Source organism: Agromyces sp. NPDC058064 (assembly GCF_042885275.1).
Taxonomy (GTDB): Bacteria; Actinomycetota; Actinomycetes; order Actinomycetales; family Microbacteriaceae; genus Agromyces.
Map to the genome: position 1 here is coordinate 112,279 of NZ_JBHVSE010000003.1, position 112,201 is coordinate 224,479.

The window sequence follows — 112,201 nt, forward strand, 5'->3', positions numbered from 1 at the left end:
AGCTCGCGGGGGCGTAGTCTCCGCGGCGTCACGTCACTGCACCGCTCCTGGCATCAGCGGGGAGCGCTGCTGCCCTCCCGCGCCGACGTCACTGAACCGCCCCTGGCATCAGCGGGGAGCTCGCGGGGGCGTAGTCTCCGCGGCGTCACGTCACTGCACCGCTCCTGGCATCAGCGGGGAGCGCTGCTGCCCTCCCGCGCCGACGTCACTGAGCCGCCCCTGGCATCAGCGGGGAGCGCTGCTGCCCTCCCGCGCCTACGTCACTGATGCCCCGGGCGGTTCAGTGACGTAGCGCCGCACGCGGGCGCCGGCGGGCGGCCGCCTCGGAGCGGGCGCCGGACTCCCGTGCGCCGGGTCGGACGACGGCGCTCGGGCTCAGCCCCCGGCGATCAGGCGGTCGAGCGGGATCGCCTCGCCGAGGATGCGCTCGGCGGCGCGGTGCCCCGAGAGGAGCGCCCCGTTGACGGTCGCCGGGCAGTCGGCCCAGGTCGCCTCGCCCGCGAGGTGCAGCACACCGTCGATGGGCGTGGCGATGACGTCGTGGTCGTCGTACGAGGCGCCTCGTGCGACGTAGGAGTACGAGCCCAGCGAGAACGGGTCGGAGCCCCAACGGGTGATCCAGTGGCCGCTCGGTTCGGGCACGGCTTCGCCGTAGAGGCTCCGGAGCCCCTCGAGCACCGAGGCGACGATCTCGTCGTCGGGCATCTGCTCGATGCGGCGGGCCCAGTCGCCGCCCGCGAAGGTGAGCAGCATCGGCGTGCCGCTCACGACCGACACGTCGTACCACGAGTGCCAGGGCACGCCGTCGGCGCCGAGCCGGCGGATCGCGTAGGCGCCGTCCTGCCAGAAGCGCTCGGGGAACTGCAGGAAGACCTTATCGAAGGTACCCATGCCGACGCGGTCGATCGCCCCGGCCACCGCCTCGGGCAGCGGCGGCTCGAAGGCGATCGACCCCGCCTTGAGCACGCCGAGCGGCACCGTGACGACGACGACGCGGGCGTCGAACGACTCCGTGGCGGTGGTGACCCGCACCCGCGCACCGCCGTCGGCGTCGGCGTCGGCGTCGGCGCGCGACCGGTCGACCGCCGTGACGACCTGGCCGAGCCGCACGTCGAGCCCCTCGGCGAGCGCCGTCGCGAGCGCGTCGTAGCCGCCGGGGAAGACGACCTCGTCGCCGTCGATCGCGTCCTCGTCGAGTCCGTGGGCGTCGACGTCGCGGTTGTCGGCGCCGCACTGCTCCTCGGTGCGGTGACGGTGGAACGCCCGGGCGCGCTCCGCGCGCTCCCCGCCCCAGCCGAGCTCGTCGAGCACCCGTTCGACGACGTCGGCGTAGCTGTCGCCCTCCTCGGAGGCGTCGGCCGCCGCTGCGAGACGGTCGGCGACCGCCCCGGCATCGGCGAGCCACGCCTCGGTCGCCGCCGCGTCGAGCTCGCGGCCCGCCTCGTCGTAGTTCGCGATCGGACGGCCGCCGGCCTGGAAGCTGCCGACGGTGAACTCCGAGGTCTGCATGCCGAAGGCCTCGACGAGCTCGGTGAGCGGGTTGCCGTCGAGTCCGTGGATCCACGAGGCGCCCCGGTCGACGCTGAAGCCCGGCGAGCGGTCGGTCCAGGTGCGCCCGCCGATGCGGTCGCGCGCCTCGAGCACGACGACGCTGCGGCCTGCCGCCCGCAGCAGCCTTGCCGCGGTCAGTCCGGCGACGCCGGCTCCGACGATGACGGTGTCGAACATGGGCTTCTCATCCATTCGCTCGGGAAGGTGGTGACGGCACGGGACGCCGGCGAGGCATCCCCGCCGTGGCTCACTCGGGCGCGAGCACCTCGGTGTCGCGGTTGAGCGAACGCTTCTGGAAGTAGTCGCGGGAGCCCGGGAACATCGCCCAGACGAACATGAGCACCACGCCGAGCAGGAGCGAGCCGATGCCGACGATGAAGGCGCCGCCGACGCCCGCGACCTGCGAGTAGCCGTAGTCGGGGTTCAGCATGTCGATCGCCGACTGCACGAACGCCCAGGTCATGAAGAGGCCGCCGAGCAGGGGGAAGAGGAGGCGGTAGAAGAAGTTGCGTCGGCTCGCGAAGAGCGTGCGACGGAAGTACCAGACGCACGCGAAGCTCGCGATGGCGTAGAAGAACGCGATGGCGAGGCCCATCGAGAGCAGCGAGTCGGCGAGCACGTCGGTCGAGACGAGGTTCATCCCGGCGTAGTAGACGATCGCGATGACGCCGACGAGCGTCGTCGAGAACGTCGGCGTCTTCGAGGCCTCGTGCACCCTCGCGAAGCGGGCGGGCAGCGCCTGGTAGACGCCCATGGCGAAGGTGCCGCGGGCGGTCGGGAGGATCGTCGTCTGCGAGGAGGAGAGCGCCGAGATCGCGACCGCGATCACGAGGAACCAGCCCATCGGCCCCATCGCCATGCCGGCGAGCACCGAGAAGACGTCGTCGGCGTTCGACTCGTTCGCGAGTCCCGTGCCGGTGTCGCCGAGGCCCGCGAACATCATCGCGACGACGGTGATGCCGACGTAGGTGACCAGCAGGATCACCGTGGTGAGGGTCGCGGCACGACCGGGCGTGCGGCGCGGGTCCTTCGTCTCCTCGGTCAGGGCGAGGCAGGTGTCCCAGCCCCAGTAGATGAACAGCGCGAGCAGGATCGCCTGCACCATGCCGGTGCCGTCGGCGAGGAACGGGTTGAACCAGTCGATCGAGACCGGGGTCGCGTCGGGGGCGTTGCCCGAGAAGTAGCCGACGAGGCATCCGATCACGAACACGGCCATCGCGAGGTACTGGATCGCGAGCAGCACCTGCTGCATGCGCTCGCCGATCTCGACGCCGCGCAGCGACACCCACGTCATGACGGCGATGATGAGGCATCCGAACGCGGTGACGATGACCCGGTTCTCGGCGAGCGAGCCGTCGCCGAGCAGGCTGAGCAGGTAGACCGAGGCGATCTCGGCGAGGTTCGCCATGACGAGCACGCCGGCGACGGCGATGCTCCAGCCCGCCATCCAGCCGGTGCGGGGGCCGAAGGCCTTGGCGGCCCAGGTGAACACCGTGCCGCAGTCGGGCACGTCGTTGTTGAGCTCGCGGTAGGCGAAGGCGGTGAACAGCATCGGCACGAACGCGAGGATGAACGCGACGGGCGCCTGCGCGCCGACGGCGATGATCACGTAGCCGAGGGTCGCGGCGAGCGAGAACAGGGGCGCGGTCGAGGCGATGCCGATGACGGTCGAGCCCCAGAGCCCGAGCTTGCCGATGGCGAGGCCCTTGGTGGGGGTGCCTGCGCCGGGGGTGTTCGCGGGGGAGGCGGCGTCAACCGCACGGGTGGTGCTCACGGGGACCTGCTCGTCGTCGAGGGGCGGGGGAATGCGAACATCCTACCCCACCGACCGACTAGTCGGTCGGTGGCGGTCGACTAATCGGTCGGTACCGGTCGACGCATCGCCTCGAGCGTCGCGATGAGGCCGTCGACGTGCGCGGGGGTCAGCACCCCGTCGCCCTCCGGCGGGCTCATCAGCGCGTTGTGGTTCATGCCGTCGCCGATGAAGAGCACCATGCGGGCGAGACCCTCATCGCCCGTCGCCGAGACGAGCGCCTCGAGCCAGTCGTCGCGGCACGCGCGCAGCGCATCGAGCGCCGCCTCGTCGCCGGTCTGCGCGACGCGGTAGCCGGCCTCGATGAGCCGCTCGAGCTCGCTGTCGCGATCGAGCGACGACACGAGGTAGTAGCGCACGGCCGCCTCGGGCGCGGAGCGCATCTCGTCGGCGTCGCGGCCGGCCTGCGCCCGCATCTCGACGAGGAGCGCGGCGCGCAGCGCCCCGACCGACCCGAAGTGGTGCAGCAGGCCCGACTTCGACAGGCCCGCCCGGCTCGCGATCGCCTCGAGCGTCGCCCCGCGGATGCCCCGCTCGACCAGCAGGTCGGTGTACGCGGTGAGGACTCGGGCGGCCTGCCCATCGACGGTGATCATCTGCACATCGTACGGGCGGCCGCACGACGAAGGCGCGGCACCCGTTCGAGAGAACGGATGCCGCGCCTCGTGCGTCGGCGAGCGCCGTCACCGGCGCCGCGCGGGGACTACCGGCCGACGGCCCGCAGCGCGTTCACGATGCCGTCGCCGAAGAAGCCGTTGGTCTTCTTGGCGCTCTCGCACGTGTGGGTCGCCGTCGCGGTCTGCCCGGTGGGCAGGTGGCGCGTGTACGTGAAGTCGGCCGGAACCGGGCACGCCTCGTCGACCGCGGTCTTCAGCAGCTTGCTCTCGACCGCGTTCGGGTTCATGCGCAGGCCGCCCTTCAGCGGGTCCTTCGCGCCGTACTGGCTCACGATGAGCGCCGCGACGCCGGCGGCGTGGGGCGAGGCCATCGAGGTGCCCTGGATGAACTGGTAGTAGCCGCAGGTGCCCTCGTCGTCGCAGCTCTTCACGACGTTCGAAACGAGCGGGTCGCCGTTCTCGTCGATCTGGCCGTTCGCGATCGCGAGCGACTCGGGGTAGGCCGCGAGGATCGTCTTCGTGACGTCGCGCGTGCCGGCCGGGGTGTCGTACGAGTCGCCGCCGGGCGCCGCCACGTCGATGTACCCGTTGCCGTAGCTCGAGTAGTACGCCTTGCGCTCCGAGATGCCCGTGCTCGAGACCGAGATCACGCCGTCGCCCTCGGCGGGCATCGAGACGCACGAGGCCGGGTCGAGCAGGTCGCGCACGTAGGCCGCCTCACCGGGCACGCTCGCGAAGTCGGGGCTGCCCGCGTCGGTGACCGCCTTGGTGTAGTCGATCGCCTCGTTGCCCGCTGCGGCGACGAGGGTCACGCCGTGGCCGCGGGCGTAGTCGAGCGCGCGCTGCATGGCCTCGATGATGACGGCCTGCTCGGCCTGGTCCTCGGCCGAGTCGGCCGGGTGGCTCGTGCAGTTGAACAGCCACGGGTCGACGTAGTAGCTCATGTTGACGACGTCGATGCCGTTGTCGCCCGCGTAGGTGAGCGCGTCGATCGAGGGCTGGAGGAAGAAGTAGCCCGAGTCCTGGCCTGCGCGGAGGTTCACGAGGGTCACGTTCGGGGCGACGCCGGCCATGCCGAGGCCGTTGATCGGCGAGCCGATCGTCGAGGCGACGTGGGTGCCGTGGCCGTTCTCGTCGACGTCGGCCGCGTCCTCGCAGGAGCCGTCGGGGTCGTCGGCGCAGGCGCCGTCGATCTCGTCGCCGTTCGCGTCGACGGGCACGTCGACCGTGAAGTTGCGGCTCAGCTCGGCGTCGAAGTTCGGTGCGATGTCGGGGTGGCTGCCGTCGACGCCGGTGTCGATGATGCCGACCCGCACGCCCTTCGAGCCCTGCTGGCGCGCGTACGAGCCGTCGGCGGTCGCGTCGATCTGCTGCATGTCCCACTGGAGGTCGGCGAGCGGCTCGGCCTCGGGCGCACCCGGACGGTGCTTCTTGCCCGAGTTCGACGTCGCGTCGCCCTTCGCGCTGCGCGGCCCGTCGGCCAGGCCCGCCTCGCGGGTCTCCTGCTCGACGGCGTCGAGCTTGCGGGCCTCGCCGTTCGCGGCGCGCGACTCGGGGACGTCGCCGATCACCCGGTTCTCGGCGGTGCCCTCGATCGCCGCCTGCGCGTCGGCCGCGGCGGCGAAGCCTGCCCCGGCGGTGACGGTGGCGACGCCGACGGCCGCGTTCTCGGCCACGACGGTGCCGCCCGCGGCCTCGACCGCGGCGACGGCGTCGGCGCTCGAGACGCCCTCGGCGAAGAGCACGACGTACTCGTGGTCGCCGCCCGCCTCCGCTCCGATGGCGGCGCCCGCGGGTGCCGCGGCGAGCGCGGTCAACCCCAGCGCGAACACGGAAGCTGCTGCGATGGATCGCATCTTCAGCATTGAGATTCCTTCCTCATTGATGGAACTTGCCCGGCCATGCTGTCACAGCCCGACGCCCCTCGGATAGGGGGCGCGCGGAGGGCGCCGGCCCGGGCGGACGGCCCTCAGCGGATGCTCGGGGAATGCGGCGTAGCATCCATGCGTTTGCATTTTCGGGACGACGGCGACCCGGCACATCACTCGATCCAGAAGGCACCACCATGACCCTCGTCACCGACCTCACCTCGCGCAAGGCCGACACCGCCGCACCGCTCATCGACCCCCTCGCCGACCGCTGGAGCCCCCGCGCCTTCGACCCCGACGCCGTCGTCGACACCGAGACCCTGCGCACCATCCTCGAGGCGGCCCGCTGGGCGCCGTCGGCGAACAACTCGCAGCCGTGGCGCTTCATCGTCGCGCGCCGCGGCACCGCCGCGTTCGCGAAGCTGCACGACGCGATGGCCGGCTTCAACCAGGCCTGGGCCGACTCGGCCGCGGTGCTCATCGCGAACCTCGCCGAGACCGTCGACGCCGAGGGCCGCGAGCGGCCGTGGGCGCGCTACGACCTCGGCCAGGCGGTCGCGCACCTCACCGTGCAGGCGCAGCACGAGGGCCTGCACACGCACCAGATGGGCGGCTTCGACGCGAAGGCCATCCACGACGCCTTCGGCCTGGCCGACTCGCTCGAGGTCGTCTCGATCACCACGATCGGCGCGCTCGGCGACGTCGACCGCCTGCCCGAGGTGCTGCGCGAGCGCGAGGTCGCGCCCCGTCAGCGCAAGGCGCTCGACGAGTTCGTCACCGTCGGCGAGTAGTCGCGCCCGTCAGCAGAGACACGGATGCCCCGGGGTTCGCCCCGGGGCATCCGTGCGTGCGGGAGGCCCGTCCGGTCGCTGCCGAGCGTCGGTCGCTGCCGAGCGTCGGTCGCTGCCGAGCGTCGGTCGCTGCCGTGAGTCGGTCGCTGCCGTGAGTCGGTCGCTGACGTGAGTCGGTCGCCGACGAGTCGCAGGACGATCGGGCCGACACGCCGCACGAGCCCGGCTCGGCACCGATGCACTCCGTCGACTCGTCAGCGCGCGAGCGACCGGGCCCGGCCTCGGTCGAGGACTACGCCCGCACCAGGTCGACCGGCGTGGTCGGCGGCTCCTCGCGCACGATCACGGCGGCGGCCTCGGCGGGCCCGGCGGCGGTCTCGACGGCATCCGCCGGCTCGGCATCCGCATCGGCCGGCACCGGCACCGAGTCGAGCGCCTTCTTGATGCGCCACGCCGCGAACACTGCGAGCGCGCTCACCGCGAGGTGCATGCCGAGGAACACGTCGGTGAGGCCCGCGCCGAGCAGCACGCCCGCGACGAGCGGGCCCGCCGCCGAGAACGCGGTCTGCAGCGCGGCGATCGTACCGAGCGTCTGCCCGACCATGCCCTTCGGCGCGAGCTGGGCGGTGAGCGGGTTCAGCACGGGGCTGTAGATCGTCTCGCCGACGGCGAAGATGCCGTAGGTCGTGACGAACAGGGCCGTGGCGATGCCGGGCGAGAACTGCGCCGCCGAGAGGATGAGCCACGACACCACCCAGATCGAGCCGACTGCCATCAGCAGGGCCGGGGCGCTGCGCTTCGCGGTGAGCTTCACCACGATGACCTGCAGCGCCACGATGACGAGGCAGTTGATCGCGGCGGCGAGGCCGATCGCCGAGGGGTCGACGTCGAGCACGGTGATGCCGTAGGCGGGCAGGCCCGACTCGAACTGCGCGTAGAAGCCGAGGGCGAGCGCGATCGTCACGACGGCCGTCCAGCGCATCGCGGGCTGGGCGAAGATCACGCGGAGCGCACCGCGGGAGCGCGCGGCGCCGTCGGCATGCCCGTCGCCGTCGAGGTCGACCGCGGCGATCGCCCCGGTGGCGGCGTCGATCGCCCCGATCGAGCCGGTCGCGGTCGAGACCGAGGCGGCACCGGCGGTCGCGGCGCGCGCACCTGGCCGACCACCGGCCCCGCGGCGCGCGAAGCTCAGCCGCCCGGCGAGCGCGATGATCGCCGACGACAGCACGAAGCCGCCCGCGGCCATCATGAACCCGATGTCGAGCCCGTCGGCCCGGTCGAGGTCGACGACGAGCCCCGCGAGGAACGCACCCGCCGCCATGCCGAGCGCCTCGCCCGTGAACTTGTAGGCGAAGACCTTGCGACGGTCGTCGCTCGACGACCAGTTGAGCGCGAGCACCTGCTTCGCGGGCACGGCGGCCGAGAGGCCGAGCCCGAAGACGAGCATGCCCGCGAGGAAGAGCGCCGGCACGTCGGCGAAGACGAGCGAGGCGACGCCCGCCGCGCCGAGCAGCTGGGCGATGACGGCGACGCGCACGGGGTCGAAGCGGTCGGCGAGGCGACCGGCGAGCGGCGCGGCGACGAGGGCGCCGATCGAGAAGAGCGACGAGGCGCCCGCGGCGACGAGAGCGCCCCAGTCACGGGTGTCGGCCGCGTAGGCGTACTGGTACGGCAGCACCGCGCCCCAACCCAGCGAACCGATGGCACTGGCCAGGATGAGCAGTCTCGCGCGCATGATGGTGTCCTCCTCCCGAGGTCTCGACGAGCAGAGGGATGCCTCGAGCCGACGCCGGCCGCGAAGCATCCCTCTACCCTTCGAATACGAAGTCTTCGATATCGAAATATTAGCAACCGAAAGTTGCGTGAGAGAATTCCCGTATGGCCAAACGCACCCCGAGCGCCCAGGAGCTGCACCGGCGCGCCGTCGCGACCTACGTGAAGGCGGGCGGCGAGGAGTCGGTGCAGCGGGTCATCACCGCCGTGCAGAGCCTGACGAAGAAGCTCGACCAGTGGTACGCGCGCCAGCTCGTCGACCTCGAGGTGACGGCCGGCGAGTGGGCCGTCGTGACCTCGCTCGCGAAGGCCGGCGAGGCGCTCACGCCGAGCCAGCTCGCCGAGCTCACGAATGTCGCCCCGTCCTCGATGACGCACCGCCTCGACAAGCTCGCCGAGCGCGGCCTCATCGAGCGCACGCCCGACGCCGAGAACCGCACCCGCATCTTCGTCAGCCTGACCGACGCGGGGTGGCAGCTGTTCAGCGTCGCGATCCGCGGCTCCGACGTCGTCGAGTCCGACGTGCTGCAGGACCTGAGCGACGACGAGCGGGGCGAGCTCGCCCGCCTGCTCGAGGTCGTCATCGCACGCCTCGACGACATCGACGCGTAGACGCGCTTCCCGGCTGGGCCCCGCGGGGGCAGCGCAACCGCCACCGCCGCGGCGGATCCCGCTCCTTGCGGACGACGGCTCCGGCACGTCCTCTCGCCCGCACTACGTCACTGACCCGCTCCTGGCATCAGTGACGTAACGGCCGCACGCCCCGCTCGCCCGTACTGATGCCCCGGGCGACTCAGTGACGTAGCGGCCGCACGCCCCGCTCCCCTGTACTGATGCCCCGGGCGACTCAGTGACGTAACGGCCGCACGCCTCGCTCCCCCGCGCTGATGCCCCGGGCGACTCAGTGACGTAGCCGCCGAACGCGGCACTCCCCCGCCGCCCGCCTCACCGCGGCGTGATCACCACCTCGGTCGCACCGGGGTCGATCTCGAACATGAGCACGCGGGTCGCGGCATCCCACTCGACGGCCTCGCCGCCGACGACCTCGCCGCCATTCGGGAACGCGTCCGACGGCAGGTACGCCTCGCTGACCTGAGCCGCACCGGAGGACCCGGCCGCACCGGAGGACCCGGCCGCCCCGGCGGCGCGGGGCACGACCGTGATCACGAGCCGCTCGGGCTCCGAGTCCCAGCCGACGAGCTCGCCCGCGACGGCCCGCGGGTACGGCCGGTCGAGCGCACCGATCAGGTTGCGCGGCGTGCCGTCGACCTCGTACGGCCCCCAGCTGCCCGGGTCGCGCGACCAGTACGCGACGCCCATGCCCGAGGCGTCCGCCGTCTCGTAGACGAGGTCGACGTAGTCGAGCGCACCCGGCAGCGTGGTGTCGAGGCCGAACTCGCCGAGGATGATCGGCACCCCGCCGAGCCGCTCGGCCGTGCGCAGCACGTTCGAGCGCCAGGCCGCGACGGTGCCCTCGACGAGCTCGCGCGACGTGCCGCTGAAGCCGTCGCCGAGGTCCATCGGCAGCGGGTAGAGGTGCGGGCAGAACGCGACGCGCGGCTCGCCCTCGCGCGGGTCGTCGACCCTGCCGAGCCCGCTCGGCAGACCCCAGTTGAAGCCCATCGCCTGCGGCTCGAGGCAGACCCAGGTGTTCTCGTCGACCTCGCGGATCTCGTCGGTGACCTCCTGGTAGAGCGTCGTCAGCGGACCGGCCTCGAACGCCGGCCCCTGCACGGTGCCGCCGTACGGCTCGTTCATGAGGTCGTAGGCGACGACCGTCGGGTCGTCGGCGAAGCGCTCGGCGACGACGCGCCAGGCGCCCGCGTAGTGCTCGGCGAGCTCGGGGTGGGCGCCCGTCGTGTTCCAGAAGTTGTCGAACGCACGGATGACGCCGGGCTCGAGGTAGTAGAGCTCCCACATGTCGTGGTCGGCGACGGGCAGGCCGTCCAGGTACGTCGCCCACGCCGGCGCGCCGTTGCCGCTCATGCCCGAGGGCGTGATCGCCGAGCCCCAGAGGTCCTGATGCATGTCGAGCATGACGTGGTAGCCCCGCTCGGCGTACCAGTCGACGCGCTCCTGCACGCCGTCGAGGTACTCCTCGGAGTACTGGCCCGGCTCGGGCTCGACCGAGCGCCACGAGATGAGGAACCGCACGAAGTTCGTGCCCATGTCGGAGTACTCGACGTCGAGCTCCTCCTCCTCGAACTCGGGGAACCCGTCGGGCGTCGACTTCGCGCTCGATGCGGTCGAGAAGCCGTGCTGCACGAGGCTTCGCCCGTCCTCGTCGGTCATGAAGCCCGCGGCCGTCGCGGGGCCGGGCGTGCGCAGTGCGGCGGCGACGCCGCCGGCGACCAGGGCGATGCCGAGAGCGGCGGCGATTCCGGCGCGGGCGGAGATCTTCATGGTCCTCCTTGACTCACGTGGTCGAGAGGCTAGCATCGATCCCATGTCGACTAGGACAGTTGACCCACTTTCGTTCCGACGGGTCCCGATCACCGTGTTCGCGCTCCTCGCGCTCGCCTCCGTGCTCGCCGGCATCTGGCCGATCGCCGGCCTCCTCGCGACGTGGGCGCCGGCGCTCATCGTCCCAGAGGCGGCGGGCCTGCCGTCCCTCATCCCGCCGCTGCGGCTCTGGCCGCTCGGCGAGACCACGTGGGCGTTCTGGCTCTCCGACACGCTCGGTGCCCTCGTGATGCTCGCGATCGCCGCGCTGCAGCTGCGGGCCGCGGCGCGCAAGCGACCCGATCCCGGCCCGGGTCGCGCGTTCGGCACCGCCGTCGGCGTCACGACCGTCGCGATCATCGGCGGCAACCTCGTGCGCAGCGTCTTCCTCAGCTTCGCGGTGAACGCCGACCTCGGCACCTACCTCGGTCAGCTCGTCGCGGGCGTCGCGGTGTCGGCGCTCACGGGCGCGCTGCTCGGATGCCTCGTCGGCGCCGTCGCGGCGGTCGTCGCCGCCGTGCGCCGCGCACCGGCGACCGATGCGGTCCCGGCGGTCGAGCCGGCCCCTGCGGTCGAGCCGCTCCCGGCGGTCGAGTAGCGAAGCGTATCGAGACCCCGCCGTCGGCGGCCGAGCCGCGGCCCCGACGACAGCTGCGAGGGGCCTCAGCCCCCTACCAGGCCCTGACCCGCTCCACCGTCACGCGCACCGGCACCGAGTACTCGGCGATGTAGCTCTCCGCCGTGAACCCGACGCGCACGATCGCCCGCGCGTACTTCTCGGCGTACTGCGCCCACTCGGGCGCATCGCCGATCTCGCCGATGCGCGCCGTGCCCGTGAACACCGCGACGTCGTCGCCCTCGGCGTCGGTGTTGAAGTGCAGCGAGGTACGCGGGTTGCGCGCGAGGTTCGCGAGCTTCGGCGTGCCGGGCTGCGAGAGCAGCATGAGCTCGCCGTCGTTCCAGACGAACCACACGGGCGTCGGCACGGGCGTGCCGTGCCGGTTCACCGTGGTGAGCCAGATGGTCTCCTCGGCGGCGAGCCGTTCGCGCACACGGTCGCTGAGCTGCAGTTCGTCGGTCACGGATGCCCCTCCTGAGTCTCTCGCCCCGCCCTACGGGCGGAGCAGCACCTTGATCGCCCGGCGCTCGTCCATGGCGGCATAGGCCTCGGCGGCCTCGGCGAGCGGGAGCTCGAGGTCGAACACGAGCCCCGGCTCGATCGCGCCCGAGAGCACGTCGGGCAGCAACTCCTCGATGTAGCCGCGCACGGGCGCGACGCCGCCGTTGACGCCCACGTTCGTGTTGAACAGCTGGCGCACCGGCAGCTCGGGGCCGCCGTTGGGCACGCCGACGTAGCCGACCATGCCGCCGGGACGCGCCGAACGGATCGCCTGGTCCATCGACTCCTTCGTGCCGACGCACTCGAGCACCCGGTCGGCGCCGATGCCGCCGGTGAGCTCGCGCACCCGCTCGATGCCCTCCGCGCCGCGCTCGGCGACGACCTCGGTGGCGCCGAAGCGGCGGGCGAGCGCCTGCCGCTCGGGGTGACGGCTCATCGCGATGATCGTGCCCGCACCGAGCCGCTTCGCGGCGATGATCGCGCAGAGCCCCACGGCCCCGTCGCCCACGACGGCGACGGTGTCGCCGGGACCGACCCCGGCCGAGACCGCGGCGTGGTGGCCCGTGCCCATGACGTCGGAGAGGGTGAGGAGCCCAGGGATCTGCTCGTCGCGCACGGGACCGGGCACGACGGCGAGCGTGCCGTCGGCGAGCGGCACCCGCACGCGTTCGCCCTGGCCGGCGTCGGCGAAGGCGCCCTTGCGGTCGTCGCCGCCCCACCACCCGCCGTGCAGGCAGGAGGTCGAGACGCCGTTGCGGCAGTTCACGCAGGTGTTGTCGCACACGTAGAACGGTGCGATCACGAAGTCGCCGACCTGCACCGAGACGACGTCGTCGCCGACGGCCTCGACGACCCCGATGAACTCGTGGCCGATGCGGTGCGGCTCGTGGGTCGGCGTGACGCCGCGGTACGGCCACAGGTCGGAGCCGCAGACGCAGGCGGCCACGACCTTCACGACGGCGTCGTCACCCGTGGTGATGACGGGGTCGGGCACGGTCTCGACGCGGATGTCGCGGGCGGCGTGGATCACGGTGGCGAGCATGCTCCGAGCCTATGCCCCGTCGGCGTCGGCCTCGCCGCCGCGGCCGGGCCGACGCTCGAACGCCCGGCTCGCCAGGGTGTGCAGCGGCGAGACCAGCAGGAGCAGGAACATCGCCCAGTAGCCGATGGCCGGCACCGTGATCGAGACGAGCAGGGCGAGCGCGAACAGCACAGTCGAGATCGCATCGGCGAGGATGCCCCGGCGCAGGCGCAGCGGCGCCGTGCCGTGCAGTCGGGGGTGGCGCAGCAGGTACCAGCGGAGCGCGAGCGAGACGAGGCTCGTCACGATGAGGCTGCCGACGTAGACGAGCTTCTGCGCGTCGTCCTCCTCCATCGACCCCAGCATCGCGGTGGGCACGGGCAGCCAGACGATCGTGAACATCCACGCGATGCTGAGCCAGAGCAGCGCCGGGGTGGTGCGCTCGAGCTGCGCGAAGACGCGATGGTTGGTGAGCCAGAACGTCGCGATGAGCACGAAGCTGAGCGCGAAGCTCATGAGCTGCCCGCTGTGCCGGTCGAACCACTCGGCGACGCCGCCGCCCTCGCCGCCGAGATCGGTCACGCTCTCCATGAGGGGCAGCACGAGCACGGTCATGGCGATCGCGACCACGGCGTCGGTGAAGGCCTTGAGCCGCTCCGCCGACGCCTCGACCGGGGCTCGGCCGTCGTCGGGCACGGGGGCCGTCGCCGGCTGCGATGTCGACATGCGAGGAAGGGTAGCGAATCAGCAGGGGCGCCCGCGAGACCCGGCCGCGCGCGGCTCACACGTGCGGAACGAAGCGCTGCCAGGCGATCCGGCGCTCGCCGCGCGGGTCGGCCTCGATGCGGTCGGGGCCGTCGAACACGAGGGTGAGGCGGCGTTCCTCGTCGTAGCGGGGCCAGTCGAGGCATCCGGCCGCCCCGCCGCGCGGTTCGCCGTGCTCGGCGAACGCGACCCAGTGCACCTGCATGCGTCGCCCGACCGCGCGGAACATCCGGCCCCCGCCGAGCAGCGTCAGGCCGGCGCCGACGAGGGTGTCCGACTTCTCGAAGAGCGCGAAGAGCTCGAGGCCGTGCGTCGCGTCGAGGCCGAGCAGCCGCGCCGTGCGGGGCGCCGCGTCGAATCGGTACATGTAGGTCGGCGCGAAGCGCGAGTGCCGCTCGGCGAGCTTCACGCTCGGGTACCAGAAGGTGAAGTCGCCGGCGAAGTCGGCCGCGGGGCGGCGCTCGGGCAGGCCCGGGTACTGCCGCTTGATCGCCTTGCGCGACTTCTTGCGCGTGTTCGCGAAGATGGCGCGGATGCGCGGCTTCGTCGTCGGGAGGATGTCGATGCGGCCCTCGAAGAGCGAGCCCTCGCGGTCGTTCGTGCCGATGACGAGCGGCACGCGGTGGGCTCGGCCCGCCTTGAACGCGTCGAGGGGCCGCTCGGGCAGGAACTCGCCGTCGATCACGGGCGCGAGGCTGATCGTGCCCGGGTTCTCGTCGGGGGTGCGCACCGCGAGCTCGGTGGTCGCCCTGGCGAGCAGCACCGGGTCGGCGGTGCGGAGCATGACCGCCGCGTCCTGCGGCGCCTCGCTGTCGAGGTCGTCGTCGTCGACGATGCGGCTGAGGATGCGCACGTACTCGCCCGCCCAGGCCTGCGCGGTCTCGGCCGCGTAGACCGCGTTCGCGGGCGAGGACTGCGCGATCGCCCCGGCGAACAGGCCCTCGGCGGCGGGCACGGTCATGAGGGTCGTCACCGAGTTGGCGCCCGCGGACTCGCCGAAGAGGGTCACCCGGTCGGGGTCGCCCCCGAAGGCCCGGATGGTGCGGCGCACCCACTCGAGGGCGGCGATCTGGTCGCGAAGGCCGAGATTGCACTCGATCGGATGCCGCGCGCTCGCGTAGCGGCGCAGGTCGAGCCAGCCGAGCGCGCCGAGCCGGTAGTTGCAGCTGACGTAGACCACCCCGTGCCGGCGGACGAGCCGCTCGCCCTGGCGCGGGTACTCGCCCGAGGAGCCGACGCTGTAGGCGCCCCCGTGCAGGAACAGCATGACCGGGCGGCCCCGGGCCGGGGCATCCGGCTCGTCGGGTGCGATGACGTTGAGGCTGAGGCAGTCCTCGCTGCGCTCGAGCCTCGGGTGCGCGCCGATGAACTGCCCGCGTCGCAGTTGCGGTGCGACCGGCCCGAAGGCGAGGGCGTCGCGCACGCCGTCCCAGCCGGGTGCGGGCCGGGGCGCCCGGAAGCGGCCGTCGCCCGCGGTCGACGCCGCGTACGGGATGCCCCGCCACAGCCTCAGGCCGTCGCGCCGGAGCCCGCGCACGGCTCCGGCGTCGGTCTCGATCACCGTTCCGTCGTTCGTCGCCACGCGTGTCGGCATGTTCGGAGCGTACGCCGCGCGGGTGAACGGCGGGCGGCGGATGCCCGATCGCGCCTTGACGCCCCGGCCGACGTCGGGTTACTCTTGCCGCACCAATCTGACAGCGTTGTCATTTCGAGTTCTCGGACGTGACTCCTGTCGATCCGCACGCGGCACCCCCGAAGGCCCCGCCGATTCCAGGAGACACCATGGCCCCCTCCGGCCCCACCACCGCTCGCTGCGCGAGCTCACCCCGACGGCGTCGCACCGTCGCCCTCGCCGTCGCGGCGGCCCTCGCCGCGCCGCTCGCCGGCCTCGCGCCGGCGACTCTCGCACCCGCGGCCGCGGCATCCGCCGCCCCCTTCGCGACGACCGCCGCCTTCGGCGCCCCCGACGAGATCGCGGCCGACTACTACGCCGCCCTGCTGCGCCACACGCGCTGGGTGAACACCGTCTGGGATCCGGCGATCAACGCGTACCAGTTCAAGGACTTCAACTTCGCGGTCGTGCTCGGCAACGCCGTGATCGTCACGCACGGCGACTACGACGCCGAGATCACCGGCATCTCGAAGGACGAGCTCACCCAGCGCACGATCGACACGATCCGCTACTACGCCGCCAAGAACCGCTTCGTCGACCCGAACGGAACCTGGGGCAAGAAGATGTTCTGGGACTCCACGTTCCAGTCGTACTTCCTCGACGCGGGGCGCGTGCTGTGGGATCGGCTCGACGCCACGACGCAGCAGAACCTCGAGACGATCGCCGTCGGCCAGTCGGCCTACACGGCCGCCCTCGACCACGGCGACGACCCGCTCTCGGGCTCGTGGACGGCCGACTGGCCCACCGGCAAGCACGTCGGCGACACCGCGCAGGAGGAGGCGGGGGTGTACACGCAGGCGCTCGCCCCCGGCCTCGCGTGGGCGCCCGACCATGCGGACGCCTCGCAGTGGGCCGAGCAGCTCGGCGACTGGGCGCGCAACGCCGCCGGCCAGCCCACCGCCGACCTCAACAACCCGGCCGTCGTCGCCGGCGAGCCGGTGTCGACGAACACGCTGCAGACGATCTACGACACCTACCTCGTCGAGAACCACGGGTCGTTCGGCCCGCACTACCAGTCCGACATCTGGCGCTCCGGCGGGCGCAACGCGATCCAGTTCATCCTGAACGACGAGCCGATCCCCGAGTATCTGAAGCACCAGCCGAACTCGGCCGAGCTCTGGCGCTCGATCGAGATGGTGATGTCGAACCAGGGCGAGCCGTTCATGCCGATGGTCAACGACCGCGAGTACCTCTACGGCCGCGACGTGATCCCGATGGCCTTCCTCGGCCAGGTGCTGCGCGACCCCGACGCCGTGCGCGCCGAGGCGAACATGGCCGCATCGCTCGAGGCGTACCAGGCGTACAAGCCGGTCGACCGGCTCGCCAAGTTCTCGGGAGAGCCGAAGTACGAGCCCGAGGCGCGCGCCGAGATCGCGATCTCGTACCTGCTGCACGTCGAGGCCGCCGAGTCGCCCGAGGGCGTCGTCGAGGCCACCCCGCAGGACGAGTTCTTCGCCCGCCTCGCCGGCGTGCGCGACTTCGGCGCCGGGCCCGGCCTCTCGGTGCAGCAGTCCGCGGACGCGTGGGCTGCCGCATCCAGCAAGAAGGGCTTCGTGAAGTTCCCCTGGGTTCCGGGCCACGACTCGTGGCTGTTCGCCCTGTCGGGCGCGACGCCGTACCTGTACCCGAACTCGGCGGCGACCGTCGACGCCCGGAACACGAGCACCTACACCGGGCCGCGCGACGGCTTCGAGGGCACGACGTCCGTCTTCCGCGTCGGCGACGAGTACGCGGGCCAGGCGACGCTGCCGAGCGGCGCGGCGCTGTACGCCACGACCGGTGCCGGCTGGCAGGACGGCACCGTCTCGGTGCGCAACCTCGACCTCGGCGGCTACAACGGCCTCGACGGCTCGCGCACCTACTCAACGGCCGAGGGATCGGCCACCGACACCCTGCCCGTCGTGACGCCGGCGGACCCGGCCGACGCGAACGCCGCCCGCATCGACGACCTGTCGTTCGCCCCGGTGCCCGCCCGTTACGTGCGCATCCAGGGCCAGCAGGGCAACGCCCGGTACGGCTACTCGCTGTACTCGCTGCACGCCTACGGAGCGGGCGCCGAGGCCACGACCGACCTGGCCGCCGGGCGCCCCGCGACCGCCTCGAGCGAGGACCCGGCTCGCCGGGCCTCGACCGTCACCGATGCCAGCCCGACCACCCGCTGGGCCGTCGCCGTCGCCGAGCGCACGCGCGCGGACTCGTGGATCCAGGTCGACCTGGGCGCAGAGCAGACCGTCGGTTCGGTGCGCCTGGCCTGGGAGGCGAGCGCCGGTGAGCGCTACCTCGTGCAGACCTCGTCGGACGGCCGGACGTGGACCACGCAGACCGCCTACACCGGCGGCGTCGACGCCAACGTCGCACGCCTCGACACGGTCGACCTGACCCCGGCCGGCGCGACCGCGCCGGCTCCGGTCGAGGCGAGGTTCGTGCGCATGCAGGGCGTGCAGGGCGACCCCGCCTACGGCTACTCGCTCTACACGATGCGCGCGCTGACGGCGGCCGGCGTCGACGCCGCCGCGGGCAAGCCGGCCACGGCGTCGAGCGCGGACTCGGGACGCGCCCCGTCGAGCGTGACCGACAGCGACCCCGCCTCGCGCTGGGCGGTGTCGCGCGCCGACCGCACCCGGGCCGACTCGTGGATCCAGGTCGACCTCGGCGGGCCCACCGCGATCGCGCAGGTGCAGCTGGGCTGGGAGGTCTCGGCCGGTCGCGAGTACCGCATCCAGGTGTCGGCCGACGGTGAGACCTGGCAGGATGCCGCGAGCTTCCGCTACACGGGCGACCAGGTCACCACGACCGAGGGGTCGTGGATCAACGTCGAGGGCACGGCCGGCTACGTCGTGCGCGGCGGACAGGCCCCGATCACCGTCTCGAGCGAGAAGGAGGGGATCAACACCGTGCGCCTCGGCGGCGGCGACGACCCGATGCTCGTCGAGATGGTGCCGGGCGACGCCGACGCGACGGCCGCGCAGGACGCGGCGCCGCAGCCGAGCGCCGACGGCCTGCTCGTGAGCTCGCTCGACGGCTACCTCACCGCTTTCAACCTCACGGGCGCGGACGTCACGACCGACGTCACGATCCCGTACTCCGGCGACGCCGTGGCGCTCTTCGCCGGCGACCAGGTGCTCGGAGCGGATGCCTCGACGCTCACCGTCACGGTGCCCGCGGGCGACGCCGTCGTGCTCGCCCCGCGCGCCACGGTGCCGACCGCGGCCGCGCAGGCTGCCGGCGTCTCGGTGTCAGTGCTCGACGGGCGCACGGTGCGCGTCGCGAGGCAGGACGGCGGGGACTCCGACGCGAAGGGCGCCGCCCGGACGATCGACGTCACGAACGTCGAGACCGGCGAGAAGCGCACGGTGCCCGTGGGCAAGCCGAAGGTCGCGGCGCCCACCTCGTTCCCGGGCGCGACCGCGTTCCCGGTGCCCGACCTGGCGCTCGCCACGCTCACGTTCCCGGCCTCGGTGCTGCCCGAGGGCATGAGCTCGCCGCAGGCCGCGGTCGACGGCGACCCCGGCACCGCGTGGACCCCGGGGGCTGACGGCCGCATGGTCGTCGACCTCGGCTCCGCTCAGGCGATCGGCACCGTCACCACGCTGTGGGACGGCGACGACGCCCCGGCAGCGACGGTGTCGGTGAGCGACGACGGCATCACGTTCCGGGAGGTCGGCGCGATCGAGGCCGGCGCGACGCGCGGCGCAGTGGCGGTCGGCGCGACCGCGCGGTACGTGGCGCTGACCACCGAGTGGGCCGACGGCGACCCCGGCCTGGTCGCGCTGCGCGCGCTCGTTCCCGGGGCGGTCGACCACCCTCGCGGCGTCCAGCTGAGTCGGTGACCGTCGGCGGCTCGGGCGGCGTCGACGTGCGCCGCCCGGGCCGTCAGCCCTCGCTCGCCTCGCCGAGCATCGCGCGGAGCTGCGCGACGACGAGCTCGTGGTCGTCGAGCTGCGGCAGCCCCGAGACGCCGACGGCGCCGACCACCGCGCCCGAGACGAGCCGCAGCGGCACGACTCCGCCGTGGGCGGCGAACAGCTGCGGGTCGAGGCGGGCGTGGGTGTCGAAGTCCTCGCCCTTCGCGCGGAACTCCTCGCCGACCAGCAGCGAGGACTTGCCGTAGCGCTCGACGACCCGGTGCTTGCGCTCGAGCCAGCCGTCGTTGTCGGCGCTCGCACCGGGCAGCGCGGCGTGGAAGACGCGCTGCGGCCCGAACCAGATCGCGATCGCGATCGGCAGGCCGCGCTCGGCCGCGACCGCGCGGAGCCGGGAGCCGAGGACCCAGGCGTCGTCGAGGGTGAACGCGGCGAACCGCAACTCGTCGTCTTCGGCCGCGAGGCGGCCGAGCAGTTCGCTCATGGTCGAATCGTACCGCCGGCCCGACGCCGCGGAGCGGTTCGCCGATGTCGGCGGCGTGCGCCAAGATATCCCAGTGACCGGCATGAGAGGGTTCTGGGCTGCGCTGCCGACCGAGGGGCGCTGGCTGCTGTCGACCGTCGCCATCCAGACGCTCGGGCGCGGTCTCACACTGCCGTTCACGATCATCTACCTGCACGAGGTGCGCGGCTTCGAGCTCGGGCTGTCGGGCGCGCTCATGAGCCTCATCGCGATCACCGGGCTCGTGGTCACGGGGCCCGGCGGCACCCTCATCGACCGCTTCGGCGCCAAGGTCGTGCTGCTCGTCGGCCTCTCGGCGATGATCGTCGGCTGCGCGCTGCTCGCCTTCGCGACGACGCCTGCGGTCGCGGCCGTCGCGCTCGTGCTCATCGGCATCAACTTCGGCGTCTCGTGGCCCGGCTTCAACGCCCTCATCGCCACGATCGTCGAGGGCGAGCTGCGCCAGCAGTACTTCGGCATCAACTTCGCGCTCGTCAACCTCGGCATCGGGGTGGGCGGCATCGTCGGCGGCTTCTTCATCGACGTCGACGACCCGGGCACCTTCACCACGATCTTCCTGGTCGACGCGGCGACGAGCCTCATCCCGATGGCGCTGCTGCTCGGCCCGCTGCGCCACGTGCGCACCCACGGCGAGCACGACGCCGACGCGCCGCCCGTCGGCGGCTACCGCGAGATCATCCGGCAGCCGGTCGTGCTGTGGCTCACCCTCCTCACCTTCATCTCGGTGTTCATCGGCTACGGCCAGATGGAGGCAGGGTTCCCGGCCTTCGCCCGCCAGGTCGCCGAGGTCTCGACGCAGGTCATCGGCTTCGCGTTCGCCATCAACACGGCGGTCATCGTGCTGCTGCAGTTCACCGTGCTCAAGCTGATCAGCGGGCACCGGCGCACCCGGGTCATGCAGGTCATGGCGCTCGTGTGGGCGGTGTCGTGGCTGCTGCTCGGCGGCGCCGGCCTGCTGCCCGACACGCTCGCCGCCGCGATCGGCGTGCTCGCCTTCATGGGCGTCTTCGCCTTCGGCGAGACGATGCTGCAGCCGACCGTGCCGGCCGTCTACAACGACCTGGCCGCCGACCGCAATCGCGGCCGCTACAACGCGATCAACTCGGCGGCATTCCAGGGCGGGGCGATCGCCGGGCCGGTCGCCGCGGGCGTGCTGCTCGAGCACGGGCTCGACGCCTGGTACATCGCGGTGATGGTGCTCGGCTGCGCCGGCATCGTCCTGCTCGCCCTCGCGGTCGAGCGCCGCATTCCCGCGAGCGCGAACGGGGTGCCCGAGGGCGAGGCCCCGTCCGACCCGTCGATCGAGCCGGCACCGCCGTCGACCCAGCCGGCACCGCCGTCGACTCAGCCGGCACCGCCCTCCGCAGCCGACTGAGCCGTATCGGCCGCCCTGCCGGGTGGCGGTGCACGCGCCGTGCGGCACCGTGCGGTGCCAACTCAGACGAAGGTCCCGCGGTCCTTCTGCAGCTTCGCCTCGATCGCATCTTCGCGCCCCTGCCGGAGCCCGTCACGCAGTGCCGCCGTGTATCCCCACGCCGAGCCGGCGAGGACCGCGGCACCGGGAACCCAGAGCGCGGCCGAGCTCGCGGAGATGCCCCAGACCGTGAGCACGAAGCCGAGGTCGAAGATCACGCCGACCCACCACCAGCGGCCGCCGCCGAGCGCGATGCCGCCGGCGATCGCCGAGAAGGCGATCGCGAAGCCGATCATCGAGGCACCGAGCAGCATCATCGCGAAGAGCACGACGGCGAGCGCGTCCGATCCGTCCTCGACGAGCAGGAACGGCAGGCCCGATGCCAGGAGGAGCATGGCGCCGATGCCGACGAGCGCGAGCATCCAGAGCGTGACCGTCGGGGTGCGCTCGAGTCTCACGGCGCCCGAGGGTGCGCCGTCGGTACCGGCCGTGGCGTGCTGCGCCCGCCTCTGCGCCTTCCGCGCCTGCTGCGACTTCTGCAGTGCGCGCTTCTCGGCCCGGTCGAGTGTGCTCGACCAGATCGACCACACCGGCCAGCATCCGGCGATGACGACCAGGCCTGCGAACGTCGGCCCGACGATCCACCCGGCATCGGTCTCGCCGCCGGCTGCGCCGACGACGATCAGGGCTGCCAGACCGACGGCGAACAGGACGACGCCGACGAGCGCGCCGACCCCCCAGACACGCTGGATGCGGCGAGAGGTCGACTTCGGAGCGCGATTCACGCCCCGAGGATACCCGGCCCGGCGAGGTCGGCTAGGCGGTCTTCGGCAAGGGTGGCACCATCACGCGCACCGACCAGCCGAACAGCACGAACAGCACGCCGACGCCGCCCGCGAAGAGCGCGACGCCGAAGGCGATCACCGAGGTGAACAGCGAGGCCCGCAGGAACGAGGCGTCCATGACGGTCGCACGCAGCGGGTCGTCGCGGTCGAGCTCCGCGTAGGTCTTGCCGTCGGCCATCTCGCGCGCATGCATGTCGATCACGCCCGCCTGCACGTAGGCGTCGATGGGCCCGTCGACGACCTTGCCCGCGAAGATCGGGGCGTCGTCGGGAATGACGATGTTCTCGGCACGCAGCTGCGACGAGACCCCGAACCACGCGACGATCGCCACGATGATCATCACGATCCCGCCGACGATGCCGGCGAGCCCCGTCAGTCGCACCACGTTCACCTGCGAGCGGCTCAGCACCGCGCCACCGGTCTCGAACTGTTCGGTCATGTCTCCCCCTTCGACCCGCGTTCACCGCCCACGCTAGCGAGTCGGTGCGGTGCAGCGACATGACCACGCGGCATCCGTTGCGAGAACGGATGCCGCGCGGCGTCGCCGACGCGACCGTTCAGCCGCTCGTCGTCGCGAGCGACGCGAGCACCCCCTTCGCCTGCCGCAGCTGCTGCGCGGTGGAGGCGGGGTTCGTGCGCACCGTCTCGACCTCGAGCATCGCGTCGCCCCACGTCGTCGCCGCGCCGTGCACCGTCACCGGCGTCGCGAGGTCGACCGAGCCGTTGGCGAAGTTGAGCCAGGCGGCCAGCAGGAACTGGTCGAACTGCTCGGCGGCGTCGTTCTTCGGCGGCGAGTGGAAGATCGCCACGGCGTCGTCGCGGTCGAGCGGCGTGTCGAACACCGTGCTGAAGAACACCGCGATCTCGAGGTAGCACTCGAGCTCGGCCGTCGTGAAGTCGTTGCCGTTCTTCACGCGCATCTGATTCAGCCACCAGCCGTGCTGCTTCGACTTCGTGCCGTCGCCCACCACGACGATCACGGCCTCATCGGTCGCCGAGCCGCCGTCGTCGTCGGTCGCCTCGGTGACGAGCTCGTAGAGGCATGCGTCGGCGTAGACGTGGTCGGCCGAGAGGTCGACGTCCCGCGGCTGCACGGTCGGCGACTTCAGCGGGTCGGGCACGGGCGGGTTCACGAGCGAGGTCTCGTCGCTCGTGGTGCCGTCGTCCCAGTCCCAGACGACCGTGAGGTCGTCGCTGCCGGGGTCGGTCGCGTTCACCGGGATCGTGACGCTGCCGCCCGCGTCGAGCACGAACGCCTCGACGCCGTCGTAGACCTGCGTGCCCGAGGTGTCGATCGTGGTCGACGGATCGACGTTCGCCACGTCGACGACGACGGTCGCGCAGGTGGTGGTGTCGTCGTCCGACCCGCAGACCTCGACGTCGAACAGTCCGTCGTCGCCGTAGTCGAAGCTCGTCTCGAAGGCGAGCGACGCGTCGGGCCGGGTGTTCTCCTCGTCTCCGGTCAGCGGCTGGGGGCCCGAGCCGTCGTCGAAGTCGATCGTCGCCGAGAGGTCGTCGAGCCATCCGGGGTCGGTGACGACGCCGGTGATCGTCGCGGTGCGCGTCGCCTCGTCGAGGGGCGCGACCGGGTCGATCGTCACCGTCGGCGCGACGTTCGCGACGTCGACCTCCGCGGTGTCGGTGGCCGTGTTGCCGTAGAGGTCGGTGACCCGCAGGCCGATCGTGAAGGTGCCGTCCTGTCCGACCCGGTCGAACGACGGGTTCAGCCCGAAGGCGTCGTCGTACTGGCCGTCTCCGTCGAAGTCCCACTCCCAGGCCGAGATCGCGCCCGCGCTCGGGTCGCTGCCCGCACTCGAGCCGGCGGCGGTCACCGGGATGTCGGTGCCCTCGAGCGTCGCGTACGGTCCGCCGGCGTCGGCGGTCGGGGCGCAGGCCGCGGGCAGGGTGTTCTCGTTCACCTGGGCGGCGTGGCCGTCGGTGCCGGCCGCGACCGCGCCCTCGCCGAGCCCCCGCTGCGCGAACGCCGACCAGATGGCGCACACGTTGTCGCCGCCGTTGGTGGCGATGTCGGCGGCGAGCAGACCGTTGCGGGCGTCGACGAAGGTCGGCTTGGCACCGCCCGCCGTGTTCTTCATGCCGTCGATCACGAGCTGTTCGGTGACGGGAACCCCGAGGAAGGCGCGCACGGCGTAGACCATGGTCGCCCAGATCGTGCCGTTGCCGTGCGGCGAGGTGTTCGGTCCGGGAACGTAGTCGTCGTAGTCCGAGTAGACGAGCGGCGAGGTGTCGTAGGCGACGTTGCGCACGCCGGTGGCCGCGTCGCCGGTGGCGTACTCCCCGACGACGGCATCGTTCCACTTGAGGTACGAGACCACGTCGCTCCAGCCCTCGCCGAGGGCGCCGGTCTGGTCGTCGCCGTAGTCGAAGCTTCCGCCGCCGACGAGCCGCGTCGAGACGCCGTGCCCGTACTCGTGCGCGATGACGTCGCCGTCGAGCGAGCCGTCGCGGAACGGCAGCGTCCACATGTACATCTGCATGCGGGGGCTCGACCCGTCGCCGGGCGTGCCGAAGTTCGCGTTGTTCATGCAGCGGATCGGGTTCGACGCGTTGTCGACGCAGCCGAAGTCCCAGCCGTCCTGCGCCTCGGCGAGCACCGGGTCGCCGTCGCTGCCGCCGTTGCCGAAGTTGTCGACCTGGAAGTTGCGCCACGCCTCGGTGAACCCGAGCTCGTAGGTGTAGTCGTGCATCACGTTCGTGTAGTAGAAGAGCTGGGTGATGATCGCGTCGAGGTCGGCGTCGAGGCTCGCCTGGCTGGAGTCGGAGTTCACCGCCCACGCGTCGGTGAACGGGTAGTCGAAGACCTGGTGGTCGGGGTCGCCCGACGCCGGGGTGTTCGGCTGGTACTCGTCGTTCGCGTCGTTGTCGTCGAGGTCGCGATACGCGTTGACGTTGTTGCCGCTCGTGGTCGTGTCGTCGACCCACGTGCCGTTGATGCCCGAGAACGGGTGCAGCTCGCGCGAGGCGCCCGCGGCTTCAGGGTGCTCCTCGTCGAACACCTCGCCCTCCGGACCGACCTCGGCGTAGCGGCTCGACTCGGCGAGCACCGCTCCGGTGGACGCGTCGACGACCGACTCGACCCAGACCTCGCCCGAGAACTCGACGTCGGTGACCCACGCGAGCCGCAGGCTGCGACCCTCGTCGTCCATGTACCAGCGCTGCTCGGCCTTCAGCGGCGTCGGGTCGACGAGCCCGTCGACCGCGATCGAATTGGGAACCTCGACGACGTCGCGCTCGGTGGTCTGCGCGGCGTCCGGCAGGTCCTCCGCCACGACGTCGGCGCCGGATGCCACGACCGCGGCCTCCGCGATCGCCTCCGCCGCGGTGACCTCGGGCGCGGCGGGCGTCGCCGGTGCGACGTCGGCGGTGGTGCCGCCGACATGCACGAGCCGCCCGTCGGCGTCGACGCTCGCGGTGATGACGGCCTGGTGCACCGGGATGCCGTCGACGGACTGGCGCAGCTGCACGTAGGCGACGCCGTTGGGGTCGGTGACGACCTCGTCGACCGTCAGCGATTCGAGCCCGGCGCCGTCGAGCCCGAAGGCGTCGCGATGCTCGGCGAGGTAGCCGAGTGCGATGTCCTCCGGCGCATCGCCCGACGGTTCGGTGAGCGGTCCGGTCGGGTTCAGCACCGAGCGCACGTCGCCCGCGGCGTCGAACGCGACGAGCGCGGTGCCGAACTCCTCGGCCGGATCTGGCGGCGCCTCGGCCCCTGGCGCCGCGAAGGCGGCGACGGGCTGGGTGACGACGAGTGCGGATGCGGCGAGCGCGGCTGCCACGGCGAGCGGACGGGTCACGACGACCTCCGGAGGGACGCCGGGGATCCGCGGGACGATCCCCCCGGTCGCCCCGCGGCGTGGCCCTCGGACGAGCCGGCCGTCACGTTACTCGCGGGGGACACGCGGCCGTGCGGAATGGGGGACGGATGGCGCTCGACTCCCCCGGACTGGGGGCAGCCGATGGCCCGCGACGACGCCGGGGCATCCGCCGCGATGCGATCGGATGCCCCGGAGCCGTCTCAGTCGAGCAGTTCGGCGTCGACGATCTCGTCGTCGAAGCCGGCGCCCTCGTCGCGCGAGCCGCCGGTGCCGGCGTCGGCGCGGGCGACGGTGAGCGCCTCGCCGTCGGCGGAGAGCCCGACCACGACGGTGTCGCCGTCGCGCACGCTGCCGTCGAGCAGCGCCCGTGCGAGCCGGTCGTCGATCTCGCGCTGCATGAGCCGGCGCAGCGGCCGGGCGCCGTACAGCGGGTCGTAGCCCCGCTCGGCGAGCCAGGCCCGGGCGTCGGGGGTGACGCCGAGCGCGAGCCGACGCTCGTGCAGCCGGGCCGTGAGGCGGTCGATGTAGAGGTTCACGATCTCGGCGAGGTCCTGCTCGCTGAGGGCGGAGAACACGACGAGGTCGTCGAGCCGGTTCACGAACTCGGGCTTGAACGACTGCCTCACCGTCTGCATGACCGCCTCCTCCTTCTCGCTCCAGCTGAGCGAGGGGTCGATGAGGTAGTGCGAGCCGAGGTTCGACGTCAGGATCAGGATCGTGTTGCGGAAGTCGACCGTGCGGCCCTGCCCGTCGGTGAGCCGGCCGTCGTCGAGCACCTGCAGCAGCACGTCGAACACCTCGGGGTGCGCCTTCTCGACCTCGTCGAAGAGGATCACCGAGTAGGGGCGCCGACGCACGGCCTCGGTGAGCTGCCCGCCCTGGTCGTAGCCGACGTAGCCCGGAGGGGCGCCGACGAGTCGCGAGACCGAGTGCTTCTCGCCGTACTCCGACATGTCGATGCGCACCATGGCGCGTTCGTCGTCGAAGAGGAACTCGGCGAGTGCCTTCGCGAGCTCGGTCTTGCCGACGCCGGTCGGGCCGAGGAACAGGAACGAGCCGGTCGGCCGGTTCGGGTCGTTGATGCCCGCCCGCGAACGGCGCACCGCGTCGGCGACTGCCGCGACGGCCCGCTTCTGGCCGATGAGGCGCTTGCCGAGCTCGGCCTCGAGGTGCAGCAGCTTCTCGGTCTCGCCCTGCATGAGCCGCCCGACGGGGATGCCCGTCCACGCGGCGATCACGGCGGCGATGTCCTCGTCGGTGACCTGCTCGTTGACCATGCGCGGCTCGCCCCCGGCGTTGCCCGCGGCGTCGGCCTGCTCGGCGGCCTCGAGGTCGCGCTGCAGGTTCTTGATGGTCTCGTACTCGAGCTTCGACGCCTTCTGGTAGTCGCCGGCGCGCAGCGCGAGGTCGCGCTGGGTGACGGCCTCGTCGATGCGCTTCTTGAGGTCGCCGACGCGGTTGAGGCCCTGCCGCTCGCGCGACCAGCGCTCTTCGAGCCCGGCGAGCTCGCGCTCCTGCGCGACGAGCGTCTCCCGCAGCTTCGCGAGCCGCTCCTTCGAGGCGTCGTCCTTCTCCTTCTTGAGGGCGAGCTCCTCGAGCTTCATGCGGTCGACCTGGCGCTTGAGCTGGTCGATCTCGACGGGCGAGGAGTCGATCTCCATCTTGAGGCGCGACATGGCCTCGTCGATGAGGTCGATGGCCTTGTCGGGCAGCTGCCGGGCGGTGATGTACCGGTTCGACAGGGATGCCGCGGCGACGAGCGCGGCGTCGGAGATCGTGACCCCGTGGTGGGCCTCGTAGCGACCCTTGAGCCCGCGGAGGATCGCGATCGTGTCTTCGACCGACGGCTCGCCGACGTAGACCTGCTGGAAGCGGCGCTCGAGCGCGGCGTCCTTCTCGATGTACTCGCGGTACTCGTCGAGGGTGGTCGCGCCGATGAGGTGCAGCTCGCCGCGGGCGAGCATGGGCTTCAGCATGTTCGAGGCCGCGACCGAGCCCTCGCCGCCGCCCGCGCCCATGAGCAGGTGCAGCTCGTCGACGAAGGTGATGATGCCGCCCTCGGCCTCGTTGATCTCCTTCAGCACGGCCTTCAGCCGCTCCTCGAACTGGCCGCGGTACATGGCGCCCGCGACGAGCGCGGAGATGTCGAGCGAGACGAGCTGCTTGTCCTTCAGCGACTCGGCGACGTCGCCGGCGACGATGCGCTGGGCGAGGCCCTCGACGACGGCGGTCTTGCCGACGCCGGGCTCGCCGATGAGCACGGGGTTGTTCTTCGTGCGACGGGTCAGCACCTGGCTCACGCGCCGGATCTCGGCGTCGCGGCCGATCACCGGGTCGAGCTTGCCGGCCTTCGCGAGGTCGGTCAGGTTGACGCCGAACTGTTCGAGCGCCGACTTCTGCTCGTCCTGCGAGTTCGGCGCGCCCTGCATGTTTGCCACTCAATGCTCCCTTCGTTTCAAACTTGAGTCTACTGAACTCAACTTTGCGAAGGGGATCGATATTCCGGCTCACGGCCGAAATCTCCCCCGCCTTCACGGTAGACGGATGCCCCGGGGTGCGCCACCGCACACCGGGGTCGTCCACGATCGCCGCACGGCGGACCCCGAGGCATCCATGCGTAGGAATAGACGTGCGCGGCACGGCGTTCCGATTTCACGTGGAACGCTTCGGAACGCTCTCATTCGGACACTACGGACCCCTCGGCGGCGGGCGCGAGCTCTCGGCGGCCGACTCGATGCTGCAGGCGATCGACCTCGCCCAGGGCATGGACGAGCTGGGCGTCAACGGCGTCTACTTCCGCGTGCACCACTTCGCCAGGCAGCAGGCCTCGCCGATGCCGCTCCTCGCGGCGATCGCGGCCCGCACCGAGCGCATCGAGATGGGCACCGGCGTCGTCGACATGCGCTACGAGAACCCGCTGCACCTCGCCGAGGACGCCGCCGCGGTCGACCTCATCTCGGGCGGGCGGCTCGCGCTCGGCGTGAGCCGGGGATCACCCGAGTCCGTCGTGCGCGGCTACGAGGCCTTCGGCTACACCGGCTCGCAGGACCCGCGCGGCGCCGACATCGCGCGCGAGCACTTCGCGCGGTTCCTCGAGGCGATCGAGGGCAAGGGCCTCGCCGAGCTGGATGCCTCGTCGCCGTTCGGCGGCCGCGGCATGCAGCGCATCGAGCCGTACTCCCCCGGCCTGCGCTCGCGCATCTGGTGGGGCGCCGGCAACCGCGACTCGGCCGAGTGGGCCGGGCGCGCGGGCGTCAACCTCATGTCGTCGACGCTCCTCACCGAGGACCGCGGCCTCCCGTTCGACGAGCTCCAGGCGCAGCAGATCCGCGCGTTCCGCGACGCCTGGCGCGAGGCGGGCCATCCCGGCGAGCCGCGCACCTCCGTGAGCCGCTCGATCTTCCCGATCACGACCGCCGAGGACGAGCTCTACTTCGGCGGGCGACAGGACGGCGACGGGGTCGGCATGATCGACGGCATGCGCTCGACGTTCGGCAAGACCTACGCGGGCACGCCCGACAAGCTCGTCGAGCAGCTGCTGCGCGACGCGGCGATCCGCGAGGCCGACACGCTCATGCTGACGATCCCGAGCCAGCTCGGCGTCGAGTTCAACCTGCGGCTCGTCGCCGCGTTCGCCGAGCACGTGGCCCCGAGCCTCGGCTGGCGGCCGACCGTCCCGACGGGCGAGTAGGGAACGCGGCTACTCGACCACCGGAAGCGCCTCCGGGGCGTCCCGTTCGACCGCGACGACCGTCGTGCGCATGACCCCCGACGGCGTCGGGATCTCGTAGCGCACGGGCATCCCCGGGTGATCGAGCGCGAACCAGAACCGCGACGCCTGCGCGGCGTCGCCGTCGCCGTGCCGCGCCTCGTAGTGCAGGCAGTCGACGGTTCCGAGCCCGCCCTCGTCGAGCGTCAGCGTCGCCGCCGTGCGACGGGTGTGCTCGGCGGGGAAGGCGGCGTGCTCCTGGAGCTCGCGCCAGGTCACGCGCTCGCTCGTGACCACGCCGTCGACGGCGCCGGCGGCGTCGAGCCGCCACTGCTCGAGCGTCGCGCCCTCGGCGTCGCAGTCGCTGAAGCGGTTGACGCGCTCGAAGCGCTCGCCTCCGGGCAGTTCGACGAGCAGCCGGATCGTCTTGCCGGTGCCGGCCGCCGCGCGGATCTCGTCGGCCGTGAACGGCGTCGGGAGGAGCCCCGGCCCGAGGACGTGCGGATCGTCGCCGGCCGGATCGGGCTCCCCCACGGCGTCGCGCACGAACCCCGCCCCCGAAGCTTCATCGCTCATGGCGCCCAGTCTGGGCCATCCGGCGTCATGTTGGTACCTTCTCGGGCGATTCAATGCGTTCTCATACGTTCGTGCGCAATGCTCGAACTCCGACGACCCCCAGCCCCGAGCAGGAGCCGCATGCAGAAGCGCACGAAGATCATCACCGCCTCGATCCTCGCGGGGGTGCTCGCCCTCGGCGCGACGGCCGCCATCGCCGGCCCGCTCATCTACCGCGACCTCGTCGTCGGCGAGGCCGACGCAGCGCCGAGCGTCACCGCCCGCCCCACCGAGACGAGCGCGGCGGATGACTCGGCCGCCCCCGCCGACCTCAGCGGCGAGTGGGCCGTGGCCGACGGCTCGTTCGCGGGGTACCGCGTCGACGAGGTGCTGAACGGCACCGACGTGACCGTCACCGGCCGCACCGAGCAGGTGACCGGCGAGCTCGCCGTCGACGGGCTCACGCTCACCGCCGCGTCGTTCACGGTCGACGTCGCCTCCATCGCGACCGACTCGGGCAACCGCGACGACTACTTCCGTTCGAACGCGATGCGGGTCGATCAGTACCCGACGGCGAGCTTCGTGCTCACCGAGCCGATCACCGTCGACACCGCCCCGGCGGCGGGCGAGGTGCAGCAGGTCACGGCGACCGGCGAGCTCGAGCTCGCGGGCGTGACGCGGGCGGTCACGGTCGAGCTCGAGGCGGTGCTGAACGGCGCCGGCGGCCAGGTGGCCGGGAGCATCCCGATCACCTTCGCCGACTTCGGCGTCGAGGCGCCCGACCTCGGCTTCGTCTCGGTCGAGCCCGACGGCTTCGTCGAGTTCTCGCTCGAGCTCGAGCGCGCCTGAGGCGCCCCGCGGCCCGTCAGTCCGGGGGCGCGAGCACCTCGGCGAGGATGCGCGCGGCCTCGGGGAACCGGGCCGGGTTCTCGCCGGCGTAGTTGAGCCGCACGAACGGACCGGCCGGCTCGGCCGGGAACCACTCGCGGCCGGGCGCGACGACGAGACCGCGCAGTTCCGCGTCGCGCACGACGCGGTCGACGTCGGTGCCGTCGGGCAGCCGCGCCCAGGCGTTCAGCCCGCCGGAGGGTACGAGCTCGAGGTGCACCGCCGGCGCATGCTCGCCGAGGCTCTGCACGAGCAGGTCGCGCCGCTCGCGCAGCCGATCGCGCAGGCCGCGCAGGTGCGTCGCCCAGCCGGGCTGGCTGACGACCTCGAGCGCGGCCGCCTGCAGGAGCCCGCTCACGTACATCGACTCGGCGGCGCGGTCGGCGAGGATGCGGTCGCGCGCCGGGCCGCGGGCGATCACCGCCGCGACCCGCACCGCGGGCGACACGCTCTTCGTGAGCGACCGCAGGTAGATGACATGGCCGTCGTCGTCGAGCGCGGCGACGGGTCGCGGCCGCGCCCCGATCGCGAGATCGTGCGCCCAGTCGTCCTCGACGAGGAAGGCGCCGTGCCGACGGGCCGACTCGAGCACGGCCCGCCGAGTCTCGTCGGGCCAGACCGCGCCGCTCGGATTCGCGAAGTTCGGCTGCGCGTAGAACGCCCGCGCCCCCGTCTCGGCGAAGGCGCGCTCGACGTCGGCCGGATCCGGCCCTGCCGGCCCCGCGGGCACGGGCACGACCGTCACGCCCGCCTGCTCGGCCGCGAGCAGCGCGCCCCAGTAGCTCGGCGACTCGATGAGCAGGGGGCGCCCCTGGCCGGCGACCGCGCGGAAGATCGAGCTGAGTCCGCTCTGGCTGCCCGCGATGACGAGCACGTCCTGCGCCGACACCGGGGGGATGCCCGCCGGCATGTCGGCGACGAGCTCGCCGGCGAACCAGGCCCTGAGCTCCGGCAGGCCGGCCGCGGGCGAGCGCGTCATCGCGACCGCGGTGCGCGACGCCCCCGCGATCGCCCGGCGCACCGCCCGCTCGGGCAGCAGCTCGGCGGCCGGGTACCCCGAGTGCAGGGCGATCGCGTCGGGCGCGACGATGCGTTGGGTCGACGACAGCGACCACGCCCGCGACTGCTGCGCGCCGAGCGCGGCGGCCTGCCAGCCGTAGTCGACGGGCCGGGTCGCGCGGGGTGCGCTGACGAAGGTGCCCGCGCCCGGCCGGCTCTCGACGAGACCGAGCGCGACGAGTCGGCGCACGGCCTTCTGCACGGTCACCGGGCTCGCGCCGTACTCGGCGGTGAGGGAGCGGCTCGACGGCAGCTGCTGACCGGGCGACGCGGACGCGATCCACGCCCGCAGGCCGGCGAGGATCCGGTCGGTGCTACTCTGATTCATGTCTGTACAGAGTAGCGTTACTGCACTTCGCGCGACAGCGCTATCGCGACACGCCGGCCTCTGGTGGGGCCTGCTCGGGGTCGTCGCCTTCTCGTTCACCCTGCCGTTCACCCGCGTCGCGGTCGGCGGGCTGTCGCCCCTCCTCATCGGCTCGGGCCGGGCCGTCGTCGCGGCCGCCCTCGCGATCATCGCCCTCGCCGCGACCCGCCAGCACTGGCCGACCGCCCGGCAGTGGCTGCGGCTCTCGATCGTCGCCGGCGGAGTCGTCATCGGGTTCCCGATGCTGACCTCCTTCGCGCTCACCACCGCACCGGCGAGCCATGGCGCCGTCGTCGTCGGCCTGCTGCCCGCGGCGACCGCCGTGATCGCCGTCCTCCGCACCTCCGAGCGCCCGCAGCGCTCGTTCTGGCTCTACGCCGGCCTCGGCGCCGTCGCCGTCGTCGTGTTCGCCGCGCTGCAGAACGGCGGGCTCGGCACCCTGCACTGGTCCGACCTGCTGCTGTTCGGCGCGGTGCTCGCGGCGGCGATCGGGTACGCGGAAGGCGGGCTGCTCGCGCGCGAGCTCGGCTCCTGGCAGACGGTGTCGTGGGCGCTCGTGCTCGCCGCTCCGCTCATGGTCGTGCTGTCGCTCGTCTCGATCGCCTAGCAGCCGCCCGTCGACGCGACGCCGGTCGAGTGGCTGGCCTTCGCCTACCTCGCCGTCGTCAGCATGTTCCTCGGCTTCTTCGCCTGGTACCGGGGACTCGCGATCGGCCCGATGGCCCAGGTCAGCCAGGTGCAGCTCGTGCAACCCGTGCTGAACATCCTGTGGGCGGCGCTCCTGCTGCGCGAGCAGCTCGGCTGGGCGACGATCGTCGGCGGGCTCGCGGTCGTCGCCTGCGCGGGTCTCGCCGTGCGCACCCGTTCGGGCCGCCGCGGCCGCGCCCCGGCATGACGGATGCCTCCCCACGAGTCCGCGGAGAGGCATCCGTGTCGTCCGACGAGACTCAGCCGACGCCGTCGAGCGCGTCGGTCTCGGTGTTGCCGATGGCCGCGATGACCTCGGGGCGGTGCTTCGCGAGGTGGAGGTACCAGGCGATCGCCGCGATCATCGTGATGAGGAACAGGTACGGGATGACGTTGAGCGGCCAGGCCGGCACGGGCCACACGTTCGCGAAGAACACGTACGCCATCGCGCCGACGGAGACGACCGCGCAGAGCCACACGAGGCCGTTGCGCATCTTCTCGCGGCGGGTGTACGCGACGCACGCGATCGCGACGAGCGCGTACGCGACCATGTATCCGTAGGTGCCGTAGGTGTCGACCCAGACGACGATGTCCATCGGGTTCACGCCGATGCCGAGCAGCACGAGGTCGAGCGCGATCGCGGCGGGGCCGGCGACGAGCAGCACGCGGTGCGGCGTGAGGTGCCGCTCGTGGGTGCGGCCGAAGCGCTCGGCGACGACGCCCTCCTTGCCCATCACGTAGATGATGCGGCCGACGACGTTGAGCGGGGCGACCACGACGGCGAAGAACGAGGCGCCGACGCCGAAGGTGAGGACCGGCGCGAACCAGGCGGGCATGCCGATCTGCGTCGCGATCGCCTCGAGCGGGCTCGCCACGGTGGCGAGGTCCTCGCCGAGGATCGCGATCTGGGTGTACGCGGCGAAGACGTAGAGGATGCCGACGGTGACCGCGCTCCACATGATCGCGCGCGGGATGGCGACGTACGGGTTCTTCGCCTCACGGCCGAGCGCGTCGGCCGAGGAGAAGCCCACGAAGCCGAGGATGCCGAGCACCATGCCCGCGGCGACGCCCTGGAACGGCACCCCCTCGAGCGAGAACTGCGCCGGGTCCCAGGCGGCCGGGCCGGCCCACACGAGGGCGAGCACCAGCAGCACGAGGATGATCGCGACCGAGACGAGCTCGAGCACCAGCGAGACGCGCGCCGAGAGACGGATGCCTCGGATGGTGAACAGCGTCGCGAGGCCGCCGAGCACGACGGCGAGCGCCATCGACCAGCCGATGCCCTCGGCCGGGATGCCGATGAGCACGAGGAACTGGCTCATGTACGAGACCGCACCGCCGAGCGAGCCGGCCGCGATGCCCCAGCAGCCCACGAGGAGGGCGATGCCCGCGAGGTACGCGCCGAACGGGCCGAGGCCCTTGGCGACGTAGGTGTAGAGCGACCCGGCCGAGGCGTGGCGCCGTGCGAACACGACGACGCAGTAGCCGACGGCGAGGATCACGAGCGTCGCGAGGATGAACGAGTAGATCGTGCCGTTGCCGGCGCCGAGGTAGATGCCGGCCGCGGTGAACGCGATGACGGCGCTCGGCGCGATGTTGGCGATGGCCTGCGCGGCCAGCTCGGGGCCGCTCATGACGCCGCGGCGGAGGCCGGCGTCGACGGGGGCCTGCGCGGGGGCGGCGGCCTGGGTGGGGGCGGTCATGTCGAACTCTCCAATGAGTCGGTGGGTCGGATGGATCTGCCGGGGCGGCGGGGACGTCGGGGCGTCCGGGAGGTGGGGCTACGGGATGAGCAGCGTGCGGAGCGCCTCGCCCGATTCGAGGTCGTCGAATGCCTCGGCCGCCTCGCTGAGGGGCCGGCGGGCGGAGATGAGCGGGTCGAGCTTGAGCTGGCCGTCCATGTAGCGGTCGACGAGCGCGGGGATGTCGATCGAGGGGCGCACCGAGCCGTAGTTCGAGCCGAGGATGCGCTGGTCGGCCTCGGCGAGCACGAGCGGCTCGAACGAGGCCTTCGCACCGGTCGGCGGCAGGCCGACGATCACGGCGGCGCCGCCGAGGCCGAGCATGCGGATCGCCTGCTCGGTGGTGACGGTGCGGCCGATGGCGTCGAAGGCGTAGTCGACGCCGTCGGGGATGAGCTCGAACAGCTGCTCGACCGCGTCGCCCTGCGAGGCGTCGATGCGGTCGGTGGCCCCGAACTGCAAGGCGAGCTTGGTCTTCTCGGCGAGCACGTCGATCGCGATGATGCGCTCGGCGCCGGCGAGCTTCGCACCCTGCACGACGTTGAGGCCGACGCCGCCGCAGCCGATCACCACGACGGTCGAACCCGGCTCGACGGCGGCGGTGTTGAGCACGGCGCCCACGCCGGTGGCGACGGCGCAGCCGACGACGGCGATCACGTCGAGCGGGGCGTCGTCGCGCACCTTCACGGCGCCGGACGCGGGCACGACGACCTCTTCGGCGAACGACGAGACGCCGAGGTAGTGGTGCACCGGCTCGCCGCCCTGCTCGAGGCGCGAGGTGCCGTCGAAGAGCACGCCCTTGGGCGCGACGACCGTCGCGACCTTCTGGCAGCGCGCCTCGTGGCCCGAGCGGCAGTAGCGGCACTCGCCGCACGGCGGCACCCAGCTGAGCACGACGTGGTCGCCGACGGCGAGCGAGGTGACGCCCTCGCCGAGCTCGACGACCACGCCCGAGCCCTCGTGACCCATGACGAGCGGAGCCGGGGCGTCCCATTCCCCTCGCTTCACGTGCAGGTCGGAGTGGCAGACGCCGGCCGCGGCGATCTTGACGCGCACCTCGCCGGCCTTGGGGGCGGCGAGGTCGACGTCGGCGACCTCGATCGGCGTCTCCGGCTGCCGGAAGACGATGGCTTTCATGATGCTCCCTTGGATCTGTTGCTGGGCATGCCGATGCTAGGCAGGACCGCATCGGTTCGGCACTGCGAGAAAGTGTGGATCGAGGGCGGCTCGCTCGACATCTCTTACACTGCAGGGATGGCTCGTCGACTCGATTCCGTGGCCTCGACCCTCGGTGCCGCACTGGTGCCCGGCCGGGTCGAGCCCTCGCGACCCGTCGACTCGGCGGTCGCGCTCGACGACTTCTCGGTCGTCGCGCACCCGTCCTTCGCGACCCTCGTGGTGGGCGATCGCGACGAGCTCGTCGCGGCCCTCGCCGCCCGAGACGCCCGCGCCGAATCGCTCGCCGAGGCGGTGCTCGTGACCGGCGCCGACGACCCCGCACTCCGCGCGGGCCTGGCCGATGCCGGGGTGACCGCCCTGGTCGGCGCGCCCGGGCACCCGACCGCCGTGCTCCCGACGATCGTCGCCCTGCTCGCGGCGGACCAGGCCGCCGAGGACCGCCTCGTGACGACGGGCACGAAGGTGCTCACCCAGGTCGCGCGCCGCGGCGGAGCGAAGGCGGTCATCGCCGAGCTCGCCCATCGCATCGACGGCTGGGCGGTGCTGCTCGACGCGCACGGCCAGGTCATCACGACCGCAGGCGCCGGCGGCCTGCACGTGCAGGACGCGGTCGCCGTGGCGTTCAACCGCCCGGTGCGGGTGCGGCACCCCGGGCTGCAGGTGCACCCGGTCGGCTCCGGCGAGGACCTCACCGCCCTCCTCGTGATCGCCTCGCGCGAGAGCTCGACGAGCCGCGCGCGCGACCTCGCGTCGCAGACGGCCGCGCTCCTCGACCTCGTGCTGCGCACGCACGACCACGCCGGCACCGAGCGCCTCGGTCGCGCGATCATGGTCGACACCCTGCTCGCGGGCGGCGCCGAGGCATCCGCGCTGCTGCGCCGGTGGGGCGTGCGCGAGCGCAGCCTGACCGCCTTCGCGCTCTCCAGCCGGTCGAAGGGCGTCGACCTCGAACGGCTCGTCGCGCGCTGGCTCGACGAGCTCGGCGCGGTGCACGTCATGACCGAGGCGCACGACCGCGTGCTCGGCTTCCTCCGCGACGACCAGGTCGACGCGTTCGCCCGCAGGGCGCTCGAGTTCACACTCGACGGCAGTGCGGTGCTGCGGCTCGGGCTCGGCTCGTCGGCTCCGGGCGACGCACTCGCGCGCAGCGCGGCCGAGGCGCGCCAGGCGCACGAGTCGGCCGTCGCCGACGCCCGCACGGTCGTGCGGTACCGGGCCCTGCCGACGGTCGCCCTCGTGCTCGAGCGCCTCGACGCCGACGCGACCGCGGGCATCGCCGAGCTGCTCGACCCGCTGCGCGGCGCCGACGGCGGCCACGGCGAGCTGCTGCAGACGCTGCGGGCCTACCTCGCCGAGCACGGCGCCCTCGGGGCGACCGCGGCGGCGCTCGGCGTGCACCGCCAGACCCTCGCGGCCCGCCTCCACCGCATCGAGGAGCTCAGCGGGCTCTCGATGGCGAACCCCGACGACCGCACGGCGGCGTGGCTCGCCGTGCGCGCGCTCGAGCGCTGAGCGCACGGCTCCGCGAACGGCTGAGGGGGGCCATCGGCTTTCCGATGACCACGGCGGATGCCTCGCGGGCAGACTCGTCGACGTCGAAAGGTACCCCATGCCCCGCATCCTCATGATCGTGACCGCGGCCGACGCCCTCGAACTCGCCGACGGCTCGCTGCACCCCACCGGCTTCTGGGCCGAGGAGCTCGTCGTCGCGCACCGCGCACTCGCCGCGACCGGCGCCGAGGTCGTCATCGCGACGCCCGGCGGCGCGCCCGCCCCGGTCGACCCGGGCTCGCTGACGGCCGAGATCGTCGGCGACGAGGCGAAGGTGGAGGAGTTCCGCGACTACCTGGACGGCATCGCCGCCGAACTCGCCTCGCCCGCATCGATCGCCGAGCTCGACGCGACCGGTTTCGACGCGGTCGTCCTGCCGGGCGGTCACGGGCCGATGGCCGATCTCGCCGGCGACCCCGCGGTCGGTGCCGCGCTCATCGCCGCCGACCGGGCCGACGTGCTCATCGCCCCCTTCTGCCACGGCCCCGCCGCACTGCTCAGCGCGACGGGCGACGACGGCGCGTTCGCCTTCGCCGGTCGCCGTCTCACGGTGTTCACCGACGAGGAGGAGCGCACGGGCGGACTCGGCGACGGCACGCCGTGGTTCGTCGCGGCGACCCTCGCCGAGCGCGGTGCCCGCGTCGAGGGCGGCGAGCCCTGGACGAGTCACGTCGTGCGCGACGGCAACCTCATCAGCGGCCAGAACCCGCAGTCGAGCGCCGCGGTCGCAGCAGCCCTCCTCGCCGCCCTGGGCGAGCGCGCGGCGGCCTGATCCGACTTCGGGCATCGGCGAGCGCGAGTGCGCCGACCGGGCCCCGAGCAGCGTTCAGGCGCGCGCGATCCCGACGATCGCCTCCGCGAGCGCGCGGAGGCGGTCTCGGCGGTCGAGCTCGCCCGTGCGGGCGACGAGGTAGAGCGTGTTGAGCGGCGCCATCTCGGGTTCGTGGAGGGCCACGAGACGCCCCGCGGCGAGCTCGGACTCGACGAGATAGCGCGGGAGCACCGACATGCCGGCGCCCGCGACGAGTGCGGCGCGGATCGCGCGGAGGTCGGGGATCACCGCGATGGGGTGCAGCGCGTCGGGGCGGTGCCCGAACACCGAGCGCCAGTAGCGCCGAACGATCGGCAGTTCGTCGCCGTACGCGAGCAGGGGCACCTCGGCGAGCGCGGCGGCGACCGCGTCCGCACGCCCGGGCGGGCCAGCGAGGCGCCAGCGGGGTGCCGCCACGAGCACGAACTCCTCGTCGACGAGCGGCATCGCGCTGAGGCCGCGCTGCGACGGGCGCACCGAGCTCACGACGAGGTCGAGGGCGCCCGCGCGCAGCTCGTCGAGCAGCCCGTCGGCCAGGCCGAAGCGCAGCCGCAGGCGCGACGCCGAGGCATCCGCGAGCTCGTCGAGGCGCGGTGCGAGCACCTCGCCGAGGAACTCGGCCGCTCCCCCGAGGTCGATGGTCTCGGTACCGCCGGCTGCTGCGGGGGCGAGCGCGTCGTCGAGTGCGTCGAGCGGCCCGGCGACCTCGCGGGCGAGGGCCACCGCGCGCGGGGTCGGGACGACTCCCGCGGCGCCGCGTTCGAAGAGCACGGTGCCGAGCCGCTGCTCGAGGGCCTGCACGTGCGAGCTCGCCGTCGCCTGCGAGAGTCCGAGCAATCGCGCGCCCTCGCTCATCGACCCCGCACGCAGCACGGTGAGGAAGGTGCGGAGGTGCTCGAGTTCGTGTGCCGCCATCGGCGCGATTCTCGCACGGTTCGGTGCGCGGGCCGCACCTGCCGAATCTCTCGCGCCCGCACGACATGGGATGATCCAGGCCGAGACCTCCGCGGGCCGCGCGGGAAGAACTCGGGGGCCTCGTCTGTTGACCCGAGGAAACGACTCTGAGGAGAATCCATGCCACTCGACGGCGAGTACGCCCCCAGCACCTCCGATTGGGCCCGCAAGCAGGCCGAGGCGTACGAAGCCTCCGACGGCGCCGCGGCGAACCTGCTGCGCGGCCGCCCGATCATCGTGCTGACGACCCGCGGCGCCAAGAGCGGCAAGCTCCGCAAGACGGCGCTCATGCGCGTCGAGCACGAGGGCGAGTACGCGGTCGTCGCGTCGAAGGGCGGCGCACCCGAGCAGCCCCAGTGGTACTGGAACCTCAAGGCGCACCCCGAGGTCGAGCTGCAGGACGGCGACCAGAAGCACGACTACCTCGCGCACGAGCTCGAGGGCGAGGAGCGCGACGCATGGTGGGAGCGCGCCAACGAGACCTGGCCCGACTACGCGAACTACCAGACGAAGACGGACCGGCTGATCCCGGTGTTCGTGCTGCGGCGCACCGCCGCCTGAGCCCGGCGCCCGCGAGCTGCGGCTAGAGGCCGCGCATCGTGAACACCCGGGCGAGCACCGCGCGCGCCGGCCGCACCGCGAGCAGGCGCACGGCGGTGTTGCGAAGGGCGAGTCGGACGCCGCGTGCCGGTGCCCCCATCGCCATGTTGAACCTCGCCCGCCGACAGGCCCGCACGGCCGCTCGCCGGCGGGTGCGCTCGTAGCGCCCGAACGCCGACGCGGCACCGCGGGGATCGTCGAGCGCGGCCGGCAGCAGCTCGGCGAGCGCGAGCGCGTCGAGGAAGCCGAGGCTCATGCCCTGGCCGCCGATCGGGCTGACCTCGTGCGCGGCGTCGCCGGCGAGCACGACGCGACCCGCGGCGAACCGTCGGGCGACGTGCTGGCTCGCGAGGAACACGCTCGGCTCGGGTACGGCCTCGAGCCGCACCCCGACCCGTTCGGCCACGATCGCCGTGAACTCGGCGGCGTCGAGCGGTGCACCGGGGTCGCGGTCGGCGAGGTGCGCGACCCAGCGCCGCCCTCCGGGCAGGGGCAGCGACTCGACGACGCCGCCGGCCTCGAAGTGCAGCCTCGCGACGTCGTCGCCGGGCGAGGTGAGATCGGCCATCGCGTATCCCGCCGTGCCGTGCCGTCTCCGCCACGGGATGCCGAGACGCGTGCGCATCGCGCTGCGCACCCCGTCGGCGGCGATGACGTACTCCGCATCGACTTCGTCGCCGCCGACGAGGCGCAGCCGCACGCCGTGCTCCGCGGCCCCCAGCTCGGCGACCTCGGCACCCCGCCGAAGCGCGGTCGGCGCGAGCTCGGCGAGCCGCTGCTCGAGCGTCGCTTCGACGAGGTGCTGCGGCACCGACAGCACGGCGGACGACTCGGCGAAGCGCAGGCTTCCGAGCCGGCGTCCCGCGACGCTCACCTCGCCCCCGGTGATGCGGGTGCCCGCCCGCTCGAGCTCGTCGAGGACGCCTGCGGCGTCGAGGGCGCGCACCCCCGGGCCGTGCACCCCGATCGCCTTCGGCCGCGTCGAGCGCTCGCGACGTCGCTCGAACACGCGCACGTCGATGCCCCGCGCGGCGAGCAGCACGGCCGTCAGCAACCCGACCGGCCCGCCGCCGACGACGACGACCCGGGCCCGTTCGCCGGGTTCAGGCACGGGGGCGCCCCGCGGCATCCCCTTGCCAGACCACCTCGAGGCGCGACGGGAACGCCCGGCGCACCCGCCACCCCTGCGGCAGCACGGCCGCGAGCTCGCGGGCCGTGTGGCTCCGCCGGATCGACGTGAGTCCGTCGGCCCTGATGTACGAACCGCGCAGCAGGTTCGGCGCGAACGGCAGCGTGCCGAGCGCGAAGCCCGCGTAGCCCAGCCGGCTGCGCTCGATGTCGCCGTGCACGACGGTGCCGCCGAACTCGGCGAGCCGTTCGCTGTCGGCGAGGAGCGCCCCGAACTCCTGCCCGTCGAGGTGGTGCAGCACGTGGTTCGAGAGCACCAGGTCGAAGTGCTGGCCCGCGTCGGCGAGCACGCGGCTCGTGGTCTGCAGGAGGGTGAGCCCGGGGGTCGGCGGCTGCGCCCGCGCCCACGCGATCGCCCGCCCGTCGGGGTCGATCGCGGTCACCTCGAGCCGCAGGCCCTCGGCGTGCGCCCAGCGCAGCAGCCGGCGCGGCAGGTCAGCGCTGCCGGTGCCCACGTCGAGCAGGCGCGTGCCCCACACCGGCGAGAGCCGCGGACGCACCCAGTCGCGGTACACCGCGCGCTCGCCCGATACGACGGCGTTCACGAGCCGGAAACGCTCGTACGTCTTCGCGAGCATGGCCTCGTCGGCGTCGGGAGCGTCCATGAGCTCGCGGGCGCCCTCGTCGCGCACCGCCAGCCCGGCCGCCCCGGTCCGCCCCGTCACGTCGGCGAGCCTCAGCCGCTGACCGTCATGAGCGCCGACTCGACGGTGAGCCCCGGCCCGAACGCCATCGCGGCGACGCGCTCGCCTGCGCCCGCGTCGCCGTCGAGGATGTGCCGCAGCACGAAGAGCACGGTCGCGCTCGACATGTTGCCGTAGTCGCGCAGCGTGTCGCGCGCGGGCACGAGCTGCGCCTCGCTCAGCACGAGCCGCGTCTCGACCTTGTCGAGGATGCTGCGACCGCCCGGGTGGATCGCCCAGTGCTCGACGGCCTGCCCCGAGGCATCCGTCTCGAGGGCCCCGACGAGCGCGGGGTCGTGCGCGAAGAGCGGCTCGAGCGCGCCGGTGATGTGCTCGTCGATGAGCGCGGGAACGGCGTTCGAGAGCACCATCTCGAACCCGTGGTCGCCGATCTTCCACGCCATGTCGCCTTCGCCGGTGGGCGTGATGCGGGTCGCGAACCGGTCGAGCACGAGCGCCCGCTCACCGGGCTCGGGCGGGAGCGCGGTGACGATCGCCGCACCGGCCCCGTCGGAGAAGAGCGACGACGCCACGATCGTGTCGGGGTCGTTCGACGACCGCAGGTGCAGCGTGCAGAGCTCGACGGAGACGACGAGCACGACCGCCGAGGCGTCCGCCTCGCAGAGCTGCTTCGCCAGGCGCAGCGCCGGGATCGACGCGTAGCAGCCCATGAAGCCGAGGTGGTAGCGCTCGACCCCCGCGTCGAGGCCGAGCTCCCTGGCGATCATGAAGTCGGGACCGGGTGCGTAGAAGCCGGTGCAGCTCACCGTGACGATGTGGGTCACGTCGGCGGGATCGATGCCCGGCGTGGCGTCGATCGCCGCCCGTCCGGCGGCGACGTAGAGCCCCGTCGCCTGCTCGGCGTAGAGCTCGTTGCGGGCCTTCGTGCCGGGTTGCAGCAGCACGCCCGAGTCGATGTCGAAGAAGACGGGGTCGTCGGGGTGCGCATCGCGACTCAGCTCGGCGATCACGGTGTGCCGCGTCTCGATGGCCGAGACGTCGAAGCTCGTGGTGATGATGCGCTGGGCGAGGCGGTTCAGCCCCGGCTGTGCGGCGAACACGTCGCGCACCTCGGGCTGGACGAGCACGGTCGGCGGAACGACGGTCGAGAGTCCCCGCAGTGCGACGGTCATGCCCCATCGTAGGGTCGCGACCGGGCTCCACGGCAAGGGGTGGCGCCGAGCTCTCGGGTGGTTCGCAGTCGCGCGCGACGCCCCGCTCACGGGACTGTCGTCGCGACCCCGGGGGTCGTATCCTGCACACAGGATCGTCGGCGCCGCCCGGCGACGCATCGAGCGGGGGATGCATGGCCACGACGGAGTCGGCACGGAGCACGGCGTCACGGGCGGTCATCCCGCTCGCGGTCGCGCAGTTCATCATGGTGCTCGACAGCTCGGTGATGAGCGTGTCGATCAGCCAGCTGGTCGAGGAGTTCGACACCACCGTGTCGATGATCCAGCTCGCGATCACGCTGTACGCCCTCGTGATGGCGGCGCTGATGCTCACGGGCGGCAAGATCGGCGACCTGTTCGGACGCCTCCGGGTCTTCCGCATCGGGCTCGTGATCTACGCGATCGGCTCGCTCATGACGGCGCTCGCGCCGACCGTCGAGGTGCTCATCGTCGGCTGGTCGTTCATCGAGGGCGCCGGCGCAGCGCTCGTGCTGCCCGCCCTCGCCGCGCTCGTCGCCGGCAGCTACGAGGGTCCGGCGCGGGCGCGCGCGTACGGCATCATCGGCGGGGTCGCCGGCGCGGGCATCGCGATCGGCCCGCTGCTCGGCGGCTGGCTCACGACCGAGTACTCGTGGCGCTGGGTGTTCGCGGGCGAGGTCGTGTTCGTGATCTTCGTGCTCATCGTGGGCAACTGGATCACCGACGACCACGTGCGCGAGAAGTTCAAGCTCGACGGCTTCGGCGCCGTGCTGTCGGCACTGGGACTGGCGCTCGTCGTCGTCGGCGTGCTGCAGAGCGGCACCTGGGGGTGGATCCAGCCGCTCAGTTCGCCGATCACCCCGCTCGGCTTCGCGCTCACGCCGTTCGTCATCGGCGCCGGGCTGCTCGTGCTCTGGGCGTTCTTCGCCTGGGAGCGCCGGGTCGCCGCCGCCGGCCGCGTGCCGCTGCTCGACGTGCGCAACCTGCGCATCCCCGCCCTGCGGTCGGGCCTCGCGAGCCTGCTCGCGCAGAACCTCGTGCTGCTCGGCATCTTCTTCGCCGTGCCGCTCTACCTGCAGGTCACCCAGGGCATGGACGCCTTCCAGACCGGACTCCGGCTGCTGCCCACCTCGATCGCGATGCTCATCGCCGCCGCCCTCGGCGCACGCGTCGGGGCGAGGTTCGGCTCGCGTGCCGTCGTGCGCACGGGGCTCATCACGATCACGCTCGCGTGCCTCGTCATCATCGCCACGATCGAGCCGCAGCTCGCGACGACGCCGTTCGCGATCGGCATGACGCTCGTCGGCCTCGGCACGGGCCTGCTCGCCTCGCAGCTCGGCAACGTCGTGCAGTCCTCGGTGCCGCCGGAGGCCCGCAGCGAGGCGGGCGGCCTGCAGTACACCGCGCAGAACCTGGGCTCGTCGCTCGGCACGGCGCTGATCGGCTCGCTCATGGTCGGCGCACTCGCCGCGTCGGTGCTCGGGCTCATCGCCGACGACCCCGACATCGAGGCGGCGGTGGCCGACCAGACGACGGTCAGGGTGTCGCAGGGCCTCGAGTACATCCCGCCCGCCGAAGCCGAGCAGGCGCTGCTCGACGCCGGGATCCCGGCCGACCAGGTCGACGACCTCGTCGGCCACTACGCGGCGTCGCAGCTCTGGGGCGTCAAGGTCGGCATGCTGGCGTGCGCCGCCGCCGCGCTGCTCGCCCTGCCGGCCACCCGCCGGCTGCCCGGGCGCCGCGACCCCGCCGAACCCGACCCCGCCGAGCCCGAGCCGGCCGCCGCGGGCGACGACTGAACCCGGCACCGAACGGACCGCCCGGACCGAACGGACCGATCCGGGCGGAGACGGGCGCAGACGCACGGATGCCGCGGGCGGCTGTCGCCCGCGGCATCCGTCTCGATGTGTGCAGGGTCAGGCGAGCAGCTTCGCCTTCGCGGCCGCGAACTCGTCGGCCGAGAGGATGCCCTGCTGCTGCAGGGCGGCGAGCTTCTGCAGCTCGGCGACGACGTCGACGCCGCCGGCCGGGGCAGCCGGAGCCGCGGCCTGCTGCTGCGCCGCCTGCTGCGCCGCCGCCTGCTGCGCGTACGCCTGCTGCTGCTCGTACTGCTGCTGCTGCTCGTACTGCTGCGCGTCGTACTTCTGCTGCGCGCGCTCGTTCTGACGGCGGGCGACGTTGCCGGAGACCGCCGTCGCGGTGCCTGCGACGACCGCCGTGCGCGCCGCCATCCCGATGAGACCCGGGCGACCCATACGTCCCAGAGGCATGATCAGCCTTCCTCCCCGCTCGCCTCGGCGAGCAACTGGTTCACGACCGGCGCGGGAATGCGCTCGGTCGACAGCACCACGCCGCCGCCTTCGGCGAAACGCGATGCGAGCTTCTTGGCCCAGAGCAGCTCGAACGCCGCGAGCGCGGCCGAGGTGCCCGGGGGGATGAGCTCGGCGAAGTCGTCGACGTCCTCAGCGCCGACGAGCCCCGACTGCTCGAGTTCGAGCACGCCGAAGCCGTACGACTCGCCCTCGTCCTCGATCTCGACGATGCGCACCGAGCCGTCGGGCTCGCGCGAGACGATCACGAGGTCGAGCAGGCGCACCTCGCCGCCCTCGACCAGCTCTTCGAGCGCCTCGACCGTGCCCGGATCGAGCCGGTCCCCCTCGAACCCCACCAGATACAGCTCCACCGGGCCGTATGCGAACTCCGCCATGATTCCCCTTGGCTCGAACGATGGCGGCCGGCGGTCGCCGACCACACATCCGAAGACTAACCCCGGCCCGTCGGGCGGCGCCAGAGCCGAGCGGCCCCGATTCGGGGGCGAATTCGCGAGCCCGGTCCGTCGCTCGCCTCCGGCCGCCTCCGCCCGGCGCGCCGACCCTTCCCCGCCGCACCCGCGGCGGGTAGCGTCGGAAGGGTGCGGCAGCGCCGCGCGGGTACATCGACGAGGGGAAGGCGTTCCATGTCCGCAGAATTCAGGGGAAAGATCGAGTTGGATGTGCGCGACTCGGTCGCGGACTGGGCTCCGTACGCGCAGCCGAAGGCGCCCGAGGGAGCGCCGAACATCCTGGTCATCCTCTACGACGACACCGGCATGGCCTCGTGGTCGCCGTACGGCGGCCGCATCAACATGCCGACCCTCGACCGGCTCGCCGAGAACGGGCTCACCTACACCCAGTGGCACACGACGGCGCTGTGCTCGCCGACCCGCTCGACGTTCCTGACCGGGCGCAACCACCACGCGAACGGCATGGGCGTGATCATGGAGGCGACGAACGGCTTCCCGGGCGCGTCCGGCTACATCCCCGCCGAGTGCGCGACCATCGGCCAGGTGCTCCAGCAGAACGGCTATTCGACGTTCTGGCTCGGCAAGAACCACAACGTCCCCGAGGAGGACGTCTCGGCCGGCGGTTCGAAGGCGCAGTGGCCGCTCGCGATGGGCTTCGATCGCTTCTACGGGTTCCTCGGCGGCGAGACCAACAACTGGTACCCCGACCTCGTCGAGGACAACCGGTTCATCGAGCAGCCCTACTCGCCCGAAGACGGCTACCACCTCTCGAAGGACCTCGCCGACCAGGCGATCCGCATGATCCGCGACCAGAAGTCGTCGAACCCCTCGAAGCCGTGGTTCACGTGGTTCTGCCCCGGCGCGAACCACGCTCCCCACCACTCGCCGCAGGAGTACATCGACAAGTACGCGGGCAAGTTCGACGACGGCTACGACGCGTACCGCACGTGGGTGCTCGAGCGCATGGTCGAACGCGGCGTCATGCCCGAGGGCACCGACCTCACGCCGTTCAACCCGCTGCCCGACGACCAGGCCAACGCCGCCGACTACGTCAAGCCGTGGGACTCGCTCTCCGACGACGAGAAGCGGCTCTTCAGCCGCATGGCCGAGGTCTTCGCGGGCTTCAGCGAGTACACCGACGCGCAGATCGGCCGCGTCGTCGACTACCTCGAGGCCTCGGGGCAGCTCGAGAACACGCTCATCTTCTACTGCGCCGACAACGGCGCCTCGGGCGAGGGCTCGCCCGACGGCTCGGTCAACGAGAACAAGTTCTTCAACGGGTTCCCCGACGACCTCGCCGAGAACCTCGCGAAGATCGACGTGCTCGGCGGCCCCGAGACCTACAACCACTACCCGACCGGCTGGGCCGCCGCGTTCTCGACGCCGTTCCAGATGTTCAAGCGCTACTCGCAGTTCTCGGGCGGCACCTGCGACCCGATGATCATCCACTGGCCGGCGGGCATCTCGGCCAAGGGCGAGATCCGGCACCAGTACCACCACTCGACCGACATCGTCGCGACGATCCTCGACGTCATCGGCATCGAGTTCCCCGAGGTGTTCCGCGGAGTGAAGCAGCGGCCGCTCGACGGCGTCTCGATGAAGTACAGCTTCGACGCCGAGCCCGACGGCCCGACCGAGAAGCACGTGCAGTACTACACGATGATCGGCACGCGCGGCATCTGGAAGGACGGCTGGAAGGCGGCGAGCATCCACGCGCCGCTCACCGGGCACGGGAAGTTCGACGAGGACCGCTGGGAGCTCTACCACGTCGACGTCGACCGCTCCGAGTCGAAGGACCTCGCGGCCGAGCACCCCGAGAAGCTCAAGGAGCTCATCGACCTCTGGTTCTCCGAGGCCGAGCGCAACCACGTGCTGCCGCTCGACGACCGGTCGGCTCGCGAGCAGCTCACGATCGAGCGCCCGCAGTCCGAGGCGCCCCGCACGCGCTACGTCTACTACCCCGACACGGGTGCGGTCGCCGAGAGCGTGGCGGTCAACGTGCGCGGCCGCTCGTTCAAGATCATCGCCGACGTCGAGGTCGAGGCCGGCACGCAGGGCGTGCTCTTCGCCCACGGGTCGCGCTTCGGCGGGCACTCGCTGTTCATCAAGGACGGCAGGCTCAACTACGTGTACAACTTCCTCGGCATCCCGCCCGAGCAGACGTTCACGTCGGAGCAGCTGACGCCGGGCAAGCACGCACTCGGCATGGAGTTCGTCCGCGAGAGCGCGGGCGAGCACGGCGAGTCGGTGGGCACCTGCAAGCTCTACGTCGACGACCAGGTCGTCGCCGAAGGGCCGATGCGGTCGCAGATCGGCAAGTTCACGCTCTGCGGCGACGGCCTCTGCGTCGGCTACGACAGCGGCGACGCGGTGAGCAGCCAGTACACCGACTCCTTCCCGTTCTCGGGCGGCAAGCTGCTCGGCGTCGCGGTCGACGTGAGCGAGGAGCAGTACCTCGACCTCGAGCTCGAGGCGCTCGCCGCCTTCGCGCGCGAGTAGTCGCACCACGAACACGGATGCCTCGGCGAGCAGCTGCTCGCCGGGGCATCCGTCGTTCGGGGAAGTCGGAAGGCCGCTCCGACCGGGTCAGCGCTCTGCGGTGTCGTCGGCCTTCCCGGCCTTCTCGGCGGTGTGCTCGGCGCGGACGGTCGCGTGCTCCTGCTTCTTCTCCTCGCGGCGCTGCATGCGCGCGACCTTCGCCTCCGCGTCGATCATGCTCATCTCGCGCTTCGCGTCGTCGACCTCGCCGAGCGCCGGCAGCACCCACGCGATCGCCGGGTTCGTGTCGACGAGCAGCATGCGCATGAGCAGCGTCAGCGGCACGGCGAGGATGGCGCCCATCGGCCCGAGGATGATGGCCCAGACGAGCACGGACGCGAAGGTGAGCGACTGGCTGAGCGAGACCGCATTGCCGACGATCCGCGGCTGGATGACCGACTGGATCACGGCGTTGATGACGCCGTACACGACGATCACGGCGACGACCATCGGCCAGCCGCCGACGAGCGCGCCGAACACGAGCGGCGGGATCAGGGCGATGAAGTACCCGATGTTCGGGATGAAGCTGCAGAGGAACGACAGCATGCCCCAGAGGGCCGCGCCGGGGATGCCGAGGAGCGCGAGCGCGATCCAGTTGATGATGCCCTGCGCGACGCCCAACCCGGTCGTTGCGACCATGTAGCGGCGCACGCCGTCGGCGAAGCGCACGAGGCCGGTGGCGACCTCGGGTCGCTTGCGCCCGATGCCGGCGACGACCGTCGGAACGTACGACGAGTCGAACGTGATGAGCATGAGCATGGTCAGCAGGATCACGGCGAACGAGATGAATCCGGCCGCACCCCCGAGCAGGCCGCTCACGAAGCCGCCGATCGCGTTGACGATGTCGGCCGGGTTGAACGACCCCAGCATCGCGTTGATCTGCTCCTGTCCGACGCCGAGACTCGAGAGCCACGACTCGATCGTGTTGGCCCACGTCTCGAACTCCGGCAGGTAGTCGGGCAGGAGGGTTGCGAACTGCGCGAACGAGATGATCAGCAGGAACACGAAGCCGCCGAGCAGCAGCACGACCGTGACGAGCACGACCAGGGTCGAGATGCCGCGCGACACCCCGCGCCGCTCCAGACCGCGACGAACCGGGTGCACGCAGATCACGAGCACGAGCGCCAGGAAGATCGCGGAGAAGATGTCGCGCATGGCCGCGATGCCGAACAGCGTGATGACGAGCCCGGCGAGCCCCATCAGCAGGAAGGCGTTGCGGTGCGGAATCGGCGGCGTCATGGTCACCCGCGCCTCGCCCGCGGGCGGCTGGGCGGCCTGCTCTCGCTTCTTGTTCCACCACATGGGTTCCTCCTCGATTCCGGTACCAGTATCGGGGCCCGACGGCTGCCCGTCATCGTGTTTCTCGGGTGATCCGTCATCCTCCGTCGGCGTCGCCCTGCGGCGCGGTCGCGACGTCGGCGGGCGACGCCTCGGTCGGCTGCGCCTCGGCGGTGAGCGCGCGGACCGGCTCCTGACCGGTGGGCAGGGACGCGTCGTCGGCGCCCGACAGCCGAGCGAGCGTGCGCATGCGCGGGTCGCCGTCGATGAAGAGCGCCCGCACGAGCAGCGTCAGCGGGATGCAGAGGATCGCACCGATCGGCCCGATCACGAACGCCCAGAACGCGACCGAGAAGAAGGTGAGCGTCAGGCTCAGGCCGACCGCGTCGCTCACGAACTTCGGCTGCACGAGCACCTGCAGCACGACGTTGATGATGCAGTAGATCGCGATCACGATCAGCATGAGCGGCCAGCCGCCGATGACGAGCGCGAGGATCGCCGGCGGGATGAGGCCGATCACGAACCCGATGTTCGGGATGAAGTTCGTGACGAAGGCGAGGATCGCCCACACGATCGGGATCGGGATGCCGACCGCCCACAGCAGCAGGCCGTCGAGCACGGCGACGATCGCGCCGAACGTCGCGTTGACGACGTAGTAGCGGCGCACACCGCCGAAGTAGCGGCGGGCGATGCCGTCGCTGGTCTCGTCGCCGAAGATCCGGGTGGATGCCGCGCCAGCGGCCGCACGGAACCGCGCCCCGTCGACCGCCATGAAGATCACGTAGGCGAGCACGAAGAAGAACGCCGCAGCGAGGCCGAGCACCCAGTCGGCGACGCCGACGGCGGCCTGCCCGAGGACGGCGGGGTCGAGCCATCCCGATGCGGTCTCCGCCGAGGGCGCCGAGAAGCCGAGCGCCTGCAGCGAGGCGAGCACCCCGTCGGCGGTGTCGGCGAGCTCGTCGGCGTAGTCGGGCAGCATGCCCACGAACTGCGCGGCGGCGTACACGAGCATGACGGCGAGCACCGCGAGGATGAGGTAGCTCACGACGATGACGGCCGTCGAGGCCAGCCACACGGGCCAGCCTGCGCGCTCGAGCGGACGCCGCACGGGGTAGGAGATGATCACGACGACCGCGGCGACCGCGGCCGGGGCGAGCAGGTCGCGGGCGAACCACACGCCGGCGAACACGACGACCGCGGCGGCGAGCGTCAGCAGCGTGCGCGTGCCCGGTGCCAGGGCCGTCCGCGAGGCATCCATCTAGAAGTTCCCGATGCCCTTGCCGATCATGACGACGCCGATGACGAGCAGCAGCACGGCCATGACCGTCGCGTTGTTGTGCACGAGCCACTGGCGCAGCGACTCGAGCGGTCGGGCCATCTGCTTCGACGCGAGCAGGTAGCCGATCACCGGGATCGCGACCGAGCACGCGGCGATGAGCACGAAGACGACGATCGCGATCGTCTGCTCGCCGCCCGAGAGGCCGGCCGAGCCGATCGCGACGCCCGCGCCGACGCCCATGATGAGGTTCTTCGGGTTGACCGCCGAGAGCAGGAACCCGAGTCCGAGGCCCTTGCCGAACGTCATCTGGTCGATCGCCGACATCCACTTCGGCATCGTCGGCTCCTCGTCGCCCTTGGGGCGGCTGCGCCACTGCTTCACGGCGAGCAGCAGCAGGAGCGCGCCGAGGAGCAGCTTGATGGTGCCCGCGACGGGCTTCGAGGCATCCGAATCGCTCTCGGGGATGACGCCGGCCAGCAGGGTGAACAGCACCACCGCGACGACGATGCCGAGCACCCACCCGATCAGGAAGCCGACGCTCGTGCCCTTCGCCTTCGGCGAGAGGAGCATGAGGATCGCCGCGATGATCGGGATCGGGCTGATCGCGATGCCGACGGCGAGCGGGAGGATGTCTCCGATGACGCTGCCCATGGTCAGTTCTCCTTCTTCCGCTTACTGCTTGACGATCTCGGGGATGCGCCAGCTGCCGTCGAACCAGGGCTCGAGCGGGCCGTAGAGACGCACGATCGGGAACCAGCTCTTGCCGGGAAGGGTCTCGACCCAGTTGGACTCCCTGCCGGCCGGCGCCTCGGGGCCGAAGTGCAGCACGTAGCTGCCGTCGGCCTCGGCCTGCACGGTGCCCTCGAGGCTCGAGAGGGCGGGGTACGGCGTCGACGGCACCTGGAGCAGCGAACGGGTCTGCGTGTCGTAGACGTCGACCGACCAGAAGTTCTTCGCCGGCGGGTTCGCCGGGATGGTGAGCGAGTACGTCGCGCCGCCGTCGAGCACCCGGCCGTCGGCGTCCTCGGCCGTGTACGCGTACGCGGATCCCGCCCCGACCTGCGCGTGCGCCATCGCCGGGGTGATCACCGTCGCGAAGTAGTGGAACTGCGTGCGCGCGTCGAGCATGCGGGCGCCGTTGTGGAGGAACTCGTAGCTGCCGCCGACGAAGGCGTTCTTCCACGAGTTGCCCTCCCAGAAGAACGCGGCGGGGTCGCGCGGCTTGTAGACGAGCGCACGCGAGATCGCGGCGCCGAGCTTCGCACCCTCGTCGAGCAGGCGCCGGCGACGGTCGTCGGGGGCGAAGGCCGTGCCGTGCGCGATGCCGAGCCCGGCGAGCTGCCCGGCCCGCTCGACGTCGAGCGCCTCGGCGGGCTCCTCCTGGATGAGCTCGTCGATCTCGTTGAAGAAGTCGAAGTCGTTCGAGTGCACGCTGTTGAACTTCGCGCCCGCGATGTTCACGAACGTCGTCTCGCGCGGGGCCGCGGCCTCGGCGAGCGGGTAGATCCGCGACTGCTTCATCGCGGGCACGCCCCCGAGCGCACGCAGCACGACCCAGTTCGTGTACGTCGGCGACTCGTACGTGAAGTAGCCGTCGGGCCGCTCGCCGTCGTAGCCCGGCGGAAGGAAGAGGTACTTGCCCCCGGCGCCCTTGTCGGGCCCGGCGATGCCCATGTCGGCGACGTAGCGGAACCAGAAGTCGTCGACGACGCAGAGCGACTGCGGCGGCGCCTCGATCACCGTCGACCCCCAGGCCTTGAGGTCGAGGAAGGTCGTGCCGTACGTCGTCTCGGTGTTCGGCGTCAGGAAGATGCTGCCCGAGTCGGCCCGCGGGTCGGTGAATCCGACCGTGCCGGGCTCGGTGATGCCGGCGGCTCGCAGCCCCCGGCGCATGGCGACGAGCGACGCCCCGGGAATCGTGTTGAGGTACGCCTCGGCCGCCCGCATGAGGTCGAGCGCGTCGTAGATCTTGTCGACGGATGCCTCGCGCGGAACGCCGTCGAAGAGCTCGAGCCGCCCGAACGGCGTGTCGATCTCGTCGGGCGTGCTCACCCGCCTGATCGCCTCGGCGAGCTCGTCGGCGCTCATGCTGGTGGCCTGGTGGTCGGTCATGCATCCCCCTTCATCGGTACCAGCGCCGCGAGGGCGGCGCGGTTCGTCTCGTAGACGTCGTGGTCGCCGAGCAGGTCGAGCTTGTCGAGCCGGCGCCGCGCGTCGGCGCGCACCCTGCTGAACGACAGCTCGATCTGCTCGCGCTCGAGCCAGGTGAGCAGCGCCTCGAAGCTCTCGGCGCCCGTGACGTCGACGTCGGTCACCGCCTCCATGTCGATGACGACGTGGCGGACCGGGCCGTTGCCCGCGGCGGTCGCACGCCGGACCGCCTTCTTCACGGCGTCGTCGAAGACCGAGCCGTTGGCGAAGAACAGCGGAGCCGCGAGTCGCACGACGATGACGCCGGGCGCGGTGACCTCGCCCTTCGGCGCCTCGTCGAGGAGCGAGTCGCGGGGCTCCCCGCTCGATTCGAGCACGTCGATGGCCGGGTTGGCGGCGCGCTTGGCGAGGTTGATGAGCGCCAGCACGAACGCGACGAGGATGCCGGGGATCGAGCCGATGAACAGCGTGACCAGGAAGCAGACGGCGCCGACCCCGAACTCGAAGCGGTCGGCCCGCCAGAGCTGGGCGAACTCCTTGACGCCGAGGAGCGGCAGGATCGCGACGCCCACGATCGCGCCGATCGCCGGCGAGGGGATGTCGGCCAGCAGCGCCGTGCCGAACAGCAGGAGCAGCAGGGTGCCGACCGCGAGCACGAGCGAGGGCAGCTGGGTGCGCGAGCCCGCCTGGTCCATCGCCGCGGTGCGCGACGTCGACGATCCGACCGCGAAGCTGCCCGAGGCGCCGGCCGCGATGTTGCCGAGCCCGAAGGCGAAGAGATCGCGGTTGGGACTCGTCGCGTACCCGCGCTTCTCGCCGTAGGAGCGCGACACCAGCAGCCCCTCGGCGGTGGTCACGAGCGTGAGCGCCATGGCCGACGGGATGAGCGCGAGCCACATCGTCCAGTCGATGATCGGCCAGGTGATCGCCGGCGGCCCTGCGGGCACCTCGCCGAGCACCGAGACGCCGAGGTCGTCGAGGTGCAGGAGCACGACCGCGAGGGTCGCCACGACGAGCACGACGAGCGCCCACGGCACCGCCTTGAGGTAGCGCTTGCCGAGCAGCAGCACCGCGACGGCGAGCACCGAGATCGTCAGCGAGACGGGGTTCGTCGTGCCGAGGCCGGTGACGAGGCCCGTGACCTTGTCGACGAACTCGCCGCCGGAGTCGATCTTGACGCCGAGCATCTTGGCGATCTGGCTCACGAGGATGTCGAGGGCGAGGCCGCCGACGAAGCCGACGAGGATCGGCTTCGAGAGGAAGTTCGCGAGGAACCCGAGCTTGAAGACCGCGAGCAGCAGGAACATGACGCCGCAGAGGATCGCCTGCGCGAGCGCGAGCGTCGCGTAGTCGGCGCTGCCGGCTGCGGCGAGCCCGCCGATCGAGCTCGCCACGAGCGCCGCGGCCGCCGCGTCGGGCGAGGCCACGAGCTGGCGGCTGGAGACGGCGAGCGCGTACACGATCGTCGGCACGATGAGCGCGTAGAGGCCGGCGGTCGGCGGCAGCCCCGCGATCTGCGCGTACCCGATGTTCAACGGGATCGCGATCGCGAGCAGGGTGACCCCCGCCGTGAGCTCGCGGACGAGATTGCGTCGGCTCAGTCCGGCCAGCGGCTTCTGCATCGGGCTCCTTCTCGACTCCATGGGACTACTGACGGGGCGACTCGGCGGGGGCGGGCGGGGTCGGGGCAGGAGCCTCGGGCGCCTCGAGCTCGAGCGCGGGCGCCTTGGTGACGATCAGCCACACCGGCACGATGATGAGGCACAGCAGCGGCAGCACGAGCGGGTCGCCGACGAGGATCGCCGCGACGAACAGCGCCATCCAGCCGTCCCGGGTGCCGACGAGCACCGTGCCGAGCACGCCCGAGGCGATCGCGAGCGACAGCGGCACGTCGGGGAAGAGCCCGTGGCCGACGAGTCCGATGGCGACGCCGACGAACACGATCGGGAAGATGCGCCCGCCCCTGAACCCCGCGCTGGCCGCGACGAGCAGGGCGATGAGCTTCACGACCGCGAACATCGCGAGTTGCGGCACGGTGTACGCACCGGGGTCGGAGATGAGCTCGCCCGTCTCCTCGAGGCCCTTGAACATCGTGATCGGGCCGCCGATCGCCCCGAGGACGCCGAGCACCAGACCGCCCAGCGTGGTGAACACGATCGGGTACTTGAGTGCGTGGAAGGCGCGATGCACGTACGGGAACGCCCAGGCGATCGCGATCGCCGCCACCGCGGCGACCGCCGCGATCAGGAACCCAGAGAGGAGGTCGAACCCGTCGACCTCCTTCATCGGTTCGACGTCGAACGCCAACGTCGGCGCGCCGAGGACGTGCATCGTGATCGCGCCCGCGCCCGCCGAGGCGAGCGGCAGGAACATGCGGTCCCAGAGCGAGCCGCCCGCCTTCACCGCGGCGACCATGCCGGTGAGCACCAGCGCGGCGCCGACGGGGGTGCCGAACAGCGCGCCGAGCGTGCCTGCGGCGGAGAGCAGCACGACGAGCCTCGGCGGAACGACGTTCGACAGGCGCGCGAGGGCCGCGACGGCGAGCGCGCCGTTGATCGCCATGATCGGGTTCTCGGGGCCGAGGCTCACGCCGCCGGCGAGGCCGATCACCACCGCGATGAGCAGGCTCGGCAGCACGGCGATCGGGGGCGGCGGCCCCTCGAGCCCGCCGATCGCGGAGTCGGGCCCGGCGTGCCCCGGCATGAACTGCGCGACGAGGCCGACCGCGGCCCCGACGAGGGTCATCATCAGGATGATCCACCACGGCGTCGAGCCGGTCGCGCCGACGAGCGCCGGAAGCTCGGTCCACAGCTGGTCCTGGAGCCACCCGGCGCCGACGTCGAGCAGCCACAGCACGAGCGCGGAGACCGCGCCGATCACGATCGCGGGAATGGAGAGGAGCGCGAGCTGCTTGACCGTCGGCGCGGCGGTGGGGTCGATCATCCGTGCTTCCTCAGAGTTCCATCGGCGGGGTGAGCGGGGCGGGCGGCAGGTCGCTCGTCACGACCGCGCGTACGCCGCGAGCGGCGAGCGCCGACGCGACCGAGTCGACCACCGCATCGGTCACGGCGACGCCGTGCTGGGGGTGATGCCAGTAGCGCACCCGGTACACGGCGCGTCCGGCGCCGAGGGTGATGGGCCGCAGCTGCACGCTCTCGTGACGGTGCACTCCCTTCGCCTCCTCGACGGCCTCGACGACGAGCGCTCGCACGGGGTCGGGAGCGGAGGCGTTCTCGGCGCCCGTGCCGGGCTCTCCCGGGTGCTCGATGCGGACCTCGATCTCGCTCCGCCTCGCGCCGTGCGCCGAGTTGTTGACGAATCGCTCCCCCAGGAGCTCCGAGTTGGGCACGTGCACCGTGCGTCCGTCGACCGTGCGGATGACGACCGAGCGCCCGTTGAGCTCGGTGACCGTGCCGACGAAGCCGCCGCTCTCGATCTCGTCGCCGACCGCGACCGGATGGCGGGTCTGCAGCACGACGCTCGCGGCGAAGTTGTCGGCGATCCCGCGCAGCACGAGCACGAGCACGACCCCGACGACGAGCGCGATCGCGAGCACCGGCTGCATCGAGGCGCCGAGGAAGCTCAGCGAGATGCCGATGCCGATGAGCCAGATGCCGTAGACGACGATGCGCTCCGCGAGGCGCTGCACGCCGACGGTGAGGTTGGGGACCCTGGCCAGCGCGGCTCGCACGCCTTTGCGGGCGAGCGAGGCCAGGAGCCAGGTCGCGAGCAGGGTCGCGACGATGCCTGCGATGCTCCAGCCGTTCAGCTCGAGCGACGCCCACACATCCCCCATGCGCACCTCCCCACGGCGAGGCTACCGCGACGCGGGGCGCCGGTGCGAGCGACCCGCGCGCCACGATTCCGCGCCACGCCGCGGGTCGTCACGTGCGGCAATCCCTGTGCTCGGGCCCGTGGTCACGCTAGTGTCGTGCTCAGGACGGTCACGGTCGGGGGGTACGACGTGAGTTCCTTCTCGCCCAACCCCTCTGAACGCGGGGCGTCTCGGCGTCGCAATCGGCGTCGCCCCCTCGTATCGAAGAAAGGCTCTTGATGAGCATCTGGGAGAATTTCTGGGACCTGATCTGGTGGTTCCTCTGGGCGTTCGCGTTCATCGCCTACCTGTTCGCACTCTTCGCGATCATCGGCGACCTGTTCCGCGACCAGAAGCTGAACGGCTGGTGGAAGGCGGTGTGGATCATCTTCCTGATCTTCGTGCCGTTCCTCACCGCGCTGATCTACCTGATCGCCCGCGGCAAGGGCATGGCCGAGCGCTCGGCTCGTGACGCGCGCGCCGCGCAGGCCGCGACCGACCAGTACATCCGCCAGACGGCCGGCACCTCGGCGAGCCCCTCCGACGAGATCGCCAAGGCCAAGGCACTCCTCGACTCGGGCTCGATCAACCAGCAGGAGTACGAGGCGCTCAAGGCGAAGGCGCTCTCGCACACCGCCTGATCCCTCGCAACGAACGAAGGGCCGGATGCCAGTGGCATCCGGCCCTTCGTCGTCGTCGCGCTACTCGGCGGGCGCCGACGGCGCGAGCGCCGCGGCGTCGGCCTCGGCCGCGCCCGACGCGCTCGCGGTGCGGAGGAACACGATGATCCAGCTGAAGATGAGGCAGGCGGCGACGAGCTCGACCGCGGTGAGATTGTAGTAGCCGGTCGCGAAGAAGATCGCGACGACGATGATGACGAGCACGTAGAGGTACCCGAGTCCGACGAACACCTTCGGCACGCTGCGGATGAACCACGGCAGCCCGATCACGATCACGGCGAAGCAGACCGCCATGCCGGTCGCGACGGTGTTGTGCACGGCGAAGAACTCGTCGACCGGGAAGATGCCGACGCACGCGAGGAAGATGCCGATCAGCACGAGTCCGACGCGCACGATGTCGCGGCCCCGCTTGTCGGGCGGAGTGCCGACCGGCAGGGTCGCCGTCGCGTAGCGCGCGACGATCGTGACGATCGCGCCGGCCACGATCAGGGTGACGTTGAACGCCATGGCCGAGATGTCGTTGGTCATGCCGAGCGCCGAGAGGTTCTCCTTCCACCAGTGCGGGTCGCTCGCCGAGAGCATGCTCGTGAGCGCGCCGACGACGAGGAACACGGCGAGCACGAGCGAGAGCAGCATCGGGGTCATCCGCGCCGAGGAGAGGAAGGCGACGTAGCCGGTGAGCGCGATCGCGACGGCGGCGAGCGCGATCGCCGGCAGCGTGAACACGACGGCGTCGCGGAAGCTCTGCTCGAGGACGGTCGACAGGGCCACCCAGCCGAGCAGTGCGATGACGGCGTGCGCGATCGCGAGGGCGGCGACGTCGAACCAGTGCAGTCGTGCGCCCGGCACCGACAGGCCCTGGCCGATCTCGCGACGCAGCGCGGCGTTCTCGGTGCGCCGGGCGAGCACGCGGCCGAGCACGAACGCGATCACCGCCGTCACGGCCGCGGCGATCGAGACGAACTCGCCGATCGACCCCGCGCCCGAGATGGGGAGGTCGCGCCCCCAGAACGCGATTCCGCTGACGATCCCGCCGACCACGAAGAACGCCGCACCGACGAGCAGCGCCGCCGATTCGAGCGACTCGACGTTCTGCGCGGAATGTCGCAGCGCCGCACCGACGGCGGCGGGGCGGTGCTCGGCGGGCGATGGGGCCTTGGTCGGGGTCTGAGTCACGCTGGTGCTCCGATCTCTCTGTCGGGCACCACTCTAGGGCTGGGGCTCACCCATCTGTGGGATCCAGCACCTCGAGCATCGAGCCCTGCACGAAACCCGCCCACTCGTACGCCGCACGGAGGTAGTCGTCCCTCGTCTCGGAGTCGACGTCGGGCTCGTCGTCGTCGGTGTCGTCGACGCCGACCCGCTCGGCGAGGATGAGCCGCAGGTCGGTGAGGAAGGTGAGCCAGCCCCACGCCTCGGACTGGTCGAGCTCGATCTCGACGAGCCCGCTCTCGGTCTGCGCGGCGGTCGCGTCGCGCACCCGCTGCGCGGCCTGCCGCTTGCCGTCGACGAGGCTCTCGCGGGTGTAGCGCGCGTACTCGGCTGAGGCCTCGGCGTCGTCGGGGTACGCGCTGGGCAGCAGCCGCCCGAGCGCGGGGTCGTCGGGCTCGCCGAGCAGCAGCACGGAGTCGACCTGGTCGGCGAGCTCGGAGAGGAGCATCGCCTCCTCGGTCTCGAGCACCAGCCGTACCCCCTCGCCGCCGCCCCCGCGGCCCGCGACGATCACCCGTCGCCCCTCACGACCGTCGCCTGCAGCCCGTAGCCGTGCATCGCCTGCACGTGCCGCTCCATCGCCTCGCGGTAGCCCGACGCGACGACCGCGCGCCCCTCGTGGTGGACGAGCAGCATGAGCCGCTCCGCCTCGTCGCGCGGATACCCGAAGTAGCTGCGGAAGACGTAGCTGACGTAGCTCATCAGGTTGATCGGGTCGTCCCACACGACGGCGCGCCACGGCACCTCTGCTGCACCTTGGGCGGCGAGGTCGAGGTCGAGCTCTTCGAGTGTCGCGGTCACCACTCCAGCCTGACACGTTTCTCGCCGAGCGAGTAGCGAAGCGTCTCGAGACCGCGGATGCCGGGCGCCGGGACGCGCCCCGCGCTACGCGACCGGCGCGGCGCGGCGCGAAGCGGTGATCGTGAACTTGGCGTTGCGCGCGATCTGCCGGGTCGGTCCGACCGTGCGTTCGAGCAGGGGCCGGTAGCGCAGGTGCGAGTTCCAGACGCACCAGAGCTCGCCACCGGGGGCGAGCACGCGGCCGGCGTCCGCGAAGAGGTGCGCGGCGATGCCCGTCGAGATCGCCGCCTCGCTGTGGAACGGCGGGTTCAGCACGATGAGCCGTTCGCTCGCGTCGGCGAAGCCCTCGAGCCCGTCGGCCTGCGTCACCTCGACGCGCGCGGCGACCCCATTCGCCTCGGCGGTGAGCCGGGCCGAGGCCGCCGCGGAGGCCGAGCGATCGGTGGCGGCGACGACGAGGCCCGGCCGCGTGCGGGCGAGCCGTGCCGCCACGACGCCGGTGCCACAGGCGAGATCGATCGCGTGCGCGGCATCCGGAACCGCGTCGCCGAGGTGCTCGAGCAGGAACCGCGTGCCGATGTCGATGCCGGTGCCCGCGAACACGCCGCCGTGCGCGACGACCTCGAGGCCCTCGGCCCCGTGGCGTTCCCGGCGCGGCCACGCGGGGGCCGACGTCCGCGCCGCGGGCCTGGCCTCCGAGGCGATGAGCACGCGCGACTTCTGGCGGGCGAGGCTCACGTCGACCCGGCCGAAGGAGCGGCCGAGCACCTCGTTCATCGCGAGGGTCATGTGCTTCAGCCGCCCGCCGGCGACGATCACGACATCGGATGCCGCGTGGCGGGCGACGAGCGCGGCCAGCTCGTCGAGCCGGTCGAGCGACCGCGGGAGCCGCACCAGCACGAGCCGCGCGCCGGCGACGAGCTCGGGGCCGAGCGGCAGCGAGGCGACCGCCTCGCCGAGCGCGAGCCGCTCGGCGTTGAGGTGGAGGGCGCGCTCGCCCGTCACGAGGTCCTGATGCACGCGGATCGGCCGCGCCGGGGTGGCGCCGAACGCGTCGGCCGCGGCGAGCGCGATCGCCCCGTACGCGTCGTCGAGGACGACGACGTCGTCGGGCGCGAGCGGCGGTGCGATCGCGGCGCCGCGCTCGGCGGCCTCGTCGATCAGCAGCCGATCGGCGGCGTCGGAGGCCTCGAGTCCCGGTCCTTCGACGTCGGGGTACCGCCGGAGGGCGCCGAGGTCGAAGGGCATGCACCAAGGGTACGCGGCGGGGCGCGCCCCGATTCCTGGGTGCGGCCCACGGCTCGGTTTGCTACCCTCGGCTCCGCATGCGGCGAGATCGGCACGGGGGCGACACTCGCGGCGGGCGTCGCGTCCGCCGCCCGTTCGGCGTACTCGCCGCGTTCGCGGTCTTCGGCCTCACCGCCACGGTCGCCGTCGCCCCGCTCACGAACCTCGAGACGATCCGCACCGCTGCGGCCGAGGGCCTCGCCCGCGACTCGGTCGCCGCCGCAGCGCAGCGCGTCAGCGTGGCACCGGGCACCGAGTCGACGGCGCTGTCGACCGAGTCGTACGTGGCCTCCACCGGCCCCGAGACGCTCATCGCGGGCGGCACCAACGTCGACTGGGCCAAGCTCGTCATCGTCGAGGGCGGGTGGCCGCTCACCGACGAGAACGTCACGTTCATGATGCGCTGGATGCGCCAGGAGAACGGCGCCGACAACTGGTGGAACCGCAACAACCCGCTGAACAACGGGCAGGGTTCGGGCGGCGGATCGGGACTCGGGAGCTACCCCACGCTCGTGGAGGCGGCCTATTACGCGGCCGAGAACCTCCGCTCCGGCCGCTATCCCGAGGTCGACGCCGCACTCGCCCGGGGCGACTCCGCCGAGGCGACCGCGCAGGCGATCTGGGCCTCGCCGTGGGCGTCGAGCCACTACGGCTACGGCACGCACTGGAGCTCGCGCCCGTACGAGGTCATCGAGGCGCCGGCCTCGGCGTGGGGTCGCTAGCGGCCCGACTCAGCCGGCGTACGGCGGTGCCGACGCCCTGCCCGCGAAGACCCGGCCGAAGAGCCACCACACGAGCCAGCCGAGGCCGACGGTGACGGCCAGTGCGCACAGCACGAAGACCGTGAGCGGGGCGGGATCTCCGCCGAAGAAGACGACACCGGTTCCGCCTTCGACGACCGCGGCGACGACGAAGGTCAGCACGAAGTAGACGGCGCCGTTCACGAACAGCTGGACGAGCAGTCCGATGCCGGCGGACGACCAGGTCACCGCGTGCGGGGCGGGATGGCCCCGGCGCCGCAGCGCGACGACGCTGCCGGCGATGCCGGCGGCGAAGGCGACGACGCCGAGCAGCACGGGGACGATGACGAGCCAGGGCTGCGCGGCGACCGCGCCGCCGCCGACGAGCGTGGTGAGGAACCCGACGATCGCGGCCCCGCCGAGCCCTCCTGCGACGAGGCCGACCACGACGAACACCGCGAGCACCACGACGAAGACGAGCGCGGGCAGCACGCCGATCGAGAAGCCGAGGGTCACGAGCGGCAGCGCCCAGGCTCCGACCGGCCCGGCCGATCGCACGGGCGCGCCGGGGCCCGACGGCGTCGCCGTGCCCGCCGCGACCGCCGAAGGTGCCGGCGGGACGCCGGTCATCCGCGCTCCAGCGGCCGCCAGACGACCACCGCGTTCTCGCGGCGCACCCGGGTGCCCGCCTTGAGGCTGATCACCTCGCCCGCCGAGCCGGCCGCGAAGACGCGCCGCCCGGGGCGGTTCAGCATCTCGTCGGCGAGCGCGCCCTCGAGCTCGCGCACTCGCGCGCGCAGGGTCGCGACCTCCTCCTCGAGCCCGAGCACCCGGCGGATGCCCTCGAGGCTCACGCCCTCGCTCGAGAGCTGCGCGATCTCGCGCAGCTGGACGACGTCGTGCATCGAGTAGCGCCGCGACTTGCCCGCCGTGCGGGTGGGCGAGACGAGACCGAGGCGGTCGTACTGCCGCAGCGTCTGCGGGTGCATGCCGGCGAGCTCGGCCGCGACGGAGATCACGAAGAGCGGGCTCCTCTCGTGCACCTCCATCACCTAGCCCTTCGCCCTGGCGAGCAGCTCGTCGCGCGGGTTCTCGTCGGGCAGTGCTGCGGCGAGCGCCTCGACGGCCGCCTGCGCGTCCTTCGAGAGGTGCGACGGCACCGCGATCTGGACCACGGCGAGCAGGTCGCCGGTGCCCTTCTTCGTCTCGACGCCGCGGCCCTTCACGCGCAGCACGCGTCCACTCGGCGTGCCGGGCGCGACGCGGAGCTTCACGGGGTCGCCGCCGAGCGTCGGCACCTGGATGGTCGCACCGAGCGCGGCCTCGGCGAAGGTCACCGGCACGGTGACGCGGAGGTTCAGGCCGTCGCGCTCGAAGACGGGGTGCTTGCGCACGTTGACGGTGAGGATGAGGTCGCCCGCCTCACCGCCGTCGGGCGAGGGGTGGCCCTTGCCGCGCAGCCGGATCTTCTGCCCGTCGGAGACGCCGGCGGGGATGCGCACCGTGATCGGCTTGCCCTCGGCCGTCTGCAGGGTGACCTGGTCGCCCTTGGTCGCGGTGATGAAGTCGAGCGTCGTCGTCGCGGTGACGTCGCGACCGGGAGTGGGGCCGCCGAACCCGCGGTAGCCGCCCGTCGACTGGCCGAACCGGCCGCCGCCGAAGAGCCCGCCGAGCAGGTCGTCGTAGTCGCCGCCCTGCTGGAAGGTGTACGACTGGCTGCGGCCGGCGCCGCCCTGGCCGAACATGCCGCCGAAGACGTCGTCGAATCCGCCGGCGCCGCCCGCACCGCCGGGCGCGGTGAATCGCGCGCCCGAGCCCATCGCCCGGATCGCGTCGTACTCCTTGCGCTGCTCGGGATCGGCGAGCACGGAGTGCGCCTCGCTGATCTCCTTGAACTTCGCCTCGGCGGCGGCGTCGCCGGCGTTGGAGTCGGGGTGGTACTTGCGCGCGAGCTTGCGGTAGACCTTCTTCAGCTCCGCGTCGCTCACGTCCTTGGAGACGCCGAGCACCTGGTAGAAGTCCTTGTCGAACCAGTCCTGACTGGCCATCGGCACCTCCTCTCTCTGAGTCTGTCTGAAACGGGTCCGGTGGTCGAGCAGCACGTCGCGCTACTCGACCACCGGGTGGTCGGCTACGCCGACGGGGTCGTGACGACGACCTTCGCCGCGCGGAGCTGCACGCCGCCCAGCGTGTAGCCGGTCTCGACGACGTCGGCGACGGTGTCGACCTCGACGTCGGCGCTCGGCTGCTGGAAGATCGCCTCGTGACGCTGCGGGTCGAACGGCTCGCCCACCTCGCCGAAGGCCGTGAGTCCGAGCTTCTCGACGGCGCCTCGGAGCTTCGCGGCGATCGTCGCGAAGGCGGAGTCGCCCTCGAGGTCGCCGTGCTTCTCGGCCCGGTCGAGGTCGTCGAGCACCGGCAGCAGCACGGCGACGGCCGCACCGACCGCACGCTCGCGCTCGACCTCGCGGTTCGCCTCGGTGCGCTTGCGGTAGTTCGCGTACTCGGCGGTGACCCGCTTGAGGTCGGCGAGGTGCTCCTCGCTCGGGTCCTGGACCTCGGCGTTCGCCGCGTTCAGGATGTCGTCGACCGTGAGCTCGGCCTCGTCGTCGAACGAGTCGGATGCCTCCGCGCCCGTGCCGTTCGAACCGCCCGCCTCGGGGGCGCCCTCCTCGGGCGCCCCGTCGGCGGCCGGCTGCCGAACCTCACCGGTCTCGGGGTCGATGCGACGCTTGTCGCGGATCACCGGCTCCTCGTGGTTCTGGTTCTGCTCGTCGGTCATGATTACTTCTTCTCGTCCTCGTCGTCCACGACCTCGGCGTCGACCACGTCCTCGTCGGACGCGGCGTCACCGGCCTGGCCGGTCGCCGAGGCGTCCTCGCCGGCCGCGGCGGAGGCATCCGCCTGCGACTGGGCGTAGATCGCCTCGCCGAGCTTGGTCTGCGACTGCGAGAGCTTCTCGAACGCGGTCTTGACAGCGTCGTCGTCGTCGCCCGCGAGCGCCGACTTCAGCGCGTCGACGTCGCCCTGCACCTCGTCCTTGACGTCGGCGGGGAGCTTGTCCTCGTTGTCCTTGATGAGCTTCTCGACCGAGTAGGCGAGCTGCTCGGCGGAGTTGCGGGTCTCGGCGGACTCGCGACGCGCCTTGTCTTCTGCGGCGTGCTCCTCGGCCTCGCGCACCATGCGGTCGATGTCGTCCTTCGGGAGGCTCGAGCCGCCCGAGATCGTCATCGACTGCTCCTTGCCGGTGCCCTTGTCCTTCGCGGACACGTGCACGATGCCGTTGGCGTCGATGTCGAAGGTGACCTCGATCTGCGGGATGCCCCGGGGCGCGGGCGCGATGCCGGTCAGCTCGAAGGTGCCGAGCGCCTTGTTGTCGCGCGTGAAGTCGCGCTCGCCCTGGAAGACCTGGATCGCGACCGACGGCTGGTTGTCGTCGGCGGTCGTGAAGGTCTCCGAGCGCTTGGTCGGGATGGCCGTGTTGCGCTCGATGAGCTTCGTCATGATGCCGCCCTTGGTCTCGATGCCGAGGCTGAGGGGGGTGACGTCGATGAGCAGCACGTCCTTGCGCTCGCCCTTGAGGACGCCCGCCTGGAGGGCCGCGCCGACGGCGACGACCTCATCGGGGTTGACGCCCTTGTTGGGCTCCTGGCCGGTCTCCTTCTTGACGAGCTCGGAGACCGCGGGCATGCGGGTCGAGCCGCCGACGAGCACGACGTGCGCGATGTCGGAGAGCTTGACGCCGGCCTCGCGGATGACGTCTTCGAAGGGCTTCTTCGTGCGGTCGAGCAGGTCGCTCGTCATGTTCTCGAACTCGGCGCGGGTAAGCGTCTCGTCGAGGTTCGCCGGGCCGTTCTCGGTGAGCGAGAGGTAGGGCAGCTGGATGGAGGTCTTCAGGTTCGAGGACAGCTCCTTCTTGGCCTGCTCGGCGGCCTCCTTGAGGCGCTGCTTCGCGATCTTGTCGTTCGCGACGTCGACGCCGGTCGAGTCCTTGAACTTCTTGATGAGCCAGTCGACGATGCGCTGGTCCCAGTCGTCGCCGCCGAGGCGGTTGTCGCCGGCGGTCGCGCGGACCTGGATGGTCGAGAAGTCGTCGTCCTTGCCCACCTCGAGGAGGGAGACGTCGAAGGTGCCGCCACCGAGGTCGAAGACGAGGATGAGCTCGTCCTCCTTGCCCTTGTCGAGGCCGTACGCGAGCGCGGCGGCGGTGGGCTCGTTGATGATGCGGAGCACGTTGAGACCCGCGATCTCACCGGCCTCCTTGGTGGCCTGGCGCTCGGCGTCGTTGAAGTACGCGGGCACGGTGATGACCGCGTCGGTGACGGTGTCGCCGAGGTACTGCTCGGCGTCGCGCTTGAGCTTCTGCAGGATGCGGGCCGAGATCTCCTGCGGCGTGTACTTCTTGCCGTCGATCTCGTCGGTCTTCCAGTCGGTGCCCATGTGGCGCTTGACCGAGGCGATGGTGCGGTCGACGTTGGTGACGGCCTGGCGCTTCGCGGTCTCGCCGACGAGCACCTCGCCGTCCTTGGTGAATGCGACCACCGACGGGGTGGTGCGGAAGCCCTCGGCGTTCGCGATGACGACGGGCTCGCCGCCCTCGAGGACCGAGACGACCGAGTTGGTGGTTCCGAGGTCGATTCCTACTGCACGTGACATGTGTTTCTCTCCTTCTGCTGTTCCGGTGGTCGAGTAGCGCGCGACGACGTCGCATGCGTATCGAGACCCCGGATGGTTCAGCGGTCGGTTCGGCCTTCCTGGCCCGCAACCGAAGTCAGATGCGTCAAGACTTGAGCCTTGACGACTCAAGCCTCGCAGCGCCGAATGAACGTGTCAAGTCGAGCCGGTGAAACTTGAGCGTACTTGACTCAACTCACGGCTGCCGCTCAGTATTCCGCCCCGAGGCAGTAGCCTGCCGGACATGGATGCGCGCGAGCAGGACGAGCAGCTCGTCGCCGCCGAGCTCGCCAGGTACGACCGCGAGCTGCGGCGGTACCGCAAGCTGCGCAGCCGGATCGAGGCCGACTTCGCACGCCGCATCGAGGCCGCCGGGTTCCGCTACTTCCAGGTCACGGCGAGGGTGAAGTCGCGGGAGTCGTTCGAGCGCAAGGTGCGCCGTGCGCCCGACCGGGAGGTCCGCGACATCCTCGGCGTGCGCATCATCGCCCACTTCGAGGGCGACCTGCCCGGCATGGAGCAGGTCGTGCGCGAGGCGCTCATCGTCGACGACGACTCCTGGATCGACAAGTCGGCGCTGCTCCCGCTCGACGCCTTCGGCTATCGCTCGGTGCAGTTCGTCGGCCTGCTGCCCGACGGGCAGCAGGCGCCGGGCGACGACGCCGAGCCGACCGGGACCCAGCTCGAGGTGCAGCTGCGCACCGCGCTCTCCGACACCTGGTCGGAGCTCGAACACGACTTCCGCTACAAGTCGGCCCGCCAGCTCCCGCGCGAGGTCGACCGGCTGTTCGCCCTCTCGGCGGCGCTGCTCGAGCAGGCCGACGACAACCTCGACCTCATCCGCCGCCAGGTGGAGGAGGCCCGCACCGCCGCGCCGACGGGCGACGGCGGCGGCGAGCGCGGCTACATCGGCCGATTCATCCAGTACGACGGCGACTCCCGCTCGCTCGACCAGATCATCACCGCGGCGCTCGACGTGCCGTTCGGCGCCGTGACCGGCACGGGTCGCGAACTCCGCAGCGTCGTCAGGGCCGCGGGCTGGCTGCAGTACGACGCACTCGCCGAGGGCTTCGCCGAGTACTCGGAGCTCGGGCGGCGGCTCGCGATCGCCTGCGCGAGCAGCACCCACGACATCCTGCTCACCGACGCGGAGCCGCAACGACCCCCGCGCTCGTTCCGCGGCATCGGCGTCTACTGGACGGCGATGGCCGCGGCCCTCGTCGCCGGCGCCTCGCTGCGCGAGAGCCGGGTGCCCGACGGTCGGCTGGCCGAGTACGGCGTCGTCGCGAGGCACCTCTTCGAGCATCCGGATGCCTCCGCCCTCGCGACCCGCAGCCGCTACGAGCAGGCGGCCGCACCGGTCGGCACGCTCGACGACGCGTCGTTCGCGCCCATCGTCCTCGACTGAGCCGGGCGTCTCGGCGCCGAGCCGCGCCTCGCCCTTCCCGGCGCCCGGCGAAGCGAGGAGAATCGAGCCATGAACGACACCGAAGAGGGACGCACGCCGACACGATCGCTCTCCGAGGCCGACTGCTGGGAGCGACTCTCGCGCGCGCCGTACGGGCGCATCGCGATGGCCGCCGGCGGGGAGGTCGACATCTTCCCGGTGAACCACGTCGTCGACGCGAGCGGCGCGAACGGGCCGGTCATCGTCTTCCGCACCGCGGCGGGCACGAAGCTGCTCGAGCTGACGATCCGGCACGGCGTCGCCTTCCAGATCGACGGGTTCAGCGACACCGAGGCGTTCAGCGTCGTCGTGAAGGGCACCGCAGAGGAGTTCGACCGCCAGAGCGAGATCGAGGCCGCCGAGGCGCTCGGCGTCACGCCCTGGGCGCCCGAGTCGAAGGACCGCTGGGTCCGGATCATCCCGAGCGAGGTGCACGGCCGCGAGTTCGACCGAGCACCTGCCGGCGGCTGAGCGTTCCGAGGCGGGATCGCATCAGGGCACTCCCTGTGACGTCGCGCCTCGCGCGCCGATAGGGTGCGGGGATGACCCGACGAACCCTGCCGCGGGCGCTGACCGCGACGACCGGCCTCGCCCTGCTGCTGCTCAGCGGATGCACCGCGACCCCGGCCGAGCCGACCGCGAGCGAACCCGCGCCGAGCGCGGCGGGCGAGCCCTCCGCAGAAGCCACGCCCGCACCGACCGCGCCGACCCCGAGCACGGTCACGTGCGAGACGGTGCTGACGCCCGACGCGTACGCCGAGCTCGAGGCCGACGGGCTGACCCCGCGCGACGCCACGGCGCACACGCCGTTCATGGGCGACCTGCTCGACGCCGGCGCCCTCGGCTGCCGCTGGGCGAAGGATCAGTCGGACATCGCCTTCTGGGTGGCCCGGCTCCCGGTCGACGGCGAGACCTGGCCCGCATGGGAGACCGCGCTCACCGCGGCGGGCTTCACGCAGGGCGACGATCCCGTCCCGGACGCCTACCTCGGCCCCGTCGAGCCCGGCAGCGGCATCGCGCCGGTCGTGGTGCGGACCGACGACGCGATCACCTACGTGAGCGCACCCGACTTCGCGGTCTGGATCGCGCCCGCCGGCTGAGCTCCGCACCCGCCCGCCCGACATTCCGTCCTCCGCCCGCCCATATCCCGGACCCACGACGCGCGGCACGGGGCATCCCGCCTGATTGAATCGAGGGATGCGCCGAACCGCCGTGACCGCCCGATGAACCCGCTCGAATTCGCGGCCCTCGTGCTCGGCGGCATCGTCGCGGGCGGCATCAACTCGGTGGTCGGCTCGGGGTCGCTCGTGACGTTCCCGATCCTGCTGGCGTTCGGCTACCCGCCCGTGCTCGCGAACGTCACGAACAACGTCGGCGTGCTGCCCGCCTCGCTCGTCGCCACGTTCGCGGGGCGCGCCGAGTTCCGCGGAGAGTGGCGTCGCCTCGGCGTCTTCCTCTGCTTCTCGGCGGCGGGCGGCGTGACCGGCGCGCTCCTGCTGCTGCAGCTGCCGAGCGAGGCGTTCGACATGATCGTGCCCGCGCTCATCGTGCTCGCGCTGCTGCTGGTGGTCTTCGGCCCGCAGATCAAGCGGTGGACGGCGCGGCTGCACGGCCAGGCCGAGCACCACGACCACCCGGTCGCGACGATGGCGGTCGCCGGACTCACGGCGGTCTACGGCGGCTACTTCGGGGCAGCGCAGGGCGTGCTGCTGCTGGCGCTGCTCTCGATCACCATGGCGGGTCCGCTCATCCGGGCGAACGCGTACAAGAACGCGATGGCCGCCACCGCGAACCTCGTCGCCGCGCTCGTGTTCGTCGCGGTCACCGAGGTCGCCTGGCTCGCGGCGCTCGCGATCGCGGTCGGCGCCTTCATCGGCGGGGCGCTCGGCGGCCGCTACGGCCGGTACCTCCCGCAGACGGCGTACCGCGTCGTGATCGTGGTGATCGGCGTCGCGGCGCTCGTCTACTTCATGGTGCGGTAGTCCACGGCGCGGGGGGTCACGTCTCGGCGGGCCGGATGCCGCGGCCGTCGACCGCGGCGGCGACGAGCGCCGCCATCGCGACCGGGATGCGCGCCGCCTCGAGCGCCCCGACGAGGATCGGCGCGAACTGCGCCTTGCGGCCCGCGTGGGTGCCCATGAAGCGCCGCAGCTGCGCGTCGAGCTCGCGCCCGCGCTGGAACGGCTGCCGCTGGAAGGTACGGAACCGCGCGAGCTCCCCCTGGTCGGCGAGCAACTCCTCGACGCGGGCGGGGCCGAGCGCGCGGATCAGCTCGCCCTCGAGGTCGGGCTCGCACGAGTAGAAGCCCAGTTCGTCGAGCGGGGCACCGACTCCCCCGAGCCCCGCGTCGTCGACGGCCCGGCGCACGTAGGCGGTCTCGGACGCATCGAAGAGGCCGAGCACGCGGCGGCTCGGGCGCCGGGTCGCTGCGGTGGCCGCCTCGGCGGCGAGCGCGGCGAGGTGGTGGTGCAGGTTCGTCACCCCGCCCATCGAGACGACGGCCGCGTCGGCCGCCGCCAGGTCGGCGCCGAGGCGCACGGCGAGCGCCTCGAGGGCGAGTCGGTCGCTCTCGCCCTCGACGAGCACCACGGTGGATGCCTCGGCGATGACCACGGCGCGCATGCTGCGACCCTACTCCGCCCCCCATCCCCGTCGGGGTCTACCGGCCGCGCGCGCACGCGTCTAGAGTCGGCCCGTAGGCAGGCCGGACGATGGGGGGAATCGTGGACAGGATGGGCGCACGACTGCTCGGCGGTGCGACCGCCGCGGTGCTGGTGTTCGGAGGCCTGGGAGCCATCGGCGCCGCCGCGGCTCCGAAGGGACCGGGTCCGCGATACACGGCGGGCGCCGCGGGCGCCGGTGACGCGTACTTCCCGTTCGCGGGCAACGGCGGCTACGACGTGCAGCACTACGACCTCGATCTCGACTACACGCCCCCTGCACCGGCGCCGGCCCCGCTCGAGGGGCGGCTCGACGGCACCGCGACGATCGACCTCGTCGCGACCCAGGATCTCGACCGCTTCAACCTCGACCTCCGCGGCATGGAGGTCGAGTCGCTCACCGTGAACGGCAAGACGGCCGCCGCGGTCGCACCGCCGATGGCCGGCGCCGAGGTCGACGGCGCCGCATACTGGCACGTGCAGGACGACGACGCCCGCGTGTGGGAGCTCACGGTGCAGCCCCGGCCGAAGCTGAAGGCCGGGCAGCGCGCGACGGTGGTCATCCAGTACGGCGGCGTCACGACGCAGCCCGAGGACATCGAGGAGGCCCTGTACGGCTGGGTGACGACCCGCGACGGCGCGATGGTCGCGAGCGAGCCCGACGGCTCGATGACCTGGTACCCCGTCAGCGACCACCAGACCGACAAGGCGAGCTACAGCTTCGCGATCACCGTGCCCGAGGGCAAGGTCGCCGTCGCCAACGGCATCCAGCCGAAGCCCGAGGAGACCGCCGACGGCCTCACCACCTGGTACTGGGACGCGCCCGACGCGCAGGCGAGCTACCTCACGACCGCCTCGGTCGGTGACTTCGAACTGCGCGAGACGCGCTACTCGTCGAGCGGGGTGCCGATCATCGACGCGGTCGACCTCGACCTCGCACCGAACCGGCTCGCGACGACGAACGCGAGCCTCGCCCGCCAGGCCGACATGATCGACTTCTTCGAGAACCGCTTCGGCCCGTACCCGTTCACCGCGTACGGCTCGATCGTCGACGACGACGACATCGGCTACGCCCTCGAGACGCAGACTCGCCCCATCTACTCGACCCAGGCCGGCGAGGGCACGGTCGCGCACGAGCTCGCGCACCAGTGGTTCGGCGACGCCGTCAGCCCCGAGCGCTGGCAGGACATCTGGCTGAACGAGGGCTGGGCGACGTACGCCGGCTGGATGTGGACGGAGGAGGCCGGCGGACGCACCGCGCAGCAGAGCTTCAACGCCTGGTACGCCCCCGCCCGGACGCCCGCCTACTGGCAGCTGCAGATCGGCGACCCGGGGCCGATGGGGCTGTTCGCCACGCAGGTCTACAACCGTGGCGCGGGCACGCTGCACGCGCTCCGGGTCGAGGTCGGCGACGAGGCGTTCTTCGAAGGCACGCGGCTCTGGCTCGAGCGCTACGACGACTCCGCGGCGACGGCCGACGACTTCCGGGCGGTCTACGAGGAGGTCTCGGGCGAGGATCTCGACGAGTTCTTCGAGACCTGGCTGTACGACCAGGTCAAGCCGCCGGCCGACTGGGTGCAGCCGTAGCCGCCGCGCGCGGCCGTACGATGACGGGATGACGAGCGCCCCCGAGCCCGAGCCCGGCAGCGCCGCGGACGTCGTGCGCTCGTGGGACGCCCGCGCGGACCACTACCTGGAGCTGTTCCGCGACGAGCTCGAGGGCAAGCCGCACGATCTCGCGCTGCTGGCCGGGTTCGCCCGCCGCATCGGCCCCGGCGGCAGGGTGCTCGACGTGGGCTGCGGCCCGTGCGGACACGTCGCCGCCGCCCTCGACGCCCACGGGCTCGAGGTCACCGGCCTCGACCTCTCGCCGCGATGCGTCGAGCTCGCGCGCCGCGAGCGGCCCGGGCTGCGCTTCGAGCTCGGCGACCAGCGCGCGCCCGATCTCGCCGCCCTCGGCGGGCGCTTCGACGGGATCGTCTCGAACTACTCGCTGCACGACCAGCCGAAGGCGATGCTGCACGGCACCTTCGCGGCGTGGGCCGCCGCGCTCAGGCCGGGCGGCCGGCTGCTGGTCGTGACGAAGGAGGGCGCCGCGGACGGCGTCGCGTCCGACCCGCTCGGCTCGGGCATCGCCGTCTACTGGGCCGAGTTCAGGGCGGAGGAGCTCGCGGCGGCGGCCGAGGCCGCGGGCTTCACGGTCGAACGGCTCGCCGATCGCGCGCCCTACGAGCAGGAGATCGCGTCGCAACGGCTGTACCTCGAGGCATCCCTGCCCGAGAAATCGGGTCTGGACGCGAGCCGCCGCGCCCCCTAGACTGCCGAAGCCGCGTGCAACGCGCGGCATCGGGTCCGGAGCATCCGGCTGAAGGAGAGGAGACGACCATGGCTGTCCTTGTCATGTCCCTCGACATCCCTTCATCCTGCGAGGCCCTCTAGCCGCGAATCGCGGCCCGGTGGCCTCCGCAATCCTTCGGAGAAACCACCTTGCATCTCATCTCGTCACTCGACGAATCCGCCGTCGTGCGCTCGATCACCACCGCGCGCGACGCATCGACATCGTTCACGACCCCGCGTTTCGACGCGGGCGACCTCGCCTTCCTCGACGCGGAACCCGGCGAGGGCCAACGCTGGTCCACCTGGCCGGCGACCACACCCTCCGAGCGCGGCCCCGCGCCGCGCCCCGACTGGCTGGTCACCTCCGCCGCGGCGATCGACACCGAGCTCGGCGTCGTGAAGACCGGCAAGGAGGCCGACCTCTCGCTCATCGAACGCGCCGTGCCTGGCGCCGACCCGCTGGTCGCCGGCAACTCGGTGCTGCTCGCCGCCAAGCGGTACCGCAGCACCGAGCACAGCGACTTCCACCGCTCGACCGTCTACACCGAGGGCCGCGGCACCCGCCGCAGCCGTGACGCGCGCGCCCTCGCGAAGGGCACGACCTTCGGTCGCGAGGTCGCGCGGGTGCAGTGGGCGTACGCCGAGTTCGAGGCCTTGTCGCGGCTCACCGAGCTGGGTGCGGCCGTGCCGTACCCGGTGCAGGTGGGCGGCACCGAGGTGCTCATGGAGTTCATCGGCGACGGCCGCGTCGCGGCTCCCCGGCTCGCGCAGGTGCGCGCGACGCCCGACGAGCTGCGCGAGCTGTTCCACCAGATCGTCGACTTCATGCACACGCTCGCCGCCGGCGGGCTCGCGCACGGCGACCTCTCGCCGTACAACCTGCTCGTGCACGACGGCCGGGTGGTCGCGATCGACCTGCCCCAGGTCGTCGACGTCATCTCGAACCCGCAGGGCTTCGACCTGCTGCACCGCGACTGCGTCAACGTGTGCTCGTGGTTCACGCGGCAGCGGCTCGAGTGCGACCCCGAGGAGCTGTTCGGCGAGCTCGTCGGCATGGTCGCGATGTGATGTCGGCGGCAGTGCAGAATTCAGGATGCCTCCCGCGCCGCGCCGCGCGCGGGCGCCGACGTCTCGGCGTTTCGGCCGAGGCATCCTGAATTCTGCACGCCGGACACCTGCCCGGGCCCGCCGCGCGGTACAGTGCAACTCGATCGACGCGGATCGGCCCCGGTGCGCGTCGTCACCACCCGTTCACCGGATGCCGGGAGACTGCCCCCATGACCGACCCGACCGAGCACGGCGCGACCCCCTCCTCGCCCGCGCCCGCCCGCAACTTCCCGCCCTCGCACCTGACGCCGCCCGACGGCGCGGCCGCGACGATCGGCGTCTCGACCAGCCAGGTCGAGGCCGTGACCGAAGCCGGCGCCCGAAAGGGCCGCATCCTCGCGTGGGGCCTGTGGGACTGGGGCTCGGCCGCCTTCAACGCCGTGGTCACGACCTTCGTGTTCACGGTGTATCTCCGAAGCGAGTCGTTCGGGCCGAGCGGCACGGTCGAGGCGCAGCTCGGCTGGGCGCTCGCGATCGCCGGCGTGCTCATCGCGCTGCTCGCGCCGATCACGGGCCAGCGCTCCGACACGAGCGGGCGGCGCAAGTTCTGGCTCGCGGTCAACACCTACATCGTCGTCGCGATCACCGTCGCGATGTTCTTCGTGCTGCCGGCACCCGAGTACCTGCTGCTCGGGCTCTTCCTCGTCGCCGCGGGCAACGTCTTCTTCGAGTTCGCGGGCGTCAACTACAACGCCATGCTCGTGCAGGTCTCGACGCCCCGCTCGATCGGCAAGGTGTCGGGCTTCGGCTGGGGCATGGGCTACGTCGGCGGCATCGTGCTGCTGCTCGTCGTGTACTTCGGCTTCATCAACCCCGAGGTCGGCCTCTTCGGCGTCACCGACGAGAACGGTCTCGACGTGCGCGTGACGATGATCGTCTCCGCCGTGTGGTTCGGTCTGTTCGCGCTTCCCGTGCTCTTCGCGGTGCCCGAGTATCGCAACCCCGCGGCCGTCGAGCGCGAGAAGGTCGGCTTCTTCGCCTCCTACGCCCGACTCGGCCGTGACATCAAACGGCTCTGGAAGGAGCAGCGCAACACGGTCTGGTTCCTGCTGGCGAGCGCGGTGTTCCGCGACGGACTCGCGGGCGTGTTCACCTTCGGCGGCGTGCTCGCGGCATCGGTGTTCGGTTTCTCGCTCAGCGAGGTCATCATCTTCGCGATCGCGGCGAACATCGTGGCCGGCATCTCGACGATCGCGGTCGGCGCGCTCGACGACAAGCTCGGAGCGAAGCCGGTGATCGTGGCGGCGCTCATCGGCCTCGTCGTCAGCGGCTTCGTCATCTTCTTCCTGCACGACGGCGGCCAGCTCGTCTTCTGGACGGCGGGGCTCGCACTGTGCCTCTTCGTCGGCCCCGCGCAGTCGGCGAGCCGCACGTTCCTGGCGCGCCTGATCCCGGCAGGTCGCGAAGGCGAGGTTTTCGGCCTCTACGCGACGACCGGTCGTGCCGTGAGCTTCCTCGCGCCGACGGCGTTCGCGCTGTTCATCATGATCGGCGGGGCGCCCTACTTCGGCATCCTCGGCATCATCCTCGTGATCGCGCTCGGGCTCGCGCTCCTCATCCCGGTGAAGGCCGGCGTGGCCGCGACCGCGGCCGTCCCGAAGGTTCCGGCCGAGTAGGGGCGACGGGGCCGGCGACCGGTCCCGGAGGCTCGTCGCGACGTCAGTCGCGCGGCCAGGCCGCGACGAAGCGCGTGAGCAGCCGGGCGAACTCCGCGGCCTCCTCGGGAGTGAACCCGGCGAGCGCGGACTCGACCGCGCCGCGCCGCGTGTCGCGGGCGCCCGCGAGCACCCTCCGGCCGGCGTCGGTGAGCACGATCGCGCTCCGGCGCGCGTCGGCGGGGTCGACCTCGCGGCGCGCGTGCCCGGCCTCGACGGCGGCCTGCACGAGCCGGCTCGCCCGCGGCTGGTCGACGCCGATCGCCTCGGCGAGCTGGCCGACCGACGGCGGCTGCGGCGCCGCCTCGAGCGCGTCGAGCAGCCGGAACCGCGCCGCCTGGGCGAGCCCCGGGCCGCCTCGGCCGCGGCGGCGGCCGGCGCCCGAGGCATCCGGCTCGTGCAGCTCTCGGTGGTCGTGATGCCCGTGATGGTCGCCGTGCGGACGATGCCCGGGATGCGGCGCGCCGTGCTCGGCGCGGTGCTGCAGCCGACGGCGCCCCTGGTCGCGACGCATCGCGACGAGCGCCGCCTCGACGGCCGCGATCGGGTCGGATCCGCCTGCGCCGCCGCTCCCGCCTGAGCGTTCGCCGGGAGGGACTTGACGTGCATCGTTCATGTATGTCATTGTACATATACATGTCATGAGACATGCAATTGAACCCGGGTCCCGACCGCCCGATCGAGCGGAGCGGACGGACTCGCAGTCACGGGCGGCCTCCAGTGCCGCCGACCCCCGGCGTGCGCAGCACGCCATGAAAGGAACCACCATGAACTCCCCTGAGAACCTTCAGACCCCCGCCCCCGCCCAGCGCCCGATCGGGTACTGGCTCCGCGTCGTCGACCGCAAGCTCGACGACGCCATGCTCGAGCTCTTCGCCGACGAGGGCATCACCCGGCGCGACTGGCGACGGCTCAACGTCATCGCCGGCACGGTCGACGACGAACGACTCCGCCGCAAGATCGCGGCCCGTCCCGAGCGCCTCGCTCCGCTCGTCCAGCGCGGCTGGGTCACCGACGAGCCGGGCGCGCCCCGGCTCACCGAGGAGGGCGAGGCGTCGTACGCCGCGCTCCTCGAGCGCGTCACCGCGCTGCGCTCGCGCGTCGCCGGCGCGGTCTCGCCCGACGACTTCCAGACGACCCTCGCGACGCTCGAGTCGGTCGCGCGCGAGCTCGGCTGGCACGAGGGCGAGCGGATGCCCCGCCGCCGCCCCGAGCGCCGCGGACACCACGGCACGACCGGACACGACCGGCGTCGCGGGCACGGGCACCACGGGCACCCGCACGAGCACGGGGAGGGGCACGGCCACGGCCACGGCCACGGCCACGGCCACGGCCACGGCCACGGCCACGGCCACGGCCACCAGGGCCACGCCGGGCACGGCCACGGCCACCAGGGCCATGCCGGGCACGGGCACGGGCACGCCGACGAGCGTCACGAGCACCGGCGTCACGAGCACCACCGCCCCGGACACGGGGACGGAGCGGGCCACGGGCGTCCCTGCCGGTGACCCGATCGCGGCCGAGCTCCGGCGTCGGCCGCGAGAACCCATTGGCGCACGGGCCGTCGCAGGATAGTATCGCCTGACCCCCGACCCCCCTCCCAGGACGCATGATGCCCGAAGCATTCGTCACCTGCGCGCCGACGCCGACGCCCCGTCCGGCATCGACGCGACGACGTTCCGACCCCGCACCGCTGCGCGGTGCGCGAGGCCACCGGCCGTGAGCGCCGACGACATGGACCGCCGCGATCGTTCGAAGCGGCAGCATCGACAGCAGCGCCGGCGCCGGGTGTGGGTGATCGCCGCCGCATCGCTCGTGATGGTGCTGCTCGGCGGCGGCGTCGCGACCGCGGTCGTGCTCACCGGGCAGGGCGGCGCGGTCGGCTCGACGCCGACCGCCTCGGTCACCGCGTCGCCCGGCGTCTTCCCCTCCGACCATCCGTCGGCGAACGACGGCAGGAAGCCCTGCATCTCGCTCAACGTGCTCTCGTCGTACGAGAACGCCGAGCTGGTGGCGCGCCTCGTCGAGGGCTACAACGCGCGGCCGCGCAGCGTCGACGGGCGCTGCGTCGACGCCGTCGTGTCGAAGGCGGTCTCGGGCACGGCCGCGACGGCCGCGGCGGGCGGGTTCCCGGGCGTCGCCGCCGACGACAAGCCGACCGTCTGGCTGCCCGACGCGAGTTCGTGGCTCGCCGTCGCGCAGGACGCGGGCGGAGCGGAGAACGTGCCCGCCGAGGGCACGAGCATCGGATCGTCGGCGATCGTGCTCGCGATGCCCCAGTCGCTCGCCGACGCGATCGGCTGGAGCGAGGACCGCCCGACCTGGAACGAGGTGTTCAACGCCGCACGCGACGAGGCCACCTGGAGCTGGATGGAGCACCCCGAGTGGGGCGCCTTCAAGCTCGGCAAGACGAGCCCGCTCATGGCGAGCTCGGGCCAGGCCGCCATGCTCGCGGAGTTCGGCAGCGAGGCGGGGTCCCTGGCCGAGCTCACCACGAGCCAGATCCACTCGACGAAGGTCGTCAACGCCGTCCGCCAGGACGAGCTCGCCACGACCCACTACATGGCCACGCCCGAGCGCTTCCTCGCGCAGGCGCGCGCATCCGAGAAGCAGGGTTCCATCGCCGACTTCCTCTCGGCGGTCATCATCGACGAGAAGACGGTCTGGGACTACAACCGCGGCATCACGAGCTCGGACGGCGTGAGCCGCGCCGAGTCCACCCCGCCCGGCGAGCAGCTCGTGCCCATCTATCCGAGCGACGGGTACTACGTCGCCGACAACCCCCTCACCGTGCTCGAGGGCCCCTGGGTCGACGCCTCGGAGAAGGAGGCGGCGCGCGACCTCCTGACGTTCGCGGGCACGAAGCAGGGGCAGCAGCTCGTGCGCGCCTCGGGCTACCACGACCTGAACGGCGCCCTCGACCCCATCGTGAGCCAGGTCGGCGGCCTGCCCGAGCGCCCGTCGGGTGCGCTCGCCTTCCCGGGCCGCGAGGTGCTCGCCGCGATCGAGAGCGCCTTCCCCGACGTGCGCAAGCGGGCCCAGGTGCTGTTCCTGGTCGACGTCTCGGGCTCCATGGAGGAGAAGATCCCGACCGGCGAGACGAAGCTCGCCGCGGCCAAGAAGGCGATAGAGAAGGCGCTCGGCCACTTCTCGAAGGGCGACAACATCGGCCTCGCCGCGTTCAGCGCCGTCGACGACGGGCCGGTCGCACCCGGGCTCGTGAGCCCCGTCGCCGACGTGCGAACGGACCGCGCCAGGTTCCTCGAGGCGCTCGGCGCCCTCCGACCCGTCGAGTTCACGCCCCTGTACACGGCGGTCGACACCTTCGCGAAGCAGCGCGCCGAAGACTGGGACCCTGAGCGCATCAACGCGATCGTGCTCCTCAGCGACGGCAAGAACGAGACGCTCGGGCCGAGCCCGACCTCGAAGAAGCAGCTGCTCGCGGGCCTCGAGCGCCTGCACGACGACGACACTCCCGTGCTCGTGTTCACCCTCGCGTACGGCGCCAACGCCGATACCAAGACCCTCCGGGAGATCTCGACGGCCACGGGGGCGCAGTTCTACGACGCGACCGACCCGACGAAGATCTCGGCGGTGCTCGGCGACCTCGTCACGAGCTTCTGACCGGCCGCTCCGGCCTCCTCCGAGGTCGGAGCGGAGCATCCGACGCGTCGCAGGGCGACGGATGCCTCACCGCCGCTGCTCCTCCCCCGAGAGCCGCTGCGCGATGTAGATCGGGATGATCGAGACGAGCACGAGCACGACCGCGATGACCGAGACGATCGGCGCCTGGTTGGGCCGGAACATGTTGTTCAGGATGAAGATCGGCAGCGTCGTCACCCCGGAGCCGGCGGTGAACGTCGTCACGATGATCTCGTCGAAGCTCAGCGCGAAGGCGAGCAGTCCGCCCGCGAGCAGCGCCGAGCGCAGCTGCGGGAACGTGACGAGCCGGAACGTCGTCCAGACGCCCGCGCCGAGGTCGGCCGACGCCTCCTCGAGGTTGAGCCCGAGGCGGCGCAGCCGCGCGATGACGTTGTTGAACACGGTCACGATGCAGAAGGTCGCGTGTGCGATCACGACCGTCCAGATCGAGAGCGGCACCCCCATGATCGTGCGGAAGAAGTTGTTGAGCGCGATACCGGTGATGATGCCGGGGAGGGCGATCGGCAGGATCACGAGCAGGCTGATCGCCTCGCGCCCGAAGAACTCGAACCGCTGCAGGGCGAGCGAGATGAGCGTGCCGAGCACGAGCGAGACGGCCGTCGCGACGAGCGCGACGACGATGCTCGTGCCGACCGCGTCGAGCGCGCCGGCGCTCTGGAACGCCTTGCCCCACCACTCGAGCGTGAAGCCCGGCGGCGGCCAGGTGAGCGACGTCGACGTCGAGAACGAGTTCACGAGGACGACGAGGAGCGGCACGTAGACGACCACGAGGACCGCCGTCGTGATGACGCCGAGGGTGATGCGGAAAGGCCGCGACAGTCGCATGCGTTCGCCCCTTAGAGGTTGTCGAGGGCGCCGGTGCGACGCACGAGGAACAGGTAGCCGAAGATGATCACGATCGGGATGAGCGCGATCGCCGATGCGAGCGGGAGGTTGTTCGCCGCGCCGACGTTCGTGTAGACGAGGTTTCCGAGCATCTGGTTCGCGCCGCCGACGATGTTGACCGTGATGTAGTCGCCGAGCGAGAGCGAGAAGCTGAAGATCGTGCCGGCGATGATCGCCGGCAGCACGAGCGGGAACACCACGTGACGCAGCGTCGGCCAGGTGCGTCCGCCGAGGTCCGCGGATGCCTCGAGCAACGAGTCGGGCACGCGCTCGAGCCCGGCGTAGATGGGCAGGATCACGTAGGGCAGCCAGAGGTACGACAGGGTGATGATCGTCGCCGGGAGCCCGTAGCCGATGGTCTCGCCGCCGAAGGGCGCCACGAGCCACTCGAGGATGCCGTCCTGCGAGAGCACCGAGCGCCACGCGTACGCCTTCACGAGGTAGCTCGCCAGCGCCTCCAGGCGGAGGCAGGCCCATTGCTCTGGCTGTGCATGCGCGAACAGGCGTATCGTGACCGCAGCAGGAAGGCGAGGCTCGATGTGATCCAGGCGATCCGCTCGGTCGATCCCGATGGCGCACGCCGCGCGACCACCGCCCACATCGAATCGGCGGTCGAGTGGCTCATCGACGAGAAGGCCCGCCTCGAGACCCCGGCACCGCTGCCGTAGCCACGCCGCCCCGCTCCCCGACGGCAGCCGATCGCACCGTCCCGCCCCGCTTCCCGCTCCTCCCCCTCGTTCCCCGATCCCTCCTCCCCTCACCGTCCCTCACAGAAAGGACCGAGGCCATGACCGTCACCGTCGACGTCACCGCGCTGCAGATCGCTGCGCGCATCGCCTCGACCATCGACCCCGTCTTCGCGATGATCGACGGCTGGCGCGACCGCATCGAGGCCGACCTCCTCTCCGTCGCCGTCCCGAGCGCCGAACGACTCGATCCCCGCATCGCCGAGCTCGTCGGACCGCCGCTCGAGGCGCCGGGCAGCCTCATCACGGGCGCCGGGTTCGTCGCCGCACCGGGCTACCTCGCCGACGCGCCCTGGCACCTGGCCTGGTGGCTCAGCGGTGCGAACACGTTCGGCGCGGGCGATCAGCCCGGGTTGCGCCGCCTCGACGCGGTCAGCGATCCCGACGCCGAGCAGTTCCGCGACTACACCGTGCTCGAGTGGTGGCGGGTGCCCGCCCGCACCGGCACGCGTCACCTCACCGGCCCGTACGTCGACTACCTCTGCACGGACGACTACACGGTGACCATCACCACGCCGGTGCGGGCGGCGGGCGAGATGGCGGGCGTCGTCGGAACCGACCTGTACGTGGCGAGCCTCGAACGCGTGCTGCTGCCGGTCGTTCGCGAGTCGGGGCATCCCTGCACGCTCGTGAACGCGTCGGGGCGCATCGTCACGTCGACCGACTCGCACCGCGCGACCGGCGCCCTGCTGCGCCTCGACGGGCTCGCCGACGCCCTCGCGCCGCTTCGCGAGCGCGAGGGGAGCGCCCCGGGCGAGAGCTCGGCGCTGCCGGGCGGCGCGACGGTCGTGCCGTGCGGCGACACCTCGCTCGCGCTCGTGTTCGAGGCGTAGCGCACCGACCGCAGATCAGTGCCGGCCGGCGACCGCCGCCTCGATGAGCCTCGCGGAGGCCGCGGCGCCGTCCGCGCCCTCGTACGCCCGCCGCACCTCGTCGGCCGCCGTGCGGATCGCCGGGTCGTCGAGCACGCGCCGCACCGCCGCGACGAACTCGGGGCGCCCGACGTGCTTCGGCGGGACCGCGACCGCGTTGCCGCGCTTCGCGCAGCTGCGCACATGCCAGGTCTGCTCGGGCTGCAGCCCCATGCCGACGAACGGCACGCCCGTCGCGCACGCGGTCTGCACGGTGCCCTGGCCGCCGTGCAGCACGGCGGCGTCGACGAGCCCGCCGAGCCGGTGCGCCGGCAGCAGCGGCGTGACGTGCACGTTGGGCGGCACCCGGTCGCCCGGCTCGAGGTAGTGGCCGATCGGGGCGACGACGTTCACGGGCAGCCCGCCGAGCGCCCCGGCCGCGGCGAGCGCGAGCCGTCGGTCGGCCGACGAGCCGAGCCCGAGGTAGACGAGCGGCTCGGGCGCCGACGCGAGCTCGCCGACGAGGTCGGGCAGCGGTGCGTCGAGGTGGGCGAAGATCGGCCCGACGAGCTCGAATCCGTCGGGCAGCTCGAAGCCGTCCATCTCCCACGGCATCTCGGTGACGAGGTTGCGGTCGGCCGTGAGCAGGCTCGAGACGGTGCGCAGCGGCGGCACCCCGTTCGCCTTCGCGACGCTCGTGAATGCGCGCGGCGCGAGCGGTGCCGAGTTGTAGATCCACCGGAAGGCGGCCGTCGCGACGCGATCGGCGGCCCTCGCCATGCGCCCCGACCCGGTCACGAAGCCCATCCGCCGCGTCTGAGCGACCTGCGGCCGGGTGAGCGGGAACGGCACCGGGTAGAAGAGCGGCACTCCCTCGGCGCGCGCCGAGATGAACGAGGTGAGATTCGACCCCGTCACGACCGCCGCAGCTCCGAGCTCGCGGATCGTGCGCCGCTCGAGCTCCACCCTCGCTCGTACGAGCTCACGCGTGAACGGGCTGCGGAACGAACGCCCCTGGTCGAACGCGATCGCCTGGTCTCGCTCGGCCCGCCCCCAGGCCGGAGTGCCGGCGAGATACTCGAACCCCGCCTCGCGGACGAGGTCGACGAAGTCGGTCTCGTAGCCCTGGAACACCACGCGGTGCGCGGGGTCGAGCGCCCGCGCCACCTGGATCATGCGGGTCGTCTCGGCGAGGTTGAAGGTCACCGGGCAGAACAGGACGGTCGCCATGCCAGAACGTTAGCGGCCGGGCCGGCTTCGCGCCCGCCTCGTCACGAATCGGAATCGAAGCCCGTCGGCGACCCGGCGTCTGCGACGATGTCACGATGACGACGGTCCCCGCCCTGGTCGGCATCTCGCACGGCACCTCATCGCCCGACGGCCGCCGCGCGGTGCGCGCGCTGCACGACGCGGTCGCCGCAGCGCTCGGCACGGGGCATCCGGATGCCCCGCCGTCGACCCGCCTCGGTCATGTCGACGTCGAGCAGCCCGACGTGCCCGCGACCCTCGCCTCGCTCGCGCCGGGCGAGCCCGCGGTCGTGGTGCCCCTGCTGCTGTCGGCCGGGTACCACGTGCACGTCGACCTCACCGAGGCCGTCGAGGCGACCGCCGACCGCCGGGTCGTGCTCGCGGGCGCCCTCGGCCCCGACGACCGGCTCGCGACCGTGCTCGCCCGTCGGCTCGCCGAGGCGGGCCTCCGCGACGACGACCTCGTCGTGCTGTCGGTCGCGGGCTCGAGCGACGCCCGCGCCGTGCGCGACTGCCACGACATGCGCGAGCGCCTCGCCGCGGCGACGGGGCGCGACATCCGCATCGGCTTCCTCTCGGCGGCCGAGCCGCTGCTGCCCGAGGCGGTCGCGCAGGCGAGGGCGGAGGCCCCCGGCGCACGCGTCGTCGTCGCGAGCTACCTGCTCGCGCCCGGGTACTTCCAGGACCTCGCCGAGGCCGCCGGCGCCGACCTCGTCACCGAGCCGCTCATCGTGCCCGATGCGGCCCCGCCGCACGAGCTCGTCGAGATCGTGCTCGCCCGCTACGACGTCGCCGTCGACTCGTTCCCGGTGGTCGGGGAGCGAGCGCAGCCACCGGTGGTCGGGGAGCGAGCGCAGCCACCGGTGGTCGAGTAGCGAGCGCAGCGAGCGAATCGAGACCCCTCCGCTCAGACCCCCATAATCCCGAGGCAGGGCCCGAGCACGACGATCCACGCGGCAGCGGCGACGATGAGCATGCCGATCGCGATGCCGCGCGTGCGCTTCCAGAAGAGCATCACGATCGCGACGACCGCGACCACGACGAACGGCCAGATGATGCCGATCAGCGTCGACCCGAACATGCCGCCGAGCATGAGCGTCGCGAGCAGCAGGATGAACGCGACCACGTGCGCGCCGCAGCCGATGCCGACCCCGATGCCGATGCCGGCGCCGGTGCTGAGTCCGGGGCGCTCGCTGCCCGCAGCGGGATCGCCGGGCGTGCCGGGCGCCCCGTAGGCGGGCGGACCGTAGGGCGACGCGACCGGGCCCTGCGGCACGGGCGGCGGGGGCGGCACCGCCGGCGGCGTCTCGGCCGCCGCCGGCACGGGCGGAGGCGCCTCGTCGGGCGTCGGCGGAGTCGGCGGGCCGGGCGGAGCCGGCGGGACGGCCGGAGCCGCCTCGTCGGGCGTCGGCTCGCCGCCGCCCTCGTGCTCCTCGGGCGTGGGCTCGTCAGGGTCGGGCGACATCGACGGCGATCCTCTCTCGTTCGGTCGTGAGCCGGCCGCGCGACGCCTTCCAGGCGAGACGGGCCAGCAGCAGCGGAATCGTCACCAGCAGGAACAGCTGCGGGCGGGTGAGGCCCATCCACGCGACCTCGTTGCCCCGCACGAACTCGACGAAGAAGCGGAAGATCGCGTACGCGGCGATGTAGATCGTCAGCGTCTCGCCCGCGGCGATCGGCCGATGCCGCAACCAGAACCACAGCGCGACGAACGCGACCGCCTGGAAGACGATCTCGTAGACGAAGCTCGGGTGCAGCGGCACCCCGGCCGGGCCGCCGACGCGTGCGGCTGCGGCCTCGTCGAGCACGATTCCCCAGCCCGCGCCGGTCGGTGTTCCGGGCAGCTCGGTGAAGAGGCATCCGAACCGGCCGATCGCCATCGCGAGCGCGACCGCCGGCGCGAACAGGTCGCCCGTGCGCAACGGGTACTTCACGAGCCGCTTCGCGACGTGCACGCCGAGCCACGCGCCGACGAGGGCGCTCAGCACCGAGGCGTTGCCCTGCGTGAGCTGGGTGACGAGGTCGAGGTTCTGCGAGAGGTCGAGGTGCCGTACCCAGGTGCCGAGCCGCGAGAAGATCGCCGCCCCGGCGAGCGCGCCGAGCACGAGCGCCGCGACGCGCGCATCGGTCTGCCCCCGGCGGCGCGACTCGACGACGAAGACGAGCCCCGCCGCGAGCATGGCGAGCGCCACGAAGAACGAGTGCGTGTCGATCGGCGGGCCCCAGCCGAGGAGATCGGGCAGCGTCGGGAACATGCGATCAGGCCCCGATCCCGGCGAACGCACCGGCCCAGAGCATCACCCAGAAGGGGATGGCGACGAGCGCGAGCACCTCGACCACGACGAGGTAGGCGAGCACGTTGCGGGTGTCGCCGAGCTTGCACTTCGAGCGCAGCAGGCCGGCCCGTCGCGCCTTCGCGTAGCCGGCGATCGCGATGCCCGCGAACACGGCGAGCGCGATCGGGCCGAGCACGCAGGTGATGAGCGCGATCGTCGTGAAGACGCAGAGGCGCAGCGGGTCGTACGGCGCGGGGGCCGGCGGCGCGCCGACCGTCTCGTCGAAGCGGTTGAGCCCGGCGAACGGGTTCGAGCCCGAGGCATCCCCCGCCCCGACGCCGTTGCCGCGCGACGCGTCGCCCATGCGATCCCCTTACGCCACCGTCACCGGCAGTTCGCGCCGGCCGCCGGTGACGGCCGCCTCGCCCGTCGCCGTCGAGATGCGCGTGCGCGCGAGCGGCGCCCACGCCTGCACGGCGCAGAACGGTGCGCACTGGTGGGCCGCGGTCTGCTCGTTGACGGTCGCGACGTGCACGCAGCACTGCGTGAGCCGCTCCTCGATCATCGTGTTGATGTCCATGAAGGGCTTCACCGTGATGCGCTTGACCCGCTCGCCGAGGAACCGCCGCAGCCGCTTGTGCTGGCCGGGCAGCGCCGAGGTCGCGAGCTGCGTGAGCGTGCCGATGCCGAGGTCGCAGCCCGTGCAGATGTCCTTCCACAGCGACCCGATCGACGGGTGCGAGAGCGAGGACTGCTCGCTCAGCAGGTCGAGCAGCGACTGCTTGACGCTGTCCTTCAGCGCCTGGTTGATGTTGCTGTCGGCGATGCGGTTCGCGATGAGGTCGGGGTTGAGGTCGAGGAACTCCTTCAACCGGTCGTGTCCGACGAGCGCGGTGAGCGAGTTCCACGAGCCCGAGTCGTCCTGCAGGAGATACCCGACCGAGCAGCAGTGCGGGTGGCTGCACGGCAGCGCCGTGAGGTCGCGCCACGTCACCTCGCCGTCGGTCTGCGCCTCGAGCCGGGCGAGCACGCCCGTGTGCGTGAGCCGGTCGTTCGGGTCGATGCCCGCCGAGCGGCCCGAGCCGAACACGGGCTGGATCGTCACCCCGCCGACGTACGGCGTCCTCATCGCGCGGCGGATCACCGCGCCGATCTCGCCGTCGTTGACCCCGAGGGCCGCGGTCATCGTGAGGGTCGTGAAGACGCCCGCCTCCGACAGCCGCTCGAGCGCGCGGTCCTTGAAGCGGCGGATGTCGGCGCCGCGGTGGTACGCCGAGGCCTCGGCGCTCTCGCCGTCGAACTGGAGGTAGACCTCGACGCGCTCGCGGTGCTTCTTCAGCGTCTCGACGAGGGCGTCATCCTGCGCGATGCGGAGGCCGTTCGAGTTGAGCAGGATGCGCACGATGGGACGTGCGACGAGGTGGTCGAGCAACTGCTCGAGCCACGGGTAGAGCGTCGGCTCGCCGCCCGAGAGCATGAGCACGTCGATGCGGTCGTTCTCGCGCGCGAGCTTCGCGTCGACCGAGGCGAGCACCTCGGCGAGCGGCGCGATCGCCGTCGCGGCGGGGCCGGACTCGGCGAAGCACGTGGGGCAGCGCAGGTTGCAGTGGTCGGTGAGGTCCTCGAGCAGGATGCACGTGTGCTGCGTCTGCATCTCGGGCAGGCCGTCCTCGTAGGCCGACGGCACGGGCTTGAAGTTGCCCGAGAGGTCGGGCGTGTGCACCTTCGTCGGCGCGGTCCACTGCTCGAGGTACGTCAGGATCTCGGGCGACTCGTCGTACATCGTGCTCACGAGCCCGTGCGTCGGGCAGCCGCGCTCGAGCCACACCCGGTCGTCGCGGATCGCGAGCCAGCCCGAGAGCCGGGCGACGTCGGCGAGGGGCCGCTCGGGGTCCTCCTCGTGGCACCGCGGGCAGAACGCGTTGACGTAGCGGTGGATGCGGTAGTCCCGCAGGGGCATTCCGGTACCAGCGGCGGTCGGCATGGGCTCACGATAGCGGTCGGGATGCCTCGGGCGGGAGCCCCGCTCGCGAACCCGATGTCAAGCATGTGACGCAATGCGGCGCCCCGCGACCGCCCGTGACGCAACGTGACGGGGGCCGCCGTCACGAACGTGCCGCACGAGCATCCCTCGCCTAGCGTCGGCTCAGCGACGGGGCATCCGTCGTGATCCAGACCACCGGGAGGCAGCCGTGACGCTGAGCGAGACGACCCGCGCGCCGCGTGCCGAAGGCCGCGCCGAGCGCCCCGCGCGCCCCGAGGGCCGACCGGCCCGGCCCGGCGCGAACCGCCCGAACGGCCAGTGGAAGGTCGACGGCACCGAGCCCCTCAACGCCAACGAGCAGTGGAAGCAGGACGACGGCGGCCTGAGCGTCCGCGAGCGCATCGAGACGATCTACGCCAAGGGCGGCTTCGCCTCGATCGACGGCACCGACCTGCACGGCCGCTTCCGCTGGTGGGGCCTCTACACGCAGCGCAAGCCCGGCATCGACGGCGGCAAGACGGCGACCCTCGAGCCGCACGAGCTGGAGGACGAGTTCTTCATGCTGCGCGTGCGCATCGACGGCGGCCAGCTCTCGACCGAGCAGCTGCGGGTCATCGGCGAGATCTCGACCGAGTTCGCGCGCGACACCGCCGACCTCACCGACCGCCAGAACATCCAGCTGCACTGGATCCGCGTCGAGGACGTGCCCGAGATCTGGCGCCGCCTCGAGGCCGTCGACCTCTCCACGACCGAGGCGTGCGGCGACGTGCCCCGCGTCATCCTCGGCTCCCCCGTCGCCGGCATCGCCGCCGACGAGCTCATCGACCCGACGCCGCAGATCTTCGAGATCCAGCAGAAGTACATCGGCGACCCCGAGCTCGCCAACCTGCCGCGCAAGTTCAAGTCGGCGATCACCGGGCATCCCAGCCAGGACATCGTGCACGAGATCAACGACGTCGCGTTCGTCGGCGTCGAGCACCCCGAGCTCGGCATCGGCTACGACGTGTGGGTCGGCGGCGGCCTCTCGACGAACGCGCATCTCGCGGTGCGCCTCGGCGCCTTCGTCACCCCCGACCGGGTCGCCGACGTCTGGTACGGCGTCACCGCGATCTTCCGCGACTACGGCTACCGGCGCCTCCGCAACCGGGCGCGCCTCAAGTTCCTCGTCGCCGACTGGGGCGCCGAGAAGTTCCGCCAGGTGCTCGAGACCGAATACCTGGATGCCCCGCTGCCCGACGGCCCCGCGGCGCCGAAGCCGCTCACGCAGGGCGACCACGTCGGCGTGCACCGCCAGCACGACGGCCGCTTCTACATCGGCGTCACCCCGTTCGTCGGGCGCATCTCGGGCACGACCCTCACCCGTCTCGCCGAGCTGCTCGAGCGCGTCGGCTCGGGGCGTCTCCGCACGACGCCGCACCAGAAGCTCGTGCTGCTCGACATCGAGGAGCAGCACGTCGAGCAGGTCGTCGCCGAGCTCGACGCGCTCGGGCTGCAGGCCCGCCCGAGCCTCTTCCGCCGCGGCACCATCGCGTGCACCGGCATCGAGTTCTGCAAGCTCGCGATCGTCGAGACCAAGCAGACCGCGACCGAGGCCGTCATCGCCCTGGAGGAGCGCCTCGCCGGCATCGAGCTGCCGCACCCGATCAGCCTGCACGTCAACGGCTGCCCGAACTCGTGCGCCCGCATCCAGACCGCCGACATCGGCCTCAAGGGCCAGCTGCTGCCCGACGGCGACGGCGGCCAGACCCCGGGCTTCCAGGTGCACCTCGGCGGCGGCCTGGCCTCCGCCACCCGCGAGGAGGCCGGCACCGGCCGCACGGTCCGCGGCCTCAAGGTCACCGCCGACGGCCTCGCCGACTACGTCGAGCAGGTCGTGCGCCGCTTCCTCGCACAGCGGGATGCCTCGGTCGACGAGACCTTCGCCGAATGGGCCCACCGCGCCGACGAGGAGGAGCTGCGATGAGCGCCCGCAACCTCGGGGCGTCCGACCACCGGTGGTCGAGTAGCGACGAAGGAGCGAATCGAGACCGGGCGCCGGGTCTCGATACGGTCGCTTCGCTCCCTCCTCGACCACCGAAGAGAGACGCCGCCACGTTGAAGGCCCTCGCCGAGGCGGGGAACGCCGAGCTCCGGAGCCTGGCCGACGGGGAGGCATCCGCCTACGAGGTCGTCGCCTGGGTGGCGCGCAACTTCGACGTGGATGCCGCGGCCGTCGCCTGCTCGATGGCCGATGCCGTGCTGCCGCACGTGGTCGCGCAGTCGCTGCCGGGAGTCGACGTGCTCTTCCTCGACACGGGGTACCACTTCGCGAAGACCGTCGAGACGCGCGATCGCGTCGCCGCCTCGCTCGACGTGCGCATCGTCGACGTGCTGCCCGAGCTCACCGTCGCCGAGCAGGATGCGAAGTACGGCAAGGACCTCTTCGCCCGCGACGCCGGCGCGTGCTGCGCGATGCGCAAGGTCGAGCCGCTGCAGCGTTCGCTCGCGGGCTACGAGCTCTGGTTCACGGGCGTGCGCCGAGACGAGGCGCCCACCCGCACGAACACGCCCCTCGTCACGTGGGACGAGCGGAACGGCCTCGTGAAGGTCAACCCGCTCGCGGCGTGGAGCTTCGACGAACTCATCGACTACGCCGGCGCGTTCGGCGTGACCGTGAACCCGCTGCTCACCGAGGGCTACCCGTCGATCGGCTGCGAGCCGTGCACGAAGCCCGTCGCCGCGGGCGAAGACCCCCGATCCGGCCGCTGGTCGGGCCTCGACAAGACGGAATGCGGGCTGCACCTATGACCGACGTACTGACCGCCCCGGCGACGGCGCTCGACACCCTCGACCTGCTCGAGGCCGAGGCGATCCACATCATCCGCGAGGTCGTCGCCGAGTTCGAGCGGCCCGTGCTGCTCTTCTCGGGCGGCAAGGACTCGGTCGTCGTGCTGCACCTCGCGGCGAAGGCCTTCTGGCCGGGCCGCGTGCCGTTCCCGGTGCTGCACGTCGACACCGGCCACAACTTCCCCGAGGTGCTCGCGTTCCGCGACGCGACCGTCGAACGGCTCGGCCTGCGCCTCGAAGTCGCGCTCGTGCAGGACTACCTCGACGACGGCCGCCTCCAGGAGCGCGCCGACGGCACCCGCAACCCGCTGCAGACGCAGCCCCTGCTCGACGCGATCGCCGCGGGCAAGCACGACGCCGTGTTCGGCGGCGCCCGCCGCGACGAGGACAAGGCGCGGGCGAAGGAGCGCATCATCTCGCTGCGCGACGAGTTCGGCCAGTGGGACCCGCGCAACCAGCGCCCCGAGCTCTGGAGCCTGTACAACGGCCGGCACACGCCCGGCCAGCACGTGCGCGCCTTCCCGATCTCGAACTGGACCGAGCTCGACGTCTGGAGCTACATCGAGCGCGAGGGCATCGAGCTGCCTCCGCTCTACTACGCGCACGAGCGCGAGGTGTTCCGCCGCGACGGCATGTGGCGAGCGGTCGGCGAGGTCTCGCAGCCCCGCCCCGACGAGCGCGTCGAACTGCGCACGGTGCGCTACCGCACGGTCGGCGACATGAGCTGCACCGGCGCGGTCGAATCGGATGCCGCGGACGTGACGGCCGTCGTGCGCGAGGTCGCGCAGTCGACCCTCACCGAGCGCGGCGCGACCCGGGCGGACGACCGCATCTCGGAGGCCGCCATGGAGGACCGCAAGAAGGACGGGTACTTCTGATGACCGACACGCTCACCGCCCCGAGCACCCTGTTCCGCTTCGCGACCGCGGGCTCGGTCGACGACGGCAAGTCGACCCTCGTCGGGCGCCTGCTGCACGACTCGAAGGCGATCCTCGCCGACCAGCTCGAAGCGGTCGCCCGCACCTCGGCCGAGCGCGGCTTCGGCGCCGGCACCGGCTTCGACTTCGCTCTGCTCACCGACGGCCTGCGCGCCGAGCGCGAGCAGGGCATCACGATCGACGTCGCGTACCGCTACTTCTCGACGGGCGCGCGCAGCTTCATCCTCGCCGACTGCCCCGGGCACGTGCAGTACACCCGCAACATGGTCACGGGTGCGACGACCGCCGACGCCGTCGTCGTGCTCATCGACGCCCGCAAGGGCGTGCTCGAGCAGACCCGCAGGCACCTCTCGGTCGTCGCGCTGCTGCGCGTGCCGCACGTCATCGTCGCGGTCAACAAGATCGACCTGCTGGGCTACGACCGGGGCGCCTTCGAGGCGGTCGCAGCCGAGGTGCGCCGCGTCACCGGCGAGCTCGGCATCGACGAGGTGCACGTGCTGCCCGTCTCGGCCCTCGAGGGCGACAACATCGTCGACCGTTCGCCGAACACCGCCTGGTACGACGGGCCGGCCCTCCTCGAACTGCTCGAGTCGCTGCCCTCGCACGACGAGCTCGACACCGAGTACGACCCGTTCCGCCTGCCCGTGCAGCTCGTGCTGCGCCCGCAGGGCGGCTTCGCACCCGACGTCGCCGGCGACCCCGAGCGGGCCGAGTCGTTCCGCGACTACCGGGCGTTCGCCGGGCGCATCGGGTCGGGGCGCGTGCGGGTCGGCGACCGGGTCACGGTGTTCCCCGCGGGCATCGAGACGACGGTCACGGGCATCGACCAGGCCGGGGCATCCCTCGACGAGGCGGTCGCCCCGCAATCGGTCGCGCTGCGCCTCGCCGACGAGATCGACGCCGCACGCGGTGCGGTCATCGCGGCGGCCGGCACCCTGCCCGAGGCGCGCCGCGAGTTCGAGGCCGAGCTGTTCCAGCTCGACCCGCGCGCCCTCGCCCCCGGCACCCGCGTGCTCGTGAAGCACGGCACGACGACCGTGCAGGGGCTCGTGGCCTCCATCGACGCGAAGCGCGATCTCGACACCCTCGAGCACGTGCCCGCGACCTCGCTCGAGGTGAACGACATCGGCCGGGCGACGATCCGCGTCGCGGCCGACCTCCCCCTCGAGCCGTACGGCGAGAACCGGCATGCCGGGTCCTTCCTCGTCATCCATCCGTCCGACGGCCGCACCCTGGCCGCCGGCATCACCGAACAGTAGGCACCAACGATCCGTAAGGAGGCGACAACCGTGAACCGCACCACCCGCACCATCAGCAAGGCCCTGACGATCACCGCACTTGGAGTGGCGGCGATGATGCTGGCCGGTTGCTCCGCCGCCGCGGGGGCCGCTCCCAACGACGACGCGGAGGCGAGCACCTCGCCCGCCGCCGAGCTGCGACTCGGCTACTTCGCGAACGTCACCCACGCGCCCGCCATCGTCGGGCTGGAGGAGGTGCTGCTGCAGGACGCCCTCGGCGACACCGAGCTCACGACCTCGGTGTTCAACGCCGGCCCCGCCGCGATCGAGGCGCTCTCGGCAGGGGCGATCGACGCGACGTACATCGGCCCGAACCCGTCGATCAACACCTTCATCCAGTCGGGCGGCCAGTCGGCGCACATCGTCGCGGGCGCCGCGACCGGCGGCGCCGCGCTCGTCGTGCGCGACGGCATCGACTCGGCCGACGACCTCGAGGGCACCACCCTCGCGACGCCCCAGCTCGGCAACACGCAGGACGTCGCGCTGCGCGCGTGGCTCGCCGACGAGGGCTTCGAGACCGACACGCAGGGCGGCGGCGACGTGCACATCACGCCGACCGAGAACGCGCAGACGCTCACCCTGTTCCAGCAGGGCGAGGTCGACGGCGCGTGGCTGCCCGAACCCTGGGTGTCGCGCCTGATCGTCGACGCGGGTGCGCACGTGCTCGTCGACGAGGCCGAGCTGTGGGACGACGGCGCCTTCCCGACGACGGTGCTGCTCGTGCGGGCCGAGTTCCTCGCCGAGCACCCCGAGACGGTCAAGGCGCTGCTCGAGGGGCACGAGGCATCCATCGCCTGGCTCGCCGACAACGCCGACCAGGCGGCCGACGTGATCAACGCGGGCATCGAGGCCGAGACGGGCAAGCCGCTCGACGACGCGGTCATCGACCGCGCGCTCGAGCACGTCGTCTTCTCGGTCGACCCCCACGCCGAGACCTTCGCCGACCTCGTCGCGAACGGCCTCGAGGCCGGAACCCAGAAGGACGGCTCGATCGACGGGCTGTTCGACCTCCGCATCCTGAACGAGCTGCGCGAGGAGGCCGGCGAGGAGCCCGTCTCCGCGGGCGGCCTCGGCGAGGAGTAGACGCATGAGCGGGCAGACGGCCATCCGCATCGAGCACCTCGGCAAGCGCTTCGGCGCCGGCCCGGTCGTGCTCGACGACGTGAACCTCGACGTCGCGGCGGGTGAGTTCGTCTGCCTGCTCGGCGCCTCGGGCTGCGGCAAGTCGACGCTGCTGAACCTCATCGCCGGGCTCGACAAGCCGACGACGGGCAGCATCACGACGCCGCCCGAGGGCGCCGCCGTGATGTTCCAGGAGTCGGCGCTCATGCCGTGGCTCACCGCCGCGCAGAACGTCGAGCTCGCGCTCCGCCTCCGCGGGGTCGGGCGCGCCGAGCGCAAGGCGCAGGCGCTCGAGCTGCTCGCGACCGTCAACCTCGCGGATGCCTCGGCGAAGCGCCCCCACGAGCTCTCGGGCGGCATGCGCCAGCGCGTCGCCCTCGCCCGGGCCCTCGCGCAGGACCGCCCCGTGCTGCTGATGGACGAGCCGTTCGCCGCGCTCGACGCCATCACCCGCGACCTGCTGCACGAGGAGCTCGAGCGCGTGTGGCGCCTGACCGGCCGCACCATCGTCTTCGTCACCCACAACGTGCGCGAGGCGGCGCGCCTCGGGCAGCGCATCGTGCTGCTCTCGAGCCGCCCCGGCCGGGTCGCCGGCGAGTGGCGCATCGACGCCGCCGAGGGCCGGCGGATCGAGTCGCCCGAGGTGGCGGCGCTCTCGCTCGAGATCACCGCCGAGCTGCGGAAGGAGATCCGCCGAAATGCCGCATGACACGTCCCTCCTCGACCCGCCCGGCGCGCGTGAAGGCGCTCCGTCGCAGCACGACGAGCTCCGCGCGCTCGAGGCCGGCCTCGACCGCCTCCAGACCGACGCCGACGAACGCCCGGGGCCCTGGAAGGTCTTCACGCGCAGCGTGCTGCCGCCCATCCTCTTCGTCGTCGTGCTCATCATCGCCTGGCAGCTCTACGTCGTGATCGCCCAGCCGCGACCCGACATCGTGCCCGGCCCGCTCGACGTCGCGGCAGCCCTCGGCCAGGCCTGGGAGTCGGGCCGCCTGCAGCTCGCCGTCGCGACGAGCCTCGAACGCGGCGTCTTCGGCTTCGTCATCGCCGTCGTCGTCGGCACCCCGCTCGGCCTCCTCCTCGCCGAGGTGAAGCCCCTGCGTCGCGCCGTCGGCCCCATCATCTCGGGCCTGCAGGTGCTGCCCTCGGTCGCCTGGGTGCCCGCCGCGATCCTCTGGTTCGGGCTCAGCGACGCGACCGTCTACTTCGTGGTCCTGATGGGCGCCGTGCCGTCGATCGTGAACGGCCTGATCTCGGGCGTCGAACAGGTGCCGCCGCAACTGCGGCGGGTGGGCACGGTGCTCGGCGCAGGACCGGGACGCCTCGCGACGCTCGTCGTGCTCCCCGCCGCGCTCCCGGGCTACGTCGCCGGCCTCAAGCAGGGCTGGGCGTTCTCGTGGCGCTCGCTCATGGCCGCGGAGATCATCGCGATGGGCGGCACGATCGGCTTCGGCCTCGGGTCGATGCTCGACCAGAGCCGCGAGCTCGCCGACATCTCCGCCGTGCTCGCGACGATCCTCGTGATCCTCGCCATCGGCATCCTCATCGAACTCGTGTTCTTCGCCCCCCTCGAGCGCCGGATGCTCCGCCGCAGGGGCCTGCTGCAGGGAGCCTCGCGATGACCGTCGGACACGTCGCCCTCGTCGGCGCCGGCCCCGGCGACGCCGGGCTGCTCACCATCCGCGGGTTGCGCGCGCTCGAGGCGGCCGACGTGATCGTCGCCGACCGGCTGGGCGCGAGGGGCGTGCTCGACGGGCTCGCCGCCGAGGGCGTCGAGCTCCGCGCCGAGGTCGTCGACGTCGGCAAGCAGCCCGGCCACCACGCGGTGCCGCAGGACGCGATCAACGCACTGCTCGTATCGCTCGCCCGTGAGGGCAAGCGGGTCGTGCGACTCAAGGGCGGCGACCCCTACGTCTTCGGCCGCGGCGGCGAGGAACTCGCATTCTGCCGCGACGCCGGCATCGCCGTCGAGGTCGTCCCGGGCATCACGAGCGCGATCTCGGTGCCCGCGATCGCCGGCATCCCACTGACCCACCGCGGCCTCGCGACGACGTTCACGGTCGTCACCGGGCACGAGCAGATCCGGTCGCTCGGCGGCGGCCGCGACCACACCGTCGTGCTCCTCATGGGCATCGGCACCCTCGCGAACTCGGCGATCACCCTCGCCCGCGGCGAGCGCGGGGGCGAATGCCCAGTCGCGATCGTCGAAGATGGATACGGCGAGAACCAGCGCGTCACGGTCGGCACCCTCGACTCGATCGCGCTGCAGGCCGCGCGCCGGGGCATCCGGTCGCCCGCCGTCGTCGTGGTCGGCGACGTGGTGACCCTGAGCCCCTACGCGCCCGAAGCGCTCTCCTCCAGCACAACCCGAAAGGCATCGCAGCAATGACCCGTTCCCTCCGCGTCGCGATCGTGGGCGCCGGCCCCGCCGGCATCTACGCCGGCAACATCCTCCGCCGCCAGGTCGCAGAACAGGGCGGCGAGGTCGCGATCGACCTCTTCGAGTCGCTGCCGGCCCCCTACGGACTGATCCGCTACGGCGTCGCCCCCGACCACCCCCGCATCAAGGGCATCGTCAACTCGCTGCACGAGATGCTCGACGCGGGCGACATCCGCCTCATCGGCAACGTCGAGGTCGGTCGCGACCTCGAGGTCGGCGAGCTGGCCGAGCGCTACGACGCGGTGATCTTCGCGACGGGCGCGCTGCGCGACGCCCCCCTCGACATCCCGGGCATCGAGCTGGCCGGCTCGTACGGCGCCGCCGACTTCGTCGCCTGGTACGACGGCCACCCCGACGTGCCGCGCACCTGGCCGCTCGAGGCGCAGTCGATCGCGGTCATCGGCAACGGCAACGTCGCGCTCGACGTCGCGCGCGTGCTCGCGAAGCACCCGAAGGACCTGCTCTCGACCGACGTCCCGGCGAACGTCGTCGAAGGACTCGAGGCGTCGCCCGTGACCGACGTGCACGTCTTCGGCCGTCGCGGCCCGGGCCACGTGAAGTTCACGCCGATCGAGCTGCGCGAGCTCGGCGAGGTGCCCGACGTCGACATCGTGGTCTACGACGCCGACTTCGAGCGCGCGGAGGGCGACGCCCACGCCGAGGCGCTGCACGCCTCGAACAACCAGGTCAAGGTCATGACCCGCACGCTCAACGGCTGGCGCACCTCGCCCGGTTCGACCGGCGAGGGCTCGGCGTCGCGCCGTCTGCACCTGCACTTCCTGCAGGCCCCGGTCGAGATCTCGGGCGACGGGCGCGTCGAGAACATCCGCTTCGAGCTCACCCGTCCCGTCGGCGACGGCACGGTCGAGGGCACGGGCGAGTTCGTCGACTACCCCGTGCAGGCGGTCTACCGCGCGGTCGGCTACGCGAGCTCGCCGATCCGCGACGTGCCCTTCGACGAGAAGGCGGCGGTCATCCCCAACGAGGGCGGCCGGGTGCTGGATGCCTCGGGCTCCCCCATCCCGGGCGTCTACGCGACGGGCTGGATCAAGCGCGGCCCGGTCGGCCTCATCGGCCACACCAAGGGCGACGCGCTCGAGACGATCACGAACCTCGTCGCCGACGCGAACGAGGGCGTGCTCACCGCGCCCGTGGTCGACGCGGCCGACGGCGAGGAGATCTTCGAGCTGCTCGCCTCGCGCGGCGTCGAGTACACGACCTGGCAGGGTTGGCTCGGGCTCGACGCGCACGAGCGCGGCCTGGGCGAGTCGTTCGAGGCGCCCGAGCAGTACGCGGGCGTCGTGCGCGAGCGCGTCAAGGTCGTGCCCCGCGAGGAGCAGGTGGCGATCTCGCGCGACGGCGCGCTCGCACTGTCGTGACGTACGTCATCGCGCTGCCCTGCGTCGATGTGAAGGATCGGGCTTGCATCGACGAGTGCCCGGTCGACTGCATCTACGAGGGCGAGCGCTCGCTGTACATCCACCCCGACGAGTGCGTCGACTGCGGCGCGTGCGAGCCGGTGTGCCCGGTCGAGGCGATCTACTACGAGGACGACCTGCCCGACGAGTGGGCCGACTACTACAAGGCCAACGTCGAGTTCTTCGAGATCTCGACCGCGGCCGTCGACGCCGTCGGCTCGCCGGGCGGCGCCGCCAAGGTCGGGGTCATCGCGATGGACCACCCGCTCGTGGCGGCGCTGCCGCCGCAGGGCGAGTAGTCCGGGCGGTCTCCGCGCTCGAGCGGCGCCCCGCCCGAGCTGCTCCCCCACCGTTTCAGGAAACAGTGCTCTGCTCAGGACCGATTCACCCGAATCGTCCTGAGCAGCGTACTTTCTCCTGAAATCAGATCGGCGATCGCGCGTCGCCCGCGAGCGCTTCGCACGTCAGCGCAGTGCGGCGCCCGGCTCGAGCACGAGATCGGCGACCTCGACCGGAGCGCCGAGTGCGACCAGTCGTGCGCGGAACGCGCGCCGGGCCCGGACGTACGGCTCGTCGGAGTCGCGGATGACGGCGAGCTGGTTCATCCATTCGAAGATGCCCTGCACCTCGAAGGCGAACTGCTCGGCGCCGTCGGCGTCGACGACGCCGTCGAGCTCGCCGGCTGCGGCGGCGTAGCCGACCGAGACCGCGAGGTAGCCGAGCCAGTCGTCGAGCTGCCCGGTGATCGCGTCGCGCACGAGGCCGGGCTTGGCGTGGAAGTCGGCGGCCGCCGCCGAGAAGAAGCAGCCGCCGGGGAACACGCGCTCCTGGGAGTAGGCGACGACGCGGTCGAGCAGTGCGACGACGCGGGCGAGTCCGCGGGGCTTCACCCGGGCGGGTTCGATGACGGTGGCGGTGAAGCGGCCGCGCGCGGCGTCGACGGCGGCGAGCTGCAGTCGCTCCTTGCTGCCGAAGAGAGTGGCGATGCTCGACTTGCTGACGTTCGCGGCGGTCGCGATGCGCCCGATCGAGAGCTGGTCGAGCCCTTCGATCGAGGCGAGGTCGACCGCGTGACCGAGCACGACCCGCCGCGAGGCGTCGCCTCGCGCGCGGCGTCCGTCCAGTGCGGTCTCGGTGCGGCTCACCCTCTCGATTTTACGCACGATCGTGCGTATAGTTGGCGTACGATCGTTCGTATTCATTGATTTCGGATGCCACGACGACCCCGCCCGGAGGACACCATGCACCCCGCCGTCATCGCCGCCGTCGCCGCGGCGCGCACCGCCGACCGCGTCTCGCCGAAGCTCGCCGCCCGTCTCGCGCTGCCCCTCTTCCGCAAGGCCGGGCCCGCCCTCGCCGTGCGCGAGCACGACCGTGCCGTGCACGAGAGCGCCCGGCGTTCGACCATCACGGTGCGCGGGCGGCGCGTGGCGGTCTCCGAATGGGGCACCGGCGCCGACGTCGTGCTGCTCGCACACGGCTGGCGCGGCCGCGCCTCGCAGTTCGCCCCCGTCGTGCGCGAACTGCGCGCCGAGGGCTATCGGCTCGTCGCCTTCGACGCGCCCGCGAACGGCGACTCGGGCGGGCGGCGCACCGACATCCGCGACTGGCTCGCCGCGATCGAGCTGCTGCAGGCCCAGCACGGGCGCTTCCACACGATCATCGGGCACTCCTTCGGCGCCCTCGCCGCACTCACGGCCGTGCACGAGGGCACCGCGACCGGCGGCGTGGTCGCGATCGCCGGCGTCTCGCGGGCGAAGTACCTCATCGACGCCTTCGCCGAGCGGGTCGAGCTGTCTGCGGCGGCGACGGGCGCACTGCGGCGGGACTTCGTGCGCGGGGTCTTCCCCGCGGAGCCCGAGACATCCGTCTGGGAACGCTTCGATGCGGCCGCGCGACCGCTGCCGGGCGACGTGCCCCTGCTGCTCGTGCACGACGCGGCCGACCGCGAAGTGCTCGTGAGCGAGTCGCACCGCCTGCACGCCGCCCACGGCGAGCGCAGCCGGCTCGTCGTGACCCGCGGCTCGGGTCACGTCCGGGTGCTCGGCGCCGACCCGACGCTCGACGCGATCGACGCGTTCATGTCGGGCGGGCTCGCCGGGGTCGACGCGAGCGGACTCGGGCACCAGGCACGCGCCGACACCTCGGCCTGAAGGGTTCGGCACCCGCTGAGGGTCTGTCCCCGCAGCCCGTCAGGGCACCGGCGCCCGGCGACCTGCGTCAGGGCACCGGCGCCCGGCGACCTGCGTCAGCGCACGCGACCCTCGCCCGGCCCGTTCCCGCGCGGACGCTCCGCGTACCGGGGATCGGTCACGGGCTCGCCGCCGACGCGCTCATCGGTCACGCGATCGTCGTCGACGCGCCCATCCGCCAGGCGGCTGTCGGCCACCTGGTCGTCGTGCACGCGGTCGTCCACGCGGTCGTCGCCCACGCGATCTCCGGTCAGGCGGCCGTCGGTCACCCGACCGTCGTCGAGCCGATCGTCACGCACGTGCTCGCCGCTCGCCGTCGCGGCGGTGACCCGATCGCGGTTCCCGTCGCGGTCGGCGTCGACGTCGGGGTCGACGTGGTCGGCCTTCCTGAGGCGCTCGTCCGCCTCTGCGCGGAGTTCCTCCGCGGCGGACTGCCGCTCGGCGCTCTCCTGCGCGAGGCGCTCGGACTCGAGGCGGGCCTCGGCCGCTGCAGCCTCCGCCTGCTTCGCGTTCGCCGCGGCGAGCGCGGCATCGGCATCGCGCTGGCGCGCGGCCGCATCGGTCTCTGCAGCGCTCTGCCGCAGCTCGGCCGCCTTGCGGCGGGCCGCTTCGGCCTGTGCCTGCTGGCGCCGCCGGTTGGTGGCCAGCACGACGATGACGACGATCGCGATGACGACGACGATTCCGACGATGATCCAGATGATGGTGCTGGCGTCCACGGGTGATCAGCCTCCTCGGCTCGATGAACCCCATCGAACCGCGACCCGGCCGCCCGGGCAACGCCCTTGCGAATCGCGCCGAAGTGCGGAATGATCCGGCGCGCCGAGGCCCGCGCGAGCGCGTGACCGGCGCTACTCGCCCTTCGCGCCGGCGTCGGTGACGCTCACGTCGCTGCGGTGGAAGTTGTGGAACGAGCGCGACGCCGTCGGCCCCCGCTGGCCCTGGTAGCGGCTCGAGTAGTCGGCCGAGCCGTACGGCTTCTCGGCCGGCGACGACAGGCGGAAGAAGCACATCTGCCCGATCTTCATGCCCGGCCAGAGCTTGATCGGCAGGGTCGCCACGTTGCTGAGCTCGAGCGTGACGTGACCGGTGAACCCCGGGTCGATGAAGCCGGCCGTCGAGTGCGTGAGCAGGCCGAGACGACCGAGCGAGCTCTTGCCCTCGAGCCGCGCTGCGACGTCGTCGGGCAGGGTGACGGCCTCGAAGGTCGAGGCGAGCACGAACTCGCCCGGGTGCAGGATGAACGCCTCGTCGGGCTTCACCTCGATGAGGTGGGTCAGCTCGGGCTGGTCTTCGGCCGGGTCGATGAAGGGGTACTTGTGGTTGTCGAACAGCCGGAAGTAGCGGTCGAGCCGCACGTCGACGCTCGACGGCTGCAGCATCGAGGCATCGGACGGCTCGAGCCTGATGCGCTGGAGGTCGAGTTCGGCCCTGATGTCACGATCCGAGAGAAGCACCCGCCCAGCCTACCGAGCACCGGCGATCGGGGCCGTCGAGTAGCGAAGTCCTCCGGTGGTCGAGTAGCGAAGCACATTGAGACCCTTGCTACGATGGTCACCGCTGCACCCTTCGGATGCCGCATGCCGATGTAGTTCAATGGTAGAACTTCTGCTTCCCAAGCAGACAGCGCGGGTTCGATTCCCGTCATCGGCTCTGAACACGACTTTCACCGCTGCTCGCCGGCTCCGGCCGACGTCTGCGCGCGGTTCAGGCCGCACGTCGCCCGGCTACTCCGCCGGTGCCGCGACCTCCTGCACGTCGGCGCCGACGGTGACGGGCTGATCGGGCAGGGTCGCGATCGGCGAGGTGTCGAGGTGCTCGGGAGTGAGCTGCACCCCGCCCGTCGAGTTGGCCGACTGCATCAGCTCGTTGATCCACTGCGCGTTCAGCTCGGGGCGTTCGGGCTCGTCGAACACGAAGCGGACGGGGATGGAGGGGTGCAGCCAGATCGTCGAGCGGCCGCGGGGCTGGTCGTCGGGATGCTGCCATGAGAGCGTGAAGCTCTCGCCGCGCCGCAGCTTCGTCACGAGTGCGACCTTCAGGTGCGACAGTGTCCGGTCCTCGATGCCGATCGGCGTCTGCGAATCGCCGTAGTAGAGCGTGCCCATGCGCGAGATTGTAAGCCGAAGGGGCGGACTCGATCGAGATTCCGAGTGCCGTCGGTTCCGCCGCGGGCGGGCCGCGCGGGATCGGCCTGCCACGTCCGGAGCCGATCCGACGTTCGCAACCCCCTCGCGACCGCGAGAGAGCACGAGAAACATGGGGAGCATGGAAGCCCACCCGACGAACCACAGCGAGAACTCCGAGGAGATCACCCGGCCCGTCTACCGGGTGAACTTCTGGGTGCAGCCGGCAGGCCTCGGCTGGAACCTGGAGGCCTGGTACCTGACCGACTGCCCCTCGGTGCACGAGGCCATCGACTGGGCGGAGGCCAACGCGAACGCCCGTCCGTACGAGCTCTTCGCGGAGAGCGCCGAGAACGGCCACAGCGAGCCGCGCCGAGCCCCGCTCGTTCGCCTCTCCGGCCAGAATCCCAACGACGGACCGCCCGCCTTCTCGATCGTGAAGGGGCTGGACTGAGCCTTGCCGCTCCCGCTAGGTCAGCGCGCTCGCGACGCGCCCGAGTGCGCCCGGTACGAGCGCGTAGTAGGCCCAGCTGCCCCGCCGCGTCCGGCTCAGGAACCCGGCGTCGGTCAGGATCTTCAGGTGGTGCGACACCGTCGGCTGGGACAGCCCCGTGGGCTCCGTCAGGTCGCAGACGCAGGCCTCCTGGCCCTCGGCCGCAGCGACGATCGAGATGAGCAGCACGCGAGTCGGGTCGCCGAGGGCCTTGAAGAGGCTCGCCGTCTTCGCCGCCTCCTCGAGCGTGATCGGCGCCGCCGTCACGGGCGTGCAGCAGGCGTCCTGCTGGAGCACGGGCAGTTCGACGACGGCGGTCATGACCTCCACCCTACGCCATATTGACATTCTTCGATATGAGCGGGATGCTCGCTGTATTGAAATTCTTCGATGCCAAGGAGGCAGCCGTGACCCTCGTCGACCTGACGATCCCGACCGTGCGCGACGATCGACTCGACGGGCTCCCGATCGCGATCATCGGGGCCGGCCCGATCGGGCTCGCGGCTGCCGCGAACCTCGTCGAACGCGGCATCCCGTTCGTGATCTACGAGGCCGGCGACGTCGTGGCCGACTCGATCCGCAGCTGGGGCCACACCCGACTGTTCTCCCCGTGGCGGCACCTCGTCGACCCGGCGTCGCGTCGCCTGCTCGAGGCGACCGGTTGGCGGCACCCCCGCGAGGACGGGCTGCCGACCGGAGCAGAGCTCGTCGACGAGTACCTGGTGCCGCTCGCCGCGCTGCCCGAGATCGCCGAGCACATCGTGACCGGCACGACGGTCACCGCGGTCAGCCGTGACGGCGTCGACCGCACCCGGACGACGGATCGTGCGGCCACGCCGTTCCTGCTCCGCCTCAGCGACGCGTCCGAGCCACGTGAGGTGCGGGCTCGCGCCGTGATCGACGCCTCCGGCACCTACCGCACCCCGAACTCGCTCGCGTCGTCCGGCCTCGACCCGCTGGGCGCCGAGGAGGTGCGCGACCTCGTGACGCACGCCCTCCCCGACGTGCTCGGTCGGGAGCGTGAGCGGTTCGCAGGGCGGCACACCGTCGTCGTGGGCGCGGGCCACTCCGCCGCGAACACGTTGCTCAAGCTCGCCGAGCTCGCCGAGACGGCGCCCGGCACGACCGCGACCTGGGTCATCCGCAATGCCTCGGCCGTGCGCGTGAGCTCGTCGGCCGACGACGAACTGCCCGCCCGGGCATCGATCGGCGGCCGGGTCGACCGGCTCGTCGCCCAGGGGCGCATCCGGCTCGTCGACCGGTTCGAGACCGTGCGACTGCGTCGCGACGGCGACCGGGCGACACTCATCGGCCACCGCGGCGACGCACTCGAAGAACTCACCGCCGACACGGTCGTCAACGCCACCGGGTTCCGCCCCGCGCTCGCGATGCTGCGCGAGATCCGGCTCGACCTCGACGACGTCGTCGAGGCGCCGCGCCGGCTCGCCCCGCTGATCGACCCGAACCTGCACAGCTGCGGCACCGTGCGCCCGCACGGCTTCGCCGAGCTCGAGCACCCCGAGCCGAACTTCTTCGTCGCCGGCATGAAGTCCTACGGCCGCGCCCCGACCTTCCTCCTCGCCACCGGCTACGAGCAGGTCCGTTCGATCGTCGCCCATCTGGCGGGCGATCGTGCTGCGGCCGAGAAGGTCGAGCTGGTGCTGCCCGAGACCGGCGTCTGCTCGTCGAGCCCCGTCGATACCGCCACCACGGGGTCCGCGTGCTGCGGCCCGGCCTCGCCGTCGAGCTGCGGTTAGCGTCCGTTCACCCGAGTGAGAGAGCATGAACCCATGAGCGCGAACCCGACCGTCCTCTTCGTCTGCGTCCACAACGCCGGTCGCTCCCAGATGGCGGCCGGCTACGCCCGCGCGCTGTCGGGCGGCGCCGTCACCGTGCTTTCTGGCGGGTCCGAGCCCGGCAGCGCGATCAATCCCGTCGCGGTCGAGGCGATGCGCGAGGAGGGCATCGACATCAGCCGGGCGGTCCCGCAGCGGCTCGAGACCGACGACGTGCGCGCGGCCGACGCGGTGATCACCATGGGCTGCGGCGACGCCTGCCCGATCTTCCCGGGCAAGCGCTACGAGGACTGGGAGCTCGAGGACCCGGCCGGCAAGGATCTCGATGTCGTTCGTCGTGTTCGCGACGACATCAAGGGTCGCGTCGAGCGACTGCTCGGCGAGCTCGGCGCCATCGCCTGACCGTTGTCAAGGGGGTGCCCGAACGCGCGCCGCTGGGGTTTGCTTGTCCACGTCGGGCGGCAGGGGTAGTCCCGACGGCAGGCTGGTCGGGACCCGACCGCAGCTCCCTCGGTTGCGGGACCTCCCAGGGCGAGGTCACGGCCAGCCTGTCTCTGCATCGACGCCGCCGCATCGACGTCGCCCCGACGCATCGACGTCGCCCCGACGGCGTCCGACCGAGATCGACCAGGGCTTCCCGACCGGCGGGCTGACCGGGGTCCGCGGTCCCCCACAGACCGCAGCGACCAGGCAGGCCAGCCCGCCTCGGGTCACTTCCAGCCCGCCTCGGGTCACTTCGAGGGCGGGTCGACCTCCTGCACGTCGGCACCGACGCGCACCGGCTGATCGGGCAGGGTCTCGATCGGCGAGGTGTCGAGCTGCTCGGGAACGAGCTGCACCCCGCCCGTCGAGTTGGCCGAGCGCATGAGGTCGTTGATCCATTTCGTGCTCAGCTCGGGGCGCTCGGGCTCGTCGAACACGAATCGGAGCGGGATCGCGGGGTGGAGCCAGATCGTCGAGCGACCGCGGGGCTCGTCGTCGGGATGCCGCCACGAGAGGGTGAAGCTCTCGCCGCGACGGAGCTTCGTGATGAGTGCGACCTTCAGGTGCGCGAGCGCTCGATCCTCGATGCCGATCGGCGTCTGCGAGTCGCCGTAGTACAGCGTGCCCATACGCCTGAGGCTACGCCCCGAACGGGCGAATGCACCCGTTCGGCGAAAGATCGTTGCTCACTCGACGACGGTGAACCCCGCCCGCAGCAACCGCTCCGCCCGCGACGACGGGCCGACGAGCAGTTCGAAGTCGCCAGGCTCGACCAGGCGCTCGCCGCGGGCGTTCACGATCGAGCACTCCGCGACCGGGAGCTCGATCGCCACGGTCGCCGTGGCGCCGGGCTCGAGGTCGACCTGCCGGAACGCCTTCAGCTCCTTCTCGGCCCAGCTCACCGAGGTGACGGTGTCGCTCACGTACGCCTGCACGGTCTCGCGGCTCGGCCGGGCACCCGTGTTGCGCAGCGTGATCGTGGCCCGCACCACGTCGCCCGCGCCGAGCTCGGCCGACTCGAGCACCAGGTCCGAGTACTCGACCTCGGTGTACGAGCGACCCTCGCCGAACGCCCACGCGGGCGACTGCGTCAGGTCGGCGTAGCGGGTGCCGTGCTGCCCGCGGACCTGGTTGTAGTACGTGGGCTGCTGGCCGACGTGACGGGCGAAGGAGATCGGCAGGCGGCCGCTCGGCTCGACGAGGCCGAGTGCCAGCTCGGCGATCGCGCGACCACCCTCCATGCCGGGCGAGGCCGCCCAGATGATCGCCGACGCCTGGTGCGCCGACGGCGGCAGCACGAGCGGCTTCGAGGCGAGCAGCACGACGACGAAGGGGGTGCCCGTCTCGGCGAGTGCGTCGATCAGCGCGATCTGGCCGCCGATGAGCTCGAGCGTCGCGGTCGAGCGGCCTTCGCCGACGAGCTCGATCACGTCGCCGACGACCGCCACGACCACGTCGGCCGCGCGGGCCTGCGCGACCGCCTCGGCGATCATCGTCTCGTCGGGGGCCGACGGCACCACGATCTGCGGACGCGGCTGTCCGTCGGGGAACGTCGCCCCCGCCGGATCCTGCTCGAGGGTGAGCACCTCGGCGCCGCGGGCGTGGGTGATCGTCCAGTCGTCGGGCGCGAAGCGCCGGAACCCGTCGAGCACGGTCGTGATCATGTCGCGCGGCTGGCCGTCGAGCCATCCGGCCTGGCCCGAGCTGCCCGCCCAGTCGCCGAGCTGCGTCTGCGCGTCGTCGGCGAGCGGGCCGACGACCGCGACCGTGCGCGTGGCATCCGACTCCCCGACCACAGGTGCCGATCCGGCACGAGCCCGCCCCGTGGCATCCGCCGCGAAGCCGCCCCCGAGCGGAAGCAGACCGTCGTTCTCGAGCAGCACGAGCGAACGGCGGGTGAGCTCGAGGTTGAGGGCGCGGTGCGCGGGCGTCGCGATCTCCGCCGCGATGCGCTCGCGGTCGGGGTGGCGCGGGTCCTCGAAGAGGCCGAGCTCGAACTTGAGCGTGAGGATGCGGGCGACGGCCGCGTCGAGCTCCGACTCCTCGAGCAGCCCCTGCTCGATCGCGTCGAGCGCACCGCGGTAGAACCCGGGCGTGGTCATGATCATGTCGTTGCCCGCCTTGACCGTCGCGGCCGAGGCGTGGGCGTAGTCGGGCTGGATCTGCTGCTCCCACACCATTCGGCCGACGTTGTCCCAGTCGGTGATGAGGGTGCCCGTGTAGCCCCACTCGCCGCGCAGCACGTCGGTGAGCAGCCACTCGTTGAGCGTGATCGGCACGCCGTCGGTGGTCTGGTACCCGAGCATGAAGGTGCGGCAGCCCTCGCGGGCGACGCGCTCGAACGGCGGCAGGAACCACGACCGCAGCTTGCGCGGCGACAGGTCGGCCTCGCTCGCGTCGCGGCCGCCCTGCGTCTCGGAGTAACCGGCGAAGTGCTTCGCCGTCGCGAGGATGGCGCGGCGGTCGTCGAGCCCGTCGCCCTGGTAGCCGCGCACCATCGCCGAGGCGAGCTCGCCGATGAGGTGCGGGTCCTCGCCGAAGGTCTCGTCGACGCGGCCCCAGCGCAGGTCGCGGCTGATGCAGAGCACGGGCGAGAAGGTCCAGTGGATGCCCGTCGCCGCGACCTCGACGGCCGTCGCCCGGGCGGCGCGCTCGACGAGGTCGGCGTTCCAGCTGCCGGCCATGCCGAGCTGCGTGGGGAAGATCGTGGCGCCCTCCCAGAACGAGTGCCCGTGGATGCAGTCCTCGCCGACGAGCAACGGGATGCCGAGGCGCGTCTGCGCGGTGAGCTCGTGGGCGCGGTCGAGCCGCTCGGGCGAGGCGTGCAGGATCGAGCCGACGTGCTTGCCGAGCACGAGGTCGTCGAGGTCGTCGCGGGCGTCGAGCTGCAGCATCTGCCCGACCTTCTCCTCGACGGTCATGCGGGCGACGAGGTCGGCGACGCGCTCGGCGATCGGCAGGGCCGGGTCGCGGAAGGCCGGAGCCGGGTCGAGCAGGGGCAGTGCGGTCACGGGGTCGGTGCTCCTCGATGGTGCGTCGGTGCTGGTCATGAGATGGTCGCCTCCGAGGCATCCCTCGTCGCCGCCGGTGCACGCACCGCGGTGACCGCGCTCGTGGCGCTCAGCCCCTGCTTGCGCAGCGCGCGGGCGCGCTCGCCCGCCGAGCGCAGGCGCGGGTTGACGTACTCGTCGATGCCGAAGTTGATGAGTGCGAGGGCGGTGCCGAGCAGGGCGATGCAGAGGCCCGCGGGCACGTACCACCACCAGTAGTCGGGGAAGGCGCCGTTCTGCTGCGCCCAGAAGAGGATCGTGCCCCAGTTCAGGTTCGTGATCGGGATGACGCCGATGAAGGCGAGCGTCGTGAGGCCGAGCACCGCCGCCGTCACGGTGCCGACGAAGCTCGAGGCGATGATCGCCATGAGGTTCGGCAGCATCTCGACCGCGATGACCCGCCAGAGCGGCTCGCCGTTGGCTCGGGCCGCCTGCACGAAGTCGCGGCTGCGCAGCGACATCGTCTGCGCCCTGAGCACGCGGCCTCCCCACGCCCAGCCGGTGATCGCGAGCACCGCCGAGATGAGCAGCAGGCTCGGGTTCTCGTACTGCGAGGCGATGATGATCATGAGCGGCAGGCCGGGGATGACGAGGAACACGTTCGTGAGCATCGACAGCGACTCGCTGCGCCAGCCCCCGAGCATGCCCGACGTCACGCCGACGATGATCGCGATCAGGGTCGCGATGACGCCCGCCAGGAACCCGACGACGAGCACGCCGCGGGTGCCGTAGATGATCTGGCTCAGCACGTCCTCGCCCATGTGCGTGGTGCCGAGCCAGTGCGCGGGCGAGGGCGGCTGCTTGAGGGCCGTGTAGTCCTTCTCGAGCGGTCCGTACGGGGCGATGAGGTCGCCGAAGACGGCGAGCACGGTGAAGAACCCGAGGATCGCGAGTCCGGTCAGCGACTTGCCGTTGCGGAACATCGAGAAGGAGGCGCCCATGCGCTTCCACATGTTGCGGCCCGGGCGCATGCCCTCGGGGGCGGACTCGCGCAGCGCGGTCGTCGTGGGGATCGTCATGTCAGGCCTCCAGCTGGCGGGCGCGCGGGTCGAGGATCGCGTAGGCGATGTCGGCGAGGATGTTCGCCGCGAGCACCGCGAGCGTGATGACCAGGAACAGGCCCTGCATGAGCGGGTAGTCCTTGGCGTTGGTCGCGTCGAGCAGCAGCTTGCCGACGCCCGGGTACGAGAAGACGAGCTCCATGACGAGGGTGCCGCCGACGATGAAGCCGAGCGAGAGCGCGAAGCTCGACAGCTGCGGCAGCATCGCGTTGCGGGCGGCGTAGCCGGTGACGACCTCGCGCTCGGGCAGGCCCTTCGCCTGCGCGACCGTGATGTAGTCCTCGTCGAGCACCGTGATCATCATGTTGCGCATGCCGAGGATCCAGCCGCCGAGCGAGGCGACGACGATCGTGAGCGCCGGCAGGGTGCCGTGGTAGATGACGCTGCCGATGAACTCGGCGTTGAACCCGGGGGTGACGCCCTTGTCGTAGGCGTGCGAGGCGGGGAACCAGCCGAGCGTCGTCGAGAAGATCGCGATCGCGATGAGGCCCATCCAGAAGTACGGCACCGTCGAGAAGAAGGTGGCGACGGGGAGGAGCGCGTCGGCCCTGCTGCCGCGCCGCCAGCCGATGAACGCGCCCGTCGCGGTGCCGAGCAGGAACGAGATGATCGTCGCGAGGCCGACGAGCCCGATGGTCCACGGCAGCGCGACGGCGATGACGTCGGTGACGGGCGAGAGCCCGTGCGAGAAGGAGCGACCGAGGTCGCCGCTCAGCAGCAGGCGCCAGTAGTCGAGGTACTGCTGCCAGAGCGGCGTTTCCTGGTCGAGACCGAACAGCGTGCGCAGGGCCGAGGCCGCCTCGGGGCTGATCTTGCCCTGGTTCTTCGCGAGGAACGCGGAGACGGGGTCGCCCTTCATCATGCGCGGCAGGAAGAAGTTGATCGTGATCGCCGCCCACAGGGTGACGAGGTAGAAGAGGACGCGTCGGACGATGAACCTCACGCGCGGGCTCCTTCGGCGCTCGGGGCCGCGAAGTGGCGGTCGGGGTCGGGGGATGCATCGCGCAGCGCGCGGGTGTACTCCTGCGTCGGACGCAGGATGACGTCGTCGGCGGGGCCTCGCTCGACCACCCGGCCGTGGTGGAGCACCATGATCTCGTCGCTGAAGTGGCGGGCGGTCGCGAGGTCGTGCGTGATGTAGAGCACGCCGAGCTGCGACTCGCGCTGGAGCTCGGCGAGGAGGTTCAGCACGCCGAGCCGGATCGAGACGTCGAGCATCGACACGGGCTCGTCGGCGACGAGGAGGCTCGGTCGCGAGGCGAGCGCCCTGGCGATCGCGACGCGCTGGCGCTGGCCGCCCGAGAGCTCGTGCGGCCGGCGGTCGATGACGCGGGCGGCGTCGAGTCGAACCCGCTCGAGGAGTCGGTGCACCTCGGCGTCGACCTCGTCGCGCGGCACGACCTTGTCGAGCCGCAACGGCCGCTCGAGGTGGTGGCGGATCGTGTGGTACGGATTCAGCGAGGCGAACGGGTCCTGGAAGACCATCCGCACCTGCGCGCGATACCGGCGCAGCGCGCGGCCCGACCGCGGGATCGGCTGCTCGTCGAGCAGCACCTGCCCCTCGCTCTGGCGTTCGAGCTGGGTGATGATCTTCGCGATGGTCGACTTGCCGCTGCCCGACTGGCCGACGAGTGCGAGGGTCTGGCCGCTGCGCAGGGTGAAGTCGACGTCGTCGAGGGCGAGCATCCGGCCCGCCCCGCGCACCCGGTAGCGCTTCGTGACGTGGCGGAATTCGAGGACGGTCATGCCGAGAGCTCCTGGGCGACGGTGGACGTGGTGAGCGGCGCGTTCGACGCGGCGCGCACGAAGTCGCCGCGGTCGCCGGTGAGGCTCGGGAACGAGCTCAGGAGGGTCCGCGTGTACTCGTGCTGCGGATCGCGGTAGAGGCGCTCGGCGGTGTCGAGCTCGACGATGCGGCCCTCGCGCATGACCGCGATGCGATCGGAGATCTCGAGGAGGAGCGGCAGGTCGTGTGTGATGAAGACGACCGAGAAGCCGAACTCGTGCCGCAGCTCCGAGATCTTGCGCAGGATGTCTCGCTGCACGAGCACGTCGAGGGCCGTCGTGGGCTCGTCCATGATCATGAGCTGGGGCCGGAGCGCGAGCGCCATCGCGATCATCACGCGCTGGCGCATGCCGCCCGAGAGCTCGTGGGCGAACGACTTCAGCCGGTCGCGGCCGACCCCGACGATCTCGAGCAGCTCGCCGCACTCGCGGGTGCGCTCGGCGCGGCTCATGCCGGGGCGGTGCGTCGTGAACACGTCGGCGAGCTGGCGGCCGATCGGGAGCACGGGGTTGAGCGCGTTCATCGCGCCCTGGAAGACCATCGACGCCTTGTTCCAGCGGAAGCGGCGCATCTCGTCGACGGTGAGGGCGCCGATCGAGACGTCCTCGCCGGACGCGTCGTGGAAGACGACCTCGCCCCCGGTGATGACGGCGGGCGGCTTCAGCAGCCGCTGCACCCCGTAGGCGAGGGTGGTCTTGCCGCAGCCCGACTCGCCGGCCAGGCCGAGGATCTCGCCCCGTCGGAGTTCGAGGCTGACCTCGCGAACCGCCTCGACAGGCGGGTCGCTCTCGTAGGTGACGCTGAAGTCGGTGATGGTGAGGAGGGCGTCGTCGCTCATGTGTCGTGTCTCTCACGTGGTGCGGGAGCCGGGCCGTCGCCGGCCCGGCTCCCGCTGGGGTGGATCAGTCGGCCGGCTGCAGCTTGGTCAGGATGTAGACCGCGGTCGGCTGCGTCGGGTCGGCGGGGGCGTACGGGTCGTCCTCGCCGGGCCATCCCACGTAATTGCGGGTGTTGTACTGGCCGATGAAGGGGCGCGTGCCGACGGGGATCGTCGGAACCTGCTCGACGAAGATCTTCTGCACCGACTCGAGGGCGGCGGTGCGGGTCTCGTCGTCGGTCGCGTTCGCGTACTCGGCGAGCGCGGCCGTCGCCTCGGGGCTGTCGAAGCGGCCGAAGTTGAAATCGGCGGCCTCGCCGATCGGCTTCAGGAAGCGGCCGTCCATCTGGTCGCTGTACAGGTCGTACGGCGTGGCGCCCGAGTCGGTCCAGTGCAGGATCGCCTGGAAGTCGCCCTCGCTCTTGGCCGCCCACCAGGTGTCGGCGTCGGGCGTGTCGACGGCCGCCTCGACGCCGAGCGCCTTGACGGAGTCGGCGATGAGGCTGATGCCGGTCACGTAGTCGTTCCAGCCCTGCGGGACGGTGAGGGTGAAGGTCACCGGCTCGCCGTCGGGGTCGACGAGGGTCTCGCCGTCCCAGGTGTACCCGGCGTCCGAGAGCACCTCCTTGGCGGCGTCGACGTCGACCGAGTACTCCTCGCCCTGGAACTCGTCGGCGATGTACGCGTCGCCGGCGGGGGTGGGCAGGCCGGTGACGCTCGTCAGCTCGGGCACGCCGCCCTCGCGGGCGATCTCCTGGTGCTTCTGCCGGTCGACGACGAGGTTGACGGCCTGGCGGAACGCGACGTCGTCGAAGGGCTTCGTCGTGGTGTTGACGAACATCGAGTCGGTGCCGAGGCCGGCCGCCGCCCAGTAGACGTTGTGCTCGGGGTCCTTGTCGAGGTAGGCCGACTGCACGTTCGGGATGAAGGCCTGCGCCCAGTCGGCGTCGCCGTTGGCGAGCGCCGTCGTGAGGGCCGTGTTCTCGGCGTACGACACGTAGTAGAGCGTCGGCACGGCGACCTCGCCGCCCCAGTAGTCGTCGCGCACCGTGAGCGTGACGGCCTGGCTGTCGAAGTTGCTCAGCACGTAGGGGCCGGTGCCGACCGGGTCCTCGTTGACGAACGTGGTCGGGTCGTCGACCTCGGACCAGACGTGCTCGGG

103 protein-coding genes, 1 tRNA gene and 1 pseudogene (1 of these 105 cut by a window edge) are annotated in these 112,201 nt (G+C 72.0%); 43 read left to right on the forward strand and 62 right to left on the reverse strand.

All coding sequences use genetic code 11. From position 1 onward, the window contains the following. Positions 1-375: 375 nt before the first annotated feature. The 4 genes from ACFVSL_RS12240 to ACFVSL_RS12255 form a co-directional block, all read right to left on the reverse strand. Positions 376-1,728: a flavin monoamine oxidase family protein gene (locus ACFVSL_RS12240; protein ID WP_386941253.1), complete on the reverse strand. Its 1,353-nt coding sequence runs from the start codon at positions 1,726-1,728 to the stop codon at positions 376-378. A gap of 70 nt (positions 1,729-1,798) precedes the next feature. Next, complete coding sequence (locus tag ACFVSL_RS12245) at positions 1,799-3,247, reverse strand: APC family permease (RefSeq protein WP_386941533.1); 1,449 nt, start codon at positions 3,245-3,247, stop codon at positions 1,799-1,801. 158 nt (positions 3,248-3,405) lie between these two features. Beyond that, positions 3,406-3,960, reverse strand: coding sequence for a TetR/AcrR family transcriptional regulator (locus ACFVSL_RS12250; RefSeq protein WP_386941254.1), 555 nt, complete (start codon positions 3,958-3,960; stop codon positions 3,406-3,408). A gap of 107 nt (positions 3,961-4,067) precedes the next feature. Then, entirely contained in the window at positions 4,068-5,846 is a 1,779-nt protein-coding gene (locus ACFVSL_RS12255) for a S8 family serine peptidase (RefSeq protein ID WP_386941255.1), read from the reverse strand. A 200-nt stretch (positions 5,847-6,046) separates the two neighbouring features. On the opposite strand from ACFVSL_RS12255, the gene ACFVSL_RS12260 reads away from it, so the two are divergent. Continuing rightward, on the forward strand, positions 6,047-6,640 hold the full coding sequence (locus ACFVSL_RS12260) for a nitroreductase family protein (protein WP_386941256.1): 594 nt from the start codon (positions 6,047-6,049) through the stop codon (positions 6,638-6,640). 292 nt (positions 6,641-6,932) lie between these two features. On the opposite strand, the gene ACFVSL_RS12265 is transcribed toward ACFVSL_RS12260, so the two are convergent. Next, complete coding sequence (locus tag ACFVSL_RS12265; RefSeq protein WP_386941257.1) at positions 6,933-8,375, reverse strand: MFS transporter; 1,443 nt, start codon at positions 8,373-8,375, stop codon at positions 6,933-6,935. A gap of 143 nt (positions 8,376-8,518) precedes the next feature. On the opposite strand from ACFVSL_RS12265, the gene ACFVSL_RS12270 reads away from it, so the two are divergent. Beyond that, positions 8,519-9,025, forward strand: a complete 507-nt coding sequence (locus tag ACFVSL_RS12270) for a MarR family winged helix-turn-helix transcriptional regulator (protein WP_386941258.1) — start codon at positions 8,519-8,521, stop codon at positions 9,023-9,025. 333 nt (positions 9,026-9,358) lie between these two features. On the opposite strand, the gene ACFVSL_RS12275 is transcribed toward ACFVSL_RS12270, so the two are convergent. Continuing rightward, positions 9,359-10,816 (reverse strand): cellulase family glycosylhydrolase, encoded by a 1,458-nt coding sequence (locus ACFVSL_RS12275; RefSeq protein WP_386941259.1) that lies wholly within the window; start codon positions 10,814-10,816, stop codon positions 9,359-9,361. Between the two features lie 43 nt (positions 10,817-10,859). Between ACFVSL_RS12275 and ACFVSL_RS12280 the strand changes: the two genes are divergently transcribed. Next, the gene (locus ACFVSL_RS12280) at positions 10,860-11,453 is read left to right on the forward strand and encodes a hypothetical protein (RefSeq protein ID WP_386941260.1); all 594 of its coding nucleotides are present in this window, start codon (positions 10,860-10,862) and stop codon (positions 11,451-11,453) included. A gap of 73 nt (positions 11,454-11,526) precedes the next feature. Here the strand turns inward: ACFVSL_RS12280 and ACFVSL_RS12285 are convergent, their stop codons facing one another. The 4 genes from ACFVSL_RS12285 to ACFVSL_RS12300 are packed head-to-tail and all read right to left on the reverse strand — an operon-like array spanning position 11,527 to position 15,355. Continuing rightward, positions 11,527-11,937, reverse strand: a complete 411-nt coding sequence (locus ACFVSL_RS12285) for a TIGR03667 family PPOX class F420-dependent oxidoreductase (RefSeq protein WP_386941261.1) — start codon at positions 11,935-11,937, stop codon at positions 11,527-11,529. A gap of 30 nt (positions 11,938-11,967) precedes the next feature. Continuing rightward, positions 11,968-13,017 (reverse strand): zinc-dependent alcohol dehydrogenase family protein, encoded by a 1,050-nt coding sequence (locus tag ACFVSL_RS12290; RefSeq protein WP_386941262.1) that lies wholly within the window; start codon positions 13,015-13,017, stop codon positions 11,968-11,970. 9 nt (positions 13,018-13,026) lie between these two features. Next, positions 13,027-13,722 carry a TMEM175 family protein gene (locus ACFVSL_RS12295; RefSeq protein ID WP_386941263.1) on the reverse strand — a complete coding sequence of 232 codons (696 nt, stop codon included), beginning with the start codon at positions 13,720-13,722 and terminating at the stop codon, positions 13,027-13,029. A 55-nt stretch (positions 13,723-13,777) separates the two neighbouring features. Then, complete coding sequence (locus ACFVSL_RS12300) at positions 13,778-15,355, reverse strand: carboxylesterase/lipase family protein (RefSeq protein WP_386941264.1); 1,578 nt, start codon at positions 15,353-15,355, stop codon at positions 13,778-13,780. Between the two features lie 188 nt (positions 15,356-15,543). Between ACFVSL_RS12300 and ACFVSL_RS12305 the strand changes: the two genes are divergently transcribed. Beyond that, positions 15,544-19,263 (forward strand): discoidin domain-containing protein, encoded by a 3,720-nt coding sequence (locus tag ACFVSL_RS12305; protein ID WP_386941265.1) that lies wholly within the window; start codon positions 15,544-15,546, stop codon positions 19,261-19,263. Between the two features lie 43 nt (positions 19,264-19,306). On the opposite strand, the gene ACFVSL_RS12310 is transcribed toward ACFVSL_RS12305, so the two are convergent. Beyond that, positions 19,307-19,780 (reverse strand): heme-degrading domain-containing protein, encoded by a 474-nt coding sequence (locus ACFVSL_RS12310; RefSeq protein ID WP_386941266.1) that lies wholly within the window; start codon positions 19,778-19,780, stop codon positions 19,307-19,309. On the opposite strand from ACFVSL_RS12310, the gene ACFVSL_RS12315 reads away from it, so the two are divergent. Next, positions 19,779-21,194: an MFS transporter gene (locus tag ACFVSL_RS12315; protein WP_386941267.1), complete on the forward strand. Its 1,416-nt coding sequence runs from the start codon at positions 19,779-19,781 to the stop codon at positions 21,192-21,194. The genes ACFVSL_RS12310 and ACFVSL_RS12315 overlap by 2 nt on opposite strands. 62 nt (positions 21,195-21,256) lie before the next feature. Here the strand turns inward: ACFVSL_RS12315 and ACFVSL_RS12320 are convergent, their stop codons facing one another. The 4 genes from ACFVSL_RS12320 to ACFVSL_RS12335 all read right to left on the reverse strand — a co-directional run bounded on the left by ACFVSL_RS12320 (position 21,257) and on the right by ACFVSL_RS12335 (position 28,343). After that, positions 21,257-22,018 carry a hypothetical protein gene (locus tag ACFVSL_RS12320; protein WP_386941268.1) on the reverse strand — a complete coding sequence of 254 codons (762 nt, stop codon included), beginning with the start codon at positions 22,016-22,018 and terminating at the stop codon, positions 21,257-21,259. Between the two features lie 31 nt (positions 22,019-22,049). Beyond that, entirely contained in the window at positions 22,050-22,517 is a 468-nt protein-coding gene (locus ACFVSL_RS12325) for an aromatic ring-opening dioxygenase LigA (protein ID WP_386941269.1), read from the reverse strand. 118 nt (positions 22,518-22,635) lie between these two features. After that, positions 22,636-25,893 carry a M36 family metallopeptidase gene (locus ACFVSL_RS12330; RefSeq protein ID WP_386941270.1) on the reverse strand — a complete coding sequence of 1,086 codons (3,258 nt, stop codon included), beginning with the start codon at positions 25,891-25,893 and terminating at the stop codon, positions 22,636-22,638. 221 nt (positions 25,894-26,114) lie between these two features. Next, complete coding sequence (locus tag ACFVSL_RS12335) at positions 26,115-28,343, reverse strand: ATP-dependent Clp protease ATP-binding subunit (RefSeq protein WP_386941534.1); 2,229 nt, start codon at positions 28,341-28,343, stop codon at positions 26,115-26,117. A gap of 227 nt (positions 28,344-28,570) precedes the next feature. Between ACFVSL_RS12335 and ACFVSL_RS12340 the strand changes: the two genes are divergently transcribed. Beyond that, on the forward strand, positions 28,571-29,605 hold the full coding sequence (locus ACFVSL_RS12340; protein WP_386941271.1) for an LLM class flavin-dependent oxidoreductase: 1,035 nt from the start codon (positions 28,571-28,573) through the stop codon (positions 29,603-29,605). 9 nt (positions 29,606-29,614) lie between these two features. Here the strand turns inward: ACFVSL_RS12340 and ACFVSL_RS12345 are convergent, their stop codons facing one another. Continuing rightward, positions 29,615-30,199 (reverse strand): hypothetical protein, encoded by a 585-nt coding sequence (locus ACFVSL_RS12345; protein WP_386941272.1) that lies wholly within the window; start codon positions 30,197-30,199, stop codon positions 29,615-29,617. Between the two features lie 120 nt (positions 30,200-30,319). Between ACFVSL_RS12345 and ACFVSL_RS12350 the strand changes: the two genes are divergently transcribed. Continuing rightward, positions 30,320-31,027, forward strand: a complete 708-nt coding sequence (locus ACFVSL_RS12350) for a YceI family protein (protein ID WP_386941273.1) — start codon at positions 30,320-30,322, stop codon at positions 31,025-31,027. 16 nt (positions 31,028-31,043) lie between these two features. Here ACFVSL_RS12350 and ACFVSL_RS12355 read toward each other — a convergent pair whose 3' ends face one another. Continuing rightward, entirely contained in the window at positions 31,044-32,453 is a 1,410-nt protein-coding gene (locus ACFVSL_RS12355; RefSeq protein WP_386941274.1) for a PLP-dependent aminotransferase family protein, read from the reverse strand. On the opposite strand from ACFVSL_RS12355, the pseudogene ACFVSL_RS12360 reads away from it, so the two are divergent. Then, positions 32,452-33,387 (forward strand): annotated as a pseudogene (locus tag ACFVSL_RS12360) (DMT family transporter). The gene ACFVSL_RS12355 and the pseudogene ACFVSL_RS12360 sit on opposite strands and share 2 nt — an antisense overlap. A gap of 52 nt (positions 33,388-33,439) precedes the next feature. On the opposite strand, the gene ACFVSL_RS12365 reads toward ACFVSL_RS12360, so the two are convergent. Together ACFVSL_RS12365 and ACFVSL_RS12370 are read right to left on the reverse strand one after the other, a co-directional pair. After that, entirely contained in the window at positions 33,440-34,813 is a 1,374-nt protein-coding gene (locus ACFVSL_RS12365) for an APC family permease (protein ID WP_386941535.1), read from the reverse strand. Between the two features lie 147 nt (positions 34,814-34,960). After that, positions 34,961-36,058, reverse strand: coding sequence for an alcohol dehydrogenase catalytic domain-containing protein (locus tag ACFVSL_RS12370; protein ID WP_386941275.1), 1,098 nt, complete (start codon positions 36,056-36,058; stop codon positions 34,961-34,963). 117 nt (positions 36,059-36,175) lie between these two features. Between ACFVSL_RS12370 and ACFVSL_RS12375 the strand changes: the two genes are divergently transcribed. Both ACFVSL_RS12375 and ACFVSL_RS12380 read left to right on the forward strand, forming a co-directional pair. Next, complete coding sequence (locus ACFVSL_RS12375) at positions 36,176-37,612, forward strand: PucR family transcriptional regulator (RefSeq protein ID WP_386941276.1); 1,437 nt, start codon at positions 36,176-36,178, stop codon at positions 37,610-37,612. 97 nt (positions 37,613-37,709) lie between these two features. Further along, positions 37,710-38,423, forward strand: coding sequence for a type 1 glutamine amidotransferase domain-containing protein (locus ACFVSL_RS12380; RefSeq protein ID WP_386941277.1), 714 nt, complete (start codon positions 37,710-37,712; stop codon positions 38,421-38,423). A gap of 54 nt (positions 38,424-38,477) precedes the next feature. On the opposite strand, the gene ACFVSL_RS12385 is transcribed toward ACFVSL_RS12380, so the two are convergent. Continuing rightward, positions 38,478-39,377: a LysR family transcriptional regulator gene (locus ACFVSL_RS12385; protein ID WP_386941278.1), complete on the reverse strand. Its 900-nt coding sequence runs from the start codon at positions 39,375-39,377 to the stop codon at positions 38,478-38,480. 159 nt (positions 39,378-39,536) lie between these two features. Here ACFVSL_RS12385 and ACFVSL_RS12390 point away from each other — a divergent pair, with 159 nt between their 5' ends. Next, positions 39,537-39,977 (forward strand): nitroreductase family deazaflavin-dependent oxidoreductase, encoded by a 441-nt coding sequence (locus ACFVSL_RS12390; protein ID WP_386941279.1) that lies wholly within the window; start codon positions 39,537-39,539, stop codon positions 39,975-39,977. 22 nt (positions 39,978-39,999) lie between these two features. On the opposite strand, the gene ACFVSL_RS12395 is transcribed toward ACFVSL_RS12390, so the two are convergent. The 3 genes from ACFVSL_RS12395 to ACFVSL_RS12405 are packed head-to-tail and all read right to left on the reverse strand — an operon-like array spanning position 40,000 to position 43,020. Beyond that, positions 40,000-41,127 carry an FAD-dependent oxidoreductase gene (locus ACFVSL_RS12395; protein ID WP_386941280.1) on the reverse strand — a complete coding sequence of 376 codons (1,128 nt, stop codon included), beginning with the start codon at positions 41,125-41,127 and terminating at the stop codon, positions 40,000-40,002. Beyond that, positions 41,120-41,869: a methyltransferase domain-containing protein gene (locus ACFVSL_RS12400; protein WP_386941281.1), complete on the reverse strand. Its 750-nt coding sequence runs from the start codon at positions 41,867-41,869 to the stop codon at positions 41,120-41,122. Before ACFVSL_RS12400 ends, ACFVSL_RS12395 begins: the two co-directional genes overlap by 8 nt. An 11-nt stretch (positions 41,870-41,880) precedes the next feature. After that, a complete protein-coding gene (locus ACFVSL_RS12405) occupies positions 41,881-43,020 on the reverse strand; it encodes a type III polyketide synthase (RefSeq protein ID WP_386941282.1) in 1,140 nt (379 codons plus the stop codon). Positions 43,021-43,193: 173 nt separating this feature from the next. Here ACFVSL_RS12405 and ACFVSL_RS12410 point away from each other — a divergent pair, with 173 nt between their 5' ends. Then, on the forward strand, positions 43,194-44,837 hold the full coding sequence (locus tag ACFVSL_RS12410) for an MFS transporter (protein ID WP_386941283.1): 1,644 nt from the start codon (positions 43,194-43,196) through the stop codon (positions 44,835-44,837). Between the two features lie 117 nt (positions 44,838-44,954). Here the strand turns inward: ACFVSL_RS12410 and ACFVSL_RS12415 are convergent, their stop codons facing one another. Further along, on the reverse strand, positions 44,955-45,308 hold the full coding sequence (locus ACFVSL_RS12415) for an SHOCT domain-containing protein (protein ID WP_386941284.1): 354 nt from the start codon (positions 45,306-45,308) through the stop codon (positions 44,955-44,957). Between the two features lie 2 nt (positions 45,309-45,310). Continuing rightward, complete coding sequence (locus ACFVSL_RS12420) at positions 45,311-45,745, reverse strand: DUF6325 family protein (protein WP_386941285.1); 435 nt, start codon at positions 45,743-45,745, stop codon at positions 45,311-45,313. 249 nt (positions 45,746-45,994) lie between these two features. On the opposite strand from ACFVSL_RS12420, the gene ACFVSL_RS12425 reads away from it, so the two are divergent. After that, entirely contained in the window at positions 45,995-48,319 is a 2,325-nt protein-coding gene (locus tag ACFVSL_RS12425) for an arylsulfatase (protein WP_386941286.1), read from the forward strand. A gap of 87 nt (positions 48,320-48,406) precedes the next feature. On the opposite strand, the gene ACFVSL_RS12430 is transcribed toward ACFVSL_RS12425, so the two are convergent. From ACFVSL_RS12430 to ACFVSL_RS12460, 7 genes are all read right to left on the reverse strand, one after another. After that, a complete protein-coding gene (locus ACFVSL_RS12430; RefSeq protein ID WP_386941287.1) occupies positions 48,407-49,660 on the reverse strand; it encodes an AI-2E family transporter in 1,254 nt (417 codons plus the stop codon). A gap of 73 nt (positions 49,661-49,733) precedes the next feature. Beyond that, positions 49,734-50,894, reverse strand: a complete 1,161-nt coding sequence (locus ACFVSL_RS12435) for an AI-2E family transporter (protein WP_386941288.1) — start codon at positions 50,892-50,894, stop codon at positions 49,734-49,736. After that, the gene (locus tag ACFVSL_RS12440) at positions 50,895-51,566 is read right to left on the reverse strand and encodes a GAP family protein (protein ID WP_386941289.1); all 672 of its coding nucleotides are present in this window, start codon (positions 51,564-51,566) and stop codon (positions 50,895-50,897) included. It abuts the gene before it with no gap. Between the two features lie 21 nt (positions 51,567-51,587). Beyond that, on the reverse strand, positions 51,588-53,027 hold the full coding sequence (locus ACFVSL_RS12445) for a DUF1254 domain-containing protein (RefSeq protein ID WP_386941290.1): 1,440 nt from the start codon (positions 53,025-53,027) through the stop codon (positions 51,588-51,590). Continuing rightward, positions 53,024-54,688, reverse strand: coding sequence for a SulP family inorganic anion transporter (locus ACFVSL_RS12450; protein ID WP_386941291.1), 1,665 nt, complete (start codon positions 54,686-54,688; stop codon positions 53,024-53,026). The genes ACFVSL_RS12445 and ACFVSL_RS12450 overlap by 4 nt, the downstream gene beginning before the upstream one ends. 25 nt (positions 54,689-54,713) lie before the next feature. Next, positions 54,714-56,009: an ion channel protein gene (locus ACFVSL_RS12455; RefSeq protein ID WP_386941292.1), complete on the reverse strand. Its 1,296-nt coding sequence runs from the start codon at positions 56,007-56,009 to the stop codon at positions 54,714-54,716. Between the two features lie 10 nt (positions 56,010-56,019). Further along, complete coding sequence (locus ACFVSL_RS12460; RefSeq protein ID WP_386941293.1) at positions 56,020-56,862, reverse strand: mechanosensitive ion channel family protein; 843 nt, start codon at positions 56,860-56,862, stop codon at positions 56,020-56,022. Between the two features lie 257 nt (positions 56,863-57,119). Between ACFVSL_RS12460 and ACFVSL_RS12465 the strand changes: the two genes are divergently transcribed. Further along, positions 57,120-57,521, forward strand: a complete 402-nt coding sequence (locus tag ACFVSL_RS12465) for an SHOCT domain-containing protein (RefSeq protein WP_386941294.1) — start codon at positions 57,120-57,122, stop codon at positions 57,519-57,521. 60 nt (positions 57,522-57,581) lie between these two features. Here ACFVSL_RS12465 and ACFVSL_RS12470 read toward each other — a convergent pair whose 3' ends face one another. From ACFVSL_RS12470 to ACFVSL_RS12485, 4 genes are all read right to left on the reverse strand, one after another. After that, positions 57,582-58,736, reverse strand: a complete 1,155-nt coding sequence (locus ACFVSL_RS12470; protein WP_386941295.1) for a DUF998 domain-containing protein — start codon at positions 58,734-58,736, stop codon at positions 57,582-57,584. Between the two features lie 46 nt (positions 58,737-58,782). Then, positions 58,783-59,286, reverse strand: coding sequence for a DUF2017 family protein (locus ACFVSL_RS12475; RefSeq protein WP_386941296.1), 504 nt, complete (start codon positions 59,284-59,286; stop codon positions 58,783-58,785). Continuing rightward, the gene (gene clpS, locus ACFVSL_RS12480) at positions 59,283-59,573 is read right to left on the reverse strand and encodes an ATP-dependent Clp protease adapter ClpS (RefSeq protein WP_386941297.1); all 291 of its coding nucleotides are present in this window, start codon (positions 59,571-59,573) and stop codon (positions 59,283-59,285) included. Before clpS ends, ACFVSL_RS12475 begins: the two co-directional genes overlap by 4 nt. Before the next feature lie 84 nt (positions 59,574-59,657). Then, positions 59,658-60,821, reverse strand: coding sequence for a class I SAM-dependent methyltransferase (locus ACFVSL_RS12485; RefSeq protein ID WP_386941298.1), 1,164 nt, complete (start codon positions 60,819-60,821; stop codon positions 59,658-59,660). Positions 60,822-60,898: 77 nt separating this feature from the next. On the opposite strand from ACFVSL_RS12485, the gene ACFVSL_RS12490 reads away from it, so the two are divergent. After that, positions 60,899-61,582, forward strand: a complete 684-nt coding sequence (locus ACFVSL_RS12490; protein ID WP_386941299.1) for a hypothetical protein — start codon at positions 60,899-60,901, stop codon at positions 61,580-61,582. A gap of 9 nt (positions 61,583-61,591) precedes the next feature. Here the strand turns inward: ACFVSL_RS12490 and ACFVSL_RS12495 are convergent, their stop codons facing one another. From ACFVSL_RS12495 to dnaK, 5 genes are all read right to left on the reverse strand, one after another. Then, on the reverse strand, positions 61,592-62,230 hold the full coding sequence (locus tag ACFVSL_RS12495) for a hypothetical protein (protein ID WP_386941300.1): 639 nt from the start codon (positions 62,228-62,230) through the stop codon (positions 61,592-61,594). Beyond that, a complete protein-coding gene (locus ACFVSL_RS12500; protein ID WP_386941301.1) occupies positions 62,227-62,649 on the reverse strand; it encodes a heat shock protein transcriptional repressor HspR in 423 nt (140 codons plus the stop codon). Before ACFVSL_RS12500 ends, ACFVSL_RS12495 begins: the two co-directional genes overlap by 4 nt. A gap of 3 nt (positions 62,650-62,652) precedes the next feature. Further along, a complete protein-coding gene (locus ACFVSL_RS12505) occupies positions 62,653-63,648 on the reverse strand; it encodes a DnaJ C-terminal domain-containing protein (RefSeq protein WP_386941302.1) in 996 nt (331 codons plus the stop codon). Between the two features lie 83 nt (positions 63,649-63,731). After that, complete coding sequence (locus tag ACFVSL_RS12510; RefSeq protein WP_386941303.1) at positions 63,732-64,382, reverse strand: nucleotide exchange factor GrpE; 651 nt, start codon at positions 64,380-64,382, stop codon at positions 63,732-63,734. A 2-nt stretch (positions 64,383-64,384) separates the two neighbouring features. Continuing rightward, positions 64,385-66,256: a molecular chaperone DnaK gene (gene dnaK / locus ACFVSL_RS12515; protein ID WP_386941304.1), complete on the reverse strand. Its 1,872-nt coding sequence runs from the start codon at positions 66,254-66,256 to the stop codon at positions 64,385-64,387. Positions 66,257-66,518: 262 nt separating this feature from the next. Here dnaK and ACFVSL_RS12520 point away from each other — a divergent pair, with 262 nt between their 5' ends. From ACFVSL_RS12520 to ACFVSL_RS12535, 4 genes are all read left to right on the forward strand, one after another. Further along, positions 66,519-67,682 carry a GTP pyrophosphokinase family protein gene (locus ACFVSL_RS12520; RefSeq protein WP_386941305.1) on the forward strand — a complete coding sequence of 388 codons (1,164 nt, stop codon included), beginning with the start codon at positions 66,519-66,521 and terminating at the stop codon, positions 67,680-67,682. A 69-nt stretch (positions 67,683-67,751) separates the two neighbouring features. Next, positions 67,752-68,192 carry a pyridoxamine 5'-phosphate oxidase family protein gene (locus ACFVSL_RS12525; RefSeq protein ID WP_386941306.1) on the forward strand — a complete coding sequence of 147 codons (441 nt, stop codon included), beginning with the start codon at positions 67,752-67,754 and terminating at the stop codon, positions 68,190-68,192. Positions 68,193-68,263: 71 nt separating this feature from the next. Continuing rightward, positions 68,264-68,821: a hypothetical protein gene (locus ACFVSL_RS12530; protein WP_386941307.1), complete on the forward strand. Its 558-nt coding sequence runs from the start codon at positions 68,264-68,266 to the stop codon at positions 68,819-68,821. A gap of 123 nt (positions 68,822-68,944) precedes the next feature. Further along, positions 68,945-69,703 carry a sulfite exporter TauE/SafE family protein gene (locus ACFVSL_RS12535; RefSeq protein WP_386941308.1) on the forward strand — a complete coding sequence of 253 codons (759 nt, stop codon included), beginning with the start codon at positions 68,945-68,947 and terminating at the stop codon, positions 69,701-69,703. 16 nt (positions 69,704-69,719) lie between these two features. Here the strand turns inward: ACFVSL_RS12535 and ACFVSL_RS12540 are convergent, their stop codons facing one another. Beyond that, positions 69,720-70,343 (reverse strand): TOPRIM nucleotidyl transferase/hydrolase domain-containing protein, encoded by a 624-nt coding sequence (locus ACFVSL_RS12540; RefSeq protein WP_386941309.1) that lies wholly within the window; start codon positions 70,341-70,343, stop codon positions 69,720-69,722. A gap of 110 nt (positions 70,344-70,453) precedes the next feature. On the opposite strand from ACFVSL_RS12540, the gene ACFVSL_RS12545 reads away from it, so the two are divergent. The 4 genes from ACFVSL_RS12545 to ACFVSL_RS12560 all read left to right on the forward strand — a co-directional run bounded on the left by ACFVSL_RS12545 (position 70,454) and on the right by ACFVSL_RS12560 (position 75,441). Further along, positions 70,454-71,968 (forward strand): M1 family metallopeptidase, encoded by a 1,515-nt coding sequence (locus ACFVSL_RS12545; protein WP_386941310.1) that lies wholly within the window; start codon positions 70,454-70,456, stop codon positions 71,966-71,968. A gap of 28 nt (positions 71,969-71,996) precedes the next feature. Then, positions 71,997-72,698 carry a class I SAM-dependent methyltransferase gene (locus tag ACFVSL_RS12550; RefSeq protein ID WP_386941311.1) on the forward strand — a complete coding sequence of 234 codons (702 nt, stop codon included), beginning with the start codon at positions 71,997-71,999 and terminating at the stop codon, positions 72,696-72,698. 170 nt (positions 72,699-72,868) lie between these two features. Further along, positions 72,869-73,786: a serine protein kinase RIO gene (locus tag ACFVSL_RS12555; protein ID WP_386941312.1), complete on the forward strand. Its 918-nt coding sequence runs from the start codon at positions 72,869-72,871 to the stop codon at positions 73,784-73,786. 209 nt (positions 73,787-73,995) lie between these two features. Then, positions 73,996-75,441 (forward strand): MFS transporter, encoded by a 1,446-nt coding sequence (locus tag ACFVSL_RS12560; RefSeq protein ID WP_386941313.1) that lies wholly within the window; start codon positions 73,996-73,998, stop codon positions 75,439-75,441. Between the two features lie 43 nt (positions 75,442-75,484). Here the strand turns inward: ACFVSL_RS12560 and ACFVSL_RS12565 are convergent, their stop codons facing one another. Further along, positions 75,485-76,096 carry a MarR family winged helix-turn-helix transcriptional regulator gene (locus ACFVSL_RS12565; protein WP_386941314.1) on the reverse strand — a complete coding sequence of 204 codons (612 nt, stop codon included), beginning with the start codon at positions 76,094-76,096 and terminating at the stop codon, positions 75,485-75,487. A gap of 151 nt (positions 76,097-76,247) precedes the next feature. On the opposite strand from ACFVSL_RS12565, the gene ACFVSL_RS12570 reads away from it, so the two are divergent. Next, on the forward strand, positions 76,248-76,988 hold the full coding sequence (locus ACFVSL_RS12570) for a hypothetical protein (protein ID WP_386941315.1): 741 nt from the start codon (positions 76,248-76,250) through the stop codon (positions 76,986-76,988). Between the two features lie 211 nt (positions 76,989-77,199). Next, positions 77,200-79,104 carry a VWA domain-containing protein gene (locus tag ACFVSL_RS12575; protein ID WP_386941316.1) on the forward strand — a complete coding sequence of 635 codons (1,905 nt, stop codon included), beginning with the start codon at positions 77,200-77,202 and terminating at the stop codon, positions 79,102-79,104. Positions 79,105-79,170: 66 nt separating this feature from the next. On the opposite strand, the gene ACFVSL_RS12580 is transcribed toward ACFVSL_RS12575, so the two are convergent. Both ACFVSL_RS12580 and ACFVSL_RS12585 read right to left on the reverse strand, forming a co-directional pair. Next, positions 79,171-79,968, reverse strand: coding sequence for an ABC transporter permease (locus tag ACFVSL_RS12580; protein ID WP_386941317.1), 798 nt, complete (start codon positions 79,966-79,968; stop codon positions 79,171-79,173). Between the two features lie 11 nt (positions 79,969-79,979). Beyond that, positions 79,980-80,465, reverse strand: coding sequence for an ABC transporter permease (locus ACFVSL_RS12585; RefSeq protein WP_386941318.1), 486 nt, complete (start codon positions 80,463-80,465; stop codon positions 79,980-79,982). A gap of 102 nt (positions 80,466-80,567) precedes the next feature. On the opposite strand from ACFVSL_RS12585, the gene ACFVSL_RS12590 reads away from it, so the two are divergent. Both ACFVSL_RS12590 and ACFVSL_RS12595 read left to right on the forward strand, forming a co-directional pair. Continuing rightward, the gene (locus ACFVSL_RS12590) at positions 80,568-80,696 is read left to right on the forward strand and encodes a hypothetical protein (protein ID WP_386941319.1); all 129 of its coding nucleotides are present in this window, start codon (positions 80,568-80,570) and stop codon (positions 80,694-80,696) included. A gap of 119 nt (positions 80,697-80,815) precedes the next feature. Further along, positions 80,816-81,607: a cache domain-containing protein gene (locus ACFVSL_RS12595; RefSeq protein ID WP_386941320.1), complete on the forward strand. Its 792-nt coding sequence runs from the start codon at positions 80,816-80,818 to the stop codon at positions 81,605-81,607. 15 nt (positions 81,608-81,622) lie between these two features. Here ACFVSL_RS12595 and ACFVSL_RS12600 read toward each other — a convergent pair whose 3' ends face one another. Beyond that, positions 81,623-82,855 (reverse strand): glycosyltransferase, encoded by a 1,233-nt coding sequence (locus ACFVSL_RS12600; RefSeq protein ID WP_386941321.1) that lies wholly within the window; start codon positions 82,853-82,855, stop codon positions 81,623-81,625. Positions 82,856-82,950: 95 nt separating this feature from the next. Between ACFVSL_RS12600 and ACFVSL_RS12605 the strand changes: the two genes are divergently transcribed. Further along, positions 82,951-83,748 carry a sirohydrochlorin chelatase gene (locus ACFVSL_RS12605; RefSeq protein WP_386941322.1) on the forward strand — a complete coding sequence of 266 codons (798 nt, stop codon included), beginning with the start codon at positions 82,951-82,953 and terminating at the stop codon, positions 83,746-83,748. Positions 83,749-83,780: 32 nt separating this feature from the next. On the opposite strand, the gene ACFVSL_RS12610 is transcribed toward ACFVSL_RS12605, so the two are convergent. The 4 genes from ACFVSL_RS12610 to ACFVSL_RS12625 are packed head-to-tail and all read right to left on the reverse strand — an operon-like array spanning position 83,781 to position 87,133. Continuing rightward, complete coding sequence (locus tag ACFVSL_RS12610; RefSeq protein ID WP_386941323.1) at positions 83,781-84,338, reverse strand: hypothetical protein; 558 nt, start codon at positions 84,336-84,338, stop codon at positions 83,781-83,783. After that, positions 84,322-85,128: a prolipoprotein diacylglyceryl transferase gene (locus ACFVSL_RS12615; protein ID WP_386941324.1), complete on the reverse strand. Its 807-nt coding sequence runs from the start codon at positions 85,126-85,128 to the stop codon at positions 84,322-84,324. The genes ACFVSL_RS12610 and ACFVSL_RS12615 overlap by 17 nt, the downstream gene beginning before the upstream one ends. A gap of 4 nt (positions 85,129-85,132) precedes the next feature. Then, positions 85,133-85,513 carry a hypothetical protein gene (locus ACFVSL_RS12620; RefSeq protein WP_386941325.1) on the reverse strand — a complete coding sequence of 127 codons (381 nt, stop codon included), beginning with the start codon at positions 85,511-85,513 and terminating at the stop codon, positions 85,133-85,135. A gap of 9 nt (positions 85,514-85,522) precedes the next feature. Next, on the reverse strand, positions 85,523-87,133 hold the full coding sequence (locus tag ACFVSL_RS12625; RefSeq protein ID WP_386941326.1) for a radical SAM protein: 1,611 nt from the start codon (positions 87,131-87,133) through the stop codon (positions 85,523-85,525). Between the two features lie 214 nt (positions 87,134-87,347). On the opposite strand from ACFVSL_RS12625, the gene ACFVSL_RS12630 reads away from it, so the two are divergent. From ACFVSL_RS12630 to fdxA, 10 genes are read left to right on the forward strand one after another with little or no spacing between them, the layout of a single operon-like run. Next, the gene (locus tag ACFVSL_RS12630) at positions 87,348-89,096 is read left to right on the forward strand and encodes a nitrite/sulfite reductase (RefSeq protein WP_386941536.1); all 1,749 of its coding nucleotides are present in this window, start codon (positions 87,348-87,350) and stop codon (positions 89,094-89,096) included. Then, the gene (locus ACFVSL_RS12635) at positions 89,060-89,920 is read left to right on the forward strand and encodes a phosphoadenylyl-sulfate reductase (RefSeq protein WP_386941327.1); all 861 of its coding nucleotides are present in this window, start codon (positions 89,060-89,062) and stop codon (positions 89,918-89,920) included. Before ACFVSL_RS12630 ends, ACFVSL_RS12635 begins: the two co-directional genes overlap by 37 nt. Next, positions 89,917-90,837: a sulfate adenylyltransferase subunit CysD gene (gene cysD / locus ACFVSL_RS12640; RefSeq protein ID WP_386941328.1), complete on the forward strand. Its 921-nt coding sequence runs from the start codon at positions 89,917-89,919 to the stop codon at positions 90,835-90,837. The genes ACFVSL_RS12635 and cysD overlap by 4 nt, the downstream gene beginning before the upstream one ends. Then, positions 90,837-92,156, forward strand: a complete 1,320-nt coding sequence (locus ACFVSL_RS12645) for a sulfate adenylyltransferase subunit 1 (protein ID WP_386941329.1) — start codon at positions 90,837-90,839, stop codon at positions 92,154-92,156. The genes cysD and ACFVSL_RS12645 overlap by 1 nt, the downstream gene beginning before the upstream one ends. A 30-nt stretch (positions 92,157-92,186) precedes the next feature. Then, the gene (locus ACFVSL_RS12650) at positions 92,187-93,278 is read left to right on the forward strand and encodes an ABC transporter substrate-binding protein (protein ID WP_386941330.1); all 1,092 of its coding nucleotides are present in this window, start codon (positions 92,187-92,189) and stop codon (positions 93,276-93,278) included. A gap of 4 nt (positions 93,279-93,282) precedes the next feature. Further along, positions 93,283-94,026 carry an ABC transporter ATP-binding protein gene (locus ACFVSL_RS12655; RefSeq protein ID WP_386941331.1) on the forward strand — a complete coding sequence of 248 codons (744 nt, stop codon included), beginning with the start codon at positions 93,283-93,285 and terminating at the stop codon, positions 94,024-94,026. Next, positions 94,016-94,939, forward strand: coding sequence for an ABC transporter permease (locus ACFVSL_RS12660; RefSeq protein ID WP_386941332.1), 924 nt, complete (start codon positions 94,016-94,018; stop codon positions 94,937-94,939). The genes ACFVSL_RS12655 and ACFVSL_RS12660 overlap by 11 nt, the downstream gene beginning before the upstream one ends. Continuing rightward, positions 94,936-95,706: a uroporphyrinogen-III C-methyltransferase gene (cobA, locus tag ACFVSL_RS12665; protein ID WP_386941333.1), complete on the forward strand. Its 771-nt coding sequence runs from the start codon at positions 94,936-94,938 to the stop codon at positions 95,704-95,706. The genes ACFVSL_RS12660 and cobA overlap by 4 nt, the downstream gene beginning before the upstream one ends. Then, entirely contained in the window at positions 95,703-97,136 is a 1,434-nt protein-coding gene (locus tag ACFVSL_RS12670) for an FAD-dependent oxidoreductase (RefSeq protein WP_386941334.1), read from the forward strand. The genes cobA and ACFVSL_RS12670 overlap by 4 nt, the downstream gene beginning before the upstream one ends. Continuing rightward, entirely contained in the window at positions 97,133-97,474 is a 342-nt protein-coding gene (gene fdxA / locus ACFVSL_RS12675; protein ID WP_386941335.1) for a ferredoxin, read from the forward strand. Before ACFVSL_RS12670 ends, fdxA begins: the two co-directional genes overlap by 4 nt. Before the next feature lie 165 nt (positions 97,475-97,639). Here the strand turns inward: fdxA and ACFVSL_RS12680 are convergent, their stop codons facing one another. Continuing rightward, positions 97,640-98,320 (reverse strand): TetR/AcrR family transcriptional regulator, encoded by a 681-nt coding sequence (locus ACFVSL_RS12680; RefSeq protein WP_386941336.1) that lies wholly within the window; start codon positions 98,318-98,320, stop codon positions 97,640-97,642. 96 nt (positions 98,321-98,416) lie between these two features. On the opposite strand from ACFVSL_RS12680, the gene ACFVSL_RS12685 reads away from it, so the two are divergent. Then, a complete protein-coding gene (locus ACFVSL_RS12685; RefSeq protein ID WP_386941337.1) occupies positions 98,417-99,328 on the forward strand; it encodes an alpha/beta fold hydrolase in 912 nt (303 codons plus the stop codon). 95 nt (positions 99,329-99,423) lie between these two features. On the opposite strand, the gene ACFVSL_RS12690 is transcribed toward ACFVSL_RS12685, so the two are convergent. Next, a complete protein-coding gene (locus ACFVSL_RS12690) occupies positions 99,424-100,086 on the reverse strand; it encodes a hypothetical protein (RefSeq protein WP_386941339.1) in 663 nt (220 codons plus the stop codon). Positions 100,087-100,218: 132 nt separating this feature from the next. Next, the gene (gene dcd / locus ACFVSL_RS12695) at positions 100,219-100,824 is read right to left on the reverse strand and encodes a dCTP deaminase (RefSeq protein ID WP_386941340.1); all 606 of its coding nucleotides are present in this window, start codon (positions 100,822-100,824) and stop codon (positions 100,219-100,221) included. Positions 100,825-100,949: 125 nt separating this feature from the next. Between dcd and ACFVSL_RS12700 the strand changes: the two genes are divergently transcribed. Further along, a tRNA-Gly gene (locus ACFVSL_RS12700) sits at positions 100,950-101,020 on the forward strand. Positions 101,021-101,094: 74 nt separating this feature from the next. Here the strand turns inward: ACFVSL_RS12700 and ACFVSL_RS12705 are convergent. Further along, positions 101,095-101,475: a hypothetical protein gene (locus ACFVSL_RS12705; RefSeq protein ID WP_386941341.1), complete on the reverse strand. Its 381-nt coding sequence runs from the start codon at positions 101,473-101,475 to the stop codon at positions 101,095-101,097. A gap of 160 nt (positions 101,476-101,635) precedes the next feature. Here ACFVSL_RS12705 and ACFVSL_RS12710 point away from each other — a divergent pair, with 160 nt between their 5' ends. Beyond that, positions 101,636-101,947 carry a hypothetical protein gene (locus ACFVSL_RS12710; protein ID WP_386941342.1) on the forward strand — a complete coding sequence of 104 codons (312 nt, stop codon included), beginning with the start codon at positions 101,636-101,638 and terminating at the stop codon, positions 101,945-101,947. Between the two features lie 15 nt (positions 101,948-101,962). On the opposite strand, the gene ACFVSL_RS12715 is transcribed toward ACFVSL_RS12710, so the two are convergent. Continuing rightward, the gene (locus tag ACFVSL_RS12715) at positions 101,963-102,307 is read right to left on the reverse strand and encodes an ArsR/SmtB family transcription factor (RefSeq protein WP_386941343.1); all 345 of its coding nucleotides are present in this window, start codon (positions 102,305-102,307) and stop codon (positions 101,963-101,965) included. Between the two features lie 86 nt (positions 102,308-102,393). On the opposite strand from ACFVSL_RS12715, the gene ACFVSL_RS12720 reads away from it, so the two are divergent. Both ACFVSL_RS12720 and ACFVSL_RS12725 read left to right on the forward strand, forming a co-directional pair. Continuing rightward, positions 102,394-103,743, forward strand: a complete 1,350-nt coding sequence (locus ACFVSL_RS12720) for an NAD(P)-binding domain-containing protein (protein WP_386941344.1) — start codon at positions 102,394-102,396, stop codon at positions 103,741-103,743. Positions 103,744-103,776: 33 nt separating this feature from the next. Further along, entirely contained in the window at positions 103,777-104,184 is a 408-nt protein-coding gene (locus ACFVSL_RS12725; protein WP_386941345.1) for an arsenate reductase ArsC, read from the forward strand. A 329-nt stretch (positions 104,185-104,513) separates the two neighbouring features. Here ACFVSL_RS12725 and ACFVSL_RS12730 read toward each other — a convergent pair whose 3' ends face one another. The 7 genes from ACFVSL_RS12730 to ACFVSL_RS12760 form a co-directional block, all read right to left on the reverse strand. Continuing rightward, positions 104,514-104,894 carry a hypothetical protein gene (locus ACFVSL_RS12730; protein WP_386941346.1) on the reverse strand — a complete coding sequence of 127 codons (381 nt, stop codon included), beginning with the start codon at positions 104,892-104,894 and terminating at the stop codon, positions 104,514-104,516. 57 nt (positions 104,895-104,951) lie between these two features. Next, a complete protein-coding gene (locus tag ACFVSL_RS12735) occupies positions 104,952-107,315 on the reverse strand; it encodes a glycoside hydrolase family 3 N-terminal domain-containing protein (protein ID WP_386941347.1) in 2,364 nt (787 codons plus the stop codon). Further along, positions 107,312-108,334 (reverse strand): ABC transporter permease, encoded by a 1,023-nt coding sequence (locus tag ACFVSL_RS12740; RefSeq protein WP_386941348.1) that lies wholly within the window; start codon positions 108,332-108,334, stop codon positions 107,312-107,314. The genes ACFVSL_RS12735 and ACFVSL_RS12740 overlap by 4 nt, the downstream gene beginning before the upstream one ends. Position 108,335: 1 nt before the next feature. Further along, the gene (locus ACFVSL_RS12745) at positions 108,336-109,319 is read right to left on the reverse strand and encodes an ABC transporter permease (RefSeq protein WP_386941349.1); all 984 of its coding nucleotides are present in this window, start codon (positions 109,317-109,319) and stop codon (positions 108,336-108,338) included. Continuing rightward, positions 109,316-110,122: an ABC transporter ATP-binding protein gene (locus tag ACFVSL_RS12750; RefSeq protein WP_386941350.1), complete on the reverse strand. Its 807-nt coding sequence runs from the start codon at positions 110,120-110,122 to the stop codon at positions 109,316-109,318. Before ACFVSL_RS12750 ends, ACFVSL_RS12745 begins: the two co-directional genes overlap by 4 nt. Next, positions 110,119-111,000, reverse strand: a complete 882-nt coding sequence (locus ACFVSL_RS12755) for an ABC transporter ATP-binding protein (protein WP_386941351.1) — start codon at positions 110,998-111,000, stop codon at positions 110,119-110,121. Before ACFVSL_RS12755 ends, ACFVSL_RS12750 begins: the two co-directional genes overlap by 4 nt. Before the next feature lie 64 nt (positions 111,001-111,064). Then, a protein-coding gene (locus ACFVSL_RS12760) for an ABC transporter substrate-binding protein (RefSeq protein ID WP_386941352.1) crosses the window boundary here: on the reverse strand, positions 111,065-112,201 show its 3' portion. It continues 501 nt past the right edge of the window; only the last 1,137 of its 1,638 coding nucleotides appear in the window; its start codon lies off the right edge, out of view — the gene reads right to left on this strand; the stop codon is at positions 111,065-111,067.

Coding starts and splice junctions, on each gene's coding strand:
- ACFVSL_RS12240 (WP_386941253.1), bottom strand. CDS start 1,728: ATGTTCGACACCGTCATCGTCGGAGCCGGCGTCGCCGGACTGACCGCG.
- ACFVSL_RS12250 (WP_386941254.1), bottom strand. CDS start 3,960: ATGATCACCGTCGATGGGCAGGCCGCCCGAGTCCTCACCGCGTACACC.
- ACFVSL_RS12255 (WP_386941255.1), bottom strand. CDS start 5,846: ATGCTGAAGATGCGATCCATCGCAGCAGCTTCCGTGTTCGCGCTGGGG.
- ACFVSL_RS12260 (WP_386941256.1), top strand. CDS start 6,047: ATGACCCTCGTCACCGACCTCACCTCGCGCAAGGCCGACACCGCCGCA.
- ACFVSL_RS12265 (WP_386941257.1), bottom strand. CDS start 8,375: ATGCGCGCGAGACTGCTCATCCTGGCCAGTGCCATCGGTTCGCTGGGT.
- ACFVSL_RS12270 (WP_386941258.1), top strand. CDS start 8,519: ATGGCCAAACGCACCCCGAGCGCCCAGGAGCTGCACCGGCGCGCCGTC.
- ACFVSL_RS12275 (WP_386941259.1), bottom strand. CDS start 10,816: ATGAAGATCTCCGCCCGCGCCGGAATCGCCGCCGCTCTCGGCATCGCC.
- ACFVSL_RS12280 (WP_386941260.1), top strand. CDS start 10,860: ATGTCGACTAGGACAGTTGACCCACTTTCGTTCCGACGGGTCCCGATC.
- ACFVSL_RS12290 (WP_386941262.1), bottom strand. CDS start 13,017: ATGCTCGCCACCGTGATCCACGCCGCCCGCGACATCCGCGTCGAGACC.
- ACFVSL_RS12295 (WP_386941263.1), bottom strand. CDS start 13,722: ATGTCGACATCGCAGCCGGCGACGGCCCCCGTGCCCGACGACGGCCGA.
- ACFVSL_RS12300 (WP_386941264.1), bottom strand. CDS start 15,355: ATGCCGACACGCGTGGCGACGAACGACGGAACGGTGATCGAGACCGAC.
- ACFVSL_RS12305 (WP_386941265.1), top strand. CDS start 15,544: ATGGCCCCCTCCGGCCCCACCACCGCTCGCTGCGCGAGCTCACCCCGA.
- ACFVSL_RS12315 (WP_386941267.1), top strand. CDS start 19,779: ATGGTCGAATCGTACCGCCGGCCCGACGCCGCGGAGCGGTTCGCCGAT.
- ACFVSL_RS12310 (WP_386941266.1), bottom strand. CDS start 19,780: ATGAGCGAACTGCTCGGCCGCCTCGCGGCCGAAGACGACGAGTTGCGG.
- ACFVSL_RS12325 (WP_386941269.1), bottom strand. CDS start 22,517: ATGACCGAACAGTTCGAGACCGGTGGCGCGGTGCTGAGCCGCTCGCAG.
- ACFVSL_RS12335 (WP_386941534.1), bottom strand. CDS start 28,343: ATGCAGGGCGCGCCGAACTCGCAGGACGAGCAGAAGTCGGCGCTCGAA.
- ACFVSL_RS12345 (WP_386941272.1), bottom strand. CDS start 30,199: ATGAGCGATGAAGCTTCGGGGGCGGGGTTCGTGCGCGACGCCGTGGGG.
- ACFVSL_RS12350 (WP_386941273.1), top strand. CDS start 30,320: ATGCAGAAGCGCACGAAGATCATCACCGCCTCGATCCTCGCGGGGGTG.
- ACFVSL_RS12355 (WP_386941274.1), bottom strand. CDS start 32,453: ATGAATCAGAGTAGCACCGACCGGATCCTCGCCGGCCTGCGGGCGTGG.
- ACFVSL_RS12365 (WP_386941535.1), bottom strand. CDS start 34,813: ATGAGCGGCCCCGAGCTGGCCGCGCAGGCCATCGCCAACATCGCGCCG.
- ACFVSL_RS12370 (WP_386941275.1), bottom strand. CDS start 36,058: ATGAAAGCCATCGTCTTCCGGCAGCCGGAGACGCCGATCGAGGTCGCC.
- ACFVSL_RS12375 (WP_386941276.1), top strand. CDS start 36,176: ATGGCTCGTCGACTCGATTCCGTGGCCTCGACCCTCGGTGCCGCACTG.
- ACFVSL_RS12380 (WP_386941277.1), top strand. CDS start 37,710: ATGCCCCGCATCCTCATGATCGTGACCGCGGCCGACGCCCTCGAACTC.
- ACFVSL_RS12385 (WP_386941278.1), bottom strand. CDS start 39,377: ATGGCGGCACACGAACTCGAGCACCTCCGCACCTTCCTCACCGTGCTG.
- ACFVSL_RS12390 (WP_386941279.1), top strand. CDS start 39,537: ATGCCACTCGACGGCGAGTACGCCCCCAGCACCTCCGATTGGGCCCGC.
- ACFVSL_RS12405 (WP_386941282.1), bottom strand. CDS start 43,020: ATGACCGTCGCACTGCGGGGACTCTCGACCGTCGTTCCGCCGACCGTG.
- ACFVSL_RS12410 (WP_386941283.1), top strand. CDS start 43,194: ATGGCCACGACGGAGTCGGCACGGAGCACGGCGTCACGGGCGGTCATC.
- ACFVSL_RS12415 (WP_386941284.1), bottom strand. CDS start 45,308: ATGCCTCTGGGACGTATGGGTCGCCCGGGTCTCATCGGGATGGCGGCG.
- ACFVSL_RS12420 (WP_386941285.1), bottom strand. CDS start 45,745: ATGGCGGAGTTCGCATACGGCCCGGTGGAGCTGTATCTGGTGGGGTTC.
- ACFVSL_RS12425 (WP_386941286.1), top strand. CDS start 45,995: ATGTCCGCAGAATTCAGGGGAAAGATCGAGTTGGATGTGCGCGACTCG.
- ACFVSL_RS12430 (WP_386941287.1), bottom strand. CDS start 49,660: ATGTGGTGGAACAAGAAGCGAGAGCAGGCCGCCCAGCCGCCCGCGGGC.
- ACFVSL_RS12435 (WP_386941288.1), bottom strand. CDS start 50,894: ATGGATGCCTCGCGGACGGCCCTGGCACCGGGCACGCGCACGCTGCTG.
- ACFVSL_RS12440 (WP_386941289.1), bottom strand. CDS start 51,566: ATGGGCAGCGTCATCGGAGACATCCTCCCGCTCGCCGTCGGCATCGCG.
- ACFVSL_RS12445 (WP_386941290.1), bottom strand. CDS start 53,027: ATGACCGACCACCAGGCCACCAGCATGAGCGCCGACGAGCTCGCCGAG.
- ACFVSL_RS12450 (WP_386941291.1), bottom strand. CDS start 54,688: ATGCAGAAGCCGCTGGCCGGACTGAGCCGACGCAATCTCGTCCGCGAG.
- ACFVSL_RS12455 (WP_386941292.1), bottom strand. CDS start 56,009: ATGATCGACCCCACCGCCGCGCCGACGGTCAAGCAGCTCGCGCTCCTC.
- ACFVSL_RS12460 (WP_386941293.1), bottom strand. CDS start 56,862: ATGGGGGATGTGTGGGCGTCGCTCGAGCTGAACGGCTGGAGCATCGCA.
- ACFVSL_RS12465 (WP_386941294.1), top strand. CDS start 57,120: ATGAGCATCTGGGAGAATTTCTGGGACCTGATCTGGTGGTTCCTCTGG.
- ACFVSL_RS12485 (WP_386941298.1), bottom strand. CDS start 60,821: ATGCCCTTCGACCTCGGCGCCCTCCGGCGGTACCCCGACGTCGAAGGA.
- ACFVSL_RS12490 (WP_386941299.1), top strand. CDS start 60,899: ATGCGGCGAGATCGGCACGGGGGCGACACTCGCGGCGGGCGTCGCGTC.
- ACFVSL_RS12495 (WP_386941300.1), bottom strand. CDS start 62,230: ATGACCGGCGTCCCGCCGGCACCTTCGGCGGTCGCGGCGGGCACGGCG.
- ACFVSL_RS12500 (WP_386941301.1), bottom strand. CDS start 62,649: ATGGAGGTGCACGAGAGGAGCCCGCTCTTCGTGATCTCCGTCGCGGCC.
- ACFVSL_RS12505 (WP_386941302.1), bottom strand. CDS start 63,648: ATGGCCAGTCAGGACTGGTTCGACAAGGACTTCTACCAGGTGCTCGGC.
- ACFVSL_RS12510 (WP_386941303.1), bottom strand. CDS start 64,382: ATGACCGACGAGCAGAACCAGAACCACGAGGAGCCGGTGATCCGCGAC.
- dnaK (WP_386941304.1), bottom strand. CDS start 66,256: ATGTCACGTGCAGTAGGAATCGACCTCGGAACCACCAACTCGGTCGTC.
- ACFVSL_RS12520 (WP_386941305.1), top strand. CDS start 66,519: ATGGATGCGCGCGAGCAGGACGAGCAGCTCGTCGCCGCCGAGCTCGCC.
- ACFVSL_RS12525 (WP_386941306.1), top strand. CDS start 67,752: ATGAACGACACCGAAGAGGGACGCACGCCGACACGATCGCTCTCCGAG.
- ACFVSL_RS12530 (WP_386941307.1), top strand. CDS start 68,264: ATGACCCGACGAACCCTGCCGCGGGCGCTGACCGCGACGACCGGCCTC.
- ACFVSL_RS12535 (WP_386941308.1), top strand. CDS start 68,945: ATGAACCCGCTCGAATTCGCGGCCCTCGTGCTCGGCGGCATCGTCGCG.
- ACFVSL_RS12540 (WP_386941309.1), bottom strand. CDS start 70,343: ATGCGCGCCGTGGTCATCGCCGAGGCATCCACCGTGGTGCTCGTCGAG.
- ACFVSL_RS12545 (WP_386941310.1), top strand. CDS start 70,454: ATGGGCGCACGACTGCTCGGCGGTGCGACCGCCGCGGTGCTGGTGTTC.
- ACFVSL_RS12550 (WP_386941311.1), top strand. CDS start 71,997: ATGACGAGCGCCCCCGAGCCCGAGCCCGGCAGCGCCGCGGACGTCGTG.
- ACFVSL_RS12560 (WP_386941313.1), top strand. CDS start 73,996: ATGACCGACCCGACCGAGCACGGCGCGACCCCCTCCTCGCCCGCGCCC.
- ACFVSL_RS12565 (WP_386941314.1), bottom strand. CDS start 76,096: ATGAACGATGCACGTCAAGTCCCTCCCGGCGAACGCTCAGGCGGGAGC.
- ACFVSL_RS12570 (WP_386941315.1), top strand. CDS start 76,248: ATGAACTCCCCTGAGAACCTTCAGACCCCCGCCCCCGCCCAGCGCCCG.
- ACFVSL_RS12580 (WP_386941317.1), bottom strand. CDS start 79,968: ATGCGACTGTCGCGGCCTTTCCGCATCACCCTCGGCGTCATCACGACG.
- ACFVSL_RS12595 (WP_386941320.1), top strand. CDS start 80,816: ATGACCGTCACCGTCGACGTCACCGCGCTGCAGATCGCTGCGCGCATC.
- ACFVSL_RS12600 (WP_386941321.1), bottom strand. CDS start 82,855: ATGGCGACCGTCCTGTTCTGCCCGGTGACCTTCAACCTCGCCGAGACG.
- ACFVSL_RS12605 (WP_386941322.1), top strand. CDS start 82,951: ATGACGACGGTCCCCGCCCTGGTCGGCATCTCGCACGGCACCTCATCG.
- ACFVSL_RS12610 (WP_386941323.1), bottom strand. CDS start 84,338: ATGTCGCCCGACCCTGACGAGCCCACGCCCGAGGAGCACGAGGGCGGC.
- ACFVSL_RS12615 (WP_386941324.1), bottom strand. CDS start 85,128: ATGTTCCCGACGCTGCCCGATCTCCTCGGCTGGGGCCCGCCGATCGAC.
- ACFVSL_RS12620 (WP_386941325.1), bottom strand. CDS start 85,513: ATGGGCGACGCGTCGCGCGGCAACGGCGTCGGGGCGGGGGATGCCTCG.
- ACFVSL_RS12625 (WP_386941326.1), bottom strand. CDS start 87,133: ATGCCGACCGCCGCTGGTACCGGAATGCCCCTGCGGGACTACCGCATC.
- ACFVSL_RS12635 (WP_386941327.1), top strand. CDS start 89,060: ATGGGCCCACCGCGCCGACGAGGAGGAGCTGCGATGAGCGCCCGCAAC.
- cysD (WP_386941328.1), top strand. CDS start 89,917: ATGACCGACGTACTGACCGCCCCGGCGACGGCGCTCGACACCCTCGAC.
- ACFVSL_RS12645 (WP_386941329.1), top strand. CDS start 90,837: ATGACCGACACGCTCACCGCCCCGAGCACCCTGTTCCGCTTCGCGACC.
- ACFVSL_RS12655 (WP_386941331.1), top strand. CDS start 93,283: ATGAGCGGGCAGACGGCCATCCGCATCGAGCACCTCGGCAAGCGCTTC.
- ACFVSL_RS12660 (WP_386941332.1), top strand. CDS start 94,016: ATGCCGCATGACACGTCCCTCCTCGACCCGCCCGGCGCGCGTGAAGGC.
- cobA (WP_386941333.1), top strand. CDS start 94,936: ATGACCGTCGGACACGTCGCCCTCGTCGGCGCCGGCCCCGGCGACGCC.
- ACFVSL_RS12670 (WP_386941334.1), top strand. CDS start 95,703: ATGACCCGTTCCCTCCGCGTCGCGATCGTGGGCGCCGGCCCCGCCGGC.
- ACFVSL_RS12685 (WP_386941337.1), top strand. CDS start 98,417: ATGCACCCCGCCGTCATCGCCGCCGTCGCCGCGGCGCGCACCGCCGAC.
- ACFVSL_RS12705 (WP_386941341.1), bottom strand. CDS start 101,475: ATGGGCACGCTCTACTACGGCGATTCGCAGACGCCGATCGGCATCGAG.
- ACFVSL_RS12710 (WP_386941342.1), top strand. CDS start 101,636: ATGGAAGCCCACCCGACGAACCACAGCGAGAACTCCGAGGAGATCACC.
- ACFVSL_RS12715 (WP_386941343.1), bottom strand. CDS start 102,307: ATGACCGCCGTCGTCGAACTGCCCGTGCTCCAGCAGGACGCCTGCTGC.
- ACFVSL_RS12725 (WP_386941345.1), top strand. CDS start 103,777: ATGAGCGCGAACCCGACCGTCCTCTTCGTCTGCGTCCACAACGCCGGT.
- ACFVSL_RS12730 (WP_386941346.1), bottom strand. CDS start 104,894: ATGGGCACGCTGTACTACGGCGACTCGCAGACGCCGATCGGCATCGAG.
- ACFVSL_RS12735 (WP_386941347.1), bottom strand. CDS start 107,315: ATGACCAGCACCGACGCACCATCGAGGAGCACCGACCCCGTGACCGCA.
- ACFVSL_RS12740 (WP_386941348.1), bottom strand. CDS start 108,334: ATGACGATCCCCACGACGACCGCGCTGCGCGAGTCCGCCCCCGAGGGC.
- ACFVSL_RS12750 (WP_386941350.1), bottom strand. CDS start 110,122: ATGACCGTCCTCGAATTCCGCCACGTCACGAAGCGCTACCGGGTGCGC.
- ACFVSL_RS12755 (WP_386941351.1), bottom strand. CDS start 111,000: ATGAGCGACGACGCCCTCCTCACCATCACCGACTTCAGCGTCACCTAC.